Genomic DNA, 115,343 nt, shown 5'->3' with positions numbered 1-115,343 from the left:
TAGGCTTAGCGCTGGCGGCGCTTCATGTGCGACAGCGCTTCTGCCATTCAGCAGCATGTTAAGGTGTTGCAGGCCTTCGGCAGCAACACGAACCGTCGTGCCCGGCCGGTAGTGTAGCTCGGCGGTAGCTAAGCCGCTAGCGAGCGCGCCCTCAACAGCGCTGTAGCGAGCGAGCGACGTAGCCGCGCTGGTGCTGGGAGATGCGACCACAGGATCTGTCGAAGCCGCGTAAAAATAGGGGACTACTCCATCGACCGGATTTACGCGAGGCAATGGAGGCGGCCTGCCTTGTGCAGTCTCAAGAGGATCGACATTCGTTCGGGTTTTCAGGCGGTTTGCCGACCTCCAGTCAGCATGCGGACGCCTTTGGATGGGCATATTCGCACATCCTACAAAGCAGAAAGCCATCCGTCCCATCCATGCGGTCGATGATTTGGCTAAAAACTGGCCCTTCAAAAAGATCTGCGTATTCGTCGCGCAGAAGATTGCCCAATACGTGTCGCCGTTCAAAATCCATGCAGCAGAGCGTAACGTCACCGTTTGGGAGAAGAACATTTCGATACTGCCGTCCGTCAACGCATGTCAGCGCGTCGACGACTGGCTGCCGTGGTTCGACGACCTTCGGATTGACGCTTCCACCCCTGCTGCTCAGAGGCCGCGCGCGAACTAGCGCTTCGGCGGGGATTATCCCGGCGATATCCGGATGGACCTCGCCCAGGACTATAAACCGAATCGAGGCGATGTCTGTGTCGACCACTTCACGAATCAAAGCGAGATACTTGTCTCCGACAAGACGGCTATTCATGTATGCGCCATCATCGAGAACATGGACCACGAATACCCTTGAGCGCAGCGCTTGCAAGCGGTGTAGATCCCGCCCCTTCATTCCTACAAGCGTCGTGAAAATCCGGATGCTATGGCCTCTGGCGTAAGCGTGCTCGACCATTTCGGTGCAATCGGGATTGAGCCAAGGCTCGGAGTATCCGGCGAAACTAATGTCAACGGAAGTTGGTACGCGCGCCAGACATCGCTTGAAGTCTTCAAGACGAAGATGCTTCACATGAGAAACCGCCCTTTGCCGACGGGCGAACTTGTCCTGCGGACAGTAAGAACATCCGACGATGCAGCCGGTGGTCGTCGTTATTTCTAACACCCTGCCGCCCGGAATGGCAGAGCCCAGTTCCTGTAAGATCACCGTATATTCCTCCACTCTTCTGGCGCACTTGGCCAATCCTGAACTTTCACATGCAACAGCTTAGTTGCTTCAATTGATATAAGTTGTTTCTCTATGCACATCTAATTACTTATCTTAGGGTCTCGGGTCTATCGCCTTAATCTAATATTCCACGATCATACTCTCAGCGAACTGATTTCCTCATCAGTCCGCTTCGCGTGAGCGGCTAATTAACCGCCGGCTCCCTGGGTTTGCTGGGCGGCCCTCGAACCAACTTTGGGCACATCGCCGGCACGCAGGACGGCGAAATCGCAATGTGTCGAGCGTCAGCCGTTGCGGAAGGTGAACTGTAACCGTTAATGGCCGGCCCGCCGCCGAGGTGCGGGTAGAGCACCCTCGATCCCTCTGGAAAGAAGCCTTTCTGGACGAGGTCGATCATCCCTTGCATGAGCATGCCGGCATGCGTCGAGCCCGTGACCGTGCAAACGACAATGTAGTCGAAGGCAAACCCAAGCTGTTTCAGCTGGGCGCGCACCTCCTTCGCGAACCCGACGTACCCAAGCCGGCCATATTTGTGAACTGAGGCCCCGGCCGGTATCGCGTAGGGCCTGCCGCCCCTTGACTTGACCTCATTGAGCGCCTGTTCCCAACTACGGCGGATGCCGATATCGAAGCCCTCGTCGACAAGGCGCACTTCTGCTGCCATGATCCGACTCAAGAGAATGTTGCCGACCCGGTCGTAGATGGCGTCCTCATGTGGCACCCAGCTCTCTTGACCAGGAGACATTTCATGCCGATTTTGGCGACGACCGCGGCGACCATCCGCGTGTGGTTGGACTGCACGCCGCCGATGCTTGGAGATGCGGTCGAGCTTCTCAGTGGGCGTGGGCCCAAAGGTGAGCGGATAACGTTCGAACTTTTCCAGCATGTTCTCTCCGGCAACACGCGATGGAGCTGAATTGGCCATGCATGAGTCATTCTAGAGGTGTCTTTGGTTTGAGGTCATCTGCGTTATCCGGCGCCGAAGAGTCCCATTACTATTTCCAGGGTCATTGAGAGTTGCAACCGCACGCCGGCGTACTGCGAGAGGGCTACGATGGTATGGCATTCAAGAACTGCATCTCGTGGAATACTAGAATGACCGGATTGCGGTCGCCAATCGACTTCTCACGCAAAGTAGCCTTCGAATATCTGCTCAATATTACGGTTGGTCCAAAGCGGTGCCAGCTTGAGCACCGACCTTGTCATGGCACCTCAAGGCAGCAGCGATATGGCTAGCATTTGATCGCGCTGGAGCAAATCTGCGGAATCATTCGTCACCTCATCAAGGTCTGGCGGCTCGGATCCAACTTCCTTGCAACTGCCGAAATGCTCAGCCCTTTGGCCAACTCGGCTATCGCAGCCAGACCGCCAGATCAGAAAGAGCACGCTTGCGAAATACGCCAGCTGAAGGAGCAGGGAACAAGCCAGGGTCGTGACGACTACTGTGCCGATTGAACGAGATGCGAAGTAGACAGTCAGTGCGGTGCTGCACAGCACCACCCCCAGGACTCGACAAAACATTCTAAAGGGCACGCCGTTCTCCTGGCTTTGTCTCCTCAGATCACGCTGCGACCTGATCGGCCGCAACATGGGTCTGGGAGTTCTTCGGGCAGACGCGGGCGCAGGCCCCGCAGCCAATGCAGCGGCCAGCATAATCGACGACCATGATCATGCGATTGAGCTCGCCATCGAAATCGTCGTCTTCGCCGTGGCAGGCGCCGAGGATTTCACCCGCTTCATCGACGCCGTGAAGATGCATGACCTCGCGAGAGCAGACTTTGAAACAGCGGCCGCAGCCGATGCAGGTCGTGACGTCTATAGTGGTGAGATATTCCGGCACCCATCCGGAGCCGTCGCGGGTGATAAATGAGTTCGTCATCGTAACTTCTTCATTTCAGCGAGCGCTCTCTTGGCACCATCCAACTCGGCAAAAACCGCCGACGTTTCCTGAGCAACTTCCTCTATCTCAGTCCATTTCCGGGAGATCCTCTGCAAGGTCGCAATTGCATCTTGGCAACTGCCGCGCGCAGCTGAAGCCTTCGGATTTTCTTCCCCATCTCGTCTAGCTTTGACATAAATCCTTCCTCGAAATCGGTTTCTTCACGCCCGTGCCACGTCGGGCTATGCTTCGATGGCTGAAGTCGAATCGTCGACCAGTTTCGTACCGGCCTCCGCGATCTTCCTGAACGTCTCGAAGCCGAACCCATGGACGTCTGAACAGAAAGACGAGTTGCCCGACCATGAAAAGCACGGCCCGAAGTCCTTACGGTTTCATCTCCACGATTGGCGATGTCACCGGGCGGAGACGCTCCGCAATCGCAAGCCCGACGACGGTGTAAAACAAATCGAGCCTCGACAGCACGTCCGGATCGGGGTAGCCCATGCCACGGATCGCTTGGCGCTTTTCTGGTGATGATGAAGTCGGCCAGCAGCGTGGCGTCAGATTTGCCTTCCCATAAGCAGTAGGACTCCTGAGCACGGATCATCCGCACCAGGCATTTGACGAACGGGGTGGCAAGGGCCGCCTCGTCCTCGTTGACAGCCGGGCTGACCGCGGCATCAGACATTTCGCCTTTTGCTCATTTCAGTCCTCTTCCTCGAAGCACGATGTCTTTTTTCTGGGGCGCCTACTTCGGGCACACTTGCGCAGCCGAGGCCATGAAGATTCGAGCCTCGATCCTGCTGCAAACGATGGACCAAGTGCTGCATGGACCTCCTTCCTGCGGTCACGCCAGGGAAATGGACGAATTGAGGAGTAAGCCATTTCGACCAATTACCCTTTTTTATCTTTCTTCCTCGGCCGACCGCGATTTGGCACCCTCGGGAAACTGTTTTGCGGAGCCGCAAAGAGAGCGCCGCAACAAGCCTTCGCACCCCTGTACCTTGCGAGGGCCTGCAGCAAATCCGGCAGATGCTGCTCTTTCAATTCGGCTGGGATAGGCTCCGCACCGTCCAGCGACGTCAGTGCCAGTTCGACCAACTCGATCGCGCGATCATCGTTGCCGTTCTCGTGATAGTACCGGGCGACCGCGGGATAGGACCGGAACTTAGGACTGTCGCCTTGCGGGGGATTCAGCGCCAGGATGTGTTCGGACAGCTCCTTGCCCATCGCGAAGCGCTCAGCAGGGGGAAGCCGCGAATGGTCATTGGCCGGATGGAAAAGTTGGTCTAGCGCCGAAACCATCCAATCCTCGGTATTTTTGTCGATCGCGTCGCGAACCAATTGCCGCATCACGGGCAAGCCGGTCCACATGTCTTGGATTTTGTGAAGCAACAGATGCGCATGAGCCAGGCGCAAATTGAGGTCGTCCGGCATCAAGGCAATGCCCTCTTCGATAGCCCAGAGCGCCGTCTTCCAATCTTCCAACTTCACCGCCGCCCAGAACCTGTCATCGATCGGCTTCTTCAACGATTGTCCGCGCGCCAGGGGTTCGCTTGTTGCGATCCGCTCCTGATCGGCCGCTTTCGCTTTGGTGCTGGTACCCCAAATGCCGTTGAGCACTTTCGGCAAAACCTCACCGAGTTGGCTCAGATGACCGATAAAGGCGATGCAGCCGTCTCGGTCGACTACGAACGAGGTCGGAACCCCGACGCAAAAGCTGGGTTCCCTCCAAAGCTTCTTCATTTCGCCTGTGAAGTCGAACGCAATCCGATGATTCAGATCCGGGCACTTTTCGGCCAACCACGCATCCAACTTGGTCCGGGCCTCGACGGCCGTTGGAGCTTCTTCATCAGCCGCGATCCCGAGCACCTCAAGTCCGCTGTCCTTGTATTTCTCCTGTAGCTGCATAAGCTCGAGCATCTCCGCCGCACATAGTTCGCACCAAGTTGCCCAAAATTCGACGATATAGACTTTGCCGGGCTGGAAGTCCGCAACGGGCTCGCCACGCAGCCAGTCCTCCACTTTGATCGAAGGAGCCGGCGACCCCATCCGCAACATCATCTTGCCCTCCAAAAAAAGCTGTTGCCAAAGGTTGCGTGACCTATGCGCAAGCTTGTTCCTCTTTGCGACGGGGCACGAGGGTTCAACGAAGAGAGACCATCGCTCGTCTTGCGCATCTGCGTGCAGTCAGCCTTCACTGCTTCACTCAGTGTTCTCAACTCAATTCGCAAAGGCCGTGCCAACGCGCTCATCGTGCGGTAAACGCTTGATTATACTTTAAAAAGTTGCGAGGCGCTCCAAGATAGCCGGTTGTATTGGACGCGACATGTTTTCTGCCATTGTCAGGTCTTGCACACGCATCACCCGCTTCGGTCGGCACAGAAGCGTGGCCAGGGACGTCTCGACATAGGGATGAACAGATGGACATCATAACTGCGTTGGCTAGCGCCAGCCACGTCATCATCGTCCGCCTCAAGCCTTGCTTGAGCTTCTTGCCTCGGTCGCTCAGCGGAACGCCATTGCGATTGCAGGGGCCGCTCCCTCCAAGCATCGCCTCTGCCCTACCTCTTCCGCTTTGCGCTTTCCTGGCTCGCAACGCCGAAGTTTCACGAGGAAGCCGGTCATGTCCGGCTGCGGGTCGCGAATAACGCCAGATTGACGATGATGATCGTGGCGAAGAGAGCCGAGATGTGTGTCGGCATGTGCCAGGCCAGTGAACTCTCCCGGCTTGCTGCTTTTTTTGTTCTATATCCCCGTGCACAGGTCCAACAGGGACCGCCTGTTGCGAATGTGAGCGTTGTGGGAATTGACCGGCCTCAAGGCCGCTCGGTCGCCACGCGGTGCGCCGGGCAGACTGAAAACGCCGAAGATGCGGCGCCCTCGCCGCTGACCCGGCTACCCTCACAGGCGATGACACGTGATTGCTGCCATCGTTCGCGCCGAGGCCGGCAAGAGCCCGACCGTCGGACTCGAAGGTCGGTGCCTTGGCCGCTGCACGTCGTTGCCATGTTCCGTTCCCGGCCGGTGGCGAAGGAAATCGTGATAACGCCAATCCGATGAGGCTTACGGTCCGAACGCGGCCTGCCGCGCTGAAACGACTCTCTTTCTCGACCTGCCGCCGACCCGAATATCGGTGTTTTGAGGCATTGAGGACGCCTGGGCCTCGGCCCGGCCGTCGGTCTGCGCGTTACGCGACGAGCAGACCCCGAGCGCGCGTTAGAGGCGTCCGGGGAATGTCTTCGCGACGGCGCTTCCAAGTTGCTCATGAGCTTCGCGAAACCTGCTCGTTTGCGGCGACCTTCCTCCGACTTGGTATCAGGGTAGGTGACCAGCGGAGTAGAGCTTTGAACAGCATCGGTGCTACTTCAGAACCCGTCAGCGGGCCAAAAACAGCGGCAAAGGCGTGCCAACTATCCATCTTATCACGCTACCGGAGAGCCGCCCGCGCAACCAGCGGCTGCCATAAGCGCCCATGACGATCACGTCGGCAGACGTGTCGATTGCATGCTGCGCTAGCACCGTGGCCACCGGTTTGCCGCGGCTCGCCAGCCGGTCGACCCCAACCCGAGCACCGTGCCGAGTGAGATAGGCAGCGATGTCGGCTCCCGGCTCGGCGCCGTGTCCCGTGCAGGTCGCCTCCGGATCGACGACTGCGACACGAACTTCCTCAGCACCGGCTAGCAGATGCAGCGCTTCTCGAATCGAACGAGACGCCCCGACTCGCGAATCCCAGCCGACCAGCACGCGCCGTGGAGACAGAGTCGCCTCAGCGCCCTCCGGTACGACAAGCACCGGCTTTCCGCTGTCGAACAAGCTGCCGTTGATAACAAGGGGTCCGAGACTAGTCTCGTTGAGAAGTGCGGGGCCGACGATTGTCAGGTCGGTGCAGAGCGCCCGCTGTCGCACCGCGTCACCGACGCCAGCCTTGTCGCAGTGTTCGGTGTCGACATCATAGCACCGCCACGTGGCTCTCAGCACTTTGTGAATTTCCCTCAATGTCTTTTCCAGGTTGGCCATGTCCTGTGAAAATTGCTCCCGTGCGGTAATGTGGTGTGCGCGATGTCTAGACCACTCGGGGATGCCACCGCCCAAGGGCGGAGGGGACCCAATAACCGGAGGCGACATCAGGAGCGGCGGAGGCGATATAATTAGTACGGAAAGATACGCGCCGACCTCGGCGCACAAGCGAGCAGCTATTGCGACGTCCTGATCGGAATGGTCAGCTCCCGTCACACTGAGTATTTTCTTGAAGGCCATCTGATTGTCCCCCTGAGATGTCGCGCCCGTAGCGCGTTTCGAACCGCAAGACTTGCCTTCCAACAAAGATGGAGAGTGGCACACCGTCCGTTCGCGATTCAGTCGTCCAGCTTCTCGAGCGAGTAGCCCGCAGACCTGACAGTATGAATAACGCTACCTGGCGAGGCCGCCTTCAGCGCCTTTCTGATCCGGCTGATATGGACGTCGACAGTGCGTTCACCGACGTGGATATTGTCCGGCCAGGCCGCGTCGATCAGTTCGTCTCGGCTGAAGACCTTGCCGGGAGCCTCAAGAAATTGGCGCAGCAGGTTGAATTCGAGAGGTCCGAGATGGATGTAGTGGCCGTTACCTCGAACCCGGTGAGCATCGAGCTTCATCTCAAGGCTGCCGCAACAGAGCCAGCTGCCGTTTTTTATCCAGTTTGAACCCGGCTGTGGCAGCGCCAATTTCGTGCGTAGACAGTCAAGCAGCTTGGCCGGTGCGAAGGGCCGCACAAAGCTCTCGTCAACACCTGCCTTCAAGAGATCGAGGTGCTGGTTCTCGGCGCCGGGCGCGATCAACGCAATGACAGGCAGGCGGCCGGTCCGGGGCTCCCCCTTGAACCGGGCGCAGATTGTGGAGCCTGCCGCGCTTCCTGGCCCGCAGTCCAGCACGACCGCGTGGAGCTCCCGTTGATCGGCCAATGCAAGTGCTTCCTTCACGCCGCCTGCCGGCTCACTCGTGAAGCCGTCCACCCCCAGAATGTGGCTGAGGAACAGATACAACTCCGCATCTTGCGAACAGATCAGTACCACCGGCTTCATCAGCGCTACCCCAAGAACCACATCGGCCTCGACCGCCTCGATTGAGAGGGCTCGCATGTCCTCAAGGCCTGACATGATCCCCTCGACCGAAAATCGGTTCCATCACGCCCGCGCCACCTCGGGATAAGCCTCAATGGCTGCGGTGGCATCGCCGGCCAGTTGGGTACCGGCCGCAGCGAGTTTCCAGAACGTCTCGAAGCCGAACCGATGGACGTCGCGCAGGGTCTTGGATAGAACGACCAGTCGCCCGGCCGTGAAGAGCACGCGCCCGAAGCCCTCGTGGCTTATCTCCATCATCGGCGATGCCATCAGGCCGGAGCGTTCCTCAATCGCAAGCCCGACGGCGGTGTAGAACTTATCGAGCCTCCACAGCACGTCCGGATCGGGATCGCCGATGATTGGAATTGCACGGCGCTGTTCCCTGTTGATGATGAAGTCGCCCAGCAGCTCGGCGTCCGATTTGCCTTCCCATGACCCGTGGGAATCATTGGCACGAATCAGCCGCACGAGGCATTTGACGAACGGGGTGGCAAGGGCCGCCTCGTCCTCGGTGGCGGCAGGGCTAACAGCAGCTTCAAACATTTCGCCCACTCCTCATTTCAGCTTTCGTCCTCGAAGGAGGGTTTCTGTTCAGCGACACCTGCCTGCGCCAGGACCTTGCGCAGCCAAGGAGGAGGACACGTCCTGAGCATCATCTGCGTGCGCAACAGCACCTCTTGGATGGTCTGGGGCTGCGGCACTTTGATCGGATGGATCTTTGCGGAAACAAGTTTGGCTGCCGAAGGTCCACCGATCGCCAGACAAAACAGGAGATGGCAGCCCTTCATCGCCTCCACCTTCGGGGTGATGCGGTCATCGCCCTCAGTTCGATGCTTCCCGCTCTCGTCGGAAACGTCATCGAAGGCCACGGCTTCCACGAGATTCCACTCCTCGCGCATCACGTCGTAGACAGCAAAGCGCCTGGCCGATCCGAAATGGGCGTTGAGGTTCTTCATGTCCTGCGTGGCGATCGCCACGCGCAATGCGCCCGCTTGGCGTTCCGGCGTCGGTACGTGAACCTCGTCAGTGACGAGCGAGAGGCGACGGACGGAGTTCATCTGGCATTTCTCGCTTACGGAGTGGATCAAGCGCCTCAGGCGTCGGCGCTCGCCCGTTGGCTTCGAAAATGTTGGCAACCTCGAAGATCAGGTCGCGGGTCCCCTGGTAGAGGATTGTGAGCTTGTGCTGGGCCCCGAGCCGGTCGAAGATCGGGAAGCCGACCCGCATGAGCGGAATGCCGAGGCGCTGCGCCGCGTGGCGGCCGTGGGAATGAGTAACGAGAAGATCAGCGCCGGCGCCAAGCGCTTCCAAATCGCCGAGATCGCCGATTTGAACCGACTGCGCCGGCATTTCCTCCAGAATTTTCGACATAGCGGCCGTTGTGACCGCCGCCGCGATTTCGGAGCCCATGCCGATGAAGAAGCTCGCGAGTTGGTAGAGTTGGTCTGGTTCAGCAGCGATCGCAATTTTCTTGCCTCCAAAGTGGAAATGTCCATCGAGCAACGCGTCCTGCAACTGCGACCGCTGACGGCGCACCCCAGACGGCGCCGCCGCGCCCGAAACCGTAGACAGCAGCGAGACGAACCGGTCGGCGTCTCTCAATCCAGTCAGTGACCGGAACAGTACGTATGGCACGCCGGTCAACGTATGCAGCACCTCGGCCGGGCGGCGCATATGCTCACCGATGACGATACATTGCTCGGCCGCGCCAAGCTCGCGGATATCCTCGACGCTGGTGCCGCCATAGGTGGTCGTGACCCAACGGTCGGGCACCGTACCGTCGAGCGAGCCGGAGACGTCCGGCAAAATCACCGGCTTCAGTCCAAAGCTCTCAACCATCTCGCGCACATGCTCGATGTCAGCCACAGTGAGGTTCCAGCCAGGCAGGATCACGATCTTCTTCGATTTCCGCGCCTGCTCGCCGGGCCGTGTAATCCCTTCGATCATTGCGGTGACAGCTTTGGCCCAGCCCTCTTCGATCGCACCATCGAAATCTGGCGTGTTGGCCAGCACCACCTCAGTACCCGCGAGTTCTTCCGCGCGCTTCAGCCTGATATTGGCGATATCTCCTGCGCAGTCTTCGCCCCGGGTTTCCACCAGCGCGGTCGTGCAAACCCCGATCAGCGTTGGCTTTGTGCGGGCCTTGAGGTTGAGGATCGCCTCTTCCAGATGGTCTGCCCCGCCGAGGATCGTCGCCACCTCGTCCATCGCGGTTGTCTGCAAGGGAATGGCTTCCTTGAAATGTCGCACGAAGAGCACGAGCGCGAAGCTGGTGCACCCTTGGCTGCCGTGGAACAACGGCATCGCGCCGTCGACGCCAAGAAAGGCCAAGGCGGCACCGAGCGGCTGCGATGACTTCAGCGGATTGACCGCCGCCGCTTTGGTCTGGGGAAGGATGCGAACCATCTGCTTTCCTCAACACTCGCCGAAATCGTCGGCCGTCGTGCCGGCGAATTCCTGGACAGCATGCAAGGTCCCGGTCTCGCTTTTCGTGCTCGGCCGTTCCTCCCTCACCGCAGGCTGGCAATCCCATGGTGCCGGCTCCCGCACCTGCCCCCAGATCGGGTTGTGAATGACGATGTCGATCTGGCGTACGAGTTCCACCATGCCGTCATAGCCGGCGTAAGGGTGTTGGCGCTCCTGGTTGATATCGAGCCAGGGTGTCTTGGCCTTCAGCGCGATGAATTGCGTGCGCCCGCCCGACAGCAGGATATCGGCCTTGTGTTCGGAGAGCATGGCGTAAAGCTCGCGCGCTGCCATCTGCTCGAATATATGGTTGTCGTCCTTGAGGATCTGCTTGATCCGCTCCTTGTCTTCGACGGTCGACTTCTTGACAGAGGTGCCGACGATCTCGATCCCGATCTCCATCAGCGCATGGACGACCGACCAGGACTTCACGCCGCCGGTGTTGAGCAGCACGCGCTTGCCTGCGAGCCTCGGCCGGTAGGCCGCTAGCTTCTTCCAGGCGATCGCCTCTTCCTCTGCAATCAATACCTCGGTGCGGCCGAGGATCTCCGGATCAGCACCCTGCTTCACGAGCAGCTCAGCTATGTTCCGGAGTGCATCCGAGGTATCGGTGATGCCGTAGAAGGAGCCCTCGAAAAACGGGATGCCCCAGCGCTCGTCCATCTTGCGGGCGAGATTGATGAGCGCAGTGGAGCACACCATCATAGCCGCCCGAGCGCGGTGCGCGCAGGCAATGTCGAAGTAACGCGCGTCACCCGGAATGCAGGCGCGCACCCGGATCCCGAGCCGATCCAGCAGCGCCTTCACCAGCCAGAATTCGCCTGAGAGGTTGAATTCGCCAAGGATGTTGATGTCGTAAGGGCCGGGATCGTCGGGCTCGGCCGTGCCGATGACATGCTCGAGCAACGCCTCGCCGGCAAGCCTGTTGCCAAGATTCTTGGAGCCGACGAAGCCCGGCGCGTTGACCGGTACAACGGCCAAGCCGAACTTTTCCGCCGCGCGCTGGCAGACGGCCTCTATGTCGTCGCCGATCAGCGCCGTCACGCACGTCGGATAGACGAATATCGCCGGCGGCCCATACGCTTCCTTGATCTCGCGGATCGCTTTGAAAAGCTTCCGCTCGCCCCGCCCCATCACAACATCGAGTTCGGTGAGGTCGGTCGTGAAGCTTGTGCGCCACAGCGTTGGCCCGGACGAAGCCGCACCGCGGTTGTCCCAGGAATTGCCCTCGCAGGCGAGCGGCCCATGGACCAAGTGTGCGGCGTCGGTGATCGGCTGCAGCACGATCTTGGCGCCATCGAAGGCACAGCCACCGGCCGCCGCTCCGGGGGTCAGCGGCTTGGAACAGCCCTTTTTGCGCGCCTTGGCATCCTTGCCGCGGTTCTGCTCGCAGCCAGGCTCGTTGAAGACATCCTGGATTTTGGCTCTGAGCAAGGACATTGCGTCGGTCTCCAAAGTCCCTCGGGAAGACGGCCGGCCAAAGCCGACCGTCAAGCTTAGCGGGTGAGGTCATACGAATAGTCCGTCACGCCCGTCTCGCTTGTCTCGCGATCGAGCTTGTCGAAGATCTTGTCGAGGATCGTCGTCAGCACGCGCAACCCGCCTTGGTAGCCCATCAGCGCAAACCGATGGTGATGGTGGCGATCGAAGATCGGAAACGTCAGCCGGATCAGCGGCGTGCCCGTGTCGCGCTCCAGATATTTGCCATAGGAGCTGCCGATCAGCAGGTCCACCGGCTCGGTGAAGAGCAGCGAGCGCAACGCCCACAGATCCTTGCCCGCCCAGACTTGAGCACCCTTGCCGAAGGGCGATGATGCAAGCAGCTCCTTCAACTCCGCGTGCCACGCCGAGGTGCCGTTGGTGGCTAGGCAATGGGTCGGCTCGCCGCCCGTTTCCATGATGAAGCGGGCCATGCCGTAGACAAAGTCTGGATCGCCGTAGATGGCGTATTTCTTACCGTGCAGCCAGGATTGGCTGTCCGCCATGGCGTCAACAAGTCGGCCGCGCTCCAGGCGGATTGCCTCCGGGATTTGCTTGCCGGAAATCGCGGAGACTTCCACGAGGAAGTCGTCGGTTGCCTGGACTCCGAGCGGGTAATGGAACGAGGCCGTCGCCTGCCCCACCCCCTCGCAATACTCCAGTGTTTTTCGGGTGTTGTAATGCTGTAGCGAAAGTGTCGCCTCGGCGTTGAGTGCCTTTCTCACGTCTTCGATCTTCGTGCCGCCGTCATACATGCGGTATTCGCCGTCCGACGGCGTGTCGAACTGGTCAGAGGCGTCTTGGATGAAGGTATAGGACACACCTACCAGATCGAGCAGGCGTTTGAGTTCCCGGTTGTTGCCGACACAGAACCCGTCGAAGCCCGGAATGATGTTGATGGTCCCCTCGGCTTCTGTTCGTTCCTCGCCCTTCCAGAAATGCTCCAAAATACCCTTGAGCGTGACGTCGTAGCCATCGACATGACTGCCGACGAAGGCCGGCGTATGGGCGAAGGGGACGTCGAAGTCGCGCGGGACCGAGCCTTCGTCCTTGGCGTTCTCGATGAAGCTGTGCAGGTCATCGCCAATGACCTCCGCCATACAAGTGGTCGAGACGGCGATCATCTTCGGGTCGTAGAGTTGGTACGTGTTGGCGAGCCCGTCGACCAGGTTCTTCAGGCCGCCGAACACTGCCGCGTCCTCGGTCATCGAGGAGGAAACCGCCGAAGCAGGCTCCTTGAAATGGCGCGACAGGTGCGAGCGGTAATAGGCGACGCAGCCCTGGCTGCCGTGGACGAAGGACATGGTTCGCTCGAAGCCTGCGGCCGCGAACACTGCGCCGAGCGGCTGGCAGGCCTTGGCGGGGTTCACGACAAGCGCTTCGCGAGCAAGGTTCTTTTCGCGGTATTCCCACGTCTTGGTGAATTCGCCTTGGTCGGTAACGATCTGGTCCGGGTGCGGACATTCGAAATTCAGCCTCTTCTCGGCGAGCATCTGCCTGTATTCCGGCTCGCGGAACAAGGGCGCGTGGTCGAGAACTTTTTCAGCCGACTGCGGCATGGGTGGTTACCTCTTTCCATCTGGCCCGCCATACGCGGCACAGGGACGTCGAAAGTTTCAGGTCTCCCGCGGACAAGCGGCCACAGGCGTTCGCGGCCTCCCGGCTTCGGGAAGCCAGGGTTTCATTCGGCTGCGATCGCCGCCGACGGCTCGGCTTTTTTCTTCCAGGGGGCGTCGTAGAGATTCCAGACAGGGTTGTTGATGGCCAGGTCCATATCGCGCGCGAAGATGGCGAAGCCGTCGTAGCCATGATACGGGCCGGAATAATCCCAGGAATGCATTTGACGGAACGGTATGCCCATCTTCTGGACCGGGTACTTTTCTTTGATGCCGGAGCCCACGAGATCGGGACGGATCCCCTCGATGAACTTCTCCAGCTCGTAACCAGTTACGTCGTCATAGATCAGCGTGCCCTTTTTCACGTAGTGGCCGGTGCGCTGATAGTCGTCGTTATGGCCAAATTCATAGCCAGTGCCGACGATCACCATGCCCAGGTCCTCATATGCGGTGACGACGTGACGGGGGCGCAGCCCGCCGACATAGAGCATCACCGTCCTGCCTTCGAGGCGCGGCCGGTACTTGGCTATGACCGCCTCGACCAGCGGCCGGTATTTGGCGATGACCGCCTCGGCCTTTGCCTCGATTTCCGGCCCGAAGTGCTTGGCTATCTTGCGCAGAGAGGCTTCGGTCTGGGAGGGCCCGAAGAAATTGTACTCCATCCAGGCGATGCCATACTTTTCCTCCATGTGCCGGCAGATGTAGTTCATCGACCTATAGCAATGGATGAGATTGAGTTTCGCCTTTGGCGCTCGCTCTATTTCGGCCAGCGTAGCGTCGCCCGACCAGTTGCCGACCACGCGCAAACCCATCTCCTCGAGCAGGATGCGCGAAGCCCAGGCGTCGCCGCCGATATTGTAGTCGCCGACCACATTGACATCGTACGGGCCGGCCTCGAACTCGAGGTCCTTCTTCTCGAACACCCAGTCGCGGATCGCGTCGTTCGCGATGTGGTGGCCGAGGGATTGCGAGACGCCGCGGAAGCCCTCGCAGCGCACCGGCACGATTGTCTTTTCGTGCTCCTTGGCCTTATTGCGGGACACAGCTTCAGTGTCGTCGCCAATCAGGCCAATCGGGCATTCGGATTGCACAGTCATCCCCTTGTTCAGCGGAAACAGTTCCTCGATCTCGTCGATGATCCGTTCGAGCTTCTTGTCGCCGCCGAAAACAATATCCTTCTCCTGGAAATCGGAGGTGAACTGCATCGTGACGAACGTATCGATGCCGGTTGTGCCGACGTAGTAGTTGCGGCGCTGAGACCAGGAATATTGCCCGCAGCCGACCGGGCCGTGCGAGATATGGACCATATCCTTGACTGGACCCCACACCACGCCTTTCGAGCCGGCATAGGCGCAGCCGCGAATTGTCATCACGCCGGGGATGGACTTGATGTTCGATTTGACCTCGCATTCGGAAAGGACCTCGCTTTCCTCGCCAGCCTCGTCGCCGCTTTTTGCGACGCTGAGGTGCTTTTTGCGGCGCTTCGCCGACTTGTCAGGATATTGCGACAGCACTTCCTCGATAAGCCTCGCATGGAGGCCACCGTCATTCTCGTATTCCAGGCTCATGGGACCCCTTTCAAGGTTCAGGGTGACGCCTCACCGACGAGGCGCCGTTCTTTGAAAGACGCACCAGATCAGGCGGCGCCTCGTGTCGGCAGCGGTCGCTACTGTGCGGCCGCCTTAGCCGCTTCCTTGACCTGAAGCTCGGCAAGCATCTGCTCGTCCGTCTTCATGATGCCGAAGTCGAGCAGCATGTCCTCGAGCTCCTCCATGGTGATCGGGGTGGGGATGGTGCCCTGGCCCGAATTCCCATGGATCTTCTCGGCCAGCGCCCTGTATTCCCCGGCCTGCTTGGAGTCCGGCGCATACTGGATCACAGACATCTTCCTGAGCTCGGCGTGCTGGACGATGTTGTCGCGCGGCACGAAGTGGATAAGTTTGGAATTGAGCCTGGAAGCAAGCGCCTCGGCGAGGTCGAGCTCGCGGTCGGTTTGGCGCTCGTTGCAGATCAGGCCGCCGAGCCGCACGCCGCCCGAATGGGCGTATTTCAGGATACCCTTGGCGATGTTGTTGGCGGCATAGAGCGCCATCATCTCGCCGGACATGACGATATAGATCTCCTGGGCCTTGTTCTCGCGGATCGGCATCGCGAAACCGCCACACACCACATCCCCGAGCACGTCGTAGGAGACATAGTCGACGTCGTCGTAGGCGCCGTTCTCCTCGAGGAAGTTGATCGAGGTGATCACGCCGCGGCCGGCGCAGCCGACACCCGGCTCGGGTCCGCCCGACTCCACGCATTTGATGCCTTTGTACCCGACCTTGAGCACGTCCGCGAGTTCCAGGTCTTCCACCGAACCTTCCTCTGCTGCGAGATGCAGGACCGTATCCTGCGCCTTCGCGTTCAGGATCAGGCGGGTGGAGTCGGCTTTGGGGTCGCAGCCGACGATGAGGATTCTCTGCCCGAGGTCGACAAGTGCGGCGAGCGTATTTTGGGAGGTGGTGGACTTGCCGATGCCGCCCTTGCCGTAAAAGGCGATCTGACGCAAACCTGACATGTAGCTTTCCTTCCTTCGTTCCATTCATCGCGGCTGCCGCGACATGAATGCCGGTCGGGCAGCTGTAGCCGCCTCGCACCTAAGGATCTCAAGACTCGTGCCAACATGGCTGATCCAACCGAAGAATAATTTGATGGTTGCTTTTCAGGGGGTTAGCTTGAGTTCCAAGAAAGGATCGTCGAAACAGCCCGTGTAGCGGACGCGACATTGGCGACACAAAGCGTCGGATCGCGATCCTCAGCCACCGCATTCGTTTGAACCGCACCCTCTGCGGGATGCTGCGAACTCTTCTGTGCCCACGAGCTGACGTGCTTGCTCAACGCGTGTCCAAGTGGACACTCGCCGACTTTGCGCGCGATCCTAGCATACCACCGATCCACGGCCACTCATCCGGGGCCACGGGCGAATAGTTCCGCTATATCAACCCGAGGGACTCGGTTTACTTCTCGGCGCAGGAGTTCAGTATCGGCGTCATCGCCTTCACATGTCCGTCGATCCGCTCGAGCACTTTCGCTGCGACAAGGTCGCGCTCAGGCAGATGCCACCAGTGTTCGTTGACGAGTTTGACTGTCTCGACCACTGCCTTCAGGACTGCTGGCTCCGGAAGCCGTGCACGGTTCGCAAATGCTTTCCATCGCGGTGCTGCTAGCGCCTTGAACGAGCGCTCTCCTCCAAGCGACAGCGCCATGGCGTCGGCGGGAATATATGGCACGGTGGATAGGAGGTCGTAGATTGGTGCAAGCGCCGGCTTGTCGCCCTTACCGGGATAGATCAAAGACCAGTTCTTCAGGTGCATGTCGCCGTTGCCGGTGATGACGATCAGTGCCAGGCGGCGGACGAACTCGAGAGCCGCCGTAAGCGAGACGGCCACGCCAAGAGCCAAGGCTATGTCATGATAAGCAGCTCCCTCATATTTGCGCGAGGGGTAGACACCGAAGACCTGAGCGAAATCCTCGATGTGTATCCTCTCGCCACCGGCGCCGCGATCGAAGCGTTTGACGAGAAGGACCTTGCCGTCAGACAGCGTGTTGAATTCTTCTGGAACGCTCTCAAAATCGGACTTCTCGACCAGTTCGCATTCAGGAACGTCCATGCCGATTGCTGCTGCCAGCGCCAGGTTGGCGAATTCGTTCTCGGAAACGCCCGGAAAGGCCGTCGAAGGGAACTTGGCAATGTACCGGCCCTGCTCGTCGTCCATCGGCAAGGTAAGGCCGCCGCCTTTTCCAATGTTCTTCATGACCGACAGCTTCATCTGCACGCCGGCAAGCGAGAACCGTGCCTTGGGCTGATCCTTTGAAGCATCCTGCGAAACCGCTATCGCGCCGTCACTGGGCAACGCCCGTACGGCTCCCGGCAGATCGGCGCCTAGTGCCGCTAAAAGATCGAAGTCATTGCCTGGCCGCACATTGCCTTCGTGGTGCCTTTCCATCGCCTCGCGCAATTTCTCCTCCGGCAGGAGGTTCGCGAAGAAAGCGGGCAAGGCGCTTGCCAGAGGCTTCGGATCTTTCCGCAATCCTCCCGTCGCTGCCCGGAACGACAGGCTGAGAACCGGAAAGCCGCCCGTCGCGCGGTAGGCCTCATCGAAGTTAAATGCATTGAAATCGCCCGGCGTCCTGACGATTGTGCCGATCTTCACTGCGTTCAAGAGCACGTCCAGCGACGGGATCGTCTTAGGTGCGCGAAAGACTGGGGCCATGATCGTCATCGTCAGGTTGAGAAACAAAGGCGGGTCGATCGTTATCATCATGCGGACGCAATAGAGCCTGGACAGCCGGCACCATGACTTGCGGAACCAGCATCATTTCCAGACCGAGCGCGCGAGCGATATTCATGAGCGTCGTTGCACGCGCGGCCGCGGCTCCCTTTTCGATGTCGCGATATCGGGGACGGGATATACCCGCCAAGCCAGCGACCTGCTCCTGCGTCATGGCAGCGGCCAGCCTCGCCTGCCTGAAAAACCCACCGATTTCGCGCAGAATTTCCGATTGAGAGTCCATATGATACGTAAACGATCCATTCCAATGCTAGATGATATGGCAGAGTACCTTATCCAGCGATCGAGTCAACACGTCATGATCTGTTCGCGTATCATGCATCAGCTCTATGATATGAAAAGAGATCAACTGTCCTGCATTTGGCGCCGCCGGACGATGGCGCCGTCGAAACGGACGCCCGATCAGCGCTCCGAAATCATCGGAACGTTAAATCAGGCGGTCCGGCAGCTGAAATCGCGCTCGTCTCTTCTCGTTCATACAGCCGGCCGCGCTGACTGGGTCAATGTGATCGCCACTCCTTGATGGCAATGGCTTTGTACCACTGCTCCTACCGGTCTCCCGCCGCACCTGGTGTTCCGACCCTTTTAGGGGCTCATCTTCGGCGTGACCGGTCACCCTGATCGAGCATCGAGATAGCCGTCGAATACGCTTACTCGCGGCTGTCCATATGGCGGAACGCGTCCTTGATCACGAAGCAGCACCCGAAAAACCCGGCGACCAGCGCGAATGGCCCGGCGGTCCGCGATCTTCTCACTCAGTAAGACTAGCGCCCGCCGCACCGTACGGGCGCCGCCGGCATCAACCGGAGGGCAGATGCGCCCAGGGCAACAAGCGCGCCTGACGCAACGCCGCCAGATCAGCCGAGCCGGTGCAGAAGCAGGCGACGGCCAACTGGCGGATGACGATCTCGAAATGCGCGACAACCGCCTCGGTGGATACCGTAGCCGCGCGCAGCACGCCGGCTGCCTGCCCGGCGATGTCCGCGCCCAGGCGGATAGCCTTGGCCACGTCGACGCCGTCGCTGACCCCGCCCGACGCGATCAGCTTCACCGCTGGCAGCGCCCGACGTACCGCCTGCACGCTGGCCGGGGTCGGGATCCCCCAATCGGCGAACGCCATCGCAACTGTACGGTCGGCGGCATCGGGGGCCCGCTCGCCCTCCACCGCGGCCCAACTGGTGCCGCCGGCGCCGGCGACATCGATCACCGCCACGCCCGCCTGAACGAGCGCACAAGCCACCGAGGCAGAGAGGCCCGACCCCACTTCCTTGGCCACGATCGGCACGCCGACGCTGCGTGCGGCGCGAGCGATCTGGGCCAGGACGCCGCGCCAGTCGCGGTCGCCCTCCGGCTGTACCGCTTCCTGCAGCGGATTGAGATGGACGATGAGTCCATCGGCCTCTAGTGCATCCACCGCCCGGCGCGCCAGGTCCAGGCCGTCGGCCTCACGCAGTTGCGCGGCGCCGATATTGGCCAGCAAGGGAACGTCTGGGGCCTGGCGGCGGAGCGCGCGCGTCAGCCCCTGGGAGTTGCGGGACTGTAGGCTCACGCGCTGCGAACCGACGCACATGGCGATCCCCAAGGCTTGCGCTGCCTCGCTCAGATGGCGGTTAATGGCCTCGGCGCGTGGCATGCCGCCAGTCATGGAGCTGATCAGCAGAGGCGCGCGCATGGTCTTGCCCAGCAGCGAGGCGCTCAGGTCGATTTGCGTCAGGTCCAACTCGGGCAATGCGCAGTGTTCGAAACGGATGTACTCCCAGCCGGCGGCCTTGGCCCGTGCCGTTCGCCGATTCAGCACTATGTCCAGATGGTCGTCCTTGCGCCGGCTCAAGTTGGTGTCGCTGATGCTCGCTCCATCCGCGTCATCGGGCGACGGCGTTGCGTCGGGTCGGACCGACGGCAGCGCGCGCACGCCGCCATTTTCCGCTGGTTCAGGCCGGCGCACGCTGGGCTGCCCCCGCAGGGTCGCTGCGGTAGCGACTGTTTGAGGTCTGGTAGTACTGCACGCGGACGGCCGCCATGGCTTCGATCAGCGGTCCCCACGGCGGGGGAAAGCGTTCTTGCGCCATCACCCGGTGCAGCATGCGTGTGTGGCCGGCCAGCTCGTCCTTGAGGAACTCCACGACAGGCATGGCCGGATAGCGCTGCAGCAGCAGGATCGCCGCGTTGTCGGCCTCGCCGGCCGACCTATCCTTTTCGCGTCCATGCAGATCGTTCTGCAGGCGCCCTATCGCAGAGATGAGCCGCAGGACCTGGCGGAACGCCGGACGCGCGCGCAAGGTCGCCATGTCCAGCCCCCACAGCAACGACAGGCAACAGAACACGTTCGTGTAGGCGATCGAATCGATGCCGTTGTGCAAGTACTCGGCGTAGGACCATCGCTCCGCCCCTGCCGCCTGCGCGTGTCCGGCTTGCAGCGCCGCGCAGTAGCACCGGGTATCGTCGAGAAGCTGAGCATAGTCGCGACGATCGTAGGCGAGCGCGGCCAGCGAAGCGCGCAGCACAGCACAGCCCTCGAATCCGGGGAGCGCGCACGGCACGCCCCGCCCCAGCGCCTGCTCCACCGCGGCGAGCTGCTCCGGCGCGATCAGGCCAAGGTCGTTGCAATCGTCCAGCCAGAACAGCAGCGCCAGTTCGCGATAGAACGCCATGATCAGCGTTTCGTCCAGCGGATCGCGGCCGGTGCGGGCGCTGGTGTCGCGCAGGCTCGGATGGATGCGCTGCAGGATGTACTGGCCGCCCCGGACTGCTTCCACGCCATGCTCGTCGGCGAACCCGGTCAGGGAACGCCCCCACTCTAGCACCTGCTGCAGCGCGCGATCGGTCGGGATCATGGCCCGGCTCCTGCTCCCTTGGCCGAGACGCGCCGCCCCCAACGAAGCGCCAGCCACAACCCGGCGAGTTCGGCCACGCGCACCACACGGGTGGGGCAATACAGTTCCTTGCCGATCCACAGCGGTGTCTGAGGCAGTGCGTGCGCTGCGTGGCGGGCGAGCATCCACTTCAGCGCGCGCGCCACCGCCTGCGCGATGCGCCGTCGCCCTGCCGGCTCTTCGGTCCCGTCTATCACGTGCAACGCGAACAGCGCATAGGCGGTTTCCTCGAATGTGGACGCGCGACCGGCGCCCCAGCCGCCGTCGTCGCGCTGCGCCTGCAGCAGCGCTGCCAGCGCGCGCTCGTCGCGCCACTGGGGCTTGCCTTGCGCCAGCGCAGCGACCGCATGCGCGGTGGGATACAGCCACGAAACGTGCCATTTTTCGTTCTCCCATAGACCGTGCGGGTTGCGATTGGCCTCGACGTAGGCGCTGGTGCCGGCGGCGGGTTTTCCCAACATTCGCAACGCATGCAGGGCATGGATGTTGGTCGACACCGAGGCATTGCGCTCGCCGGGGAAGGTGACGAACAGCTCGCCGGTTTCGAAATGGCGCAATGCATCGACCGCCGGGTCGCGGCCTGCAAGGCGAAGGACGCACAACGCAACGGCGGTGTCGTCCGCATCGGCCGCGAAGTGCAAGGCCGGGCCCAGACCGCGCACGCCGAGGCGGGCTTCGAGCTGCGCGATGATCACTTGCACCGCCTCGGCGAGCGCGGGATGCGCGAACAGACCGGCCAGATGCAGGGTGTACAGCGACCAGCATGGCTCGAACACATTGATCGGCCAGACGTTGGGAACGACACCTTCGATGCCGGTGCGCGTTGCCCGCGATGCCGCCTGCAGATACCCGTCGGTGCGCCCGACCTGCGGCGTTCTTCCCTGTGTCACGGCGTGCGCACGCCACGCGGCGGTGGCCGCCGGACTGATGCCGATGCTGCCGTCGTCGTCCGGGCATGCGGTGGCCGGCGACGCGCCCCAGGCTTCCCAGGAGTGCAGCAACGGATGGCCGCTCGGCAAGGTCGCCACAGCCCCCAGCTTGACCAGGCGTGCTTGCCGCAACGGCAACAGCGCCGGGTGGCGCGGAAACGCCAAGGCGCCCAGCAAGGATGCGGCCTCGTCGCACAACTGCGGCAGGATCAGCTCCGCGCCGATGGGCGCGTCTTCCGGCACCGCATGCGCGTAGGGATCGGGCTGGCGCTCGAGGAACCGGATTGCAGCCTGGACTGCGTCGGCGGCGCCGGGAAGAGGATCGGCACGCTGCAATGCCAGCAGCGCCGCCCAGGTGGGCGCATGGCGAAACAGCGGGAAGTCCGCACCTCCCCATCCGCCATCGGCCTGTTGCTGCGCGAAGAGCCACGCGTATGCGTCGTGCCGACCGGTGACGTTGCCGTCGAACTGCAGAGCTCGCGCCGTGTCGTATACGGACGGACCGACGCTGCCGCCGTCGCTCATCTCGCTCAGCAGGTGACGCAATTCGGAAAGGATCTGTTCGGACAGCGCGTTCACGCGGGATGTTCCTTCTGCAGAGGGCTAACGAGAACAGAAACGGGCAGACGTCGCGCACGCCGCCGCCGACGCGGGCACAGTGCAGCATGCAGCGCCCGCCGGCCGATCGCACCAGCACAGGGGCGAGTCCTTACGGATGGGCGCGCTCATGCGTATGGCGCGGACAGATAGACGTTGGCCCGCTGCAGCATCTGCGCCAACCCTTCCGCACGCGGCCCCAGAGGGGCGATGGCCTCCCCGGCGTCGTGCAACAAGTACAGGGCGAACTGGCGCGCAGCCTGCAGCCCCATGATCGACGCGCAGGTCGGCTTCTGCGCCGCCGCGTCCTTGCCGGGGGTCTTGCCAAGAGTCGCGGTATCCGCCGTCGCGTCGAGAATGTCGTCGGCCACCTGCAACGCCAAGCCATAACATGCGGTGTAGCGATCGAGCGCACTGTACAGCGCAGAGTGCGCGGCATTCTCCGCGATGGAGTATAGCGCGCCCATGCGAACCGACGCGCGCACTAGCGCTCCGGTTTTCATCCGGTGCATCCCCAGGACCCTGTCCAGCCCGGCGTGCTTTCCGACCAGCGACAGATCCATGGCCTGCCCGCCTGCGGCACCCTCGGCGGACACCGCATGCGCCAGTTCGCGCACGAGCGCTATACGATTGTCGCCCGGCGCATCCAGGCTCGCCAGCGTCAGGAAGGCGTGGGCCTGCAGCGCATCGCCGACCAGGATCGCAGTGGCTTCGCCGAACTTTACGTGCACGGTCGGAAGGCCGCGGCGAAGCACGTCGTCGTCCATCGCGGGCAGGTCGTCGTGGACCAGGGTACAGGCGTGCATCATCTCGATGGCGGCGCCGACGTCGTCGAGCATGTGCGCCGGCGTGCCCGCCAGTGCGCCGGCAGCCAGACAGAGCAAGGCTCTGGTGCGCTTCCCGCCATGCAAGGTGGCGTAGCGCATGGCTGCCATCAGCTCTGTCTTACCGTCGTCTTCGGCGCAGAGCAGACGCGCCAGCGCCTGTTCGACCCGCTTTGCGCCGTCCTGCATCCAGATCTCCGGGACCAGCCCGCCGGATGCGCCACGCGCCTGCGCGCCCAACCCGCCGAATGCGGAAACGCCAGTTCGGTCGTCGTGTATTGTGGAACCGGTTTGCATGTTGTTCATGTCCTTGTAGCTGAGACGGCCACGGCGAGCGCAAGTCGTCACACGAGTGCGTGCGCCGGGTGCAGCAATGCCGCGCCCCGCCAGCGCCGCTGCCTTGCCACACAGGGCGTGCGACGCCAGCTCATGAGAAGCCTATGCGGATTGCCATGGACGGATGTGCGGTCGGGTAATAGCGCCGGCCTTTTTCGACGTCGCTCAGCAACTGCGGCCGCACCCCGGCCTTGTGCATGGTCAGCGCCAAGGCGATGCAGAACTGCACCATTTCCAGCCATACCAGGTGGTAGCCGATGCAGACGTGTGGGCCGGTACCGAACTGCAGCATGTCCACGGGCCGGATCGGTTCTGTGCGTAGCAGCCACCGCGCCAGGCGGAACTGATCAGGCGCCTCGTGTAGCAGCGCCGAGGTCGAGAAATGCAGCAGCGGGATGCATAGGTGGGTGCCCGCGGGAATACGCCGTTGGCCGAGTTGCAATTCCTGAAGCGCGCGACGCGGCAGGAGCGTGGTCGCCGGATGCAGGCGCAGTGTCTCGCGGAACAGCGCCTCGGCGACCGGACACTGCGCCAGGTCCGCGTGCCGGGTCGGCACCGCGCCCACGCGTTGCGCCTCCTCGACCAGGGCGTCCCACAGCACAGGCTGCCGCGCCAGCTCGATCACGATCCAGGCCATCGTCGAGGCAGTGGTGTCGTGACCGGCAAGCAGCAGCAAGCGAATATTCGCGACCAGGACGTCATCGGAGAGCGGACCGTCGCTGCTGTCAAAAGCGCTCACCATGTCGTTGATGAACCCGGTGCGCGCGGCATGCGCGCGCGCATCGCGGACGAACCGGCGCAACTGCGCGTCGATCCAGTCGCGGGCGGAGCGGCCGCGCCGCAAAGGCAATCCGGGCAGGTCGACCGGTGGCGCGATGATCAACTGCAGCAATTGCCGGTACTTGCGATGCCATCCCGGCAGGTCCTGCGCGGGGATTCCCATGAGGCTGAAGATGAGCTTCAGCATCAGGTCGCCGGTCTCGCGCAGGATAGTTACCTCGCCGCAGGCGCGCCACGCCTGCACCCGCGCCTGGATGACCGGCGCGAACAGGTCGCCGATCCCGGCCTGGGTCAGCCCCTTGGGCAAGAACGCTGTCTTGATGGCATCGCGAGCCTGCCGGTGAGCGCCGCCGTCCAGGGCAACCAACGTTCCGCCAAGCAATTCGGGCGCGATCTCTTCGATCAGCGCCGAGGACACGTCCTTGTGCTTGAGCAGAGAGAATGCGTCCGGATCCACACAGGTCATCAGATGTCCGGCAGGGCCGAAATCCAGCCAGAAGTGGCTGCCCAGCGTCCGTTCTGCGCGTTGCAGCAGGCGCGGCAGGTCGCAGACAATGGCGGGAAGATGCCCGACCAGGGGGAAAGCGCCGGGCATGACCGGGATGTCGGATCGCAGCCGGTGCCGACGGTTGAGTGGGTTGAGCAGTATGTCCATCAGCAGCGCGCCGCCGTCGCCGATTCGGTATCGCCGGCAGGGCGCGCGGCGCAGCTGTTGCCACCGTCCGCGTATGTCGGCACATGCGCCAGCATGCCGCCATCGATGCACACGACCTGGCCGGTGATGAACGCAGCATCGGCGGAGAGCAGGAACGCCACGAGCGCGGCCACGTCCTCGGGGCGGCCGACGCGCTGCAGGAGCTGGTGCCGGCGCAGATGCCGTTGCATGCACTCGTCCAGCTTGGCGAGGAGACGCTCGGTCATGATAAGACCCGGCGCAACCGCGTTGCAGCGAATCTGCGCATGACCGTACTGGGTGGCGAGCGAAGCCGAGAGCATGTTCATCGCCGCCTTCGACGCGCCATAGGACGTCTGCGCCGTGTCACCGCTGAGCCCTTGGCACGACGACATGTTGACGATCGCGCCACCGCCGCGGGCGATCATCCGTGGGATGGCCTGCCGGCAGCAGAGCAGCGTGCCGCGCAGATTGGTCGCCATGGTCTGGTCCCAGACTGCCAGGTCCAGGTCGAGGATCGCGCAGTCGCGCGGGGTCAGATGCATGGCGCTCGCATTGTTAACCAGCAGGTCGACCCCCCCGAAGTGCCGCTCCGCCGTCTCGAACAGTGCTGCCACCGCCTGATCATCGGCGATATCCATGGCTATGGGCAGCGCGTGGCCTGCATCGGCCGCGATCTGCGCGGTGCAGGCGATGGCCGCCGAGCCATCAATGTCGGCCACCACCACTCTGCCGCCCCCGCGCGCGATGGCGAGAGCGCATGCCTTGCCGATGCCGGCGCCGGCGCCGGTCACCACGGCCACCTTGCCTTCAAACCGTCCCATCGTGCCTCCTGAATTGCATTGTTCTTCGGGGGCATGCCGCTCGGTCTGCGCCGGAGAAGGCGCAGGGTCGGCGCTGGCGCGCTCGTCATGGCCGGCGTCGCTTTCGATCACCCGAATGGCGGCGACCGGGCACTGGTTGGCCGCAAGCCGCACGGCGTCATGCAGCGCCTGCGGGACCGTCGCCACGCACACTTCGGCCACGCCGTCCGGTTCGCGCTGGCGAAAGGTGCCCGGCAGCGTCAGCACGCACTGTCCGGTAGTTCCGCACAGATCCTGATCGACCACGACGCGCATCTCAGCCCTCCTGCCCATGCAGCCGCACCGGCAGCGCGCGGAACGTCCTAAGGAACGCGGAGGGCTCCCGGGTCGGCTGCTCGGCCAATGCCAGCGTGGGGAAGCGCGCCTGGATCTGCGGCAGGCTTTCGGCCAACTGCACCCGGGCCAGCTGCGCACCAAGGCAGAAGTGGATGCCGTGGCCGAAGGTCAGCATGATCTTCCCGTCGATCGACATGCCAGGACTGGTGCCGCAGAACCGCACGGGATCGAAGCGATCGGGATCTGCGAAGGCGTCCGGGTCGCGATTGCCGGCCGCGATCAGCACGCGCACGTCCGCGTTCTTCGGGATCACGACGCCGCCCATTTCGATGTCGCGCTGGGCGATACGCGGAATGGAGCTGAACATGGCGGGCGCGTCGTAGCGCAGGGCTTCTTCGACGAATGCCTTCACCCCCACGGCATCTCCCTTCAGCCAGTGCCGCTGTTCGGGATACGCCAGCATCGCCAGGACAGCATGGCCGATGGCCGCAGCAGTGGTGGCGAAGCCGCCCAGCAGCATGCCCCAGAGCATGCTGATCAATTCCGCATCCGACAGCGTCTCGGCATCGTCGTCGTGTGCGCCGACCAGCATTGACACGATGTCGTGGCGGGAATCGGTGCGCTTGCGCTGTATGAGGTCGCCGAAGTAGGCCTGCACCCTGGCGCTGGCCTCGTCCCCCGCGGCGAGCTGCGGATCGCTGGCGTGCGGGCTCAGGCCTTCCAGAATGGCGCTGATGCCGGTGACGAGCGCGAGAATGTCGTCCGGGGGCATGCCGAACAGTTCACCGAAAACCAGCATGGGCAAGGCCAGCGCGAATTCCTGATGCAGGTCCACTGCCTCCCCGCGCTCCAGCGCGGGCGCCATGCCGTCCAGGCGCGCCGCGACAATGCGAGCCATGGTCGGCCTCAGCTTGTCAATCTGGCCGATGGTGAAATCGCGCGAGATCAGCCGGCGCAGACGCGTATGCGTTGGAGGTTCCTTCATCGCCAAAGTGGACGCCAGCAGACTTAGCGACAGGCTGGTCGCCGCACGCGGGAAATAGCGCGCCAGTTCGCCTGGCGCCGGCCCCCGAAAAGCATCGCCCGTGGCCTTGAGCGCCCAGTAGATGTCGGCGTGGCGGCTCAACAGAAAGAGGCCCGACGCCGCGCGATGTACCGGATCGTGCTCGCGCAACCACCGCATGAATGGATACGGGTCCTGAATGCACGCTGGCGACGCCAGTTCGGCGAAGGCGTCCCGGCATGCTGCCGTGGTTTCTTGCACGTCCATCTTGGTCACCTGTTGGTTGGCTGATCTGATCGGCGCGCGGCAGGGGCGCCGGCAATTCGAGAGCATCGGGATTCCTGGTGGCGTCCGCGCATCACCAGAGCACCGGGAACTCCTCGAACCCGCCAGTGATGATCTCCTTGCGCAACTTCAGTTCTTCGGGCGCCACCGCCAGGCGCAGCGCGGGAAAGCGCTGGAAGATCGAACCGAACACCGCTTTGAGTTCCAGCCTGGCTAGCGCCAAGCCGATGCAGCTGTGCGGCCCGTAGGAGAACGCCAAGTGCGGGTTTTCGTCACGTCCGATGTCGAAGATTTCCGGGTCGTCGAAATGGCGCGGATCGAACGACGTCGCCGGCAGGCCGACCAGCACCTTGCTCTCTGCGGGAACATGCACGCCCGCGATGGTCACGTCGGTCCTAGGATAGCGCATGATGCCGTCCCAGCCGGCGCCCGGCGGGTACATGCGCAGGATTTCCTCCACGGCCTTGTCCACCAGGGATGGATTGCCCACCAGGCGTTCGCGCTGTTGCGGATGGCGGAACATGGCCAGCAGGCCAAATTCGATCTGTGCCACGGTGCTCTCGTGCCCCGCCACCAGCATGCCTGCCGCCAGGCCGATCGCCTCTTCCTCGGTCGCCTTGCCCTGGTCGACCGCCGCGAGCAGATCCGTCAGCACGTTGTCGCCCGGATCCTGGCGCTTGTCCCGCATCTTGCCGCGAATGTAGGCGCGGAGTTCTTCCCAGGCCAAGCGCGACGCGCTTCGCGGGCCGCTTTCATGCTGGTGCGTCATCACCTCGTCGGGCAGCCCGGCGAAAAAGGCGTGGCCCTCGTAGAGCACGCCCATCAGCGCGCCAATGACCATGGCTGGAAGCGGAAAGGAGAGGTGGCGCCGCAGATCGGCGGGCTGGGGCTGGGCCGCCAGCGTCTCAAACAACTGCGCGGCGATCGCCTCGACCTGCTGCGCGAGCTGCTTCACCCTGCCGTTGCTGAAGGCCGGCGCCACGATCGTGCGTAGCCGCGTATGCTCGCCCCCCTCGTGCGAGACCAGCCATCCTGGCGAACCGAGAATCACCGAATCCGGGGTGAATGCGGCCGGCGGCATTCCCGCGGGCCGGAACGCCGCGTCGGACAACACCGCCTTGGCCTCGTCATAGCCTGTGACCCACCAGCCTTCGTGCCCGGACGGGAAGCGCACGCGGTGGATCGGACCGTTGGCCCGCAGCGCCAACATCTCGGGCGAGGGCTCAATGTGATCGACCCGCCACATCGGCAGCGTCGGCAAAGGTTGTTCGGGCATGATGGCACTTCACTCGGTAACGATGGAAGGGCGGAAGGTGACCGGCGGACGCTGCGGCAGCGAAGACCTGAGACGGCATGTAGACGACGTCGTCCGGAGGCAGACCGATTATCAAGATCGGCTAACGCGTAACTGTCTAGGCACATCGCGCGGCGAGATGCAGAACATTATCCTGTACCTTCGAGGTCAGGATAAAGTCCGTGTGGTGGGCCTTTGACTCGCCGCCGGCCAAGATTTCCTGCGCAAGCGTCGACAAGGGCGGCGAGCTGTTGGGTAAGGGCTTTCGCCGAGGCCCCCCTGCCCATAGACGCTATCCGACGCAGATTTGACATTTTGCTTTTCTTTCTTCGTTCGATTCGTGTCATCCACGAAATGAAAGTCGGTCGGCGGCTCCCGGCCCGCAACGAAGGTGCTTCAAATCTCGTGCCAATTTGGCCGCAGCAGAAAAACTCGTGGCAGCTTCTCAGCGGCTTAGCCTGAGGCCAGAGAAGAACTAGGCGAAATAAGCCGGTGTCGCGGGCCAACAAAGGCGACGGAACAGTGTCGGACAGAACGCCTCGGGCGACCTTTAGGTCGGGCCTGCGACATTCTGGTCCAGTTTCGAACATAAGAGGGCGGCAAACAGACACGATTGGGGAATTCGGTCCTCACGGCGCCAAGGCGCTTGCCCAAGAGCGCGCGCTCATGTTGCTGCGAGAGGCGCGTGTTCGCGATAGCCGTGCTGCGCACCCATGAACGCTAGCGGCACACGCTACGACTGGAGTGCCCGCCAGCCTCAGGTGGTGCATCGGCTCGGCTTCCGGTTCTTCTTTGCCCAGCCGGGGCTGAAGCGCCGAATATCCGCACCATACAGCATCGGATGTGACGAGGCGGCATAGCGCGCTCCCGGTCTTCTAAGACACGGCCTCCGAGAAGAAGGGGGCGGTCCAACAGCACCTCTATTTGAAATGGCACGCCGCTTGCTGCTCCTGGTTAGAGCACCATCAAATTACGATGAAAGCGACTTGCACCATGCCCGACGCGCGAAGCTCTAGACAGTGGCCTGAGGAGACGGTGCCCGTTCCCGCTGAACATCGGGACATCGTCTCCTCCGGAAGGCCGTTCTCGGTGGCCGCTTTGCGCATGGCTGGTCCGATGCCGGCACGCCAACACGGGCCGCTCGCGCAAATGCCGTTTACCGGTTCTGTTCAGCATGGGAGTGCCCAAGGGCCCCGTCAAAGGGTCACCCAAGCCAAGGCCGGCGGGTCACTGCCACATATCGACAACACGCTGAACCAGTCCAGTGACCCGAGTCTGCGTGAAGTGACATTTCAGGTCGCCACATGCTTGCGATATTGGCTACTGCCGGCCGCTATCCCTTTTCCCCGGGCACGATCGCGGGTGACCGATCCCGCTTCCGGCGCCATAGCCGTGGAAAGCAAGCGGCTCGACGGTCTCCAGCTCGCTCAGATCGATTGCCTTCGCGTGGCCAAGACCACCCGCCAAGACGTTCCCCGGCATGGAAAAGGAGGCTGCTAACCGCGAGGTCCTCACTCCGTGCCCGGCATACGAGCCTTAGCTCGGTATTGCGCCAGCCTCTGCCAGAATTCAGCGCGCCAGTTTCTACTTTTGCAGGAGCAAATTAATGACAGTTCAAAAGAAAGTTCCTTTCGTCACCTTTCTCACGCGTGTTCACGATAAGTCAGTCCAGGCGCCAAATCCATATCGCTGGGAAGAAAAGACATCTGACGACTACTTTGCCGGCAAGCGGGTCATCCTGTTCTCGCTGCCTGGCGCCTTCACCCCGACCTGCTCGACCTACCAATTGCCCAAGTTCGAAGAGCTCTATGATGAGTTTGCGAAGCAGGGAATTGACGCGATTTACTGCGTCTCAGTCAACGATGCCTTCGTCATGAATGCGTGGGGGAAGTCCTTGGGCCTGAAGCAGGTCGAACTCATCCCCGATGGCTCAGGCGAGTTCACACGCAAAATGGGCATGCTGGTCGCCAAGGACAATCTCGGCTTCGGGATGCGCTCCTGGCGCTACGCCGCCCTGATCAACAATGGCGTGGTGGAGCACTGGTTCGAGGAGGAAGGTTTCTCCGACAATTGCGAGGCCGACCCGTATGGCGTCTCATCCCCGCAAAATGTTCTCGAAACGCTGAAAGCCGCCGCCTGACCTAGAAAACGTCTCACTGGTGCCATTGCCGGCCCCAAGAGGCTCCTCGACAGGATTATCGCGCTCACCATGCAATCCTCAGCAAGCCTGCTTCAGCGCCAGAAGCAATCCATGGTCGCATCGCCTCAACTCATTGAGTCGATTCGCTTGCTGCAACTGGCGCACACTGAACTGCATCAGTTCGTGGAGCGGGAAATCGAGAAGAACCCGCTCTTGGAATCTGCGTCAAACGATGGCGGGCCTTTTGACGATGCTTCGATTTCGGGAGCGGATCAGCCTCTCGGCCCTGGTGCAAACGCCGTTGAAGGACTGACCGGGGCAGGGTCGCCTGAACGGCTCGGGCAATGGAAATCACTTCGCAACATGACCAACAACCCGCCGGGCAATGGCCCTTCCCTCGACGAGTTTGCCACCCTCGCCGAAACATTGCACGACCATGTCGCTCGTCAGATCGCCCTCACTGCGTTCACACCACAGGAGCGGCTGATCGCTGGCCAGCTTGCCGCCGATTTGGAAGACACTGGCTATCTTCGGGCAAACCTTTTGGAGCTGGCCGAGAGCCTGAATGTCTGTGAGGCTGTTGTGGAACGGGTTCTCGGAACGCTGCAGCAATTTGATCCACCGGGAGTTTTTGCGCGAAATCTCAGAGAATGCCTCGAGATCCAGTTGCGCCAGCGAAACCGGCTCGACCCGGCAATGGCAGCTTTGGTTGCCAACCTTGAAATGCTTGCGCGACGCGATTTTGAGGCACTAAAGCAGCATTGCGGCGTCGATGAAGAAGACCTTCTCGACATGATGCATGAGATTCGGGCGCTCGATCCCAAGCCTGGGAACAGATTCCAATCCGGTGCGTCTGAATCAATTATACCCGACGTCTGGGTCACGCCATCGCCGCAAGGCGGGTGGCAGATCGAACTTGATCCCGCCACGTTGCCGAAGCTGCTGATCAACCAAACCTACTATGCCGAAGTCACGCGTCAAACTGCCCAAAATTCGAAAGATAAAGCATTTCTCGACGAATGCTTGCAAAACGCGAACTGGCTAATCCGCAGCCTCGATCAGCGCGCCAAGACGATTGTTAAGGTTGCGGCTGAAATCGTGCGTCAGCAGGATGCCTTTTTGGAACATGGCGTCGCCCACCTGCGGCCTCTCAATCTCAGAACCGTCGCTGACGCGATCGGCGTGCACGAGTCGACGGTAAGCCGGGTGACCTCGAACAAGTACATGCTTACCCCGCGCGGCGTCTTTGAACTGAAGTATTTTTTCACCGTCGCGATCGCGTCCTGCCAAGGCGGCGATGCGCACTCCGCCGAAGCTGTCCGGCATCGGATCAAAGCGATCATTGCCGCAGAATCTCCCGGCGACGTGCTTTCCGACGAGGACATCGCTGTCCGGCTGAAGGAAACCGGCATTGATGTGGCGCGCCGCACCGTCACAAAGTATCGCGAAGCAATGAACATCCCCTCCTCCGTACAACGCCGCCGGGAAATGCGCTTGTGTTTTTAGATTTGGGTCAAGGCAGCCAACATCACGTTGCATTGCATCAAAGTGGAGACTTCGTCCATGACCCAATCCGCAGCAGGCGTCATGAACGCTGTTCTGCACGACCCAGAAAAGCCCGTCGCACCGTCTGGTCCCGCATGGGGTGCGGTCATTTCGCTTTCCTTGGGCACCTTCGGGCTGGTCACGGCAGAGTTTCTGCCTGTCAGCCTGCTCACGCCCCTCGCGCACGATCTCGGTATCAGCGAGGGAGCGGCTGGACAGGCGATGACGGCGACAGCTATCGTCGGGGCGATCTCGGCGCCGACGGTGGCCATCATCACAAAGCGCCTGGACCGCAGGACCGTCATGTGGACCATGACGCTGCTGCTGATCCTGTCGGACGTTCTGGCGGCCGGCGCGTGGTCGCTGGCGGTTCTCCTGACTGCACGCGTCGTGCTCGGCATAGCGCTCGGAGGCTTCTGGTCGATGTCGGCAGCACTGGCGATGCGGCTCGTTCCAAGCCACCTCCTGCCGCGCGCTATGTCGATCATCCTCACCGGCGTTTCCGTAGCTACCGTCTGCGCAGCTCCAATCGGTGCTTATGTCGGCGATATCTGGGGATGGCGAAGCGCCTTCATGCTCGCCGCAGCCGGCGCCGCCGCTACACTGCTCGTGCAGCTCATAACCATTCCGAGACTGCCTCCGATTGGAGTGACTAGCGTCCGCAGCCTGCTGGACGTGGCAAAGATTCCGATGGTCAAGGTTGTGCTCTTTGTCATCCTGCTGGTCGCTTCCGGCCACTTCGCCGGAATCACCTATATCCGCGCCTTCCTCGAAAAGATTCCCGCGCTTGACGTCGAGACGATCTCGCTTGTGTTGCTTGCTTTTGGCATCGGCGGATTCTTCGGCAATTTGGCCGGCGGGCTTCTGGCCGAGTACAGTCTCAAGGCAGTCGCGGCCCTTGCACCGCTGCTCATAGGGATAGCGGCTGTTTCGCTACTGACGGCGGGAGCATCGGCCTTCGCCTCGGGGATTGCGGTTGGCGCGTGGGGCTTTGCCTTCGGCGCGGTGCCGGTGGGATTACAGACGTGGATGGTGCGGCGGGCCGTTCCCGAGCAGGCCGAAAGCGCCGGTGTGCTGATGGTCGTAGCATTCCAAGTGGCAATCGCAGCCGGCGCGATTTTGGGCGGGCTATTGGTGGAGAATGCGGGGATCGCCAGCGCCATTGCCTACAGTGCTGTTGCCACGTTCGTCGCTGCCCTCATAGTATTCCTGCTCGGCCCGAAGCGCGAAACCTAGACCGCCTGGCAGGAGAGATCTCAGCAGCGCAGCGGGACGAGAGGTCCAATCGCATGCACGGCGCGGCGCGATCCTCTGCTTGCATGGACCCGCGGAAGCGCTTCGCCGGCTTCACCTCCGGGCCATGGCGACCGACACCGCCAGACAAGCGAACCTCGCCGGCACCGGTTTCCATTTGGCGACGGTGAGCGCTGCCGGCGCGATGAAACGCTTGCTGGCGGTCATATCCTTCACGACAAGCCGGCATTCTGGGCAAGCGACAGCTACACGCCGGCTACGCCCGTCAGAACGCCGGTGACGATGCCACTCGATAGCGCAGACAGGTCGCGAATTGCCCGTCGTGTCAACGGCGGCCGGCTTATCGTCGACCGCGCGTACTTTGTTTCGGCCGATGAGGGGACTAGCGGACCGCATAGCCTAGCTTCGACGCTGATGATGGTGTCTGGCGGGTTGCGTTCGCATTCGACCGGAAGCGGAAGGCCATCCTGCTCGTCGCCGGCAATAAGTCGGGCGTGAGTGAGAAGCGCTTCGATAAAAGTCTGTTCGCCAAGGTGGACAAGCGCTATCAAGGGCATCTCGACCGTTTGGCGGCGGCGAAGAAGGGGAAGAAGTGATGGGACGCAAGCTTGACGACCTAATCGCTGCGCTGCCCGAGGATCGTTGGGAGCGGGTCGACGCGCGTTTCGAAGAGTTAAGGGGAGAAGTCGAGAGTCTCGGCGAGTTGCGGCGTGCCGCTGGAAAGGCCCAGGCCGAAATCGCTTCGGTCCTCAAGATCAAGCAGCCTTCGGTCTCGAAGATCGAGAAACAAGCCGACATGTACTTGTCTACCCTTAAAAGCTAGTCGAGGCGATCGGGAGCAACTCGAACTCGTCGTTCGCCATCCCTCGCGCGCGCCCCTCGGTGGAGCGGCTCGGCGACGTCGTGGCTCCCAAAGCGGTCTCCATGCGTAGCGTTAAAAGAGCGGCAGGTGGACTTAATCGCACAAAGGCCGCACGCGCCGGCTGACCTCACTCTGTTTCGGCTAAAGACTAACGATGGGGCGAGATGGTCTCCTCGATGCAGGGAGTAGGTATGAGCAACGTCCCAGTTAAGCCAAAGACCGATCTGCCCGCCGTCACACTGCCCGACGTGACCCCTCTCTCCTCGCCCATGCTAGCCCAACTTACCGCCGCGTTGGGAGTCCGCCGCAATGTGCTCGCCGAGGACGACCAGATCGCCCATGCTTGGTCCCAGCTCCCACGCCTGATCAAGAGATCCCGCCGCACGTGCGCGATGACCGGATCGTCAAAATGTGTGTCGCCGTCGCCACCGGTCTGTGCGACGCAGCCATCAACTATGTTTGGAACGCGGCCGTGGTGGAACTGCGCGTCAAGGTTCGACGGTTCGGCATCAACGTCGTCCCTCAGATCCTCGACGACAAGTCCTTCGACGAGGACACGCTCCTCGACCTCAAGGACGCCGAGCTGCTCGACCTCTGCCGTAAGCTCAACCTGATTGGTGACGACGGCTTCTTCTTCCTCGACCAGTGCAGGGCCACACGCAACAGTTTCTTTATCCTTGCGCCTGAGGGCGTAGAACGCCGTTCGAAGCGTGTCTACATTGATATGGTGGTAGAGCGCGGTGAACCGTTCCTTCTTCCTCAGCCCTGCGGCTGCGTACGCGGTCCAACGACTGGGACATGCGAGCCCGACTCTGTGTCCGGTGCATGCGTTGCTGTTCCACGTTCCCCTTGGTCCCCGGCCTTGGTTCCACCAACTCTGCTGCCGGTTGTCCGGCTTTGTTCGTCGGCTTCACGCCATGTTGTCTGTTTTTCAGACATGTGCTAGATTTGAGTCGGATAAATGGACATGCGAGGTATCATCATGTTCCCTGATAGAGCGTTTGAAGATGCAATCCGAAATGAAATCAGTACGGCTATCAATGACCGTCCTGCTCCACGCGCGGCATGGGAGCCCGCGGTTGACTCGCTAGTGATGGTCCGGGTTGTTTTGCGTATCGAGGAAGAGTTCGCACTCAATCTTCCGGACGACGTAATGCCAGCTGGTGGCTTCCGTAGTGTCGAACACTGCGTAGTGGCCGTCATGGAGACATGTCGTGAAGCGTGGAGAGTGAGCCAGCATGAAAGCGAGGAGGTGTAATATGGCACGGACCCCTGTTGGATTTGCCGGTCCAAACCCCGAGGCCGTTCAGCTCGGCAAGCGCCTCAAGGACGCGCGTGAATATGTGGGCATTACACAAGAAGAAGCGGCGAACCATCTGAACGTCCGGCGCTCGGCAATTTCGGAAATGGAGGCAGGCAAGAGGGGTGTCGGCGCCCTTGAAATAAAAAGTCTAGCCGCTCTCTACGAGCGACCCACGTCCTGGTTTACCGGCGAATCCGAGCAGCGCGTGCCCGAAGACGTCGCATTCCTGGCGCGCACCGTGAGCGATCTATCAGAGAACGACAGAGGTGAGCTGGCAAGCTTTGCGGAATTCCTGCGCTCCCGTTCGAAGGTGACCAAGAATGGCTAAGGCGCCCACGCGCGACGCAGTCCTGAAGGGCATGCGGGCAGCGCTTCGCCTGCAGCGCGACCTCGGCCTTGATCAAGGCGCCGCGCGAGGGCATCGCGTGGACGTATTCGGCTCGATTTACAGACAGAATGTCCCCTTGCTTTTCCGCAAGCTTGAACCGCTGTTGGGGGCTTATCTGCGCGAGGGGGGCAATCCAGGGATCATTCTGACGACGCGTCGTCCGCTCGGCCAACAGCGCTTCACCGCGGCACACGAGCTTGGACACCACGTGCTGAACCATGATCCCCATGCGGACGATGATAGCATTCTGCGCCGGTCGCCGGATCACGCTCGAGACTACATCAATCTTCCACCCGCCGAGCAAGAAGCCGATGCTTTCGCATCATACTTCCTCGTGCCTGACTGGCTGATTACGGCACTCATGCAGCGTCACCATTGGACGCCGCAGCATCTTCAGAATGCTGACATCGTTTACCAAATGGCATTGCGCGTTGGCGCAAGCTATCGCGCGACACTCTACGCGCTAGTGCGCAACAGGGTTATTGCGAACGGAATCCGGAAGCAGCTTGTTAAAGCGCAACCAGCGACGATCAAGCGTGCACTCGTGCCCGACTATCCAATTGGGTCCACGCAAAACATCGATGTGTGGCACCTGACAGAGCGCGACGAGGGTACGGTGATCGAAGCCGGCCGGGACGACTTGTTCGTGGTCAAGCTGCGAGAAGACAGTAACGCCGGTTACGTCTGGAATTTCGACGAACTGGAAATGGCTGGTTTCGCGATACTCAAAGATGGTCGCGAACAGGTTGCCGAAGGGGTCGTCGGGGCTCCGACGATCCGACATGTACTCGCGCGTGCTTCCGACGCGACCGTGCACGGTGTCTATACTTTGTGGGAGCGTCGGCAGTGGGCGCCGGCGGACGATCCCAAACGCTGGTCGTTCGACTACAGGCCTGTCTATTCGCACGATGCAGGACTGTTTCGCCCCTCGTTCAAACACGCGGGCGGTGCGCGCTGATGTTGAATGTCGTCGCTGATCTGAGAAAGAGGCTTGAGCCGGCCCGCGATCAAGGCCGCCGCCCAACCTGCCTGTCTTTCGCGGCGAGTGCGACCCACCGTGCGGCGCATAAGCACCCAAGCCAGTTGTCTCCTGAATGGCTCTATTACCACGCAACCCGACGTGACGGGTTGCAGCCGGACCAAGGTTCGACGGTTGAAGCGACCTGTGTGGCGATCTTGAATGACGGTCAACCGGATGAGGTGTTCTGGCCTTACCAAGATCGCGACGTTTGCCCCAATCCCTATCAGCCGCCCGGCCAACGCCCAGTCGTCGTCCGCTGCGATACCGGCCAACGCAGCAGCGATGCTGATCTCTGGCGCTCTGAGATCGATTCGGGCTCACCTGTCGTCATCGCATTGTTCATTTCGCCCGCGTTTTACCGGGCGGCACGGTTCATCGGACCGGAGGCGCTGATGGCGGAGGATCATATTCCGATCGATCCTGCACTGGCGCATGCGGTCGTGCTAGCCGGACACGGCTACGTTAATGGCGTATCGCATTTTCTGGTCCGCAACTCCTGGGGACTGGGATGGGGATGGGCAGGCTACGCCTGGTTCTCCGAAACCTACCTCACCCGCCGCTTTGCCGGCGCCTTCGTCATCCAAGATGGAGCATCCGACTATGTATAATCCCATGACGCCCGCACCCACTCCCGTCTCCGCATGGATTAGAGCTGCCCTCCGGCTTAAGGCCGACGGCGATCAACACGGGCTTATGCTTCATATCGAAGATCCGACCGGATTTTCGCCGGGGGAGGGCGAGATTGTGTGTCAGGTCGACGCGTTCCTGCGCGATCATGACAAGTGCGGCGTCAGCACGGTCGCAAATACGATCTTCCCCGCCGCCCTTGATAGAGGCGACGGCATCGATGCGCTGACGAAGCGCTACATGCAGATCTACGAGCGCCGCATGCATCGTCAGGGCGAGTGGGGTCGCTATTTTCAGCGAATGGTCGCCTGGCCGACCGGCAGTGGCAAGGGTGCGGGAACCGTCAATCAGCTTTCCGCGAATATCGATACGCTCCGGGCGATGAGAAGCGGAGAAGCGAAGTTCTTCGGCAACGTGACAGAGATCGCACTCTTCGATCCGGCTCGCGATCTGCGCAAGAAAATGAACCGGCAATGCTTGAGCTTCATCGAGCTGAAGCCCGAGCGCGAGGGACATATGTGGCGGCTCAGCATGATGGCCGTCTATCGCAACCACTACTACGTCCAGCGCACGCTTGGTAATCTCATTGGCCTCGGCCGCCTGCTGCAGTTCATCGCCAACGAAACGGGTTTTGACATTGGGACGCTGACAATCCAGTCCACGCATGCGTGCCTCGATCCAGACCTGCAACGTGGCGAGGTTTTCGATCTGATAACAGCTTGCGACGATCCAACTGCCCTGACTGCCTCGTTGAGCCGCAGCAGTGTGCAACATCTGGTTGGCGCTCGATAGATCTGCGCCCGTGGACGAAATCTGCGAGCGCTGCAATAAAAAAGGATTGATTCTATGAGCGACGCAAAGCTCCCGGCCTTTGAGGGTATCGGACAGATCGAAGTCGACTTTCTCGGCCAACGCATCGTTATCGGATGTATCGAGGGAGAAGAAGAAAAGGCTCGTCGGCTTGCCAAGCGCTTTGAAAATGACGCTGGCGAAGTGACTAAAGCGGTCTCCGCGAAAATCGAGCCGATCCAGGCCATGCTGATGGCTGGCATCCTGGCATATGAGCAACTTGAGCAGGCGGAGGCGGGCTTCAACGATGGCGCCGATCACAGATAAGAATCGACAAGCAAGCCCGAAGGAACCCCGCATTTCCATGCGGACGCGACAGCGAGCACAGCATGAGCACGATTTGCACAATCATTTCGATATATTGTCGATGTCGCGCCTGGATCGGCTGAAGCATTACGGTTTGCATTTCGCGAAATACTCGGGACGGTTTGCTCGGGGTGATGCCGAAGTCAAAACCAGAAGGGAAACACTTGTCGACGCGTTTCTAGTTGCGCTGAGCGCTGCAAATGCCCTGAACCAAGCGTTGCCGGACGTAGGAACAGGAGGATTGATCGGGGACGCGATCTCAGACCTCGACTTTACCGACCACGCTGGTCGTTTCGCCGACGCATGCGAGAAGATTGATCATCTCGAGGAATTCCGTGCGATCGCCCTTGCCGCAAACGCCGCGCTTTCAGAGTGGATCGTGTGCAGCGCGAAAGCGGCTGGCTTTGATCTCGACGCTCTCGTAGACGATCGTCGACGACAGCTTGCCCGCAGGCAGGTTTACGCACAGGAGACGTAGATGTTTCTATCGGGTGACCTCATCGCTGAACATGGCGGCGGCTGGATTGCGCCATTCGACCCGCAGCGGGTCGATTGCGCGGCCTATACTCTGCGGATCGGTGACGAGGCTTTCATCAGCCCCGAAGGTCGAGACACCCGCAAGCCGGGCCTGGTTGAACGCTTAGAGTACAAGGCGCCTATCGTGATACCGCCTGGGCAGTTCGCCTATTTGACCACGCGAGAGTTCGTAACACTCCCGCACGACATCCTCGGCTTCATCAACATGAAGAGTACGCTTAAAAATAGCGGTCTTGTGAATGTAAGCGGATTTCACGTCGATCCGGGCTACAAGGGAAAGCTTCTGTTCGCTATTTTCAACGCGGGGCCGCAGACAGTGACGGTGCGGTGCGACCAAGACGCCTTCCTGATCTGGTTTGCGCGTCTCGATGGCGCGACGGAACAATATGCCCGGAAAAAACCCGGATTTCGCGGGATCGACACGACTCTGATGGGGTTACTCCCGACCGAGACCGCATCGCTCAACTCGATCAACAAAAGGATGGATCAAATCGAGCGACGCATTTCCTACGCACTCGGTATACTGACACTTGCTGGCGGTGTCGCGGTTGCTGCGGTATCCGGCGTCATTGCGAGCATAGCCTTTAAAGCCTTAGGAGGATCGTGAATGGCAGACGCTTACGTTTTCAACGAACACCTCAATAACGACGACCGCGCAAAAATCGAGGCGATCCTGCAAGCGGCAGGATACAATCCACGATACGATGTTCCGTACGCTGTTTCCTCGATCGACCCGCACACTGACATCGGCGTCATCGGGCTTCCGGCCGCCCCAGAAGACGGCGGTACCATTGATGCCCGGACGATGGCGTTTGCCGGCGCCGGCATTCGGGTCGTGGCAATTTGGTTGCACGCGGACGAGGATGGTCCAGGCGTTGTCCCCGAATCGATCGGAAAATACGCCACCACAGTTGACAGCGACTCCAAAGTCTTGACTCCGACGCTTAAGGGCGAGACGGATGTCTGGGAACAGCCAGGCGGGGAGCAAAGGTCAAAACCTAGCATCAAACGCAATAAGTGCTGAGCCGTGACCCGAATCTACTCCTACGTCGTCGAACATGACCTTGGCTTTGCGCCGAACCCCTTCTGGGGCGTATGTACGCTAGCAAATTGCAAGCCGATGATTCGCAAATTTGCGAGCGCAGGCGACCTCATAATCGGAACAGGCTCGACGGACCTGCAGGCTAGTGACCGCCTGGTCTACTGGATGCGAATATCGGACGTCACCTCCTTCGACGGCTATTGGTCAGATCCGCGCTTCGCGCGCAAAAAGCCAAACATGAACGGCAACATGATGCATCGCTATGGCGACAACATCTACCACACCGGGAACGACGGCACATTCCAGCAGATCGACTCTTTCCATAGCGAAGACGATGGCAGTCTGAGTGTCAGAAACAGGGAACGCGATACCGGTAAGACGGAAAAGGTCATGCTTGCGGCCGACTTCGCTTATTTCGGGAAATCGGCTCCAATCATCCCGGAGCACGTGCGTTTTCTGATCAAAAAAGGGCCATACCACAAATGCCGATTTTCCGACGGACAGCGAGCCGCTATAGAGGGTTGGCTGGAGACGTTGCCCGAGCGCGGGTATGTCGATGAGCCTGGGCATTGGTGACGCTGAAGCGTTTGGCGCCTTCAGCGCAACTGCGGTTCTCTGATCAACCGAGCGTACCGCCCCGAACTGCCTGTTACCGACAAGCAACAGCCCGCCGAAGTTCCGCCTCTGTGATTCCTTACGCTGCGATCATCTGGCAATCTGGTCTGGCGGGGGATTCGCGATGGATGGATCAACTCTATCACTAAACGAATATCAAGATTTAGCGGTCAAGACGGATCGAACAGGCCTGAAATCCAGAAATTTGAGCCTGCCAATCCTCGGACTGTTTGGTGAGACCGGCAGTCTCCTTAGCGAGGTGAAAAAGAAGCAGCGAGACTCCAAGGCCTACGACTCGTACGAAAGCGGTGTCATCGAGGAGTTCGGTGATGCGCTTTGGTATCTCGCGGTTATTGCAGCCCATGCCAATATCCGGCTAGCTGATATTGCAGAGGAATTCGAATCCGGCTCCACCGAGGCGCTTCGCTTCGTCAATCTGCAACCGCAACAGACGCTCAACCTTGCAGCGCCCACGACGGAATTCGCACGAACGCTTCTGAAATTGGCTAATTCGGTAGGCAATCTTACCAATAGCGACGGTGAAGCCCTATCATACTTTGACCCAACCGCTTTTGCACAAAAGCTTAAGATCATTTTCCGCAATTTGGTGCACGCGGCCAACGAGGCAGGCGTGACCTTGGGAGACGCGGCGGTTCACAATCTGCGGAAGGCGCAGGATCGCTGGCCGACGGACCGCATTCCGCCTCCGCTGTTTGATCTGGAATTCCCCTCTGAGGAGCAGCTGCCTCGAAAGCTCGCGATTGAGCTTTTCGAGCGCAATTCTGGCTCCAAACAATACGTCTACCAGCGTTGCAACGGCGTCAATATCGGGGACCGCCTGACCGATAATAGTGTCGTGGAAGACTTCTATCGCTTTCACGACGCTTTTCACTATGCCTATGCAGCCGTCCTCGGTTGGTCGCCGGTAACTCGGGCTCTATTGAAGCTCAAACGAAAGAGCAAGACCAAAGTCGATGACGGCGAGGACGGTGCCCGCGCGATTATTCTCGAAGAAGGTGTTGCGGCCTACGTTTTCGCGAGAGCCAAGGAACATCAGTTCTTCGAGGGACGCGATGAGGTTGATTTCAACCTGCTGAAGACCGTGAGGAGTTTCGTCCAAGGTTTTGAAGCGGAGCAGTGCCCGCTCTGGCTTTGGGAAGAAGCGATCCTGAAAGGAAACGCCGCCTATCGCTTTTTGCGCCAGTATCGACGTGGGCGCCTCATCCTTGATCTAGACAAACGTGATATGATGGTGGAGGAGCTTGCGCCATGAAACCAGCTGACTTTGTCGAAGAACTCGCGTCCTACCATTTTGCCAACGCGTTCAATCCCTACGCCGACGCGTGCCCAGAGTGTGACGCCAAAGATGCGCCAGCCGTCCGCCGTCGAAACCTGCAAGCCGTCTTAAATGCAGCAATCGAGAGGGGGGTTCAGTCCTTCTGGATTGCTCGAGATCTTGGCTATCGGGGTGGCCGCCGAACGGGCCTGGCATTAACTGACGAAGCGCATCTTGATTGGCACGCAGAACTTCTCGGTACCGAACCACTTATGAGAGCGACCAAAGGCCCCCCGTGGCCGAACGCACCGCTACCGTTGTGTGGCAGATGCTGCGTTCAATCGAACAACCGATCTTTCTCTGGAACGTCTTTCCGTTTCATCCGCATGGCCCCAATGAGCCGATGACAAATCGGTGTCATACCCGTAGCGAGCGACTGGCGTGCAAGCCCATTTTGGAAGCGCTGATCGACACCTTACGGCCGAAACATCTTGTTGCCATTGGACGCGATGCCCAAGCAGCTTTGGCGGAGCTCGGCCTTGAGGCAACTGCGGTTCGTCACCCTAGCTATGGGGGGCAGAGTGAGTTTATAGGCCGCCTTGAGGAATTCTACTGCGTCCGCTCTAAGCCCGCTCGGGAAGCCCAGTTACATCTGCTCTAATCTAACCGTTTCGATCTCTCTACAGGGTGGGGCGCTTGCTTGTCTTCGGCATGGCTCTGCGATGCACCGGCATCTTCCTGCGCCGCATGCCCGCTGAGGAGCCTGCGTCTTCAAGCGCCTTACTGTTCGATAGATCCGAGCGTCTCCGTGCTGGGGCCGAAACAGGTGCGGCGGCATCACGTGGGTGTAGAACGCGCCTGGCGCAGGGCTCGCTGGCGTTTCTTTTGCCGTCCGCTTGTAAGACCTGGAAATAGCCTGCCAAGTATTCAGTGTAGGGCGCATAGCTGCCAGCACGACACGTAGAGTCAAACGCCTTCGTGCTGACGTGAACGACCTGCGAAGTCGCGAGCGTTAGAAATTCGAAACCTCCTGAACCTATCCTAAGTCCGAATCCAGTAACCTAATTTGTCCAACAAGCACACGCAATTCGGGTTGAGGGCGGGATCCAGAAAATTCGAAAATTTTCCAGGGACCCCACCGCGCGCCCTGCCGAACCTGGCCGAGAATTATGGCGGAGCCGGCAGCAACGAAATTGATGGCGACGCCGGAGACAATCCGGCCGCCCCAATGGGTGATCGAGGCGAAACTGTGCACCAGCGCGAACAATGACGGGGTGAACCGCCGCAACCGCCAGGCAGGCGAGGAGCAACGACCCGGAGAACAGCAGTTGCTCGGCGGCGATGGTGCGGGTCGGGTCCTGCACGGCCATGATGACAGCGCCCGCCGAAGCGAGCATCGCGAGCAATCGGACAGCAGGCAAAGCATTCAATCCTCGAAGGCGTCCGCCATCGACAAGAGATTGGCGCGGCGCGAGCGCTGGCGCTGTACCATTGATGAAAGCGGCTCTCAATCCGAGGCGACGCCGTTCTTGATCCGTGTGAGGCGGCTTTCGCCTTCCTCCGGGCCGAAGCAGCTTTCGAAATCATTGCAGTCCCGGCAACTGGGGGAGCTGCACAGCGAAAAGCCTTCGGCCTCGCAGAGCTTTCGGTAAAAGTATTTTTTCCATTTCATGTTTTGGGTGTTGCCGGCCGCCAGCGTCGGAAAATGCGAGGCGAGCAGGCGGCCGAGGTCGCTTCGACTAAAAAGGCCAAGGTCTTGCCAGAGGTGGTCATTGCGCATGGCACGCCGGGCGATGATCTTGGCGAAGCGGGCGCTTGCCTTGTCGTCGGGCCGGGCATGCGCCAGCAGCAGTCCGCGCAGAAGTTCTTCTTCCAGATCCGGCTCAGGCTCGCTCCCCTCTTCCAAGGCAAACGCGTTGATAGGAAAAGCAGGGAAACAGCGGGACAGGACATCGCGCAACTCGGCGCGCGAAAGTCCGGTTGCCTCCGTCGCCGTCGCCTCGCCGGCCTCGATCTCCTCGAGCGCACGTGAAAGCACACAGGCAAGCACATGCTGGTCGAACCTTCTCTCCAGCTGCGGCCATTGGCCGGTGCTGAGCCGGGCATAATGTTGGGCAAATATGGCGCGTTCTCCTGGTTTCGCCCTATCAAATCATGCAGAGACCCGGCCTGCCGCAACATGGGTCGGGCAGTTCTTCGGTACGGCACTCCGGGTCGCCTCGCGTCGAGTAGTTCGGCAATTCTCGTCTGGTCCATCGGCTCTGGCGCAAATTCTGTGATTCGAAGAGGTTCGCGAACCCCGGCCCTGCCGTTTGCGCCTCACGGGGAACACTGGCGCCGGAATTTGCCCCGCAGAGTTGGACGTGAACCGTGCGGGACAGAGGTCGCGTGCTGAGTGCGGCCACATGGTTCAAGCCGCCAGACTCACGGTTGAATGCCGTCTCATCCAGAGCGTCAGCGAGTGAGTTCCAGCGCACGTTCAGGACAGGATCGCGCGCCTCGTGATGCAGGCAGTTCCTCCCCTTCCGCAACTTCAATGTCACCAGGCAGGATGTAACCGTCATTATCGAGTTTAAAGATGTCCGGCGCTTGCGCCGCGCATCGCGCGTGGCCCTGGCATTTGGCCTTTTGGACGATGATGCGCATGGCGCTGCCTCCATTGTCTGTGCCTGGGCTCGGGGCGGGCCTAAGACCAGTCCAGGATCAAATTTTCGATCCCGAACACATGGCCGCCAGAAGTTATCGGCGCCGTACCCTGCTTGATCCTGAAAGCCGGGATGCGCGCCAGCCACTCCTCCAGGCCAATGACAATCTCGCGCCGGGCAAGGTGTGAGCCAAGGCAACGGTGGGGACCATAGCCAAACGCTGCGTGGCGGTTGTCCTCCCGCTCCAAATCAATCGTGTTGGGGCATTCGAATTCCGCCGGGTCACGATTGGCAATCATCGTGGCGCAGGAAACATAGTCCCCCTTCCGGATCGGCGCGCCTTCGAAGTCGATATCTTTCGTGGCCACGCGGATCAACTGAATGGGCGGATAGGCCCGCAGCAATTCTTCGGTTGCGAGCGGGATGCGGTCCGGTTCGCTCCGCAGCAATTGCTGATCTTTGAGGTTGCGTGCGAGGTACGCCAAGTCAAAGCCTATAGCTGCTGCGACCGTGTCGAGCCCAGCGACGAAGACAAGCACGCCGATGCCGCGGACTTGGGTGTCAGTCAGCCGGCGGCCCTCGACCTGTGCCTGCACTATAAAGGTCATGAAATCGTCAACCGCCTCATCGCGGCGCATGGCTGCAAGTTCGTCGATGAATGCCACGATCGTCCGGGCAGCCACAGGTCGTTCCTTATCGTCGCCGTGGAGCAGATCTTTCCCCCAGCCGACGAATGTATCGAGTCGGTCATCAGGCAACCCCAGAAAGCGAAGAAAGGTGCTCACCGCGAAAGGAAAGGCAAAATCCTTCATCACGTCGCAGCTTGTGCGCGACGCGGCGATCCTTTCGATCAGCTCGACCGCCCGTTCGCGGACAGCCGGTTCCAAAGCCAACACCCGCTTTGGCGAAAGCAGCGGATTAAGCAGTGAGCGAAAGACGCCATGGGCCGGTGGATCGAGCTCAAGCGGGATCGTCGGCCAGTTCTCACCCAGTATGGAGGAGAAGATGCTGCGATGGCTGGAAAAAGTCTCTGCGTCCTGCAGCACCTTCCGCTGGTCCGCGGCACGGGTGATGACCCAGGTACCCCGGCCATCTTGCGTGTTGTAGCGGGAGTAAAAGATCGGAGGCCCGTCATGTACGCAAGCGACAGCTGCGTGTGGATCCCCGTTGGGTGTTGGTGGCATCCCTGGCGATGTAAACAGGCTGAAGTCCCTCACCATTTCGGGCGGGACATGATCTGGAACGGGGTTGGTCGCCATTTTGTTTTCTCTACATTGGCGTTCATGGCTCAATTGAGATTGCACCGCTGTTCATAAAGTCGATTTCCAGCATGGGCACGTCTCTTGTCGGGCGCCTTCTAGATTCTGTCGCCTGATACAGCCCACCTGCACCAGCGCGGACGAGATGGGTTGCGAAGTCGATCAGAGGGGCATCTCCGCCGCGCTCCGGTCATGAAGCAAAACGGCCGCTTCCCCGTTAGGGTTGAGAGACTGGTCAATCACCTCTGCCCTGCTGATCAAATTGTCGAAGCAAGTCGCGTGCCGGATAGGGTAGCCATGGCGGTGCACCAAGCAATGCCAGCCTGCGCTGGGTCTGCCGCTGATGATCACCTGTCCATCATTCTTATGACAACGTCCGACAACCGACATCCGTGGTCGGTTTTGTCGAGCCCGCGACATCGGGCTGTTCGGCTTGGCTGTTGCTGCACAGCCTGCCGGTCGACGAGCGAGTAGATCGCTCGCACGGCCCGGATTGAGCAATGACGCGATCCAGCGCAAGGATCGGGTGCGGTCCGAGAAGACCCGACGGCGCTTGCGCGAGACGATCGGAAATATCAAAAAGGTCAAGCCGCGCTTCGGTTCGGCGCTGATGGCGTATGCGTTTTATCGCTCGCAGGCGCTGCAAGGCTTTTCCGGCAGACGGCGATGCACTCGTGCGCACCGGTGCCGACGGGCGACCAGCTTGACTGTATAGATGCGGTCCATTCCGGCGTGCATCACCTGACCATGCGCATGCGCTACGACGGCATCCTTTCCGCTCATGGACCTAGATTTGCTCGCGAGCCGCTGTCGGAACGTGGTGCTGAGTCCTATCGCGGCCAATTCAATCCGAGGACCTGTCGGCAGTCAACACACCCCTGGAGGTCGGACCGGGAACGCGTGGCAGACTCTCGGCCAGAAACCGCCAGTCGCTGCCCTCGCGTTCGCCTTCCTTGCGCGTGCCGAAGAACTGGATGATCATCTTGCCGTCCGCGCCATAGGCTTCAATGGACGTAACGTGACCATCCCTCGTCGGCTTGCGCACGGCCCAGACCTCGCGGATGCGATGGGTCCTAAGATGCAGATGGAAGGTCTCTTCGAGCACATTGATCCGCGGCCCGATCTGCTTGACCGACCTGATCGGGCCGGAATGGATCTGAATGCAACCACGATTGCCGACAAAGCACATGATCGGCATCTCGTCTTCGGCCGCCTGTTGGAACAGGGCGCCAATGGCATCATTGTCGAGTAGCCAGGCGTCATCCTCGTCGGCCATACGCATCGCCTGGCAGCGGCTGAGCTTCAGTGTCTTCAACATATGGTAGAACTGATGCACGTCGCTTAGCCGGCCCCAGTGCTCGCGTAGGTCGTCGACCGTGGTGGCGTGGTCTGGACTCACTGCGTTATCGCGCGCGCCGCTCGCCTCGAGCGATATGATCGGCTCCTGGTCGGGGGATACAAGCTCTGCCGTCAGATCCTGATAGGCCTGCAGGTTCGAGGCGGGCGTGAGATGAGCTTTGTGCATCGCCTCGCCGGTGGCATCAAAGAATTGCAGGTTGCGGCGGATCTCGGCCCCCTCGCGCTTCTCGACGGCGAAGCCATACGCCCACGCTTTCGGGAAGATGCGCAGGTCGATCTCGTCGCCGAGCAGTATGGCATGCTGGTTGCCGGTGACCACTTTGCCGTAGACGCCAATCTTTTGGTGCACGGCACTTTCGTTGCTGGTGACCGCCATCACCTCGCCGACCGCTTCGAGGCCGGTCAGCAGATCATCGACGCGCGGCTCGATGCGCACCGCGCCGTGACCACAATGCGCCGCGACCAACTCGGCTTCCGAAATGCCCAATCGAGCGGCGAGATCATGCTCCCGGATCTTCGGATTGTCTTTGCACGCCCGCCGGATTTCGTCGGGCGACGGTTTCTCGCGTTGGTCCATGCTTACCCCTGTTTCTACGACGTGTGAGGATCATCTGCCCTGCCCGGGAATCTTCAGCCGATAAGGCGCGCCGAAATGCTCGATCCTGATCTGCTGCTGGCCCATGAACAAGGTGTCGCTGGACAGCGTGCGCACGGCGTCGCACCGATGCGAAAACCGGCGAGCAGCCACATGCCGATGGCATCCCATCGAGCCGGTCGGCGGCTACTGGGCGGTGGTGAGCCAGTATGGATGTTGTCGCAATCGGCCAAGCGGGCATTCGGATGCCACGAGCGGCGCTGCTTTGCCAACAACGCGTATCTGACCACGGTCCTGACATGTTACTCCCTTGCTTCGCCCCATCCATCGCGATGGCACCCACGGCATGGTTGTGGATCGGCATGCTCTTGCCGTCTCGCCAAACGGAGCTTCAAAAACCGTGCCAATTGCGCCGAGGCAAGCTCAGAAGAAGTTCTGTCCTTGGTGATGTGAGTTCACCCAAGAACTCAGGCCAACATCCCTCGTGCCGGTCCCGACAAACCCGACAGCACGTGTCGGTTGGCCGACACCTTATCAGCAATCAAGAGTTACCAGTGCGAGAGATGCCGCGCTGTGTTGAAACGTTTTTTGGCTTTGGCACGGTGCATGCAACGTGATGGGCAAGCAGGTCGCGGACTGAGGAGAATGGAGCCATGATTACGCTCACCGACAACGCTGTTGCCGCCTTCAAGACTGCTCTTTGCCGTGCCAGCGAGCCGGCGGACGGCTTTCGCATTATGGTCGAGGCCGGCGGCTGCGCAGGCTTCAAATACTTAATGGGCCTGGAGAGCGTGTCGCGCGAGGGCGACGCGATCACTGACACAGATGGGGTCAAGCTGTTCGTGGACGCGGGCTCCCAACCCCATGTAGCCGGCATGACCGTCGACTTCCTCACCGGGCTCCAATCTTCCGGTTTTGTCTTCGATAACCCCAATGCGCGCGAAAAGTGCGGCTGCGGCAAGTCCTTCAGTTAAACGCCCGAAGCGCCTGTGCGGCCGACAGAGTGATTTTGCGGCAGAGGAGACTTATATGGCCGGCACAACAGATGTCCCCGTCCTAAAAAACAAGACAAGGTCAAAGCCGATCTCGGGACCGCCATTCGCTCCCAGTAGGATTCAAAGAACGTCGCCTCCCGAAGCAGCTCGGTTCCTGGTGGCACCCGAGCTGCTTGCGGACAAATCGCGCCGCTGCGCCAAATTCGGCTCATCGGTAGCGTTATCGCGTTCGGGCGTCCTTACCTGCGGGCTGACCTACGGCCACTGCGAACATGTCCATATCGACGGAGATCCGGTTTACGTCAAACACTCCGGGCGCCTGCGCGCGCTGCCAGTTCAAATGATCATCAACGGCATGCGCCAGAGGCTCAACGAGTCGGTCTAGCGCTCGCGTCATTCTGTTTAACTGAGGATCGCACCTATGAAGCCTGTCTACCTCGACAACAACGCAACCACACGGGTCGATCCTGAGGTCGTGCAAGCGATGTTGCCGTTCTTTAGGGATCAATTCGGCAACCCTTCGTCGGCACACGCTCTTGGCGCCTCAGTCAGTGCGGCGGTGAGAAAGGCGCGGAGGCAGTTGCAAGCTCTGATCGGCGCGGAGTTCGAGGATGAGATCACTTTCACCTCGGGTGGGACAGAAAGCGACAATGCAGCGCTTCTTTCAGCGCTCGAGGCGGCGCCCAACCGAACCGAGATCGTGACGTCCGCGGTCGAGCATCCCGCCGTGCTGACGCTCTGCGCGCATCTTGAGAAGACCCGCCGCCTCAAGGTGCACAGGATCCCGGTGGATTGCCGTGGTCGGCTCGATCTCGACGCCTATATGGCCGCCCTCACCCCACAGGTTGCAATCGTGTCAATAATGTGGGCGAACAACGAGACTGGTGTGATCTTCCCCGTGGCAAGGCTTTCCGAGTTGGCCAAGGAAGTGGGCGCCCTATTCCATACCGATGCTGTGCAGGCGGTCGGCAAGCTTCCGATGGACCTGAAGTCGACCGCAATCGACATGCTGTCGCTCTCCGGCCACAAGCTGCACGGGCCGAAAGGGATCGGTGCGCTTTTCGTAAAACGTGGCGTCGATTTCCATTCGCTGATCAAGGGGGGTCACCAAGAGCACAACCGGCGTGCTGGAACCGAGAATACGCCCGGCATAGCCGGGCTCGGCACGGCGGCCGAACTCGCCTTGAAATTCATGGACGACGAGACCACACGGGTAAAGTCGCTCCGCGATCGCCTGGAGGGCGGGATCCTCCAGCGCATCCCAAGCACCTGTGTCACTGGTGATCCCTTGCAACGGTTGCCCAACACCGCAAACATCTCCTTCGAACATGTCGAAAGTGATGGAATTCCACTTCTCCTCAGCCGCATTGGCATCGCGTGTTCCTCTGGCTCGGCCTGCACCTCCGGCTCTCTGGAACCAAGCCATGTCCTAAGCGCGATGAAAACGCCACACGCGGCAGTCCGCTTCTCCTTGGCGCGGGACAACAGCGAAGAGGACATCGACCGGGTGCTCGAGGTCATGCCGGGAATCGTGGGGAAGCTGCGCAGCTTTTCCGGTTCTGGGCCGGGTAGTCCGGTCTATGCGTGAGCCGCAGAAGAACAGGCTGCCTGTCATGACCGGTCATGTCTCCCTCAACGATACGACCTTGCGCGATGGCGAGCAGGCGCCGGGCGTCGCCTTCACCACGACGGAAAAGCTGGAGATCGCTGAGTCTCTTGCGGCGGCTGGCGTGACAGAGATCGAGATCGGCACGCCGGTCATGGGCGTCGACGAGATGGAAACAATTCGCGCCGTGGTAGCGCGGCGTCTTCCGGTTCGGCTCATGGCCTGGTGCCGGATGACGTCGTTGGATCTCGATGCAGCGATCGAGAGCGGCGTCCAAGCGGTCAATTTGTCGCTGCCTGCGTCGGACATCCAACTTGCCGCCAAGCTCGGCCTCGACAAGGCGGGAGCGCTCCAGGTCATCGATCATATGGTCAGGCGCGCCGCCGATGCCGGCTTCTTCGTCGCGGTGGGCTGCGACGATGCCTCGCGGGCCAATCGGGATCATCTCGCCCGCGTCATCGAGACGGCCGCACGCGCCGGCGCAAGCCGCGTGAGGCTGGCCGACACAGTCGGTGTTCTCGACCCGTTTTCGACCTTCGAACTTGTCGCCCAGCTCGTGGTGCAGTCTCCAATCGACCTTGAATTTCATGCGCACAACGATCTCGGACTTGCTGGCGCCAACACGCTGGCGGCGATCCGCGCAGGCGCGCGCCATGCCTCCGTCACCGTCCTGGGGCTCGGCGAGCGTGCGGGCAATGCCGCGCTGGAGGAGGTGGCCGCCGCAATGGCAGTCTTCGACGGCGCAGACACCGGCATTGAGCTGACCGCATTGCCCGGCCTCGCCGCCCAGGTGGCTTGGGCCGCCCGCCGGCAGACCGCAGCCACTAAGCCGGTCGTCGGCGCCGATGTATTCACCCACGAATCCGGCATTCACGTCGCAGGGGTGCTGAAGGACTCGCGTACTTATCAGGGGCTCGATCCGACTCTCGTGGGCCGCTGCCGGCGGATCGTCATCGGCAAGCATTCCGGCGCCACTGCGATTGCCCATGTGCTGAGCGAAAGCGGTCGCGATCTCGACCCGGATCTGGCAGCCGCGATGGTGGCCCGCGTCCGACGCGAGGCGGCCGAGACCAAATCGACCGTCACTGCAACTCGACTGGTCGAGCTCTACGATGGAATGTGCAGCGAGGCATCCCTCATCGAGCTGTGCGGGTCCAAGTCAGCCGTGCGCGAGCGCACAGAGGCCACAGTTTTGCGACCAGGAAGAATGCAATGAATTGTTCCGCTGACAGCCGCCCCATGGATGTCACCGACATCCTCGCACGACTGAAGCGCTTGTCGGCTGCAGAGGAATTCTTCTCAGTCCTAGGCGTCGCCTATGACCCGAAGGTACTGAATGTCTCGCGGCTCCATATCATGAAGCGTGTGGGCCAATACCTCGCCGAAGAAGATTTCTCCGGTCTGCCCGGCCAGGTGATTGCCGCGAGGGTGCGCGCGACGCTCGAACGAGCTTACGAGGACTTTGCGATTTCCTCGCCGCTCACGCATCGGATTTTCAAGGTGCTCAAGGACCACGATCCGAACAAACCTGCCGCGCCGGGTCACACCTTTGTTCCGTTCGACTCGGTACTGAAGCGGTTCGGACGGGAATGATCGGCGACAAGGGTGCGACGCGACAATGTCGAGCAGCCGCCAAATGCGGTCATCACCACAGCGCCGTCAGAAGCAACCAGCCGAAGTTGTAGGGAAGGGGGGAGCGCAAGAGACTTGGCACGAATAATGCGGACAAAGGAGATAACCGCAATGCCGGACCCGGACAGGAGCCTAGAGAAACCGCCAATGCACATCGTAATCTGCATCAAGCAGGTGCCGGACTCGGCACAGATAAGGGTCCATCCGGTCACGAACACGATCATGCGCCAGGGTGTTCCGACCATCATCAACCCTTACGACCTGTTCGCCCTCGAAGAAGCGCTCAGACTGCGCGACGCACATGGCGGCGAAGTCACTGTGCTCACCATGGGTCCGCCCATGGCAGAGGACGCGCTGCGCAAGGCGCTCGGTTACGGCGCCGACCGAGCGGTGCTCTTGACCGACCGCTATTTTGCCGGCTCTGACACGCTGGCAACCTCGTTCGCCCTTTCCCAGGCAATCGCGAAGATTGGCGAGACGTTCGGCACGCCAGACCTCGTCTTCACCGGCAAGCAGACGATCGATGGCGACACCGCCCAGGTCGGGCCCGGCATCGCCAAGCGCCTCGGACTCCTGCAACTGACCTATGTCGCGAAGATCCCTTCTGTCGACCTTGCTGCAGGCGAGATCAAGGTCGAGCGCCGTTCCGAAGGCGGCACACAGATGCTGAAGAGCAGGCTCCCTTGCCTCATCACCATGCTGGAAGGCACAAACGAGATCCGCCGGGGCTCGATCCAGGACGCCTTGTGCGCCGCGCGCAGCCAGGTCTTGAAATGGAGCGCGGCCGACGCCGGCATTGAGGATCTCACCAAATGCGGCCTGCGCGGTTCACCGACGGTCGTCAAACGTGTTTTCGCCCCTCCTGCTCGAGCTGAAAAGGCGGCACAAATCGACACCGCCGAGAAGGCCTTGCGCGATGTCGCTGACGAACTCATCACCGCAATCTTCACCCGCCAGCCGGCGCTGGAACATGAGCTCGCCTTTAACGGCGGCGCGTGACGGCAAGGAGCAAAACGATGTCGACCGCGAACGGAGAAACCCCTCGCCCTGCCGCCGGCCGCGCCGGCATAAAGAAGGAATTGCCCGCCCATTTCAAGGACTATCGGCACGTTTGGGTTTTCATCGAGCTCGAACGTGGCGAGGTCCATCCGGTATCATTCGAACTGCTCGGCGAAGGCCGCAACTTAGCAGACAAGCTTCAGGTCCAGCTTGCAGGCGTCGTGCTTGGACCGCCGGGAGAGGCCGTCGGGAACGCCGTTGCCGAAGCATTCGCGTATGGCGCTGACCTTGTCTACATCGCCGAGGCGCCCCTGCTCGCCGACTATCGGAATGAACCTTTCACCAAGGCGCTGACGGATCTGGTCGATACCCACAAACCCGAAATCCTTCTTCTCGGTGCCACCACACTGGGCAGGGATCTTGCCGGCTCCGTGGCGACGACCTTGCAGACGGGGCTCACGGCCGACTGCACCGAACTCGATGTGGATACCGACAGTTCGCTCGCCGCCACGCGTCCGACTTTCGGCGGTTCCTTGTTGTGCACGATCTATACGCTCAATTTCCGCCCGCAGATGGCGACCGTGCGGCCGAGGGTCATGCCCATGCCGCAGCGGACGGATAAACCGGTCGGGCGTGTCATCCGGCACAAGCTTTCGCTTGCCGAGGACGAGATCGCTACCAAAGTCCTCGGCTTCCTGCCGGACAATCAGTCGGCGAAGGCAAACCTTGCCTATGCCGACGTCGTGGTTGCGGGAGGCCTTGGTCTTGGCGCGGCGGAGAACCTGCAGCTTGTGAAGAACCTCGCACGAGCAATCGGCGCCGAGCACGGCTGTTCGCGTCCGTTGGTCCAGAAGAGCTGGATGCCAGCTGATCGGCAGATCGGCCAAACTGGCAAGACGATCCGGCCGAAGCTTTACATAGCGGCCGGGATTTCCGGCGCCGTCCAGCATCGGGTTGGCGTGGAGGGGGCGGATCTCATCGTGGCCATCAACACCGACCCGAACGCGCCGATTTTCGATTTCGCTCACCTCGGAATCGTCACCGACGCGATCCGCTTCCTGCCCGCACTGACGGAAGCCTTCACCCGGCGGCTGTCGCCCCACAGTCGCGATAAGCTTTCGAGCTAAGGGGATGGACATGATCGAGGAAAACTTCGACGCCATTGTTGTTGGGGCAGGCATGTCCGGAAACGCAGCTGCTTACACCATGGCCAGCCATGGCCTGAAGGTGCTGCAGTTGGAGCGGGGTGAATATCCGGGCTCCAAGAATGTCCAGGGTGCCATCATGTACGCGAACATGCTGGAGAAGATCATCCCGGATTTCCGGGATGATGCGCCTCTCGAGCGGCATTTGGTTGAACAGCGGCTTTGGGTGATGGACGACACATCCCATACAGGGATTCACTATAGGTCGGACGACTTCAATGAGGCGAAGCCCAACCGGTACACGATCATCCGTGCCCAGTTCGATAAATGGTTTTCGCGTAAGGTGCGCGCGGCCGGCGCGACCGTTCTGTGCGAGACGACCGTGACGGAACTCATCCGTGATGCCAATGACAGGGTGATCGGCGTCCGCACAGACCGGGCGGGCGGAGCCATCTACGCGGACGTGGTCGTTCTCGCAGAAGGTGTCTGCGGACTGCTTGGCACTCGAGCCGGCCTGCGCGAGATGCCAAAGCCGCAAACCGTGGCCCTCGCCGTCAAGGAAATGCATTTCTTGCCCGAAGAGGTCATTGAGCAGCGGTTCGGCGTAAAGGGCGATGAGGGCTGCGTGATCGAGGCGGTGGGCACGACCTCCCGCAGCATGGCCGGGCTCGGCTTCCTCTATACCAACAAGGAGTCCATCTCACTGGGCATTGGCTGCCTCGTCTCCGATTTTGCCGCGATGGTCGAGAGCCCCTACGTTCTCCTTGATGCCTTGAAGAGCCATCCTTCGATCCGGCCGCTGATCGCCGGCTCGGAAGTGAAAGAATATTCCGCACACCTCATTCCCGAAGGCGGCTACAAGGCTATTCCGCAGCTCTTTGGCGATGGTTGGGTCGTGGTCGGCGATGCCGCGCAACTGAACAACGCCATTCACCGCGAGGGTTCGAACCTCGCCATGACCTCCGGCCGCATTGCGGCTGAGGCAATCGTCGAGGTCAAGAGCCGCAACGGTCCGATGAACAAACGGAATCTCGCCCTTTACAAAGCCATGCTGGACAAGTCCTTCGTGGTCAAGGACCTGAGGAAATACAAAGACATGCCGGCCTTGCTCCACACCAATTCATGCAATTATTTCACGACTTATCCGCGGTTGATGTCGCAAGCTGCGCAGAACTTCATGCGTGTCGACGGCACGCCGAAGATCGAGAAGGAAAAGGCGACCACGGCGGCCTTCATCAAGGCGCGCTCGCGCTGGGGGCTGGTCAGCGACGCGGTCCGCCTTGCATTGGCGTGGCGCTGAGGGGAGACGAAATGACCAGCGCAGCGACGAAGTCACGTGTCGAGGACAAGCTTTACCAGAACCGCTACTTGGTGGATTCCGGCCGCCCGCACATCAAAGTGCGACCGCACCAGAAGCCGAGCGCGAATTTGCTCGCGCTGACCCACGTCTGCCCGGCGAAATGTTATGAGTTGAACGACAAGGGTCAAGTGGAGATCACTGCCGACGGCTGCATGGAGTGCGGCACCTGCCGGATTTTGTGCGGGACGACTGGTGAGATCGAGTGGAACTATCCACGCGGCGGTTTCGGAATCCTCTTTAAATTCGGATGACCGGCGCACGCATGCCCTAAGCAGATACCGCGCTCAGGGACTCTACGATATGTGAAGGTGCTGACCGCGCCAAGCGAGCTGGAGATACGCTCGCCATACGCTGGGCAATTGCCGTGAACGTCCTGCCCACGTTTCTGCAGACGGGTGATGGAGAAGTCGTCGTCTGGACGCTGAAGGAGAGCCGGAGATTGCCGCCACTGCCGGCAACACCCACGCACCTCAATCAGGCACTCGCCGCCTCATACCACAGGCTGTACCAGATCGAGCGGATTGCGGCTGCCGGCCAGTCGCATCGGCGCCTCCGCAGCAAGGTATCTCCCCTTACGGCCGCCTTACGGCCGGGGTCCGAACCATGCCGCTTGTCGCCCGCATCTGACGGCACGCAACCGGCTGATCGACGCGATTGACTAGGCCGGTTGGGTTCTTCCAGGGCGGCTCGTATCCTCGGCCTCACGCCATGGCAAATCGGCTACGCCCTGGGCCGGCATGGTATCAAGGTGAAGAAATTCCAGACGTCGCGATGACGTCAAGCGTAAGCAGCCCGGAGTGGTCTCGCTCACACTCTGCGCGCCCGAGGCTGCTAGCCTCGCGACCCTATTTGCTTGTCCACTGTCGTAAGCCCGACAAAGGTGTGTCGGAGCAATCCGAAGGAATCTGACACGAGAAGCCTATTCGTGAACCGAAACAGCTCTTTGAGCTGGCATAGCTCTTGCGCTTTGAACTGCGACATCACGCAGCAACGGAGCCGTTCATGTCTGCACCGGCAATTTCGCTTGAGAGCCTCAGCACGACATTCGGTGACCAGTTGCTTGGCACCATGAAACCCGGTGGCTGCGCGTCTTCGTCCTGCGGCTCGTCGACAAAGCCCGACGACACGGATCCGGCTGTCTGGGAGAAGATCAAGGATCACCCCTGCTTTTCAGAAGAGGCGCATCACTATTTCGCGCGTATGCACGTCGCGGTCGCGCCGGGCTGCAACATCCAGTGCAACTACTGCAATCGCAAATATGACTGCGCCAACGAAAGCCGGCCTGGGGTGGCCTCTGAAAAGCTGACGCCCGATCAGGCGCTACGCAAGGTGATCGCGGTCGCCAATGAGGTGCCGCAGCTTTCCGTGCTCGGCATCGCCGGACCGGGCGACGCCTGCTACGACTGGAAGAAGACGAAGGCGACCTTCGCCAGGGTCGCCAGGGAAATTCCAGACATCAAGTTTTGCATATCCACGAATGGGCTGGCGCTGCCCGACCATGTCGATGAGCTTGCTGACATGAATGTCGATCACGTGACGATCACGATCAACATGGTCGACCCTGAGGTCGGTGCAAAGATCTATCCTTGGATCTTTCACGATCATCGCCGCTACGTCGGCATTGAAGCCACCCGGATCCTGCACCAGCGGCAGATGTTGGGCCTCGAGATGCTGACCGCGCGGGGCATCCTCACCAAAATCAACTCGGTGGTGATCCCGGGCGTGAATGATGAGCATCTGATCGAGGTGAATAGATGGATTAAGGAGCGAGGCGCGTTCCTGCACAACCTTATGCCGCTGATTTCGGACCCGGCCCACGGCACGCACTACGGTCTGAGCGGGCAGCGCGGCCCAAACGCAATGGAGATGAAGGCTCTTCAGGATCGTGTCGAAAACGGCGCCCAGTTGATGCGCCACTGCCGGCAGTGCCGGGCAGATGCCGTGGGCCTGCTCGGAGAAGATCGTGGCCAGGAATTCACAGTCGACCGGATTCCCGGCGAGGTCACCTACGATGCCAGCAAACGCAAGGCCTATCGGGAGCTGGTCGCGGAGGAGCGCCGTGATCACGTCGAGGCTAGGAGAGAAGCGATCGGATTGGTCAAGGCAGCGAGCCCCGGCAAGTCCCTTCTCTTCGCGGTGGCCACCAAGGGCGGCGGCCGCGTCAATGAGCATTTCGGCCATGCGAAGGAATTCCAGGTTTATCAAGCCTCGCTGAAAGGGATCAGCTTCGTCGGGCATCGGAAGGTGGACAAGTATTGCCTTGGCGGCTGGGGCGCAGAAGCCGCCCTCGATGGCGTCATCGCAGCGCTTCAAGGCATAGATATCGTGCTGTGCGCCAAGATTGGAAATTGCCCGCAGGATCAGCTCGCGGAGGCTGGAATCAGAGCCACCGACGCCTGTGCCCATGACTATATCGAGACAGCAATCAGCGCGACTTACATCGCCGCATCTGGGACCCCCACACTCGCGGCGACGGCCTGAGCTGTCTCATTCATTCGGACCAGGAGTTAAAATGGCTTTCAAGATCATCGCATCCCAATGCACCCAATGCGGCGCCTGCGAATTCGAATGTCCTTCCGGCGCGATCAAGTTCAAAGGCGAGAGCTACGTGATCGAGTCACAGAAGTGCACCGAATGCGAGGGGGTCTTCGATGCGCAGCAATGTGCCTCGGTATGTCCGGTGCCGAAGACCTGCGTTCCTGCGTAACGGACATTGGACTGCCGACATGGTTGGGGGCTGCCTACGCAGGACGCCTGGAACGCCTTGTTCGCAATCTCAGCCGCAAGAGAAATCAGGGAACGGACATGTCGCTCGGACGCGAAGAGGAGATCGAAATCCGCAGGCCTCCACGATTCATGCCGGGAGAGCGGGTACGTGCCACTCGCCACATAAAGAATGACGGCACCTATCCTGGCAGGGAGATCGGCGAAAATCTCGTGCGGAAGGGGGACGAGGGATATGTGCGCGACATTGGCACCTTTCTCCAGCAGTTCTTCATCTATGCGGTCGAGTGGATCGACCGTGGCACCGTAGTCGGTATGCGAGCGCGTGAACTGATGAGCCTCGACGAGGCCGAGGCGCCCTGCAGTGCTGAAAGCAATACCAATGAAGGGACGGCCAGATGAAAGTCATGATCCGCAGGACCGATGCTGGTTTGTCAGCGTATGTCCCCAAAAAGGACCTCGAAGAGCCGATCATCAAACTCGAGAAGGAAGAGTTGTGGGGCGGAACGGTCACGCTCAGGAACGGGTGGCGGCTCCTCCTACCCGATCTCCCACATGATACGCGTCTGCCGATCACCGTCGAGGCAAGGAAGATTTCCGAAGAGGGCTGATGCTGCCCCTAGGTGCGTCGCGAGGAAACGAGATGAACACGATCCTGACATCGGGCCACCTCGTCATTGTGCGGGACAGTTTTGCTGAAAAGCTGCTTGACCTGGCGAAGGAAGCGCTCGCCGCCGATGAGGTGATCCCCTATCTCGGTCCGGGTCTTCTTGAGTTGAACTGTGTGGAACCGCCTGTGCCGCATACCCCGGAGGTTGTTGCCGCGGCACTCAATGCACGGGCTCCAGCCCCTTCCAGGATCCGCACCAATATGTGGTCGGTTGCACAGTTCATCGAACAGCGCCGGCATCGCCGGACGCTTCAAGCTTGGATGACCGACATATTCGCAGCGCCGGTGGGGCCGACCCCCTTCCACGCCTGGCTCGCAAGGCTGCCACTCTCCCTCATCATCGACAGCTGGTATGACAGCGCGATGCGCACGGCTCTGGTAGAGACCGGTCGAACGGACGTCCTTGAGATACAAGGCGTCACGCGCGCGAATGAAATCGGCAACATTTGGACGAAAACCTACGATTTGTCCGGGAGGGAGCTCGACCCCCGATTGGGGGCCAAGACGGTTCTCTATTCACCTCACGGGAGTATTACGCCCGCGCAAAACTTTCTCGTCGCAGATTCCGACTACGTCGAAGTCCTGTCCGAAATTGATATCCAGACACCGATCCCAGACGCTGTGAAGGAACGGCGCATCACCCGTGGATTTTTCTTCGTTGGCTGCCGCTTCAACGATCAGATGCTGCGCACCTACGCCAGACAGATCATGAAGCGCTCCCGCGGTCCCTATTGCACCGTAATGGACGCGGAAACCCTGACCAGAAACGAAGCGCGTTTTCTTGCGGCAAGCGGAATCACGGTGATCGACATGCCACTAAGTCAAGCGGCGGCTCGGCTTGTGGGAACGGGCACGGCTGCAGGTTGAGGACGGGATTAACAATGGCGGATGCCTTTGATGATGTCTGCTTCGGCTTTCCTCGAAGGCGCAAAATGCAGTCGGGAATACACCCGTGAACAGTGAAGCTGTCAGCGGCGCAACGAACGCACTGAATTCGTTGGCCCATGTTGAAGCGGCGCGCTGGGGCCGGGATTTGAGTACGCTGTTGCGCATCACGCGTATGAATCTGCGCCATCCGTGGCAGGTCGCCCTCGCTATGGGCTCGACGATCATGGCGGCAATCCTCCAGTTGCTCATTCCCCAGCTTCTCGGCCGGGCTGTCGACCAGACCCAGACAGCTATCGGGGGCGGTGTCGCGGGGGCTGCGGCAGGACAAGCGCTCTGGGCCCCGGCTCTCCTGCTGCTCGCCGTCAGCGCGCTACGCGGCGTTTTCACGATGGCGCAGAACTATTTTGCCGAAGCCGTCGGGCATCATGTCGCGTACGAATTGCGGCTCGCCTACTACGACAAGATCCAGCGTCTCAGCTTTTCCTTTCACGACCGGGTCCATTCAGGCGATCTGATAACCGCCGGAATGCTCGATCTCGAAGGCGTGCGGATGTATTTTTCCACCGGGCTCATGCGGGTGCTCCTGCTGACGATGCTGATCGGGATTGGCGCTTACATGATGATCTCGACCGATCCGATGCTCGGCTTGGCCGCGCTCAGCTTCGTGCCTTTTGTCGCTTGGCGCTCATCGACCACACAGCTTAGGCTGCGCGCCACCTGGCTCGACCTCTATGAGCGCCTTTCGGTACTAAGCCGCGTGATGAAGGAAAATCTCGCAGGTATCCGTGTGGTCCGCGCTTTTGCGGCTCAATCCTATGAGATGCTGAAGTTCGACGGCGCTTCCAAGAACGCGCTCGACCTCGCCAACGATCTCGTTGACATCTACGTACCCAACACGTCGGCGATGACCTTGTCCTACTTTTTCGCAATGGGATTGGTGCTTGGGATCGGTGGCAACAAGCTCGTCGCTGGCGAGATCAGCGTCGGAACCATGGCGACCTTCCTGACCTTCATGACCATGCTGCAAATGCCAGTCCGCCAGATCGGTCTCATGGTCAATGCGTTTGCCCGCGCTTCTAGCTGCGGTTCGCGGCTTTTCGGTCTCCTCGATCAGGAGATCACCATCAGGGATGCTCTCGAGGCCAGACCGCTTGAGATAAGTGACGGCACTCTGCGCTTCCACAATGTCTCATTTGCCTACCCCAACGCCGAAAACCGCGCCATTCTGAAGAACCTCAGCTTTGAGGCCCGGAGAGGCGAGACGATCGCTATCGTCGGTCCGCCGGGTTCCGGCAAATCGACGATGGCTCATCTGGTCCCCCGCTTTTACGACGTGACCGGTGGCGCCATCACGTTGGACGGCCAGGACATACGCAATGTCACCCTCGAGAGCCTTCGCAAGGCGGTCGCGGTTGTACAGCAGGATGCGTTCCTATTCACAACAACGATCGAGAACAACATCGCTTATGGCGATCCCTGGGCGAAGAGACAGCGAATTGAACGCGCTGGAGAATTCGCCCAGCTCCACGACTACATCCTCGGGCTCCCGGCAGGGTATGAGACGGTCGTGGGCGAACGCGGCGTTTCTCTCTCTGGCGGCCAGCGCCAGCGTCTCACGATTGCTCGCACCATGATGCTGCGCCCCTCCGTCATCATTTTCGACGACTCGATGGCCGCGATCGATGCCGGCACCGAGCTGCGCATTCGCGCGGCGATGCGGCGCTTCGCAAAGGATCGGGTGACGATCATCATCGCGCACCGGCTGAGTGCGCTTAAGCATGCCGATCAAATCCTTTTTGTCGATAAAGGCGAAACCGTAGAACGCGGCACGCATGAAGAGCTTCTGGCGAAGCGGGGACGCTACAGGGCCCTTTACGATCTCCAGACGCGCCCGGGTGATAGCATTATTAGCCAGGATGGGGGCGCCCGCTGATGGACCAGGGCCGCGGCGAACTCGAAGCCGAACGTGACGATGGGAGACGCCCTCCGCGCGCGGTCGTCGGCTCGCACCGGATCGAGGAGGAGATGTTCGGCCGGGCTTTCGACAAGAGCATCCTCCGTCGCATCTGGGGCTTCGTCCATCCCTACCGGGCAAAGGTAGTTGTCACGATTGTCGCGATGCTGATCTTCACCGGGACGCAGCTTCTCATCCCCTTGATCATCCGCTACGCGATCGACCTCGGCATGAACCCGGCAAGGCCCGATCGCTCAGCCCAGCTTGCGGCCGTCGGCGCGTTCCTTTCGGCGATTTTGGTCAATTTCGCCGCCGGCTACATGCAGGAAGCCTTGGATGGGAAAATGGCCGAAACTGTCCTGTTCGACATCCGCCGCGCCATGTTTGGCCATCTGCAAAAGGTTTCGCTCTCTTTCATGGACAAGACTGAGGTCGGACGCCTGATGTCGCGCCTGCAAGGCGACGTTAACTCCATACAGGAGTTCCTGGAAACCTCGGTATATTCCCTAGGCGATGTTGCGCTTCTCTTCGGCATCGTTTTCGTAATGCTGTGGCTCGACTTTCGCCTCGGCCTCCTGACGCTATCGGTTCTGCCAATCCTGGTGATCGTCCGCATTGTCTGGTTGCCGCGGGCCCGCGACGCCTTCATGGCTGCACACGAAACCAATTCCGTCGTCAATGGCGCGCTGGCCGAAGCCATTCACGGCGTGCGGACCATACAGTCAATGGACCGCCAGCAGGTGAATTTCAGTCTTTTTGACGATCGGGCCCATGCCAACCTCAGGACCCACCTGATCGCTGCCAGATATGCACTGGTCATGGTGCCCATCGTCGATGGCATCACCGGCCTCGCCTTGGCCGCCGTTATTGTGGTCGGCGGCTCGATGGTCATGAATAGCCGTATAGATGTGGGCGTGTTGGTAGCCTACCTATTTTACATCCAGCGCTTCTTTGACCCGATCCGCTCACTCACCCTGCAATATTCGGTCATGCAGCGCGCCATGGCCTCAGGCAAGCGCCTGACCGATGTGCTCGACGTCAAGATCGATGTTAAGGACAAACCCAATGCCGAAGTGCTTTCGCCCGAAATGGACGGCTCGGTCGAGTTTAGGGACGTCACCTTCGGCTACGATCCGAACCGTTCGGTTCTGAAAAATGTCTCGTTCAAGGTCAATCCGGGCGAGACGGTCGCACTAGTCGGACCGAGCGGTTCTGGCAAATCGAGTGCGATGGCCCTGGTCCACCGCTTCTATGATGTTCAGCAGGGTCAGGTGCTGGTCGGCGGACATGATGTACGCGACCTCACCCAGGAATCGCTCGGCCGCCAGGTCGCCATGGTGCTGCAGGAGCCATTCCTGTTCACCGGGACGGTCTTCGAGAACATTCGATACCAGAAGACGGAAGCCACGCGCGACAAGGTGATCGAGGCGGCCAAGGCTGTCGGCGCGCATGACTTCGTCATGAGCCTCGCCGACGGGTATGAGACCCAACTTGGCGAACGCGGCGACAACTTATCTCTCGGCCAGCGCCAGCTTATCAGTTTCGCCCGCGCCCTCGTCGCTGACGCCAAGATCCTCGTGCTCGACGAAGCTACCGCCAATATCGACAGCTACACGGAATTGCAGATTCAGAAGGCTCTGATCAAGCTGCTTGAAGGGCGGACTGGCCTCGTCATCGCCCACCGTCTCGCCACGGTCCGGGGGGCCGACCGCATCATCGTGCTTCAGAATGGCCAAGTTATTGCGACTGGCAACCACGATGAGTTAATAGCCATGGGCGGCCTGTATTCCAAACTCTACTATCTCAACTACGCCTCCTTCGACGACCTTCCCGAACACGATACCACCGTCCAAGCTGGCTCTCAGACCTGACATCTTGGCGGCCTTGTGGTAGTGGCGTTGACTTTCGGGCGTGTCGGCAGACCACTCAGGCCACCGCATCCGGCCAGCAGCCAGCATTCAAGAACGAGCACTCCTCGCAATTCCTGAAGACCGGCTGCGAACGATTTCCTCCAGCATCGTATCCGACCGCGGTGCACCACCATCATCGGGCGAGCTCGCTGGAGGTGTTGGCTGGGCGTCGCAAAGCCGCTCGCGAGCGCGCCCTCAATAGCGCCGTAGCGAGTGACGGCTTTGCCACCGACGGGCCGCTGATGAAGCTGGATTAGTGGGCGCCGCACCGACGCCGCCCCGGGCGAGAAGAACCTCCTGCGGCTGGCTATGGGCAACGACTAGCGCCAGCGCGACGAGCAGACGCGTGCCGGCATCGTGACGCGCTCGGCTACCCTCTCCTTAGGATCGTGCATGTTCACACGATGGCCCAGACGCCAGCCAACGCACAAAGCTGGTATTCTGTGCCGCCTGCTCGTCGTCAGTTTGGCCTCCTCCCGATTGCCCGCCCCACCACGTGCAAGCTCGAGCACATGGTCAGCCAAGTCGAGCCATGATTTCGGATTGAATGGTCCTCGCGGTGTAAAGGGAAGCATCTAGCGGCAGATTTCCAAATGCCATTTGACAAAGCAGGTAGTTGGCACCTGCCTCTTCCAACTGATCTAGCAGAGCTTTTCGCACAGACTCTGCTGATCCTACCACGCACAATTCACTCTCGACTGCCGCATCGAAGGTTAGCGGCAAGTTTGGTGGAGTGGGGATAGCGTTAAGCTCGTAAAGGAATTGGAAGCTCTTGAGCCAGCGTGCGTAAGCAGGTGCCGCGAGCGAATAGGCATGTGTGTCACAACGCCCAATCACGACCATGCGGAGCAATCCGACAAATCTCCCTTGATCCTCCCCGCCTGCGTTGTCCTCTCGATAGGCGCGGAACGCATCAGTAGTTTTGCGAACAGAAGAGGAAGGTCCTACACACGCGATATTTGTTCCATTCGCAGCGGCCCAAGCTGTGGACTCGGGTCGATTGGCAGCGACCCATGTGGGCGGATGTGGACGCTGATGAGGTCTTAGCGTCAAAGGAACGTCATTGAGATCAAAATGGCGGCCTTGATAGCATAGCGTGCCGACCTCCCTCGAATTCACAAGTATTTGCATAAGAATTTCGCTGGCTTCGGCATAACGGCCCGGCACCGCGTCCGCACCAATCCCGAAGTAGCCCAATTCGGTCGGGAGAGCACCGCGCCCTATGCCCAGTTCGAGCCTGCCACCGCTCAACTGGTCCAGCATACAGATCTCTTCGAACGCACGCAGCGGATGATAAAGCGCAAGCAGCATCACCAAGGGTCCGAGACGCAAGCGCCGGGTGCGCTGGGCGACGCTCGATAAGAACAGATTCGGCGATGGACCTCTCCCATGGGGAGTACAGTGGTGTTCTGCGAGATGATAGGCATAGAACCCCAGCTGATCGCACGCCTCTGCTAATATCAGGCGATCTTCGTACTGCCGGCCTATATCGCGGCCATCCTCATCCAAATGATCGAAGATGCCGAAAGCCAGGTTTGAAGGAAAGACGTTTGTCACTCTTTAAGTCCCCGATTTTAAAAGCAGGCTGTTTTCTTGCTGGGATCACCAGCAAGTCGGAAGAGATGTGTGTGATCGCCGATTAGCGTCAGCGTAACGAAGAAGCAGAGCCTGACGCTTCCCTGCCTCTGGAGCTTGGCACCGTTAAGCTTCCAGCAATGTCGCCAGCGGCAGCAAGAAATTCATCCATCTGCTCTTTTGTGCCGATGCTGACGCGGATACAGTGTTCCAAGCCTTTGTCCGGAAAAAACGCGACAAGTATCTTTTGCCTCTCCAATGCTGCTTGCCACCATGAGCCGTCCTGTCCCGCGGGCACACGGGCCAGCAAGAAATTTGCGCGGGAGGGTGTTACGGAAAATCCGAGTTGCGATAGTGCAACTGTCACTCGCTCTCGTTCATCCTTGATGTGCTTGTGGTTGTCTGCGTAGGCGCCGCGATGCGCAAGCACGCTGATACCAACGGCATGCCCGATCACGTTCATGTTGAAGACGTTCTGGATGTTTCGCAGCCTTCCAATAATTTCAGGGTGACCGAAACCGAAACCGACGCGAATGCCGGCGGCGGCATAGCTTTTCGAGAATGACCTCAAGATCAGAAGGTTCGAATACCGGTTGATGAGGCGCAGTCCGTGATCGGGTGCAAAGTCGACGTAGGCCTCATCGAGGACAATCAAGCGGTCCGATTGTGCTACGAGGCGTTCGATATCGCTTATCGGGAGGAATGTTCCGGTCGGATTGTTTGGATTGGCCAACATAATAAACTTGGCGTCTTTTGCCGGACCAGAAAGCAATTGCTCCATTGGCAGGGAATGAGCTTGACATCCGATTTCGAGGAACTCAGCGCCCTGGAGCATGGCAAGTTTGCGGTTGAACGAAAACCCTGGCGACATCATCGCAACCTTGTCGCCGGGTGCGAGGAAAGCTCTGTAGATCAGTCCGAGCAGTTCAGACGACCCGTTGCCAGCGATGACCTGATCCCTGGAAACGCCATAGGCGCTGGACGCTGCTTCCCTCAGTCTGAAGTTATCGTCATCCGGATATAGATACTGGCGCTTGAGGGCCGCCACTGCACTTTGCATTATGATTGGCGGCAACGGAAACGGGTTCTCATTCGTATTCAGCTTGATAAAATTTGCGTTCGGCGCTGGTCCGTTGGACGGCAGAGCATCCAACTGTCGTGTCACTTGCGAAAGAGCCGAAAGCACAGTTTGCAGTTTTGCGTCGGACATATTTAACTCCGTTTCAGTCACACAGGGGCATCCGCATGAGCTCGCAACGAGAGCAACATGGCGGACGGGATTGGACGATGGCAGGGTTGCCTTTCACACAATGGTCGCAGCGCCGGCTGACATGGGAATTCAGCCACCTGTCCTCGGTCGAATCGAGTTGACGCGCACGCGGATCTGCATCGCTGCGCGGCGCCAAGGCGCTAAGCTGCTCAGCTCATGCCCAGGGTCATGCTTTCAAAGACGCTTGATCTCGACGCCGTATTTCCTCAGCACGTAGCCAATCTGGCGCGGGGTCAGCCCAAGCAAGCGCGCTGCCTTTGCCTGCACCCAGCCACATCTTTCCATGGCAGCAATGACGCGCTCTATATCGGGCGTCCTCGCGCCAATTGGGTGGGTTGCGCCGGCAAGTGGGTTAGTCGCGGCCGAACTGGCGGCCTCGTCCGGGGGCGTGGCCAAATTCGCTGACTCCGGCATGATCGGCGGTGGTTGCAGCGCGGCCTTGCCCGATCTGCACTTCCACAGCGCCTCGGCAAAGCATTGGCCTTGGGAGCAGGCAAAGTCGTTTCTCCCGATTGACAGTCCCTCGGCCAGGATCGCTGTCCGGTGCACGCAATTTTCAAGCTCGCGAATGTTGCCGGGAAACTCACATTTCATCAGCACTTCAATCGCACGCGGATCGAAGGTGAGCGTACAGCCGTTCTCGTCGTTGAACTTCTTGAGAAACTCAGCTGCGAGGAGCGGAATATCGCTGCGCCTTTGGCGCAATGCTGGTACCAGCAAGGGAACCACGTTGATGCGGTAGTATAGGTCGGCGCGGAACTCATTCCTTGCAACCGCCTCTTCCAGGTTCCTGTTCGTGGCGGCAATCACGCGAACATCGACCTTGATGGTCTGATTGCTGCCGACGCGCTCAAACTCCTGCTCCTGCAGCACGCGCAGTAGCTTTGCCTGGAACGAGGCCGAGATCTCGCCGATCTCATCCAGAAACAACGTCCCCTTGTCAGCGAGCTCAAAACGCCCCTTGCGGGAATTGAATGCGCTTGTGAAGGCACCCTTCTCATGACCGAACAATTCGGATTCCAGGACTGTCTCTGGGAGCGCTGCACAATTGAGTTTAACGAAGGGCCGCTTGGCGCGCGGCGACAACTCGTGAATTGCCTTGGCAGCCAGCTCCTTCCCGGTACCGGACTCACCTCGCAACAGAACTGTGGTTTTTGCCTTCGCTACGACCGCGATCTTCTCCAGCAGGGCGCTTATCGCCGGACTGTCACCAATCATCCCCTCGACGTGGACCTTTTTGCGCCGGGGTGCAGGGTGCTTAACATCAGAAAATTTCGTTTGCAGCCGATGTTCCAGCTCCGGCGTTCGCTCGCGGTCGACCGCGGAGAAGCGATGCAACTTGACTGTCTGTCCCACCATGTTGGCAATCATGGTAAGCAACCGGACATCATCGTCGAGCCGATAGCTTGACCTACTTTCCAAAACCCGGTCCAAAGTCAGCGCGCCTATGGCGTTCCCATCAACACGAATGGGAACGCCGATGAACGACACGGTGTCGGAGGCCCCAAGCACCTCGATATCAGCGGCAGTGAAGGTCGGATGCATCACTATGTCGTCGGCGACAAGCGGCGTGTCGGTCGTCACAATCTGGTCGATGGCGTTGCGCGGCAGGCGCGAGCGGGAGGGCTCATTGCCGTTCGTGCCGCAGCCGCTGGCCACTGTGATGTCCAGTCCGCCCTCGGCATCGCAGAGAGCGATGATGCCGTGCCGCATCTGCACAAACGAGTGCAGGAGATCGACTACCTTGGCCAACTTGAGTTCGAGCCGGGCGGCATCGGCGAGTACTTTCGATATTTCGAAGATGCCGGTTAGCGCGCGCTCGTGCAATGCCACACTCGCAGGATTCGTGTCGGACTTTGGACAACCCTTTATCGCATTCGGCAGCGATATGCCGCAGTCGCGGGCATTCTGTTCTGACTTGCTAATGTTGTGGTGCATGTGATCCTCGATCTCGCGCCATCAAATCTAGGCTGGCGGCATGTGCGCCGCGACATCGTGGGCACGCGCGAAAATGCTCCGACGTGAACTCGTGCCGCCGCCGTGTGGTCGAGTGCAAAGCGGGTCTAGCCCTGACGCATCGCTTGGCTACTCCCTCCACGAGGCTTGGCCATGTTATTGGCTTGCCCCGGGCAAACACACGTTGTTTTCAAAAGACTGGAGCGAGGCGGCATAGTCAATCGAGCTTTCTTTCATCTGTGAAAGGAAACCTCGCGGCCTATGATAGGATTCATCAGTTCTATCTTTGCGATGAAGCAGAAATACCTGGGCCGGCCATGCGTTGCCCGAGCGGCTGACCGCGCGGAGTGTAAATGCGGGGCCGTGCCATTCACCAGCGCCCGCGAAGGAGGGTCGGGAGCGATAATAACCGCCAACGGCACTGGTCGGTTGCGGCAACCGCCATCTTTCTCGAGTTGATCAGGCGGCGGCGATGTCGGGTGTGAAGGCGCGAAGCTGGCGTTGAGTACGACTTCCTAGGCGGTGCTCGCAACTTCTGAATCGCATCGTCGTGGTCAGCACCATCACCGGCCTGGGGCCGAAATCGGCGCACTCAATGAGCGTATCGAAAAGTCTGAACAGATTACGATGCGACCGCTTGAAAACGGCTGCCCCTGCTGCGGGCGTTGATTTGCAAAATGGGTCGTCCAAAAGGCCGTCCGAATTTATTCTGTGATTGCAGTGGCTGCATGGTCGTAGGCTGTCTAGAAACGAGCGCTTCCGAACAGGGGTAAGTTAGCCTGTCATCTGGACGGCCTTGAACAGGCGACCTATTGGTACGCGCTGGCGCCAACGATGGGGCCCGGTCCAAAGCCGGCCAACGAGGAACCCACCACGCTCTGTGCAGCAAAACCGCTAGCCAGAGGGATCGACCGGCGGCACTCTGCCACAGACCATCAAGGGCGTTGGGACCGCGGCCTTGCCCGCTGGTCTGACACCGCATTCCTCCATCATTGGCGAGCCCACATCAGTTCAGGTGATCGGATTCATCTGGCATGGGTATTGCGGCGGCGTTGGTGCAGCGTTCGACCGGAGCGCCGCGATAGGGAGAAGCCCGGGAGAAGTCACGCCACCTCGATCCGGTCAGGGAGAGAGAAACAGTGTCAGCTGCACAAGTCCGCGGCGCGAGTCCCGCGCCCCGCAAACCCTTGTACACCAAGCTCTACGCCCAGGTGCTTGCCGCCATCGCGCTCGGCGTCGCAATTGGCTATTTTTATCCGGAGACCGGCGAGAGCCTGAAGCCGCTGGGTGATGCCTTCATCAAGCTGGTCAAGATGATCATCGCGCCTGTCATCTTCCTGACAATTGCGACCGGCATTGCCGGCATGAACGATCTTCATAAGGTCGGCCGGGTCGCCGGCAAGGCAATGGTTTATTTCCTCACCTTCTCAACGCTCGCGCTGATCGTCGGCCTCATCGTCGCCAATGTCGTCCAGCCTGGCGACGGCCTGAACATCGATCCGGCCTCGCTCGATGTCCAGGCCGTGAATACCTATGCCGCAAAAGCCAAAGCGCAGTCGGTCACCGGCTTCCTGATGAACATTATCCCGCCAACGATCGTCGGTGCCTTCGCGGAAGGCGACATCCTGCAGGTGCTGTTCTTCTCGGTTCTGTTCGGCATGGCGCTTGCGATGGCCGGAGAGACGGGCAAGCCTGTCGTTTCCTTCCTCCAGGCGCTCATTGTGCCTGTCTTCAAGCTCGTCGGAATTCTGATGAAGGCCGCGCCGATCGGCGCTTTTGGCGCGATGGCCTTCACCATCGGCAGATATGGCATCGGTTCGGTAGTCAACCTCGCGATGCTGGTCGCGACGTTCTATTTCACCGCCTTCCTCTTCGTGTTCGGGGTTCTCGGCGCAGTCTGCCGTTACAACGGCTTTTCGATTTGTTCTCTCATTCGTTACATCAAGGAAGAGCTGCTGCTTGTCCTCGCAACGTCCTCCTCGGAGGCGGCGCTCCCGTCGCTGATGGAGAAAATGGAGAAGGCGGGCGCCAGGCGTTCGGTTGTGGGTCTCGTCATCCCGGCCGGATATTCGTTCAATCTGGACGGCACGAATATCTACATGACGCTAGCGGCTCTCTTCATCGCACAGGCGACGAACACGGATCTGTCCATCGGCGATCAGGTGCTGCTGCTGCTCGTAGCAATGCTTTCCTCCAAGGGCGCTGCAGGTGTGACAGGTGCGGGCTTCATTACCCTGGCGGCTACGCTAGCGGTAGTTCCGAGTGTTCCCGTTGCTGGGATGGCACTGATACTCGGCATCGACCGATTCATGTCCGAATGCCGGGCGCTGACGAATTGCGTCGGCAACGCAGTGGCATCCCTCGTCGTCGCACGCTGGGAAGGAGAGTTGGACCGAGCACAGATGAAAGCTGCCTTCAGCGGTCATCAGCTTACCGAGGCATCAAACCGGCTACCCTCCTGCAAGTAAGGTGGGCGGCCCACGACCTGTGAAGTCGCTTAGCTGGTCACATAACTGAACGACCGACCCGCAGCCTCTAAACGGCTCCTCACGGACCATGTATCAGAAGCGCTAAATGTGTGAGTGCAAATCGTCACCGCCCTTTAAGCGAATGAGCCTTTCAGTATACCCGGCCGGTTTACGTCTGCAATGATGTTCGTCCAACACGCTGTGCCCATTCGTATGGGGACGTCTTCACTTTGCCACCCGAAACCGAAACGCGTTAGGCGGACAGAGAGCCGGCCCGCGTCAAAAACCAATCAGAATAGGACCTATGACCAAGCGCCCCACAATTGCCGATCTCGCCCGCGAAGCCCGAGTCAGCGTAGCAACGATCGATCGGGTTCTGAACGCCCGCCATCCGGTGCGCGAGGAGACCGCGCGGCGGGTCCACGACGCCGCCCAGGCGATCGGCTATCATGCTGCCGGGCTAATCAAGCAGCGGTTGCGGCGAGACCTACCGCACTACCGTCTGGGCTTCATCTTGAGAAAACCGGCCCAGCATTTCTACCAAGATTTTGCGCGCGAGGTCGAAGCATCGGTCAATTTGGCCCAGTCCTTCCACGGCATTCCGCTCGTCGAATTCGCCCCGTCACATATGCCGAGCGACCTGATCGCGCCGCTCAAGGAGTTGGGCGCACGCTGCCATGCAATCGCGATGGTGGCACCGGACCACCCGAAAATCACAGCAGCGGTTGAGGACCTCAAGGCCAAGGGCATTCCGGTTTTCTCGCTGCTTTCCGACTTCGCCGCCGGCGTGCGACAGGGGTATATCGGCCTCAACAACCGCAAGGTGGGGCGCACGGCCGCTTGGATGGTGTCCAAGGTCGCAAAACGGCCCGGCAAAGTGGCGGTGTTTGTCGGCAGCCATCGTTTCCAGGGGCACGAGCTCCGTGACGTCGGCTTTCGCTCCTATTGCCGTGAGAACGCGCCCACGTTCGAGGTGCTGGATCCGGTCATGAACCTCGAGAAACGGCAGATCACCTACGAGGCAACGCTTGATCTCATGCAGCGGGAGCCCGAGCTCGTCGGCTTCTATGTCGCCGGCGGCGGCATGGAGGGCGCCATCTCCGCGCTCCGAGAAGAGGGCAAAAGTCGGGATCTCGTCGCGATCGTGAATGAAATCACACCTGAGTCTCGGGCAGCGCTTGCAGATAACATCGTCACGATGGCGGTCGCCACGCCAATGCGCCGGCTTTGCCAGGAGCTGATAACGCTGATGACACGGGCTATCGAGACCGGCACCGCTGAAACACCCGGACAGACATTTCTGCCGTTCGACATCCATCTGCCGGAAAATATATGAAGGCGGAAGCGCGAGGTAGATTGCCTAGATCCGCAGCGTCAACCTCCACCGGCTTCACTTGCCAACATGCCCCACGTTCTCGTGCAGGGGGTGTGGTCAATGATCCCGCACGGCAAGAGCCGAGCGAGGCCAGCACAGTCCATTTGGGGTCGACCTCGTCGACCGCCATCTCCTCGCCTGGCTGCACGTGAAAAGCCGCGGCACAGCCGGCAAGGTAGGAATTTAACCGGGCTAACCATCTTCTGGGACTTCGCACGCAAATCGAGGCGGCAGTCAATTCAGTAGCAGCCCGGGCGTGTGTTCTGCTCGTTCCGGCCCCTCGCACTTAGCAAGGAACTGCGCCGCTCTGCCGGGCCAAAGGCCCGACGCCCGAAGGGCAACCGCTCCTACGCGATCGCGTCCGCCTCCAGAAGCCGCCATCGAAAAGAATGCTCGCGTCGTCACCACCTACGGCCAAAGCGGGCAATCAAGGCAGCTGGCATCACTCTGCCACACATCCTCGACGAGCAACTCGCCTGAGATCAGCCCCAGAACGTAGGTAACACGCGCCGCGCCGGCGCTTGTCGAACATGCTGATCAGCCTGTCTTACAGGCGGTGATTAGGTGGGGCTCAACATCTTCCGGGACTTCGCACGCGATTTCGAGGTGGCAGTCGGTACCAAGAAACGAAAGGTCGGATCGGCGTGCCCGAGACGCTCAATGATTTCAGGCAAAGGCGCCAGGCGAGATGCCTCCTGCAACATCATTTCCCGCATCCACATGCTTGCCGGATCACTATTGTGAAGCTCAGGCCATTGGACGGCTTCCGTGAATGCAGGAGGAGGAAGTGGCGGCGGAAGTTGGACAATCCGCAGGGGTGTTGTTTTTGCGAAATGCTGCGCCAGCCGTAAGGGCATGGTCCCGATGCGGTTGGTGCCTGACAGGACGGGCGGGATCAGGCTAAAGCCCTGTACGACAACTTCGATACGTCTCTCGAAACCGTGCTCGAGCAAATACCATTCCTCCATGGTGGGCTGCCGGGTGTGCCTGAATTTGAGCACAACATGTCCCATGCACAAGTATCGCTCGAATGTAAGTGGCTCCGACAGCTGCTTGTTCGTGCCGCAGCCTACGCCTACGAGCTTATCTTCGAACAGGGCTGCGCGAGGATGTTTCGACATGAACACTTCCGGCATGATCAGAAAATCAACGTCGCCGCGCCGGAGAAGCTCCTCGGGGTCGTCGCAAATAGGCAGACATTCAAAGCGAACGGCGGGAGCTTCCCGCGCAGCGCGCTCTACTATCGTCCTAAAAAATACGAGCGTGATGTAATCGGAAAGCATGATTCGGAAGAGGCGATCCGATTGGGCCGGGTTGAAGGCGTCGGGGGAAATAATCGATAGCTGGATGTGCAGCAATGCATCCCGGACTGCTGGAGCGAGCCCGTCGGCGCGCGGTGTCAAAATGAGCTCGCGGCCGTTCATCGTAAATAGCTCATCGTTGAAATAGGCGCGTAGCCGAGCAACGGCGGCGCTCATGGCCGGCTGGCTCAGGTTGATACTGCGAGCCGCGGCAGTGACTTTACGCTCCCTCATCAGAGCGTCCAGCACAACGAGGAGATTTAGATCCAGCCCTTTAAAACGCATGTCATGTTCTATCCAACGTGTGGATGCGTATCATTCAAACAATCAATTTTACGAATTTACGAGCCATGCATTAGAGGAACGGAAAGTGAGCGACGTCAAGCTCAAATCGACGACACGGGCCGGAACTCGAGAGAGCGTCTGGCTCACCTTCGCCAACGACAACGGCTGAGTGCAGCCACCAACGCCGCTTTGGTCGAGTAATGCGGCCGCAAAAACCAATATGAAGAGAGGTCCTGAATGCGCCATCAGGTGCAGTGGAAGTTGTGCTGGGAAAACGAGTTGCAGCTCTCCGATCACGTTAAGCTCGCCGAGTTCTTTCGTGATACGTACGGGCCGACTGGGGCGTCCAACGCAGAACCGTTCGAAGGTAGTCGAAGCTGGGCCGGAGCCAGGCCTGAACTCCGCGTAATCGCCTATGATTCAAGCGGTGTAGCGGCTCACATGGGCATACTGCGCCGTTTCATCAAGGTCGACGCGGTCGACCTGTTGGTGGCTGAACTGGGCCTGTACGGGGTACGTCCGGACCTTGAGGGTCTGGGAATCGCCCATTCAATCCATGTCATGCTTCCAATACTGCAGGAGCTTGGCGTTCCATTCGCTTTCGGAACGGTCAGGGACGCGATGCGGAATCATGTTGAGAGGTTCGGACGGCGATACAGCCCTATGGCCGTTTTGTCGGGAATTCGCGTGCGCTCCACCCGACCAGAGGCCCGCCTCGACCTGCCGCCCACACGCATCGATGACGCACTCACAATTGTTCTGCCAGTTGGACGGCCGATCAGCGAATGGCCCACGGGCACGATGATAGATCGGAACGGACCAGAGCTATGAGCCGGTCCGATTGCTTGTACGAAGTGCGCCGTGAGTGCTCTGACGGCACCGGCCGTCGAAGCGTTTATCTGACGTTTGACGACGGTCCCAATCCACTTTTCACACCGGAGATTCTCGACGTGCTGGCAGAGCAGCGGGTGCCGGCGACTTTCTTCGTCATCGGCGCCTACGCCTTAGAGCACCCATATCTAATCCAACGGATGATCGCAGAAGGGCACGAGGTAGGCAACCACACGATGTCTCATCCGGATCCGTACCAATGCGGTTTCGGCGAAGTGCAACGTGAGGTCTTTGAAGCGAACGACGCGATCATGAGAGCGTGCCCGCAGGCCTCGGTCCGCTTTGTTCGCGCGCCCTACGGCGCCTGGAGCGAAGAAGTCTGCACAGCATCACAGATCGCCGGGCTGGCGGCCCTTCATTGGTCCGTCGACCCTCGAGATTGGTCTCGCCCTGGAGTCGAGGCGATTATCGATAAAGTGCTCGCCTCCGTCCGGCCGGGCGCAATTGTACTCTTGCACGACGGATGCCCTCCCGGCGAGTTGAGCCAGGGCGCTCACGCCGGCATGCGCGACCAGACGGTCACGGCGCTGTCCCGGCTGATTCCAGCACTGCGTGAGCGCGGATTTGTAATCCGCTCACTTCCTCAACATCACTGAACAACGAGATCCCATGACTCTTCTTGGTACAACCAGCACTGTGGCCATTTCGCTTTATGCACTGCTCTCGACTGCCTATAAGAGCATGCAAGGGCTTTATGCTATGCCGACAAAGGATTCGTCGGCGTTGGAGGTTCTCGCCGGCTCCGACAAACTGCCCAGCGTCGATGTCATCGTCCCCTGCTTCAACGAGGATCCGCGCACGCTTTCAGAGTGCCTGGCTTCCATTGCAGACCAAGAATACGCCGGAAGACTTCGGGTCTATTTGGTTGATGACGGTTCTGGAAATCGCGAAGCCTTAGGAACTGTCCACGAAGACTACGCGCGCGACCCCAGGTTCGACATCATTTTGCTTCCCGAGAATGTTGGAAAGCGCAAGGCGCAGATCGCCGCGATACGACGCTCATCAGGGGATCTGGTGCTTAACGTTGATTCAGACACGGTACTCGCGCCCGACGTCATTTCCAAGCTTGTACCGAAGATGCGAGATTCAGCGGTCGGCGCAGTCATGGGTCAGTTGACGGCCAGTAACCGAACCGAGAGCTGGCTGACCAGGCTGATAGACATGGAGTACTGGCTGGCTTGCAACGAGGAGCGCGCGGCACAGGCTCGCTTCGGTGCCGTTATGTGCTGTTGCGGCCCATGTGCCATGTACCGCCGGTCTGCGCTCCTTTTGTTACTGGACCAGTACGAGTCGCAATTTTTTCGGGGCAAGCCAAGCGACTTCGGTGAGGATCGCCATCTCACTATCCTGATGCTGAAAGCAGGCTTTCGAACCGAATACGTTCCGAGCGCCATCGCGGCCACAGTCGTTCCGAACAGACTCGGACCGTATCTGCGCCAACAACTCCGTTGGGCACGAAGCACATTCCGGGACACACTGCTTGGGCTGCGCTTGCTGCCTAGCCTAAATAGCTATCTCACGTTGGACGTGGTCGGACAGAATCTCGGCGCGCTACTCCTCGCCCTATCGGTATTAACGGGCCTCGCACATTTCGCACTGACAGGCACTGTGCCTTGGTGGACAGGACTGATGATTGTGTCCATGACCATGCTCCGATGCAGCGTGGTAGCATTTCGTGCTCGACAATTTCGATTTCTTGGCTTTTCGCTGCACACGTTCATCAACGTCTTTCTCTTGCTTCCGTTGAAGGCCTACGCGCTGTGTACCTTGAGCAATAGCGATTGGCTGTCGCGAAGCTCTGCTGTCGCTACATCGAACACTGGGGGAAAACAGGCCCCCACCCAAGCTCCGATCACTGGTTCCAGCAGGGCAGAACTCTCGCCCCATTCGGCTCCGCTTCGCAGGCTCAGTCTTGCGCGGGATTCTTCGGAATTAGTCCTGTCGGACAACATTTGCGGCGACGATTGATCGCAAATACCTAATGGACGAGAGGTGCACGAGTTTGACCCAGAACGTGAATCATCAGTTGCTTGATCGGGAATTGGCCGCCGACGATCCGTGGGGCCTCGACGGCAATCCATTCGAGCGGAAGCGCCACACGCAAATGCTCCAGCTGGCGCTTGCCCAAGGCTCCATTACAAATGCCCTCGAAGTCGGGTGCGCTGCCGGCGCATTCACGGAAAAACTAGCCCCCTACTGCCAAGGGCTCACCGTCATCGATGTCGTGGCGCAAGCGATTGCTCGAGCACGTCAACGGATAAAGGAGCCGTCGCGCATCAACTGGATAGTCTGCGATGTTCAACAGTTTTCGACCGACGAGTTGTTTGACGTGATCGTTGTGGCGGAGGTCCTCTACTACCTCGGAGACATAGCCGAGATGCGCGCGGCCGTCAAAAACCTGGTGCGGGTGCTTGCGCCAGGCGGGCATCTGATCTTCGGATCGGCAAGGGATGCTAATTGCCGTCGCTGGGGTCACGCCGCTGGTGCTGAGCCGGTCATCGCCATGCTGAACGAAACGTTGATCGAGGTAGAGCGGCTTGAGTGTCGGGGCGAGTCGGTCAACGAAGACTGCTTGCTCGTCCGTTTCCGGAATCCGATTTCCGCTTCCTGATGAATCTCGAATCTATCGCCGTTAACGTGGAGACACTATGCGCATCTGTGGTACCAAGCTGACCCATGATGGGGCGATCGCCCTGGTCCAGGATGGACGGCTCGTCTTCTGCGATGACCAGGAAAAGCGGCACAACGATCCGCGATACCAATCCATCGATAATCTCGACGCAATTGTCGCCGCTTTAGCGGAGCAGCGGCTAGATCCTTGTGATGTCGATCAGTTCGTTATCGACGGCGGGGATGACGAAGACGAGTCACAGTTTCAGGTCGGCAGGGAACCAAGCAACCGCCAGTTTTGTCGTCCCTCTCGGTAAAATGAACCCATGTCCATGATAGCGATCGACCTTACTGACGTAAGCAAAACTTATGACAAGCTCGTTGTCGACAGGCTGTCGTTCCGCGTTGCGGCGGGGGAATGCTTCGGGCTCTTGGGACCGAACGGCGCGGGCAAAAGCACGATTGCGCGTATGGTCCTCGGCATGACATCGCCTGATGCGGGGAAGATTACTGTGCTCGGCGCTCCAGTGCCGGCGCGCGCGCGTTTGGCACGTATGCGCATCGGCGTGGTCCCGCAGTTCGACAATCTTGATGCCGCGTTCACTGTACGCGAGAACCTGTTGGTGTTCGGGCGCTACTTCCGGATGAGCAGACGCCAGATCGATGCGGTCATACCATCGCTGCTTGAGTTCGCCCGCCTCGAGAACAAAGCGGATGCGCGCGTCGCCGAACTGTCCGGCGGCATGAAGCGGCGCCTGACGCTTGCGCGTGCGCTCATCAATGACCCGCACTTGCTGGTGATGGACGAGCCGACCACCGGCCTCGATCCGCAGGCCCGCCACCTGATCTGGGATCGGCTGCGGTCGCTGCTGGCGCGGGGCAAGACTATTCTTTTGACTACCCATTTCATGGAAGAGGCCGAGCGGCTGTGCGATCGGCTGTGCGTTATGGAGGAGGGGCGCAAGATCGCCGAAGGTCGCCCGTCCGAACTCATTGACGAGCAGATCGGCTGTGACGTGGTGGAGGTCTACGGCGGCAATCCGCATGAACTGGGTGCGCTGATCCGGCCGTACGCACAGCGCATCGAGGTGAGCGGTGAGACGCTTTTTTGCTATGCACCCGATCCGGAGCAGGTGCTGGCGCAGCTACGCGGGCGCACGGGTCTACGCCTTCTGCAGCGTCCCCCCAATCTCGAGGATGTGTTTTTGCGGTTAACCGGGCGCGAGATGGAGGACTGAACAATGGGCGAACGTTATGCGGCGGGCATGCCCGCCAATGCGTGGAATTGGGTCGCGGTTTGGCGCCGCAACTATCTTGGATGGAAGAAAATCGGGCTTGCATCGGTTCTCGGCAACCTCGCCGATCCGATGATCTATCTGTTCGGTCTCGGCTTTGGCATCGGAACAATGATAGGTCCTGTTGAGGGCACTTCGTACATTGCGTTTCTCGCGGCTGGCATGGTTGCCACAAGCGTGATGGCATCGGCGACCGCTGAAACGGTCTACGGGAGTTTCGGCCGCATGGGCGACCAGCGCACCTGGGAAGGAATGCTATGCACTCAGCTGACGCTCGGCGATATCTTACTCGGCGAATTGGCGTGGGCAGCCACGAAGGCCCTCATGGCGGGCACAGCAATCACTATTGTTGCCACCACGCTCGGCTACGCATCGTGGCCATCCATCCTCTGCTTGCTGCCAGTCATCGCTCTCAATGGCCTCGCCTTCGCGAGTCTAGCGATGGTCGTCACGGCGCTTGCGCCCAGTTATGAATATTTCATATTTTATAATACGCTTGTTATTACACCCATGCTGTTCCTTTGCGGCGCGATGTTTCCGGTCAACCAATTGCCCGGCGCTTTTCAGTATGCTGCCTCCTTATTACCGCTCGCACATGCAATCGACCTCATTCGTCCAGCGATGCTTGGCCGTCCGATTGACAAAATGGGCCTGCATATCGGCGCGCTTTGCATATACACATTTTTGCCCTTCTTCTTTTCGATTGCTCTTTTTCGTCGAAGGCTGATGCGTTGACGCTACTCACCATTCGAATTGAATGTTTGGTCGCAACCCATTCACACGCCGCCTAGATCAAGACATGCGTTTTAAGGGACTCGATCTGAATCTCCTCGTTGTGTTGGACGCTCTGGTCAGGGAACGTAAAGTCACCGCGGCGGCCCGCAGTATTAACCTGAGCCAGCCGGCAATGAGCGCCGCCGTTGCTCGGTTACGCGCCTATTTCAGCGATGAGCTATTTACGATGAGCGGCCGCGAGCTCATTTTGACACCTCGCGCTGAGGGGCTCGCCCCAGCAGTCAGGGAGGCATTGCTGCACATCCAGCTATCGATTATTTCCTGGGACGCCTTCAACCCAGCCCAATCGGATCGTCGCTTCCGGATTATCCTTTCCGATTACATCACGCTCGTATTTTTTAAGAAGATCGTAGAACGTGCTGCGCGGGAAGCTCCCGCCGTCCGCTTTGAATGTCTCCCTATTTCCGACGACCCCGAGGAGCTTCTCCGGCGCGGCGACGTTGATTTTCTAATTATGCCGGAAGTATTCATGTCGAAACATCCTCGCGCAGCCCTGTTCGAAGATATGCTCGTGTGCGTAGGCTGCGGCACGAACAAGCAGCTGTCAGAGCCACTTACATTGGAGCGATACTTATCGATGGGGCAGGTTGTGTTCAAATTCGGGGACACTCGGCAGCTCTCCATGGAGGAATGGTATTTGCTCGAGCACGGTTTCGAGAGACGCATCGAAGTTGTCGTACACGGCTTTAGCCTGATCCCGCCCGTTGTATCAGGCACCAGCCGCATCGGGACCATGCCCTTACGGCTGGCGCAGCATTTCGCAAAAACAACACCCCTGCGGATTGTCAAACTTCCGCCGCCACTTCCTCCCGCATTCACGGAGGCCGTTCAATGGCCTGCGCTCCACAATAGTGATCCGGCAAGCCTGTGGATGCGGGAAATGATGTTGCAGGAGGGATCTCGTATGATTCCTCTGCCTAAGAGCACCGGACGTCTGAGTTGTCCCCAAATTGAGAAACTGCCCCCCCCTCGACTATGAGAGGAGGCATGGATGGCGATCCCCCGCCGCCTGCGACCCCGCAACTGCTCAGCAGAAGGGCGAAGCGCACGAGAGTGCATCCATTTCGTAAATGTGTGCCTATCCAAGCAATCGATTTCTGCAACTGTCCGATGACGAATATGAACGCGCCTGAAGGTGTGGAGGCGGAAGCCTGTTCGGGCCCTTGCGGCCGACCACGATGAATCCCTTCCAAACTTTCAGCCGGACGGTGTTGTTGACCCGCTCCATTAAATGCCGGGACCAAACATATTCGGCGGGAGCACTGATCCTGAACCAGCGAGCGGATGCAGTCGGTTGCCGGTCGGGGAGCAATATAGGGAGCTGGGTCGCCAGCCTCCGGAGACTTACGTGACAACCATTCCTTAAAGGATTCAGCTTTGAGACCCTTCCCTCTGACTTCCGCGATTTGGGGCATTGTGTTGATCAGCGGCGTGGTCAACGTGCTTGCGCTCATCTCGCCGCTGTTCATGCTTCAGGTCTATGACCGCGTTCTGGCAAGTGGCAGCGTATCCACTCTAGTGGGGCTCGTCGTGCTTGCTGCGGGGCTTTATGCGTTCCAATGCCTGCTCGACATTTTGCGCGCCCGCGTGCTGCTGCGGATTGGCGAGCGTTTCGATGGACAGTTTTCCGGACGCGTTCACGATGCGATCGTTCGCCTTCCGCTTTCAACGCGCATGCCGGGCGACGGCTTGCAGCCGCTTCGCGATCTCGACAATGTTCGCGGCTTCTTAGGTGGAAACGGTCCGACAGCGTTCTTCGATCTGCCATGGATGCTGTTTTATCTTGGCATTTGCTTCCTCCTTCATTTCTGGATCGGCATGACGGCACTTATCGGGGCGGTCGGTCTCACATCTCTGACACTCCTTGCCAACACTCTCTCGCAAGGGCCGATAAGCGATACCGTTGCCCACAACATGGCACGCAATGGTCTGCTGCAAGCAGCGCGTTGCAATGCCGAGGTCGTGCAAGCTCTCGGTCTTGGAAAGCGGATCGCTGCCCGATGGCAAAAGGCCAATGCCAAGTGTCTGGCCGCCAACCGGAAAGCTGGGGATGTGGCAGGTGGGCTGGGTGCCATTTCAAAGTCGCTGCGCGTGCTGCTGCAATCGGCCATTCTTGCCGTCGGTGCGTACCTTGTCGTCAGGGAAGAGGCTACGGCCGGGGTCATGATTGCCAGTTCGATCATGATGGGGCGTGCGCTGGCTCCGGTCGACCTCGCCATTTCAAGCTGGAAACCCTTCCTCATGGCGCGCCAGGGTTGGGCGCGGCTGGAGGACCTCTTGGAAAAGGTTCCTGAAACCGCTCCTGTTATGCTAATGCCTGCACCTGAACGCGAACTGCGCCTCGAAAGCGTGACAATCGTTCCGCCCGGTGAAAGCAAGCCGACCGTGACCGGCATTGCGTTTGCCATTCAGGCGGGAAGCGCACTCGGGGTCATCGGCCCGTCGGGCTCGGGCAAGTCGACACTCTCGCGCGCCATCGTCGGCGCATGGACGCCGGTCGCCGGGAAGGTTCGCATCGACAGCGCAAGCCTCGATCAATGGGACCGGGAAGCACTAGGCCGTCACATCGGCTATCTGCCACAAGGTGTTGAATTGTTCGATGGCACCATTGCCGAAAACATCGCTCGTTTTGAAGATGATCCTGACCCTGAGGCTATTGTCGCCGCGGCGAAAGCAGCGGGCACGCACGAACTCATCCTCCGATTTGAGCACGGATACGAAACTCCGATTGGTGAGGCCGGATCGGCACTTTCCGCCGGGCAGCGTCAGCTTATCGGTCTTGCCCGGGCCCTTTATCGAGACCCTTTCCTTGTCGTGCTGGATGAACCCAATGCCCATCTCGACGCGGAAGGCGAAGCTGCAGTCGTTAATGCGATCGCCTCCGTGCGCGAGCGCAAGGGCATTGCGGTTGTCGTCGCCCATCGGCCGAGCGCCATCCGCGCCGTCGATTTGGTGTTGGTGATGGAAGGTGGACGGCAGCGATCATTCGGTGCGCGTTCCAAAGTCCTGAAGGCCATCGAGTCTACACAGGATCACGTGGCAGAGCGCGCTGACATGGAGGATCCCGGTGTCCGGCATTCATCAGAACAATGACGTTTCGAGTCCATTCGCCGGCACCTGGTGGCGGGCCTTCTGGCGAGCGTGATCCGGACACTTTGTCGTCGTTTCCTGGTGAGAAGATACAGCACCCGACTGGCGGGGTGGTCGGAGAAATCCTGGTGAACCCGGCATTTCGTACTACCTGGTGCGCCTGTCAGTTCCGATCTCGGCTCGCGCGAACGCGCTCCCTAACGTTCCATTGCTCGCAATGGGCAGTGCCGGCGCGACTCGGCAACACAGCCCCATGCCCGTTCTTCCGAGGGCGGCCCAACCAGGACGACCGGTTGCCAAGTTTTCCTGGACCGTTCTTTGAGTGTGAATGTTCGGGCCGATTGCCTGGGGCGTGTCCCCGCCGCCTGCGAGCCCGCAACTGCTCAGCAGAAGGGCGAAGTGAACGAGAATGCATCCATTTCGTAAATGTATGCCTATCCAAGCAATCGATTTCTCCAATTGTCCGATGACGAATATGAACGACTCAGGCAGGGGCATCATTAGGAGTATTTTCAATGGCAAAGATTATCGAAGGTGGCCCGGGTTCCGAAACACTCCTCGGCACCGAGGGTGTTGACTGGATCGAGGGTTACCAGGGCGGTGACTGGCTTGACGGTCGTGGCGGCAACGACGAGATCTCGGGTGGCGCGGGCAGTGACCGAGCCATCGGCGGCAAGGGTAACGACCGCATCTTCGGCGGAGATGGCTGGGACGATCTCTCCGGCGACAACGGCCGCTTCAACGCGCGCGTCTCCGGTGAGGACAATGACAGGCTCAGCGGCGGACCCGGCCAGGATGTCCTCTACGTGGGTGACGGCCAGGACACGTTGACCGGGGGCAGCGACAGTGACACGTTCGTGTTCCAGTTCCACAATCCGGTGCCTGGGGTTGTCGGGTCGACGTCGGACATTACCACTATCACCGATTTCAACCCGGCGGAGGACAAGTTCGCCTTCGATGCGGTGGGCCTCTACAACGATGGTTTTGGCGCGAACTTCGTCAACAACGCCAGCATACAGTCCGGCTACCCGGTGAGCAGCTTCTACAGCGGTGCGGCCTCGGGTGCGAACGGCGAACACGTCGTGGTGATCACTGGCGAATCTTTCAACTCTGCTAATGAGGCGGCGAGTGCGATCTCCGGCGAGCACGCCGGCGACATCATTGTCTACCAAAGCAGCTACACCGACAGACTCGCAACTCTGGCCTATGTCACCGCCGACGGCAGCGCGCACGAGTTCGCCCACCTGGGCGGTGTGGTCACCGTGGCAGACCTGGGCCTGACCGCGTCCGACTTCACCTTCGTTTGATCCAGAAAACCCATACGGAACCGCGCCCGCCCCGCCCCCCTGGGCGGGCGCTTTCCCGTTTCCGCTACTTGCCATGGGCCGGGGCGCCCGGGAGCAGTCAGCGTGTACAGTGACGAAGCCCTGCGCGTCGCGCTGGTCGTGCACCGAAATCCCACTGAAGGTGTGGAGGCGGAAGCCTGTTCGGGCCCTTGCGGCCGACCACGATGAATCCCTTCCAAACTTTCAGCCGGACGGTGTTGTTGACCCGCTCCATTAAATGCCGGGACCAAACATATTCGGCGGGAGCACTGATCCTGAACCAGCGAGCGGATGCAGTCGGTTGCCGGTCGGGGAGCAATATAGGGAGCTGGGTCGCCAGCCTCCGGAGACTTACGTGACAACCATTCCTTAAAGGATTCAGCTTTGAGACCCTTCCCTCTGACTTCCGCGATTTGGGGCATTGTGTTGATCAGCGGCGTGGTCAACGTGCTTGCGCTCATCTCGCCGCTGTTCATGCTTCAGGTCTATGACCGCGTTCTGGCAAGTGGCAGCGTATCCACTCTAGTGGGGCTCGTCGTGCTTGCTGCGGGGCTTTATGCGTTCCAATGCCTGCTCGACATTTTGCGCGCCCGCGTGCTGCTGCGGATTGGCGAGCGTTTCGATGGACAGTTTTCCGGACGCGTTCACGATGCGATCGTTCGCCTTCCGCTTTCAACGCGCATGCCGGGCGACGGCTTGCAGCCGCTTCGCGATCTCGACAATGTTCGCGGCTTCTTAGGTGGAAACGGTCCGACAGCGTTCTTCGATCTGCCATGGATGCTGTTTTATCTTGGCATTTGCTTCCTCCTTCATTTCTGGATCGGCATGACGGCACTTATCGGGGCGGTCGGTCTCACATCTCTGACACTCCTTGCCAACACTCTCTCGCAAGGGCCGATAAGCGATACCGTTGCCCACAACATGGCACGCAATGGTCTGCTGCAAGCAGCGCGTTGCAATGCCGACTTGCGCCTGCAGGTGCAATCGGCCATTCTTACCGTAGGTGCGTACCTTGTCGTCAGGCAGGAGGCTACGGCCGGGGTCATGATTGTCAGTTCGATCATGATGGGGCGTGCGCTGGCTCCGGTCGATCTGGCCATTTCAAGCTGGAAACCCTTCCTCATTGCGCGCCAGAGTTGGGCGCGGCTGGAGGACCTCTTGGAAAAGGTTCCTGAAACCGCTCCTGTTGTGCCTATGCCTGCACCTGAACGCGAACTGCGCCTGGAAAGCGTGACAATCGTTCCGCCCGGTGAAAGCAAGCTGACCGTGACCGGCCTTGCGTTTGCCATTCAGGCGGGAAGCGCACTTGGGGTCATCGGCGCATCGGGTTCGGGCAAGTCGACACTCTCGCGCGCCATCGTCGGCGCATGGACGCCGGTCGCCGGGAAGGTTCGCATCGACAGCGCAAGCCTCGATCAATGGGACCGGGAAGCACTAGGCCGTCATATCGGCTATCTGCCACAAGGTGTTGAACTGTTCGACGGCACCATTGCCGAAAACATCGCTCGTTTTGAAGATGATCCTGACCCTGAGGCTATTGTCGCCGCGGCGAAAGCAGCGGGCACCCACGAACTCATCCTCCGATTTGAGCACGGATACGAAACTCCGGTCGGTGAGGTCGGATCGGCACTTTCCGCCGGGCAGCGTCAGCTTATCGGTCTTGCCCGTGCCCTTTATCGAGACCCTTTCCTTGTTGTGCTGGATGAACCCAATACCCATCTCGATGCGGAAGGCGAAGCTGCAGTCGCTAAGGCGATCGCCTCCGTGCGCGAGCGCAAAGGCATTGCGGTTGTCGTCTGCCATCAGCCGAGCGTCATCAGCGCCGTCGATTTGGTGTTGGTGATGGAAGGTGGACGGCAGCGAGCATTCGGTGCGCGTTCCAAAGTCCTGAAGGCCATCGAGTCTACACAGGATCACGTGGCAGAGCGCGCTGACATGGAGGATACCGGTGTCCGGCATTGATCAGAACAATGACGTTTCAAGCTCCATTCGCCGCCACCTGGTGGCGGGCCTTCTGGCGAGCGTGATCTTTGTGGGAGGAGCCGGAGCCTGGGCGACCTTCACGAATCTCTCCGGTGCGGTTGTAGCGTCCGGACACTTTGTCGTCGTTTCCTATGTCAAGAAGGTGCAGCACCCGACTGGCGGGGTGGTCGGAGAAATCCTGGTGCGCGAAGGGGATAAAGTAAAAGCCGGCGACATCCTCATGCGGCTCGATGCTACCCAGACGCGCGCTAATCTCGCCATAGTCACCAAGCGGCTCGATGAGCTGGCCGCCTACCTGGCACGACTCGATGCTGAGCGTGACGATCTCGCGGAAATCGCCTTCCCGGACTGGCTACTCGCCCGAAGAGATGTTCCAGACGTAGCTTCGGCAATAGATAGCGAGACGCTGCTGTTCGAATTCCGCAGGCAATCCCGCGACGGGAAGCAGGCGCAATTGGCGGAACGCATTACTCAATATCACCACGAGATCGAAGGACTCAAGGCGCAGGAAATTGCCTGTGAAAAAATGATCGAGGTTCTCCAAAAGGAAATTGCTGTTCTAAGTGGGTTGCGCAAGCAAGGCATTGTCTCGGACCAACGGTTGAACAGCCTGAAGGTCCAGGTTGCCACTTTCGGTGGCGAGCGCGGTGAGAAGATCGCAGATCAGGCACAGACGGCAGCCCGCATAGCCGAAACGCGCCTGCAGATCCCGCAGATCGATCAGGATTTCAAGTCGGAAGTCGGCCAGGAGCTCAGAGAGGTTCAGGCGCAGGTCGGGGAGTATGTTGAGCGCAAGGTGGCGGTTGAGCAGGAACTGCGGCGGATCGATATCGTCGCGCCGCAGTCAGGCGCCATTCAACAACTCGCAATTCATACGGTCGGCGGAGTGATTACGCCCGCCGATCCGATCATGCTAATCGTGCCGGAAGGCGACGATCTTGCGCTTGAAGTACGAATCACCCCGAAGGACATCGACCAAATCCAGCTTGGCCACAAGGCCGTGCTGCGGATGTCAGCCTTCAATCTGAGAACCACGCCGATATTGAACGGATATGTCAGCCGGATCGCAGCCGATCTGGCGACGGATGAAAAAAACGGCATTTCGTACTACCTGGTGCGCCTGTCGGTTCCGCAGGCGGAACTGACGAAGCTCAAGGGCCTGACGCTCGTGCCCGGTATGCCGGCCGAAGCGATGGTCGAGACGGGCGAGCGTACGGCGCTTTCCTATATCGTGAAGCCGCTGTCGGACCAAATCAGTCGGACATTCCGGGAGGAATGAACCCAGAGAAATGAGTCTTGGCCATGGTGGCGTTCCTTCGCGGGAATCAGGTGAAGTGAACAATGACCAGCCTGCTATGACCGCCCCCTCTCAGCGAATTTGCAGAACTCTCAGCACACTACCGGGACGGCCTTGTCCGGCGAGGTCATACTGCGAATGTCCCATATCGTTTCTCCTCAGGCCGCTATTGGCCAGAGCACAAACGTTCAGGAGGGGGGCCGGGAGCCGACCGTCTACTTTTGGCAACCCTTGCCTTAGAAGCCGCCGAAAAATGGATAGCGTTGAACAAGTGCAGCGCCCTCTGTGTCGCTTCACCTTGCGGCACCAAAGGTCCAGAAGGTCAGTTGTCTGTTCAGCGATGAGGGTACCGACGCGACTCTGGGGTGGCGTGCCTGCCCGGGTGGTGGCGTATCAGGGCCCAAATGTTTCGGTAGTGTCCAAGGGGACCGAGTTATCGACCGCGGCCAAGTACTAGCCGAGTTTCGCCGGAGAACCGGCCTCACGGACAACACAGCAATGCGCGCAACCGCTCCGTCGCGCAGTCACCGTTTTAGCCATCGACAAGTTCTTGAACTGGAGAATTGTCTTGGGTTGCAAGTTCACATCTGAAGACAATCCCGATGTGACACGAAATAGGCTGGCTGCGGCCATCGTGGCGGCCGCCATGGACACGAACGAAGCCGAAAACTCCGGAGGCATCCGGTCTACGAAGCTCTTGACATCGCTTTCTCCCAACTGTCCGCATCTGGGCTCGGCAGAAGCGAGATAGGACAAGGCTGCATCAAGGTTTTCGACCTGTCCGGCCAATTCCTTCCGTCGTTCTTCCGGCGACATTGCCCGTAGGGCCGCTTCCCGGGCAGCGGCCTTGGCCCTTCCGTCGTCGGGCACGTTCCAACAGCCCAGGCATTCGGCTTGTTCGACGAGGCCGTATATCACCGCTTGAGCCCTTAAGCCGTCTGTACTTCCGCCCACGACGACGCGGGGGCACAGACCCTGGATGTCCTGACGGGACGTATTGATGTCCACGGCCGATACCACGAGTTCGTACGAGTCCCGCGCTTCCGCCAGATCGAGCTTCGGATGCAGGCCTGACCGGCTCGAGAGGATGTAATCCCGAAGCGTTCCGGAATGTTCGAAGCCCCCCAGTCCGCTGAAGGTCCTGTATCGCTCCACGGCCTCGACCTTAGGTCGGTCGAGATCGTCGAGGCCGGCCAAAAAGCACCGGTTAAGATTGGTGCCCTCGAGGTCGTGGCGGTCATGATCGATGGTAACGAGGAATGAGCTTGCCAATTCGCTGGCGCCCAACACCTGGATGATCCCCTGACCGACGGCGCCTGCCCCGACGACATACAAAGGGGGCAAGCGCGTGTCCGATACGGCTGGACCGTCTTCCAATACTTCCCAGCGGCCGGATTCCCCCGACCACAGGGAATACGCGTCATCCCGGGCGAAGCGTCCTTTCTTCAAGCCTTTGGCGTGCTTGAAGACCTCGCCTGCTGCCAAGGCCGCTGCCAGGTATGGGCCGAGGCAATCGCGCCGGCCGAAAGAACCACCGAATGCTCGCGGAGCGGAGCCGATCCAGGCTTTCCACCCCTCTCCCCAAACATAGATGCTCGCGCCTCCACGCATCTGACCGGTCATATCTATGGTCAAGTCCTCCACGCCATCGGGTGGAAGCACCGGTATCCGCCCGCCGTTGGCCCAGGACGCGAGGTTCTCGACGGCCTGGAAGGCATTTGCCGGACCGGCCCCGTTCGGCGTGACGACCGTCATCTCGCCTTTTACCGCGACCCGGATCGAACCGACCAAGCCATGCAGCCTAGCCAGTAGATTGACGAGACAGACCAGAAGGTGTTGGCGATTGACTGCCCCTGATACGTCGCCGGCACGAATGAGGATCGTTTTAGGCGACGCGACGTCCCCCAAACCATCCAACGGTCGGGAATGACGATCCCCCAATGCCAAGCCACTCATCGGAAATCCCTTCTGTCCACTGCCGGTGCGGCGATCACCTCAAGGCGGCCATGGACCTGCCCTGGGGATAGCATGTGCCAATAATCGTTCTGCCACTCGTGCACGCCGACGCCTTGCGGCCAGGGCGCGGCCGGGACGCCGTATATCGGGAATACGATCGAAAGAATCCGGCGGCTCGAAATCATGCGGTCATCATATCGCGAGTGTTCCGTGCCCATTCCGGGATGGCTGTGAATCTGAGCCAAGGGCTTCCACCCTTCGGGCAGATCGCGCACCATTTCGCTGATCGCATCCGGCTCCACATGATAGTTTCCGGGCATAGATCGCTGCGTGGGCGCCCGGACCGATCGCACAAGGGCGGTATCGCCGTCCCGCTCGCCGTACCAGAAAACACACGATTCCCGGCGGCCTTCGCGCTGAAGCAGTTCGCGTGTCGCCGAAATCGCAGTCGGAGGTAAGCGAAGGACGGATCCGATCGGCACATAGGGCCCGGGTGCCGGGTCGCGCCACAATAGGTATTCATCCTGCATGACGACCGAATCTTCCCGAATAGTGGTTGCGGAAAGCACGTTCGATCGCCACCAACGTATGATTAAAGGTATCGCCCGTGCGCCAGAGGGTGGTGTCTTCGCCGCCGTGATTGACGTCGTAGTATTCGAACACAGCGGAACAGCACACGAGCTGGATCTTTTGCCCGCTGGGGTTCTGGTAAGCCGGATGGACGTGGACCTCCGGCGAGGTCAGTTGGGGCAGATGGTGCTGTTCGGCTAGGCCGGCGTAGTCAAGGGTCGCCGGATTGACGAACCTGGCGCTGGGCGGCCAGTCCGAACCGGCAAGAAAATCGAGCCGGAGAAGATACTCTTCGGTATTTCCGCCGAAAGTGCCGCGCATGGGGACAAGCAGCGTCCGGTCCGATGGCCGGCTCCAGCCGAGCTCTTCTATCGTCTGGCCCCTGAAGGACAGCACCCGCGGCAAGTGCTGGCCTAGCACTTGCGTGCCTGCCTGCAGGTCGATGGTGGGCCGGACGCCATGCGATGCCATTTCAGGCCCCCCCGGTCCTGGCCGCGATCTCGAACTTCTTGTCGCACAAACCTTCCTGCTGGGCCGTCTCGAGAGGAAGGCCGAGGTGGTCCATCAGGCTCACTGTCCCGACGTCCGTCTCGGCCTGGAACACGTCACGCTCGTTGCGCATGACGTCGAGCTCCTCGTAGGCCCGGTCCCAGATCGACTGCAGAGTAGTACCGGACTCGACCTTGAAGCGCACCGTTTCCAGTTCACCCAGGTGCTTGACGCGCACGGTCTGCTTCTTTGGCCCCGCAAGCTTGCCCGCCTTGAAGCTTTCGACGCCATCTTCATCCAGGTCGATGACGTCGTCCTCATCGAGGGGAAAGTCGGGCTCGTCCGTCTTTTCCAGATAGATGCTCTTGTCGGCAGCCACGCCCTTCAGCTTGCGCAAGGTTCCGGCCGTGATGAAGCGCGCGGGCCAATCCAGGGGGCCGCCGGCGAAGGCAAGCCGGTAGGATCGGTCGCTCAGGGCGACGATAAACCGCTGTCCGTCGGACAAGGGCACGGATTCGCGGCTGCGGACGTCCTCAAGTTCGCCGTTGTCCCGCATCTGCAGGACATAGCTGTAATCGTCGGACGAAAACCCCGCGGCGAGGGCGATCTGGTCGCCTGAGGGGGTCTGGTCATTTACGGGAACCGCGCGGAACACTAGGTCGGTGCCGGCGATATGGATGCTGCGAATGGGATCGCTGTCGTTCATTTGGTTTCTCCTGCGTCTCGATATCACATCAAATAGTAGCTATTTCTTAGCTAGTCAATACGTGACCTGTAGCTATTAATTGTTGACTAGCCTCGTGGATAATGATATGAACGCGCGGCCGTCAAGGAGGACCCTATGGTTGAAAAACGTACGATGACGCTGAATTTGAGTTCGCAGGAGATGGATCTAGTCGATCGCCTCGCCGATGAAAAAGGTTTGTCCAAGACCGCCCTAGTCCGACAGGCCCTCAGGCTCTACCAATCCATCACGGACAGAATAGAACGCGGCGAGAAGGTATTCTTCGAACACCCTTCCACCAAGGAAAAAGCCGAGCTCATGATGCTGAGCTGAAGCCATGTCGGGTAGCCTCATCGGTACCTACGACCTGTTAGACCGTCGGACCGGCAAGTTCACGGAATCCCATCTCCTCAGCCCCGCGGATGCCGGCAATGTCGCCGATATAGACGGCTCGTGGCGCCCGCTCATGGAAGCCAGGATTGCGGAACTGAAAGCCGCCGGCCAATACAACCTGCAATTCCTCGCCGATAACGACATCCAGGACGCTCATTGGCGATGGTCCGAGAAAGTCGACATGGCGTCAAACCGGCTTGACCGGCAGTCGTTCGCGATCGTGGCGGAAGGTGCCACACAGGGCCTGATGCTCGTGACGACTGCAGGTTTTGCCAAAGAACCCTCGCAACGCGGCAAGCCGCTGGTCACGGTGGACCTGCTGGCTACCGCGCCTTGGAACAGACCGCGTTTCGATGCGTCCCCTCGTTTCAAGGGCGTGGGGCGCATCATGATGGTTGCCGCGATCAGCTTGAGTGTTCAAGAGGAATTCAGGGGACGGGTAGGCCTGCACGCCTTGCCACAGGCCGAAGCTTGGTATCGAGATGTGGTTGGAATGACCGACCTGGAAATCGACGACACGCGCATGCGCTACTTTGAGATGACCGAAGCACAAGCGCGCGCCTTCCTCACTTAAACAGAAGGAGCAGATGATGGAGATGCTTATCTCACGCGACTGGCTCCGGCGAAAGATCGAGTCCGATCCGGATACGGACCATGACGCGGGATGGCCGTTGGAAGCCATCGACAATATAGGGATGTTCCTGCCGTCCGAACTTGTGTCGGACGCGGGCAACGTGGTCGAAATGAAGCACGCCTTCGGGGTCTTCATACGCCAGTTGAGACGACGCGACCAATTGTCGGTTGAAACCTTGGGCGCAAAGGCGCGGGTGGAGGCCGCCGAGATCAGGTTGATCGAACGGGACCCCAACTACAAACCCAGGCCGAGGACCGTTCACCAGTTGGCCGAGTTTTTTAGGATGCCGCCACGAGCGCTGATGAAGCTCTCTGGCGCTACGGTTACTAGAGACGAGGTCCTGCAGGAAGAGGCCCAGAAGTTCGCGGCTAAGTCCGATGATTTGTCCAAGCTCAGTAAGCACGAGCAACAGGTCTTGGACAGTTTCGTCAAGTTTCTGGTGCTGGGGCAGAAATGAACCGATGATGGAGGGGACGGTCGGAGCATATGAGGCGGACGACATCCGAGGACTCGTTGACAGGATTCTCCGCGAACTCGGCAATCCCGAACCGCCCCTCCGTCTCCCGGAGGTCCGGCAGTTGCTCGCGCTAGACCTCAAGTACTATAGCTTGTCCAATCCGACGCTCCTGCAGGAAGTCGCGCATAGGATGAAGGTGGCGGGCAAGCAGGTTATCGCCCGTCCGACCATTCTGATCGACGTGATCAAGAAGGCCAACCTCTCCGCCTTATGGATACCCGACGGCAATCGCATCCTGATCGACCAACAGGTTCCCGACGCGAAGAAACGATGGATCGAGGCCCATGAGGTTGGGCATAGTTTCATTCCCTGGCACAAGGATTTCCTGTTCGGCGACGATCAGTACACGCTCGATCCGAACTGCCACGCCAATGTGGAGGCGGAGGCTAATTTCGCCGCCGCACGCTTGCTGTTCCTTCAGGACCGTTTCGCGTGCGAGGCTCGCGACGTCGAGATTACCTTCAAGTCCATCCAGAATCTGGCCAAGCGCTACGGCAATACGATAACCACCACGTTATGGCGCACGGTCGAGGAGCGGGATGGCGAAACGCCGGCATTCGGGATGGTCAGCGCCCATCCGCACCACGACGATATCGGCCGCGACCCCGGCGGCAAGGACGTGCGATACTTCATCCGCTCACCCGCGTTCAGGACGCGGTTTCCGGGGATCACTCAGGAATTCTGTTGGAACTTTCTCAGGGCCAGTGCCGGCCGGGCTAGGAGAGGTCCGATTTTCGACGGAACCGTCGTGTTGACGGACGCGAACGGAGTCCGACACGAGTTCGCGATCGAATGCTTCTGCAACCACCACGCGATCCTGACCTATGCCGTACACGGGCGCCCGGCTCCGTTGATAATACCGGTTAAGTGATACCGCTGCGGCGCTAATAAGCTCGCCCGGCTACGTCCGCTGGTCAGGGAACGGAAGCTTCCAGGCTTAAGCTGCGTGAACGAACGGCCGATACCAGGGCGCATTAGGGCCGCAGGCGGCCATCGTTTTCATTGAGTCGTCTTGGCCAGCCGTGGTCTTCACTTGACCCCCCCGCATGATGATAGATAACCAAGAAGGATCTAGACCGAACCGGAAAAGACAAGGTGCAGGTGCGAGGCATTGAGATAAATATCAGGAACCGAACCAATCCACAGAAATATTTTGTTGGTATTTCTGTTGGTAGCAGATGCGGCCAACCTTCGCATAAGTCTCTGAAACGAAAACGGGATTTTCTCCACTTGGATTCCGCCTCTGGGCACCAGTTTTCTCTGAACATCAAGGGCTTGACTTCCTGGCGCCGCACCGACGGATTCCTGATTTCGGCCTGCCGGCTGTGCCGGCAAGCCTGCGCAACCGAGTTATGAACTTTCGGGGCGCACGGTCTCCACGCGCAGCGAGCCGGCTGGAAGCGGCTGCAGCAGTTCGGCTTCCGGCTTCGTCAGACTGAGCCAGGCGGACCAATTCTCAGGCCGAAGCACCACGACCTGCCGACTGTGATAGGGCGCAATATCCGGTCCAGGCTCGGTTGTCAGCATGGTGAAGGTTGGCGGCTTGTTGCCGGCAGCTTCACGCCAAAGCCCTGCGATGGCCATGAACGGCGAGCCGTTGAGCGTGAAGCGATGCTTTGCCTTCGGATACTTCGTGCCCGTGAACTCGAAGAAGGCGGATGCCGGCACGAGGCAGCGTTTGCTGCCGGCGAATTGCCGGCCTTCGGAGCGGAAGTTGAACACTGGTCCGCCTTTCGGGCCGGCCGGCGGAAATCCAAACGTCATCGACGTCAGTTCAACAACGCCAGTGTCGCCGGCGGCGCGCATGATCGGGGCTGGATCGTTGATATGGATGTCATCAACCCGCGGCAGGTCAAGTTCGGTCTGATGGGTCGGGATCTCGAGTGCCAGCGACTCCAGCATCCGGCAATATTCAGCCCAGAGAATATGCTGCTCATAGTCGTTGCACATGGAAGGCTCCCGACCGGTCTGCCAGTTTACCTCACGCCAAACAAAGAGGCGATGGACCGCTCAACCCTCGCGGTCGCGCTCGAGCAGTATATCGGCCTCGATCGCCGCGTTGACGAAGGCGGCGCGGGCATAGCGCGCCTCTTGAAGGCCTTCCAGAACGCCAAGGCAGGCTTTGCGGGCGGCGACGTGATAGCCGCCTGTCTTCACGGGCCATCGGTTCATGAGGATGTCAGCGGCCTGCGCGACACGCTCCACCTTGTAGATCGTGTTTCTGGACCTGCCGAGCGCCACGCGAACCGGCTCATCGAAATGCTGATCTTGCATGCTTCCCCTCCCGAACGCGATCGCGAGTCAATTCGGGGGAGGCAAGTTCGGTTCCACGGGACGGCGCCACTGTGTTCGAATTGCCGCCGGCACGGGGAGCGTCAGCTGCGCGGGCTGCCTAGGGCTGCGCACCCACGGATGCCATCACGGAAAAGCCCCCGCCAGGATGGCGATGGGCCAATATCGCCTGCAATGGGCTCATATCGGGGGCTCAGATATCGGGCTGATCCAGCGCCTCGAAAATCACCCGTTCCAGCGGACCGAGATCCTCTTCGATCTCGCTGACCTCAAGGCCTAAATGCCGAGCATCCAGGGCAGCTCGCGTGGTTAGGGTTCGAGCCGTTGCCTTGTCGGCAGGCAGTTCGCCCGGCAGGTGCTCGTGGATCCAGCCCTGCAGGAAATCAACGCCGCGCTCGCTCATCGATTTATCCCTTCCGTTATCTGGGGGATCATTCCCCCAGAATGACCCCAGAAGCGACGATCTGAGCCGTCAGGCTGGTGAGCCTGCCTCGCTTCACGAGCGTCGGCTTTTGGTAGATTTTCTTCATGGCGGTGCCTTTCGCGACAAATCGCTCGTCGGCAACAACGTCCGTCGCGGGGCAGCGTTCCATGGCGGGCTGTTGAGCCCGACCCCCTGACACATCGTATTTGAGAACAGCCCCGCTCCCGCGACCCGTGATGTTGATGCCGCGGCAGGTTGCGAAGCCAATGCGGGGCGTGGCATTTGTCGATGCCGATCATTGGGATGGCAAGCAGGACATGGCACGGCCACCAGACACCGCCCAACACCAGACCGCGAGCGCAGGCGTCAGCCTGAACCGGGCGCTTTCCAAACTCGGCCTGTGTTCGCGCAAGCAGGCCGAGCTGCTGATCGCCGAAGGGCGCGTGCGGGTTGGCGGCAAGGTGGTGCGCGATCCGTCGCTGCGCGTCGATCTCGGCCGCGACCGCATCAACGTCGACGGCGAGCAGATCGTCGCCGAGGCAAAAGTCTACCTGATGATCAACAAGCCGCGCGGGCTGGTCACCACCCGCGACGACCCACAGGATCGCGGCACCGTCTATGACTGCCTCACCGGGCTCGAGCTGCCTTTCGTGTCGCCGGTCGGGCGCCTCGACAAGGCCAGCGAAGGTCTGTTGCTGATGACCAACGACACGCGCTGGGCGAACGGCCTGCTCGATCCGGCCTCGCATGTCGCCAAGACCTATCATGTGCAGATCGGTGCCGCGCCAGACGAAGCGATGCTGAAGCGGTTTCGCGACGGCGCGATCGTCGATGGCGAGCTGCTGGCCGCAAGTTCGATCGAGCTGCTGCGCAGCGGCGGCCGCACCGCATGGCTGGAAATCGTGCTCGACGAGGGCCGCAACCGCCAGATCCGCCGCCTGCTCGGCGCCTTCGATATCGAGGTGCTGAGGCTGGTCAGGGTGGCGATCGGCGGTTTGCAGCTCGGCGAGCTCGCCATGGGCAAGGCGCGGCATCTGACATCGGAGGAATTGGCGGTGCTCGCGCGTTAAGAGGCAGGCTTGCTGAGAAACACTACTTCTGGTTCCACCTGCGTATCACCGGCTCGCTCAGATCGTGCTCATAGCCGAGGATGCTGAGGCTCGCGGTATCAAGCACGAAGTGCGCACCGCCTTCGGGTGGCAGACCGAGCCAGCGCGCGGCCAGCACGCGCAGGAAATGCGAGCTTGAAAACACCAGCACATTGCCCTCGATTGCCCGCAGCCCGGCGATGATCCTGTCGGCCCTGGCACCAACATCCGCTACCGACTCGCCGTCGGGACAGCCGTCATGGAACAATTGCCAGCCGGGGCGCTGCACAAGAATCTCCTTGGTCTTAACGCCCTCATAGGCGCCATAGTCCCATTCCTGCAGGTCGTCCTTCTTGACGGCAGCAGCGCCGAAGCCGGCAAGCGTGCAGGTGCTGAAGGCTCGCTGCGACGGGCTCGACCACACCGCCTGGAAGGACAGATCCTTGAGCCGGTCCGCCACGCCGCGAGCTGCCGCCTCGCCCTTTGCCGTCAACGGTATGTCGGTGCGGCCGGTGTGTTTTCCCGAAGCGCTCCACTCCGTCTCGCCGTGACGGACGAGGTAGATTTCGGGGTACGGATTGCTCATGCGCCGGCCTTTCGGTTTTACGTCCGCACCCTACCCGGGAGGGCCCGGCCAGCGCCAGCCACGTGCAGGCGGAAAAGGAAAGGCCGCAACCGAATCGGCTGCGGCCTTGTGCTCAAACGTCAGTGCCCGGAGCGGTCAGGCGGGCTGCAGATCGCCCGACAGCGCCAGGTCGGCTTCCTCGGACAATGTGCCGGCCATGGCGGCGGCGAACTTGGTCTGGTCGAGTTCGCCTTCCCAGCGCGCCACGACGATCGTCGCCACTGCATTGCCGACGAAGTTGGTCAGCGCCCGGCATTCCGACATGAAGCGGTCGACGCCGAGGATCAGTGCCATGCCGGCGACCGGCACAGTAGGCACCACCGAGAGCGTGGCGGCCAGCGTGATAAAGCCGGCGCCGGTGATGCCGGCGGCACCCTTGGAGCTCAGCATGGCGACGAGCAGCAGCAGGATCTGGTCGCCATAGGTGAGCGGCGTATCGGTCGCCTGGGCGATGAACAGCGCCGCCAGCGTCATGTAGATGTTGGTGCCGTCGAGGTTGAAGGAATAGCCGGTCGGGATGACCAGGCCGACCACCGAGCGGTTGCAGCCTGCGCGCTCCATCTTGGCCATCAGGCCGGGAAGAGCGGCTTCCGAGGACGAGGTGCCGAGCACCAGCAGCAGCTCTTCCTTGATGTAGCGGATCAAGGCGAGGATCGAGAAGCCGTTGTACCAAGCGACAGCGCCGAGCACGACCAGCACGAAGAGCAGCGACGTCAGGTAGAAGGTGCCGATCAGAAAGGCGAGGTTGGCAATCGCGCCGATGCCGTATTTGCCGACGGTGAAGGCCATGGCGCCGAAGGCGCCGATGGGGGCGGCCTTCATCAGGATGGCGACCAGGCGGAAGATAGGCGAGGTCAGCGCCTGCAGGAAATCGACGACCGGGCGGCCGCGCTCGCCGACCAGAGCGAGAGAGATGCCGAACAGCACCGAGAAGAACAGCACTTGCAGAATGTCGCCTTGCGCGAAGGCGCCGGTGATGGTGTCGGGGATGATGTTGAGCAGGAAGCCGACGATGGTCGTGTCATGCGCCTTCTCGGTGAAGGTGGCGACCTTCGAGGGGTCGAGCGTCGCCGCATTGATGTGCATGCCGGCGCCCGGTTGGACGACGTTGGAGACGACCATGCCGACGACCAGCGCCAGGGTCGAAAAGACCAGGAAATAGATCATCGCCTTGCCGGCGACGCGGCCAACCTTTTTCAGGTCGGAGACGCCGGCAATGCCGGTGGTCACCGTCAGGAAGATGACCGGCGCGATCACCATCTTGACCAGCTTGATGAAGGCATCGCCGAGCGGCTTCAGCGAAGCACCGAGTTCGGGATAGAAATGACCGAGCAGCACGCCGGCGGCGATCGCCGTCAGGACCTGCACGTAGAGATGACGGTAAAAGGGTAGCTTGCCGCGCGGTTCGGCGGCAGCGAATGCTGGCTGCATGACGTCCTCCATGGCGCCCCGATCGAAAGCTCGACCTCCCGGGGCAGTTGTTTTCCGCAGCCTTGCGACTGCCGTATTGGTCACTGCAACTGCCGTGCCAGACTGTGCGGCATACCGCAGCCATTGATTTTGTTGAGTATTCGTCCGATCGAGGCTGCTGCCGCTCAACGCAAGTGCGGACATCCGCATGACTGAATTGTGCTTTGTGCGAAATCATGCACAAATAGGGAATGCTGCAACGCCCTGTCGCGGTCCTGTCGCCGACGCCCGAGCAACTCGGCAAACGCGCGCGTCGCGCCTGGCTGCTGTTTGCGGCGATCGCGCTGGTGATCGTTGCCACGGCGCTCACCGGCGCCGGCCTCTACGCGCGCCGCGCCGAGGTCGCGGCACTGGCGGCGCAAGGCCGCACCGATGCCAATCTGAAGGTTGCGTTGCTGCGCGCCGTGCTGGAAAGCCCGCGGGCGCTGCCGCTGCTCTTGTCCGAGGACCAGCAGGTGCATGACGCCCTGCAGAACAAGGGCGCTGTCACGATCGACGTGCTCAACCGCAAGCTCGAAGGGCTGGTCTCCGGCACCAAGGCTTCGGTGCTTTACGTCACCGGCGTCGACGGGTTTGCGATCGCCTCCAGCAACTGGCGCGAAACAACCAGCTTCGTCGGCAACGACTATGGTTTCCGCGCCTATTTCTCCGGCGCCATGCAATCGGGAACGGCCGAATATTTTGCGCTGGGCAACATCAGCAAGCGCCCGGGCCTCTATATTTCGCGTCGCGTCGGCAATGCGGCGGCACCGCTCGGCGTCGTCGTCGTCAAGATGGAATTCGACCAGCTTGAAGCCGACTGGCATGAGGCCAACCGGCCGGCCTATGTCAGCGACGACCACGGCGTCGTGCTGATCACCAGCGTGCCGTCCTGGCGCTTCATGACCACCGCGCCGCTGACCGGCCCGGTGGCTGCCGCCATCCGGAGCAGCCAGCAATTCGGCAACGCGCCGCTGATCCCCTTGCCGATCACACGCCCCGAGGCATTGAGCCCTGACGTGTCGATGGTGCATGCGATAACACCGGGCGGCAGCGATGCCGAATATCTCAGGCTTTCGACACTGGTCCAATCGACGCCATGGCGGCTCGATTATCTCGTGCCGGTCGAAGCGCCGATCGCGGCTGCGGTGCGTGAGATGCGGCTGCTGGCGCTGGGCGTCGTGGTGCCGTTGCTGGCGCTGGCCGGCTACCTCCTGTGGCGCCGTCAGTCGGCGCAGATGCGCATCGCCGCCGAACAGGCAGCGCGCATAGAGCTCGAGCGCCGCGTCGTCGAGCGTACGCATGACCTCAGCCTGGCTCGCGACCGGCTGCAGGCCGAGATCACCGATCACCGCAGCACCGAAGCCAAGCTGCAGGTCATGCAGCAGGAATTGGTGCAGGCCAACCGTCTTGCTACCCTCGGCCAGGTTGCCGCCGGCGTCGCGCATGAGATCAACCAGCCGGTGGCGACCATCCGCGCCTATGCCGACAATGCGCGTGTGTTCCTGGAGCGCAAGCAGACCGCCTCGGCCGAGGAGAACCTTGGAGCGATTGCCGCGCTGACCGAGCGCATCGGCGGCATCACCGAAGAGTTGAAGGTCTTTGCCCGCAAGGGGCGCACGGCAGCCGAACCGGTCGAACTGCGCGGCGTCATCGAGGGCGCCGTGGTGCTGCTCAGAAGCCGCTTTGCCGGCCGGCTGGACGCGCTCGATATCACGCTGCCGCGGTAACGCTCAAGGTGATGGGCAACCGGCTGCGGCTCGAACAGGTGCTGATCAACCTGTTCCAGAATGCGCTGGAAGCGCTGGACGGGCGCGACGGCGCCAGGGTGCAGGTGTCGGCCCAGGAGACGGCCGACGGCGTGGCGCTTGCCGTCGCCGACAATGGGCCGGGCATTTCGCCTGCCATCCTCAAGTCATTGTTCACGCCGTTCAACACCTCGAAGGAAAAAGGCCTGGGGCTCGGCCTCGTCATCTCGCAGGACATCGTCGCCGATTATGGCGGGCGCATCGAGGTGGCGAGCGGCAGAGACGGCACGCGCTTCACCGTTCACCTCGCCAGGGCAGCATGATGGACACCGCACCGGTCGTATTGATCGACGACGACAGCGAATTGCTGAGGGCCACTCGGCAGACGCTGGAACTCGCTGGTTTTTCCGTCTCGGCCTTTGCGGTGGCGGCCGAGGCGCTGGCCGGGCTCGACGCCAATTTTCCCGGCGTGGTGGTGTCCGACATCCGCATGCCCGGCATTGACGGCCTGCAGCTCTTCGACCGCGTCTTGCAGCTCGATGCCGATATTCCGGTAATCCTGGTCACCGGGCATGGCGACATCGCGGTTGCGGTCAAGGCGATCAAGGATGGGGCCTACGACTTCATCACCAAGCCTTTCGCCGCCGACCGGCTGGCGCAAAGTGTGGCACGGGCGGCGGAAAAGCGCCGGCTGGTGATGGAGAACCGCGCCTTGCGCGAAAGCGCCGAACAGGCGCAGGACGGCCTGCCGCTGATCGGGCAGACGCCGGCGATGGAGCGATTGCGCCGGACGCTGCGGCAAATCGCCGATACCGATGTCGACGTTCTGGTGACCGGCGAGACCGGCTCCGGCAAGGAGGTGGTGGCGAGCCTGCTGCATCGCTGGAGCCGCCGCGCCAGGGGCAATTTCGTGGCGCTGAATTGCGGCACGCTGCCGGACACGGTGATCGAAAGCGAACTGTTCGGCCATGAGGCCGGCGCCTTCACCGGCGCACAGAAGAAGCGCATCGGCCGCATCGAGCATTCGAGCGGCGGCACGCTGTTTCTCGACGAGATCGAAAGCATGCCGGCCTCGACCCAGGTGCAGATGCTGCGGGTGCTGGAAATGCGCGAGGTGACGCCGCTCGGCACCAATGAAATCCGGCCGGTCGACCTGCGCGTCGTCGCCGCCGCCAAGGTCGATCTCGGCGATGCCAGCCGGCGCGGCGCCTTCCGCGAGGATCTCTACTACCGGCTCAATGTGGTGACGATCTCGATCCCGCCGCTGCGCGAACGCCGCGACGACGTCGCCCTGCTGTTCTTCTACTTCGCCGAGCGTGCAGCCGCCCGCTTCCGCCGGCAAATGCCAGCAGTGCCTGCCTCAGTGCACCGCCATCTGAGCCAGCACGACTGGCCGGGCAATGTGCGTGAACTCGCGCATTTCGCCGAGCGTTTCGTGCTGGGACTGGAGGAAGCGGCGCAAGCGCCACCTGCCGCATCGGCGGAGCCGGATGACGCCAGTTCATTGCCGGAACGGCTGGAACGCTATGAGGCCGATGTCATCCGCGAGGCACTTGGCCGCAATGACGGCGATGTCCGGCGCACGATCGAAGCGCTCGGCATTCCGCGCAAGACCTTCTACGACAAGCTGCAGCGGCACGGCATCGTGCGCAGCGATTTTTCCAGGTAATTCATTTTCCAGGTAATTCAGGCCTGTGGAACCGAAAGCAGGGTAGATATTGTGAACCGGCGCAAAAAAACCGTGGCAAGTCGGCATCAGAAAGTGTTGAAGACCGCATCGGCGGCCTTCGGCACGGCGCGATCCGGTTGCGCTCGGCAGATGTTGATGATTTGTTGCCGGTCAGCGGAGAATGAATGATGCGAGAACCTGTCGGTCAAGATGAATATGGATCGACCAACCCGTTCGATCCGGACGATCTGACGAATTTGAACGCGATCGGCCCGGCCATGGGCGGCGGCAACGACTTCGAGAAATACGCCGTTGCCGTGATCATCGTCTTCGGCGCGCTGATCATTGGCGGGCTGATGGCCGCTTCCATGACCTTTGGTCACCGGAACGGCTTCCTGTTTGCGCTTGGCGGCGCAACCGCGGCCTGGATATCGGGCAATGCGCTGCTCCTCGACCGTCCCCGCATCTACGCGGCGTTCGTTGTGATCGCGGCGCTGATGCTCGTCGGGTCGACGCTTACGCTCGTCCTCTGATCAATCTCTTGTTTTGATCAGTAGCCAATCGCCTCGCCGGATGCGGCGCGGCTGTCGATGGCGCCGTTGTAACGGGCGCCGCCGCCCTTCTCGATTTCCGCCAGGCTCTTGCCGCCGACAAGAATGCCGGCAGCCTGACCCCAGGTAGAATCCGCGAGATCGAGGTGGTAGCCCATGCCGGCCAGCAGTTTTTCCGTGTCGGGCGACAGGCCGAAGGGTTCGACATAGATCGTGTCGGGCAGCCATTGATGGTGGATGCGCGATGCGTCGATCGCCTCCTGGATGTTCATGCCGTGGTCGATGACGTTGACGATGGCTTCCAGCGTGATGGTGATGATGCGCGAGCCGCCGGGGCTGCCGATAACCATGAACGGCTTGCCGTCCTTGGCGACGATGGTCGGGCTCATCGATGACAGCGGCGTCTTCTTCGGCTGGATGGCATTGGCCTCTCCCTGCACGAGACCGTAGAGGTTGGGCACGCCAGGCTTCTGGGTGAAATCATCCATCTCGTTGTTGAGCAGGATGCCGGTGCCGTCCGCGACCACGCCGGCGCCGAACGAGCCGTTCAGCGTATAGGTGACCGCGACCGCATTGCCGTCATCGTCGATGATCGAATAGTGCGTCGTTTCCTTCGACTCGCCGAAGCCCTTCGGCATCAAATTTTGCGAGACGCCGGCGCGGAACGGGTCGATCTTGTCGCGGGTCTCCTTGGCGTAACCCTTGTCGAGCAGTTTCGAGACCGGATTGTCGACGAAATCGGGATCGCCGAGCGCCGAGTTGCGGTCCACATAGGCGTAACGCATCGCCTCGACCATGACATGCACCGTCTCGGCCGAGCCGGCGCCGAGATAGGACAGCGGGTAGCCCTCCAGCACGTTGAGGATTTCGCAGATGATAACGCCGCCGGAGCTTGGCGGCGGCGAGGACGTGATCTCATAGCCGCGATAGGTGCAGCTCACCGGTTGCAGCTCGCGTATCTTATATTGCTCGAAGTCTGCCTTGGCCAGAATGCCGCCCCTGGCGCCGCTCGCCTTGACGATGGCGTCGGCAATGGCGCCTTTGTAGAAGGCGTCGGCGCCTTTTTCGGAGATGGCGGCGAGCGAGGCTGCAAGATCGGGCTGGAGGAGACGCTCGCCGGCGCCATAGGGTTTGCCGTCCGGCTTCAGGAAGATGGCGGCGGCGGCAGGGTCCTTCGCCAGCCGTGCGACATTGCTTGCGAATGAAGCAGCGTCGCCCTGGTCGAGGATGAAGCCATCCTTGGCATAGGCAATTGCCGGCGCCATCAAATCCTGGCGTGGCAGCGTGCCATATTTTTCACGAGCCATCTCGAACCCTGCCACGGAGCCCGGTACGCCGACCGCGAGGTAGCCATCAAGGCTGGCGCCCTTCACCGGATTGCCGTCCTTGTCGAGATACATGGTCTTGGTTGCCGCCAGCGGCGCGCGCTCGCGGAAATCGAGGAAGGTCGATTTGCCGTCCTTGAAGCGGATGGTCATGAACCCGCCACCGCCGATATTGCCGGCATTGGGGTAGACGACGGCGAGCGCATAGCCGACGGCGACCGCCGCATCGACGGCATTGCCGCCCTTCTTCAGCACCTCGACGCCGGCTTCCGACGCCAGATGCTGGGCGGTGACGACCATGCCGTGCTCGCCCTTCGCCGGTTGAGGCGAGGCGGCATGGAGCGCGCCGGATGGCGCGAGCGCAATTGCGAGCGAAAGGGTGACGCCAATCAGCGTCCGGCGGGTCAAGGGCATGGCGGTGCTCCAAGTGCAGTGTGCCTAGAAGACCTACATGGAGCGGCCGAGTCCATCATCAATGTGAGCGAACATTGGTGTTCGCCTGCTGGCGGAGGCAAGCTGATCTCCCCCCTGTGGTGGAGATTAGCCAATCTCAAACAATCCCGCCTGAACCGGCCACAACCGCCGGCCGTTCCGCCGCGACCTTCGCCCGGTAGCCCGCCGCGCGATATGCGGCGACTGGATCGATGGCGCCGCCTGTGTTCAGCCGCGCCATGGCCAGGATCGGCTCGACATCGGTGCGGTAGGCAGCTTTCAGCGTCTGCGTCGCCATCAGCGCATCATTGCCGTCCTGAAAACCTTCGAGCGCCTTGCGGTCGACCAGCAGCGCCTGCGCATAGGCGCGCTGCACCTCGACTGCCGACAGCATCAGGCTTTCGATCGGGTCGGTGACGTTGTGGCTCTGGTCGAGCATGTGGGCGGGATCGAAACCCTCGGCGCCGGACAGCTCGGCATCGACCAGTTCGTTGAAGACCAGGAACAGCCGGTAGGGATCGATCGAGCCGGCATCGAGGTCGTCGTCGCCATATTTGGAATCGTTGAAGTGGAAGCCGCCGAGTTTCTTGAACTGGATCAGCCGCGACACGATCATCTCGATGTTGACGTTGGGCGCATGGTGGCCGAGGTCGACCAGGCAGTAGGCCTTGTCGCCCAGCTCCTTGGCGATCATGTAATTGGTGCCCCAGTCCTGCACGACCGTGGAGTAGAAAGCCGGCTCGTACATCTTGTGTTCGGTGAACAGTTTCCAGTCGGCGGGCAGTCCGGCATAGATCTCCTTCATGGCGTCGAGATAGCGCTCGAAGGCTTTGGCGAAATTGACCTGGCCGGGGAAATTCGAGCCGTCGCCGATCCACACTGTCAGCGCCCTGGACCCAGCGTCTTGCCGATCTCGATGCATTCGAGATTGTGCTCGACGGCCTGGCGGCGCGTGCCGGCATCGGCATGCGAAAGCGAGCCGAATTTGTAGGAGAGCGTCTGATCCCTGGCATCCGAAAAGGTGTTGGAGTTCATGGCGTCGAAGCCGAGGCCGAAGCGCGAGGCGGCCTGCTTCAGCCGGTTCGGATCGGCCTTGTCCACGGGATGTGCAACGAGACGGTCGGTGTCGCCTGCGTCAGTTGGCTGATGACTGCGCAGTCCTCGATCTTGTCGAAAATGTCGCGCGGCTCGCCGGCGCCGGGAAAGCGGGCAAAGCGTGTGCCGCCGGTGCCGACGCCCCAGGACGGAATGGCGACGGCGAATTTCTCGACCTTGCGCGGATGGCGTCGATGGCGATGCCGCGACGGTCGAGGCGTTCCCCGAGAGAGGCGTAGTCGCGCTCGAGGTCGGGTTTGCGCTGGGCGTTGTGGCTGGAGACGAGATCGGCGGCGATGATGGTTTCGGACAAGTGCTATTCCTCCCAATGCGTTCAGTCAGCGCTGCCCTCATGCGGCCCTTCGGCCACCTTCTCCCCTTATAGTGACGGGGAGAAGAGAAGCGCTCCGCCCTTAACTCAGCGCGTAAAGCTCTGCGCGTTGCCGGCGTCGACGTTGATGATGTTGCCGGTGGATTTGGCCGACATGTCGGACGCCAGGAAATAAATCGCTTCGGCAATGTCTTCCGGAAACACCGAGCGCTTCAGCATCGAGCGCGAGCGGTAGTGTTCTTCCAGATCGTCGGTCGACATCTTGTAGGCGGCGGCGCGCTGTTCCTTCCACTCGCCGGTCCAGATCTTCGAACCGCGCAGCACGGCGTCCGGATTCACGACATTGACCCGGATCTGGGCTTCCGCGCCTTCCAGCGCGAGGCAGCGGGCGAGATGGATTTCGGCGGCCTTGGCGGTGCAATAGGCGGCGGCGTTGGGTGACGCGGCAAGGCCGTTCTTGGAGGCGACGAAGACGACATTGCCGCCGATCTTCTGGGCGCGAAACAGCCGGAAGGCTTCGCGCGAGACCAGGAAATAGCCGGTCGACAATATGTCCATGTTCTTGTTCCACAGCGCCAGCGTTGTCTCCTCGATCGCGCCGAGGAGGCGAGGCCTGCGTTGGAGACGAGAATATCAATGCCGCCGAACTCGACGGCTGTCTGGGCGAAGCCGGAAATCACCTGCTCCTCCGCGGTGACGTTGATCAGCACCGGCCGACGAAGTCCTTGCCATAGGCTTCGCCAGTTCGTCGTTGGCGTTGGCAAGTGCGGTCTCGTCGATATCGGCCAGCACGACGCAGGCGCCTTCGCGCAGCAGCCGGCTGGCGGTGGCGCGGCCGATGCCGCCGGCGCCGCCGGTGACCAGCGCGATTTGGCCGGCGAGCGACTTCGGCTTCGGCATGCGCTGCAGCTTCAAATCCTCGAGCAGCCAGTATTCGATGTCGAAGGCCTCCTGCGCCGGCAGGCCGACATAGGACGAAACGGTCGAGGCGCCGCGCATGACATTGATGGGTTGACGTAGAATTCGCCAGAGATGCGGGCGGTGGCCTTGTCGCCGGCGAAGGTGAACATGCCGACGCCGGGCATCAGGTAGACCACGGCGTTGGGATCGCGGATCGGGGGCGAGTCCGGATGCTTGCAGCTGTCGTAATAGGCCTGGTAGCCGACACGGTACTCAGCGATATGTCGGCGAGGCGCGCAATTACGGCTTCGACGTCGGGCTTTCGCTGGGTCGAACTCGATAACCAGCGGGCGGATTTTTGTGCGCAGGAATGATCCGGGCATGAGGTACCGAGTGCCGCCAGCGGGCGCAAATCCCTGGAGTTGAACGAATTCGAGCACGGCGGCGGAATCGTCGAAATGGCCGAGCTTGTGGCTCTTCTCCGAAATCAGGCCGCGGATCCTCGGCATCAGTCTCGCCGCGATGGCGCGGCGCTCAGCGGCGTCTAGCGATTTGACGACTTCGCCGCCGAAGATGGCGAGACCCTCGGAGCGGCGCTCGAACCATTCGATCGCCTGGTTGATGACCGAAATGGTCGTTTCGTAGCACTCCTTGGGTGTGTCGCCCCAGGTGAACAAGCCGTGGCTTTCGAGGATGACGCCCTTGGCCTCGGGGTGTTCGACGCAGAATTTCTCAAGCCACAGGCCAAGTTCGAAGCCCGGCCGCTTCCATAGCAGCCAGCCGATGGCGTCGCCGAAGATTTCCTTGGTCAGCGCCTTGGAATCCTTGGCCGCGGCAATCGCGATAATGGCATCGGGATGCATGTGATCGACGAACGGCTTCGGCCCATAGGCGTGCAGCGGCGTGTCGATCGAGGCCGCGCGCGGGTTGAGATTGAAGGTGCAGTGGGGAAGATAGCCCACCATCTCGTCCTCATGCGCGACGCCACGATAGAGGCCTTTCAGCGCCTGCAGTTTGTCCATGTAGAGCGTGGCGAAACCGTCCAGCTTGATCGAGGCGCTGTCGCGCCCGAGCCCTTGACCCATAGCACTTCGACTTCGGCGCCGGAGAGCGGGTCCTTCTGCCGGATCTTGGACGAGGTGTTGCCGCCGCCATAATTGGTGACACGCTTGTCGGAGCCGAGCGTGTTGGAGCGATAGACCAGAAGCTCAGGCTCGCTCAGCCCCTTGGCTTTCGCCATCGTCCCAAAGGTTGGCAAGGCGCGAGCCGGAGCGCTTGTCGAGCATGATTATCCTCCCTGGGACGCAAAAGGCGCGGTCCATTTTGCCGGAAATGTCTACGCAAGCATCTCGGTTGTCAATCATAAACGATCAAGATCGATCATATTGCACTGCACAATGAAATTATATGAGCGAAAATGATTGACACTGGTGGTTTTCTAGTGCCTCATGACCATGCAGGGAGGAACCATGCACGAAAAAGAGCGCCACAGGATCATTCTGTCGCCGTCCAGGAAAAGCCTGTGGTGACGGTGCAGGAGATGGTCGACCTGACGGACTCCTCCGAGGCGACGATCCGGCGCGATATCGCGGCTCTTCATGTGCAAAAGCGCCTGCGCCGCGTGCGCGGCGGCGCCGAGGCGATCTCGCCACCGCAGTTCATCGGCCCGCCGGCCGGCCCTTTTCCGTCAACGAAACGCTAATGCTTCGCAGAAGCGCGCGATTGCGCGCGAAGCGGTGGAGCTGTGCAAGGGACGGCGAGCCGATCATCATCAATGGCGGCACCACCACCTTCCAGATGGTGCATTTCCTGACCGGACGCCGCATGCCGATCTTCACCAATTCGTTCCCCATCGCCGAGCACCTGCTCAAGCATTCGAAGAACACCGTCATGCTGTCGGGCGGCACCATCTACCGCGAGCAGAACATCATCCTCTCGCCCTTCGACAATGACGTGACGCGTAATTTCTACGCGCGCCGCATGTTCATGGGCGCTCAAGGGCTGGGGCCGCTTGGCCTGATGGAAGGCGACCCGCTGCTGATCCAGGCGGAGCAGAAACTGATCGACCAGGCCGACGAACTGGTGGTGCTGGTCGACTCATCGAAATTCCGCCAGCGCTCGAGCCTGATCCTGTGCGGGCTGAAGCGCATCGCCACCGTCATCACCGATGACGGGCATCGAGGATCGCGAAGCCAACATGCTGGAGGCCGCGGGTGTGACGATGATCGTCGCCCGCAAGTCGGCAAAGGAAGAATCCTCGCTGCAGGCCTGAGGCCAACCGCAGCGACGATGGAATGCAACGCTCAAGGGAGGAAATACGATGAGCTTTCTGAAGAAATTGGATGGTGACGGCCGCGTTCTCGGCCGCCATGTCGTGAATGCCGCCTATGCCGAGAACGTCAAGATCGCGCTGGTGGTGAAGTCGCTCGGCAACGGCTTCTTCGACGCCGCAACAAGGGCGCCGAAGAGGCGGCCAAGGAACTCGGCGATGTCGACATCATCTACACCGGCCCGACCAAGGCGACCGCCGAAGCGCAGATCGAAGTGGTCAATTCGCTGATCGCGCAGAAGGTCAACGCCATTGCGATTTCGGCCAATGACGCCGACGCGCTGGTGCCGGTGCTGAAGAAGGCGATGGAGCGCGGCATCACCGTCATCTCGTGGGATTCGGGCGTCGCCAAGGAAGGCCGCCAGCTGCCTCAACCCGTCCGACACCGGCCTGATCGCGAGACCATCATCAAGCTTGCCGCCGACTATCTGCCGGAAGGCGGCGAAGTCGCCATTCTGTCGGCTTCGTCCACCGCGACTAACCAGAACGCCTGGATCGACGCGGCCAAGAAAATCCTGCCGGATAAATTCCCCAAGATCAAACTCGTCGCCACCGTCTACGGCGATGACGATTCGGCCAAGAGCACCGACGAAGCCAAGGGCCTGCTGAAATCCTATCCGAACCTCAAGGCGATCATCGCGCCGACCACCGTCGGCGTCGTTGCGCTGCCCAGGTCGTCACCGACGCGAACCTGATCGGCAAGGTCAATGTCACCGGTCTCGCGCTGCCGTCGGAATTCAAGAAGTTCATCGACAACGGTTCCAGCCAGGCGGTTGCCCTCTGGAATCCGATCGACCTCGGCTACTCCGCCGTCTACCTCGCTCATGATCTGGCGGTGAAGAAGGAAGAGGCAAAGCCGGGCGCAACGCTGTCGATCGGCCGCGTCGGCAAGGTCACGCTCGATGACAGCAACTCGGCTGCGATGGCTCCGCCCTTCCAGTTCGACAAGTCCAACATCGAAAAGTTCTCCAAGATCTATTGATCTCGGACGTCTCGGACCAAGCGCGGCGGGACCAAAATCCCGCCGCGACTTTAAACGGACCTTGTTTCAGGGCTTGATACGGATATGGACACGACAGCCCAGCACGGCATTGCGAAGGAGGAGCCCACGGGTCCTGCCCGCGCCTGACGCTGTCCGGCGTCTCCAAAAGCTTTCCCGGCGTGCGCGCTGCACAATGTCAGCCTGTCGCTTTACCCCGGCCAGGTTACGGCGCTGATCGGTGAAAACGGCGCCGGCAAGTCGACGCTGGTCAAGATCATGACCGGCATCTACCAGCCGGACGCCGGCACGATCAGCATTGACGGCCAGGCCGTCACCCTGCCCAGCGCGCATGCCGCCTTCGGCCACGGCGTCACTGCCATTCATCAGGAAACCGTGCTGTTCGACGATCTGAGCGTCGCCGAAAACATTTTTCTCGGCCATGCGCCGCGCACGCGGCTAGGCACCATCGACTGGCGCACCATGCGAAAACACGCGCGCGAAGTGCTCGACACCATGCATGCCGGCCATATCGACGCCGATGCGCGGCTGAAAGACCTCGGCATCGCCAACAAGCATCTGGTAGCGGTTGCTCGCGCGATGTCGATCGATGCGCAGATCGTCATCATGGATGAGCCGACCGCAGCCCTTTCGATGAAGGAGATCGAGGAGCTTTTCCTGCTGATCGAATTCCTCAAGGAGGAAGGCAAGGCGATCCTGTTCATCAGCCACAAGTTCGACGAGATCTATCGGATCGCCGATCGCTACACCGTGTTCCGCGACGGCGAGATGGTTGGCGAGGGCCTTATCAAGGATACCGGCCAGAGCCAGATCGTGCGCATGATGGTCGGCCGCTCGGTCGATCACATCTTTCCGCAACGCAAGGCCGAGATCGGCGCGCCTGTGCTGTCGGTCGCTGGCCTTTCGCACCCGACCGAATTCAACGACATCGGCTTCGAACTGCACAAGGGCGAGATCCTCGGTTTCTACGGCCTTGTCGGCGCCGGGCGGTCAGAGGTGATGCAGGCGATATCGGGCATCACCCGCATATCGGGTGGAACGATCACGCTGGAAGGCAAGACGATCACGCCGAAATCGGCGGCGGATTCCATCGAAGCCGGCATCGTCTACGTGCCGGAGGAACGCGGCAAGCAGGGCGTGGTGATCGGCCTGCCGATCTTCCAAAACGTCTCGCTTCCCTCGCTCAAGCGCACCTCCAAATCCGGCTGCTGCGATTGTCGGACGAATTCGCGCTCGCCCGCTCCTACACCGAGCGGCTAGACCTGCGCGCCTCGTCGCTGAGCCAGGATGTCGGCACGCTGTCGGGCGGCAACCAGCAGAAGATCGTCATCGCCAAATGGCTGGCGACAGCGCCCAAGGTGATCATCCTGGACGAGCCGACCAAGGGCATCGACATCGGCTCCAAGGCCGCCGTGCACGGCTTCATGGCGGAGCTCGTCGCGCAGGGCCTGTCGGTGATCATGGTGTCGTCGGAACTGCCGGAGATTCTGGGCATGTCCGACCGCGTCGTCGTCATGCGCGAAGGGCTGGTTGCGGCGGTCTACGATAGTAAGGGGCTGGACGCCGAAACGCTGGTCCGGACGGCAGCGGGGATCGCGGCATGAAGGCTCTCCTGAAATTCCGCGAGATCTGGCTGGCAGCGGCGATCGTCGTTTTGATTGCTCTGATCTCGACGCGCTTCCCGGCCTTTGCCGACCCCGGCAATCTCGCCCAGGTGTTCAACGACACCTCGATCCTGATGATCCTGGCGCTGGGACAGATGGTCGTCATCCTGACCCGCTCGATCGACCTGTCGATGGCCTCCAACCTGTGCTTCACCGGCATGGTGGTGGCGATGCTGAACGCCGCACATCCGGCGATCCCGATCCCGCTGCTGATCGTCATTGCGCTGGCCGTCGGACTGGTGCTCGGCGCCATCAACGGCCTGCTGGTGTGGCGGCTGAACATCCCTTCGATCGTGGTGACATTGGGCACGCTCACCATCTATCGCGGCGCCACCTTCGTCCTCTCCGGCGGCGCCTGGGTCAATGCCGACAAGATGAGCCCGGACTTCATCGGCTTCCAGCGCGCAGCTTTCCTGGGCATTCCGGTTCTGTCCTGGATCGCCATACTGGTCATCGCGCTGTTCTTCGTGGTGATGACGCGAACCGCGCTTGGCCGTTCGATCTATGCCATCGGCGTCAACCCGACGGCGTCGGTCTATGCCGGCATCGATGTCGGCCGAACCAAATTCATCGTCTTCTGCATTTCCGGCATGATCGGCGGGCTCGCCGGTTATCTCTGGATTTCTCGTTATGTCATCGCCTCGGTCGAGGTCGCCAATGGCTATGAACTCAATATCATCGCCGCCTGCGTCATCGGCGGCATTTCGATTGCCGGCGGCATCGGCTCGGTCGGGGGCGCGGTGTTAGGGGCGCTGTTCCTCGGCATCATCTCCAACGCACTGCCGGTGATCAACATCTCGCCCTTCTGGCAGATGGCGATTTCAGGCAGCGCCATCATCCTGGCCGTCGTGCTCAACGCGCGCGGCGAACGCCAGCAGGGGCGGATCATTCTGAGGAAGGCGGAGGCGGCATGACCGACACCCCCGCCCGCGCCACATTCCCGACCGGCTCGACAAGCCGCTCTCTTCAGCGATCTTTTCCTGGGAAGCGCTGCTGGTCTTCGTGGCGGTCGCCATCTTCGCCATCAACAGCTTCGCATCGCCCTATTTCCTCGATGCCTATTCGCTGTCGGACCTGACCTTCAATTTCACCGAGAAAGGCCTGATCGCCTTCGCCATGGCGCTGCTGATCATTTCGGGCGAGATCGACCTGTCGGTCGCCGCCATCATCGCGCTCGCCTCGACCATGATGGGCATGGCGGTACAGGCCGGCGCCGACACGCCGGTGCTGGTGGCTATCGGCATCGTCGTCGGGCTCGGTTGCGGCGCCTTCAACGGCCTGTTGGTGACGAGGCTCGGCCTGCCGTCCATCGTCGTTACCATCGGCACGATGAGCCTGTTTCGCGGCATTGCCTTCATCATCCTCGGTGACCAGGCCTACAAAGGCTATCCCGAGAGCTTCGCCTTCTTCGGCCAGGGTTACGTCTGGTGGGTGGTGTCGTTCGAACTGGTGCTCTTCCTCATCGCGGCCGTCGCCTACTGGTTCCTGCTGCATCGCACCAGCTTCGGCCGCCGTGTCTTTGCCATCGGCAACAATCCGGTCGCGGCACAGTTTTCCGGCGTTCGCGTCGGCCGCATCAAATTCATCCTGTTTTGCCTGACAGGGCTGATGGCCGGCATCGCCTCGGTGCTGATCACCTCGCGGCTCGGCTCGACGCGACCGTCCATCGCGCAGGGTTACGAGCTTGAGGTCATCACGATGGTGGTGCTGGGCGGCGTCAGCATTCTGGGTGGCTCCGGCAGCATTGTTGGCGTCGTGCTCGCCGCCTTTATCATGGGGCTGGTGACCTTCGGCCTCGGCCTGCTGAACGTGCCCGGCATCGTCATGTCGATCTTCATCGGCCTGCTCTTGATCGTCGTCATCGCGCTGCCGATCGTCTGGCGACAGCTGCGTGGTAACAGCTGATGCCTGAGAAATACGCCTTCAAGATGCAGCTCAAACCCGCATGAAAGCCGAGTACAAAAAGCGCCACGATGAGATCTGGCCGTCGCTGGTGGCGCTGCTGAGAGAGGCCGGCGTCGCCGATTATTCGATCCATCTCGATGAAGACACCAACATCCTGTTCGGCGTGCTGTGGCGGCGCGACGACCATGGCATGGCCGACCTGCCGAAGCACCCGGTGATGCAGCGCTGGTGGCGCACATGGCCGACATCATGGAGACCAGGCCGGAAACCAACCGGTGGCCATCCCCCTGGAAACAATGTTCCATATGGCATGAGTGCGCTGCGCCACATCGCCGTCATCGACATCGGCAAGACCAACGCCAAGGTGGCGCTGGTCGATCTCGTCACGCTGAGCGAAGTGGGGTTGCGCCGCATGGCGAACGCGCCGCTGCGGCAAGCGCCCTACCCGCATCACGATGTCGAGTCGCTGTGGAGGTTCATCCTCAACAGCCTTGCCAGCCTCAACCGCGAACAGCGTATCGAAGCGATTTCGATCACCACGCATGGTGCGACCGGCGTGCTGGTCGACGCAGCGGGCGAACTGGTGCTGCCTGTCCTCGACTATGAGTTCGACGGCCCCGACAGGCTGGCTACAGAGTATAGTGCGATCCGTCCGCCCTTCATTGAGACTGGGACGCCGCGCCTGCCGCTCGGCCTCAATCTCGGTGCGCAATTCTTCTGGCTTGAGAAGCGTTTTCCCACCGAATTCGCCAGGGCCGCCGCGATGCTGATGTATCCGCAATACTGGGCGCTGCGCCTGACCGGCGTTGCCGCCAACGAGGTGACCTCGCTCGGCTGCCACACCGATCTGTGGAGCCCTTGGGAGGCGGACTTTTCCTCGATGGTCGACAGGCTGGATTGGCGCAGGCTGATGGCGCCGGTGCGGCCGGCCAGGGACCAGCTCGGCCCGATCCTGCCGGCGCTTGCCGCGCGCACCGGGCTCGATCCGCAGACCCCGGTTTTCTGCGGACTGCACGATTCCAACGCCTCCCTATTGCCGCATCTTCTGTCCGACGAGCCGCCCTTCTCGGTCGTCTCGACCGGCACCTGGGTGGTATCGATGGCGGTCGGCGGCAGAGAGATTGCGCTCGATGCTGCGCGCGACACGCTGGTCAATGTCAGCGCGCTGGGCGACCCCGTGCCCTCGGCGCGTTTCATGGGTGGCCGTGAGTTTTCCCAGCTGACCAAGGACAAGCCGCAGGACTGCAGCGGCAGCGAGGTGCTGGCCGTTCTGACAAAAAAGATGCTGCTTTTGCCTTCTACCCAGCAGGGATCAGGACCGTTCCCGCACCATGCCGCGGCATGGCTTGGTGCCGAGGGCATCAGCAAAGGCGAGCGGTTCGCCGC

The 115,343-nt window shown here is 60.7% G+C and carries 99 protein-coding genes and 14 pseudogenes; 62 read left to right on the top strand and 51 right to left on the bottom strand.

What is annotated here, in order from left to right; translation table 11 throughout:
- Positions 1-349: 349 nt before the first annotated feature.
- The 26 genes and pseudogenes from NKK52_RS30175 to NKK52_RS30050 all read right to left on the bottom strand — a co-directional run bounded on the left by NKK52_RS30175 (position 350) and on the right by NKK52_RS30050 (position 28,807).
- Complete coding sequence (locus NKK52_RS30175; RefSeq protein WP_084634021.1) at positions 350-1,195, bottom strand: radical SAM/SPASM domain-containing protein; 846 nt, start codon at positions 1,193-1,195, stop codon at positions 350-352.
- A 305-nt stretch (positions 1,196-1,500) separates the two neighbouring features.
- Positions 1,501-2,102, bottom strand: a pseudogene (locus NKK52_RS30170) (pyridoxal-phosphate dependent enzyme).
- A gap of 326 nt (positions 2,103-2,428) precedes the next feature.
- On the bottom strand, positions 2,429-2,737 hold the full coding sequence (locus tag NKK52_RS30165) for an exopolysaccharide production repressor protein (RefSeq protein WP_245263142.1): 309 nt from the start codon (positions 2,735-2,737) through the stop codon (positions 2,429-2,431).
- Between the two features lie 40 nt (positions 2,738-2,777).
- Complete coding sequence (gene fdxB, locus NKK52_RS30160; protein ID WP_023684965.1) at positions 2,778-3,095, bottom strand: ferredoxin III, nif-specific; 318 nt, start codon at positions 3,093-3,095, stop codon at positions 2,778-2,780.
- A gap of 242 nt (positions 3,096-3,337) precedes the next feature.
- Positions 3,338-3,783, bottom strand: a pseudogene (locus NKK52_RS30155) (DUF269 domain-containing protein).
- 206 nt (positions 3,784-3,989) lie between these two features.
- Positions 3,990-5,159 (bottom strand): TlpA disulfide reductase family protein, encoded by a 1,170-nt coding sequence (locus NKK52_RS30150; RefSeq protein ID WP_031204262.1) that lies wholly within the window; start codon positions 5,157-5,159, stop codon positions 3,990-3,992.
- A 1,314-nt stretch (positions 5,160-6,473) separates the two neighbouring features.
- Positions 6,474-7,115, bottom strand: coding sequence for a universal stress protein (locus tag NKK52_RS30145; protein WP_023684969.1), 642 nt, complete (start codon positions 7,113-7,115; stop codon positions 6,474-6,476).
- A gap of 338 nt (positions 7,116-7,453) precedes the next feature.
- Positions 7,454-8,233, bottom strand: a complete 780-nt coding sequence (locus tag NKK52_RS30140) for a response regulator transcription factor (RefSeq protein WP_023684970.1) — start codon at positions 8,231-8,233, stop codon at positions 7,454-7,456.
- A 27-nt stretch (positions 8,234-8,260) separates the two neighbouring features.
- Positions 8,261-8,740: a NifX-associated nitrogen fixation protein gene (locus NKK52_RS30135; RefSeq protein ID WP_023684971.1), complete on the bottom strand. Its 480-nt coding sequence runs from the start codon at positions 8,738-8,740 to the stop codon at positions 8,261-8,263.
- A gap of 17 nt (positions 8,741-8,757) precedes the next feature.
- The gene (gene nifX, locus NKK52_RS30130) at positions 8,758-9,255 is read right to left on the bottom strand and encodes a nitrogen fixation protein NifX (RefSeq protein ID WP_031204265.1); all 498 of its coding nucleotides are present in this window, start codon (positions 9,253-9,255) and stop codon (positions 8,758-8,760) included.
- Complete coding sequence (gene nifN / locus NKK52_RS30125; RefSeq protein WP_023684973.1) at positions 9,221-10,603, bottom strand: nitrogenase iron-molybdenum cofactor biosynthesis protein NifN; 1,383 nt, start codon at positions 10,601-10,603, stop codon at positions 9,221-9,223. The genes nifX and nifN overlap by 35 nt, the downstream gene beginning before the upstream one ends.
- Before the next feature lie 9 nt (positions 10,604-10,612).
- Positions 10,613-12,103: a nitrogenase iron-molybdenum cofactor biosynthesis protein NifE gene (gene nifE / locus NKK52_RS30120; protein WP_031204266.1), complete on the bottom strand. Its 1,491-nt coding sequence runs from the start codon at positions 12,101-12,103 to the stop codon at positions 10,613-10,615.
- Between the two features lie 56 nt (positions 12,104-12,159).
- The gene (gene nifK / locus NKK52_RS30115; RefSeq protein ID WP_023684975.1) at positions 12,160-13,701 is read right to left on the bottom strand and encodes a nitrogenase molybdenum-iron protein subunit beta; all 1,542 of its coding nucleotides are present in this window, start codon (positions 13,699-13,701) and stop codon (positions 12,160-12,162) included.
- Between the two features lie 122 nt (positions 13,702-13,823).
- Positions 13,824-15,326, bottom strand: coding sequence for a nitrogenase molybdenum-iron protein alpha chain (gene nifD, locus NKK52_RS30110; protein WP_023684976.1), 1,503 nt, complete (start codon positions 15,324-15,326; stop codon positions 13,824-13,826).
- A 98-nt stretch (positions 15,327-15,424) separates the two neighbouring features.
- Positions 15,425-16,318, bottom strand: coding sequence for a nitrogenase iron protein (gene nifH, locus NKK52_RS30105; protein WP_023706403.1), 894 nt, complete (start codon positions 16,316-16,318; stop codon positions 15,425-15,427).
- Positions 16,319-16,757: 439 nt separating this feature from the next.
- Positions 16,758-18,014, bottom strand: a complete 1,257-nt coding sequence (locus tag NKK52_RS30100; RefSeq protein WP_031204269.1) for a type II toxin-antitoxin system HipA family toxin — start codon at positions 18,012-18,014, stop codon at positions 16,758-16,760.
- Positions 17,989-18,315 (bottom strand): helix-turn-helix domain-containing protein, encoded by a 327-nt coding sequence (locus NKK52_RS30095; protein WP_023684978.1) that lies wholly within the window; start codon positions 18,313-18,315, stop codon positions 17,989-17,991. Before NKK52_RS30095 ends, NKK52_RS30100 begins: the two co-directional genes overlap by 26 nt.
- 576 nt (positions 18,316-18,891) lie before the next feature.
- A complete protein-coding gene (fni, locus tag NKK52_RS30090; RefSeq protein WP_502903011.1) occupies positions 18,892-19,995 on the bottom strand; it encodes a type 2 isopentenyl-diphosphate Delta-isomerase in 1,104 nt (367 codons plus the stop codon).
- Positions 19,996-20,023: 28 nt separating this feature from the next.
- Positions 20,024-20,926, bottom strand: coding sequence for a terpene synthase family protein (locus tag NKK52_RS30085; RefSeq protein WP_023684981.1), 903 nt, complete (start codon positions 20,924-20,926; stop codon positions 20,024-20,026).
- Entirely contained in the window at positions 20,923-22,473 is a 1,551-nt protein-coding gene (locus NKK52_RS30080) for a hypothetical protein (protein WP_023684982.1), read from the bottom strand. The genes NKK52_RS30085 and NKK52_RS30080 overlap by 4 nt, the downstream gene beginning before the upstream one ends.
- 146 nt (positions 22,474-22,619) lie before the next feature.
- On the bottom strand, positions 22,620-23,612 hold the full coding sequence (locus NKK52_RS30075) for a polyprenyl synthetase family protein (RefSeq protein WP_031204273.1): 993 nt from the start codon (positions 23,610-23,612) through the stop codon (positions 22,620-22,622).
- Between the two features lie 130 nt (positions 23,613-23,742).
- Positions 23,743-25,086, bottom strand: coding sequence for a cytochrome P450 (locus NKK52_RS30070; RefSeq protein WP_023684984.1), 1,344 nt, complete (start codon positions 25,084-25,086; stop codon positions 23,743-23,745).
- A complete protein-coding gene (locus NKK52_RS30065; RefSeq protein WP_031204274.1) occupies positions 25,086-25,928 on the bottom strand; it encodes a glucose 1-dehydrogenase in 843 nt (280 codons plus the stop codon). Before NKK52_RS30065 ends, NKK52_RS30070 begins: the two co-directional genes overlap by 1 nt.
- Before the next feature lie 168 nt (positions 25,929-26,096).
- Positions 26,097-26,222: pseudogene (locus NKK52_RS32295) on the bottom strand (ferredoxin); the annotation flags it as partial.
- 1 nt (position 26,223) lies between these two features.
- Positions 26,224-27,513, bottom strand: a complete 1,290-nt coding sequence (locus tag NKK52_RS30055) for a cytochrome P450 (RefSeq protein WP_031204275.1) — start codon at positions 27,511-27,513, stop codon at positions 26,224-26,226.
- Between the two features lie 91 nt (positions 27,514-27,604).
- On the bottom strand, positions 27,605-28,807 hold the full coding sequence (locus tag NKK52_RS30050) for a cytochrome P450 (protein ID WP_023684987.1): 1,203 nt from the start codon (positions 28,805-28,807) through the stop codon (positions 27,605-27,607).
- A gap of 1,624 nt (positions 28,808-30,431) precedes the next feature.
- Here NKK52_RS30050 and NKK52_RS30045 point away from each other — a divergent pair.
- From NKK52_RS30045 to NKK52_RS30035, 3 genes are all read left to right on the top strand, one after another.
- Positions 30,432-30,965 carry a peroxiredoxin gene (locus tag NKK52_RS30045; RefSeq protein WP_023684990.1) on the top strand — a complete coding sequence of 178 codons (534 nt, stop codon included), beginning with the start codon at positions 30,432-30,434 and terminating at the stop codon, positions 30,963-30,965.
- Between the two features lie 69 nt (positions 30,966-31,034).
- Positions 31,035-32,471 (top strand): RNA polymerase factor sigma-54, encoded by a 1,437-nt coding sequence (gene rpoN, locus NKK52_RS30040; protein WP_023684991.1) that lies wholly within the window; start codon positions 31,035-31,037, stop codon positions 32,469-32,471.
- 57 nt (positions 32,472-32,528) lie between these two features.
- Positions 32,529-33,746 (top strand): MFS transporter, encoded by a 1,218-nt coding sequence (locus tag NKK52_RS30035; protein ID WP_352630761.1) that lies wholly within the window; start codon positions 32,529-32,531, stop codon positions 33,744-33,746.
- 141 nt (positions 33,747-33,887) lie between these two features.
- Here the strand turns inward: NKK52_RS30035 and NKK52_RS30030 are convergent.
- Positions 33,888-34,127 (bottom strand): annotated as a pseudogene (locus NKK52_RS30030) (ABC transporter permease); the annotation flags it as partial.
- A 56-nt stretch (positions 34,128-34,183) separates the two neighbouring features.
- Between NKK52_RS30030 and NKK52_RS30025 the strand changes: the two are divergent.
- The 14 genes and pseudogenes from NKK52_RS30025 to NKK52_RS29960 form a co-directional block, all read left to right on the top strand.
- A pseudogene (locus tag NKK52_RS30025) lies at positions 34,184-34,360 on the top strand (type II toxin-antitoxin system RelE/ParE family toxin); the annotation flags it as partial.
- Complete coding sequence (locus NKK52_RS30020; protein WP_023684995.1) at positions 34,360-34,587, top strand: hypothetical protein; 228 nt, start codon at positions 34,360-34,362, stop codon at positions 34,585-34,587. The pseudogene NKK52_RS30025 and the gene NKK52_RS30020, both read left to right, overlap by 1 nt.
- A gap of 424 nt (positions 34,588-35,011) precedes the next feature.
- The gene (locus tag NKK52_RS30015; RefSeq protein ID WP_031204278.1) at positions 35,012-35,572 is read left to right on the top strand and encodes a hypothetical protein; all 561 of its coding nucleotides are present in this window, start codon (positions 35,012-35,014) and stop codon (positions 35,570-35,572) included.
- A gap of 313 nt (positions 35,573-35,885) precedes the next feature.
- Positions 35,886-36,257, top strand: coding sequence for a helix-turn-helix domain-containing protein (locus NKK52_RS30010; protein WP_031204280.1), 372 nt, complete (start codon positions 35,886-35,888; stop codon positions 36,255-36,257).
- Positions 36,250-37,275 (top strand): ImmA/IrrE family metallo-endopeptidase, encoded by a 1,026-nt coding sequence (locus tag NKK52_RS30005; protein ID WP_023685000.1) that lies wholly within the window; start codon positions 36,250-36,252, stop codon positions 37,273-37,275. The genes NKK52_RS30010 and NKK52_RS30005 overlap by 8 nt, the downstream gene beginning before the upstream one ends.
- Positions 37,275-37,946, top strand: a complete 672-nt coding sequence (locus NKK52_RS30000) for a C1 family peptidase (RefSeq protein WP_031204282.1) — start codon at positions 37,275-37,277, stop codon at positions 37,944-37,946. Before NKK52_RS30005 ends, NKK52_RS30000 begins: the two co-directional genes overlap by 1 nt.
- Positions 37,939-38,757, top strand: coding sequence for a hypothetical protein (locus NKK52_RS29995; RefSeq protein WP_050592010.1), 819 nt, complete (start codon positions 37,939-37,941; stop codon positions 38,755-38,757). The genes NKK52_RS30000 and NKK52_RS29995 overlap by 8 nt, the downstream gene beginning before the upstream one ends.
- A gap of 54 nt (positions 38,758-38,811) precedes the next feature.
- The gene (locus NKK52_RS29990; protein WP_023685003.1) at positions 38,812-39,081 is read left to right on the top strand and encodes a cell division protein ZapA; all 270 of its coding nucleotides are present in this window, start codon (positions 38,812-38,814) and stop codon (positions 39,079-39,081) included.
- Positions 39,062-39,598 carry a hypothetical protein gene (locus tag NKK52_RS29985; protein WP_031204285.1) on the top strand — a complete coding sequence of 179 codons (537 nt, stop codon included), beginning with the start codon at positions 39,062-39,064 and terminating at the stop codon, positions 39,596-39,598. The genes NKK52_RS29990 and NKK52_RS29985 overlap by 20 nt, the downstream gene beginning before the upstream one ends.
- Positions 39,599-40,264, top strand: coding sequence for a dCTP deaminase (locus NKK52_RS29980; protein WP_023685005.1), 666 nt, complete (start codon positions 39,599-39,601; stop codon positions 40,262-40,264).
- The gene (locus NKK52_RS29975) at positions 40,265-40,681 is read left to right on the top strand and encodes a hypothetical protein (RefSeq protein ID WP_023685006.1); all 417 of its coding nucleotides are present in this window, start codon (positions 40,265-40,267) and stop codon (positions 40,679-40,681) included.
- 3 nt (positions 40,682-40,684) lie between these two features.
- On the top strand, positions 40,685-41,275 hold the full coding sequence (locus NKK52_RS29970) for an Nmad2 family putative nucleotide modification protein (protein ID WP_031204287.1): 591 nt from the start codon (positions 40,685-40,687) through the stop codon (positions 41,273-41,275).
- Between the two features lie 163 nt (positions 41,276-41,438).
- Entirely contained in the window at positions 41,439-42,587 is a 1,149-nt protein-coding gene (locus NKK52_RS29965; protein ID WP_023685008.1) for a nucleoside triphosphate pyrophosphohydrolase family protein, read from the top strand.
- Positions 42,588-42,885: 298 nt separating this feature from the next.
- Complete coding sequence (locus NKK52_RS29960; RefSeq protein ID WP_352630750.1) at positions 42,886-43,251, top strand: uracil-DNA glycosylase; 366 nt, start codon at positions 42,886-42,888, stop codon at positions 43,249-43,251.
- Positions 43,252-43,728: 477 nt separating this feature from the next.
- Here the strand turns inward: NKK52_RS29960 and NKK52_RS29955 are convergent.
- The 6 genes and pseudogenes from NKK52_RS29955 to hemP all read right to left on the bottom strand — a co-directional run.
- Positions 43,729-43,854: pseudogene (locus tag NKK52_RS29955) on the bottom strand (ABC transporter permease); the annotation flags it as partial.
- 243 nt (positions 43,855-44,097) lie between these two features.
- A complete protein-coding gene (locus NKK52_RS29950; protein ID WP_023727122.1) occupies positions 44,098-44,712 on the bottom strand; it encodes a nitrogen fixation protein NifQ in 615 nt (204 codons plus the stop codon).
- Positions 44,713-45,044: 332 nt separating this feature from the next.
- Positions 45,045-45,236, bottom strand: coding sequence for a ferredoxin (locus tag NKK52_RS29945; RefSeq protein ID WP_081725572.1), 192 nt, complete (start codon positions 45,234-45,236; stop codon positions 45,045-45,047).
- A gap of 40 nt (positions 45,237-45,276) precedes the next feature.
- Positions 45,277-46,494: a cytochrome P450 gene (locus NKK52_RS29940; protein ID WP_023727121.1), complete on the bottom strand. Its 1,218-nt coding sequence runs from the start codon at positions 46,492-46,494 to the stop codon at positions 45,277-45,279.
- An 844-nt stretch (positions 46,495-47,338) separates the two neighbouring features.
- Entirely contained in the window at positions 47,339-48,430 is a 1,092-nt protein-coding gene (locus tag NKK52_RS29935) for a hemin-degrading factor (protein ID WP_023685011.1), read from the bottom strand.
- 30 nt (positions 48,431-48,460) lie between these two features.
- Positions 48,461-48,565 (bottom strand): hemin uptake protein HemP, encoded by a 105-nt coding sequence (hemP, locus tag NKK52_RS29930; RefSeq protein ID WP_023685012.1) that lies wholly within the window; start codon positions 48,563-48,565, stop codon positions 48,461-48,463.
- 536 nt (positions 48,566-49,101) lie between these two features.
- On the opposite strand from hemP, the gene NKK52_RS29925 reads away from it, so the two are divergent.
- The 16 genes from NKK52_RS29925 (at position 49,102) to NKK52_RS29845 (ending at position 64,292) form a co-directional block, all read left to right on the top strand.
- Positions 49,102-49,422, top strand: a complete 321-nt coding sequence (locus NKK52_RS29925) for a HesB/IscA family protein (protein WP_023685013.1) — start codon at positions 49,102-49,104, stop codon at positions 49,420-49,422.
- Positions 49,423-49,477: 55 nt separating this feature from the next.
- Positions 49,478-49,828, top strand: a complete 351-nt coding sequence (locus tag NKK52_RS29920; RefSeq protein WP_155921674.1) for a hypothetical protein — start codon at positions 49,478-49,480, stop codon at positions 49,826-49,828.
- 36 nt (positions 49,829-49,864) lie between these two features.
- Positions 49,865-51,031 carry a cysteine desulfurase NifS gene (nifS, locus tag NKK52_RS29915; protein WP_023685015.1) on the top strand — a complete coding sequence of 389 codons (1,167 nt, stop codon included), beginning with the start codon at positions 49,865-49,867 and terminating at the stop codon, positions 51,029-51,031.
- A gap of 25 nt (positions 51,032-51,056) precedes the next feature.
- Positions 51,057-52,265 carry a homocitrate synthase gene (gene nifV / locus NKK52_RS29910; protein ID WP_033000479.1) on the top strand — a complete coding sequence of 403 codons (1,209 nt, stop codon included), beginning with the start codon at positions 51,057-51,059 and terminating at the stop codon, positions 52,263-52,265.
- Positions 52,262-52,642 (top strand): nitrogenase stabilizing/protective protein NifW, encoded by a 381-nt coding sequence (nifW, locus tag NKK52_RS29905; RefSeq protein ID WP_031204291.1) that lies wholly within the window; start codon positions 52,262-52,264, stop codon positions 52,640-52,642. Before nifV ends, nifW begins: the two co-directional genes overlap by 4 nt.
- A gap of 186 nt (positions 52,643-52,828) precedes the next feature.
- Positions 52,829-53,680 carry an electron transfer flavoprotein subunit beta/FixA family protein gene (locus tag NKK52_RS29900; protein WP_023685018.1) on the top strand — a complete coding sequence of 284 codons (852 nt, stop codon included), beginning with the start codon at positions 52,829-52,831 and terminating at the stop codon, positions 53,678-53,680.
- A gap of 17 nt (positions 53,681-53,697) precedes the next feature.
- Positions 53,698-54,807 (top strand): electron transfer flavoprotein subunit alpha/FixB family protein, encoded by a 1,110-nt coding sequence (locus NKK52_RS29895; RefSeq protein ID WP_023685019.1) that lies wholly within the window; start codon positions 53,698-53,700, stop codon positions 54,805-54,807.
- Between the two features lie 10 nt (positions 54,808-54,817).
- A complete protein-coding gene (locus tag NKK52_RS29890; RefSeq protein WP_023712672.1) occupies positions 54,818-56,125 on the top strand; it encodes an FAD-binding protein in 1,308 nt (435 codons plus the stop codon).
- Between the two features lie 11 nt (positions 56,126-56,136).
- A complete protein-coding gene (locus NKK52_RS29885) occupies positions 56,137-56,436 on the top strand; it encodes a ferredoxin family protein (protein ID WP_023806340.1) in 300 nt (99 codons plus the stop codon).
- A 751-nt stretch (positions 56,437-57,187) separates the two neighbouring features.
- Positions 57,188-58,666: a nitrogenase cofactor biosynthesis protein NifB gene (nifB, locus tag NKK52_RS29875; RefSeq protein WP_023694287.1), complete on the top strand. Its 1,479-nt coding sequence runs from the start codon at positions 57,188-57,190 to the stop codon at positions 58,664-58,666.
- Between the two features lie 31 nt (positions 58,667-58,697).
- Positions 58,698-58,892: a 4Fe-4S dicluster domain-containing protein gene (locus NKK52_RS29870; protein ID WP_023672218.1), complete on the top strand. Its 195-nt coding sequence runs from the start codon at positions 58,698-58,700 to the stop codon at positions 58,890-58,892.
- 98 nt (positions 58,893-58,990) lie between these two features.
- On the top strand, positions 58,991-59,311 hold the full coding sequence (locus NKK52_RS29865; RefSeq protein ID WP_023672219.1) for a nitrogen fixation protein NifZ: 321 nt from the start codon (positions 58,991-58,993) through the stop codon (positions 59,309-59,311).
- Positions 59,308-59,520, top strand: coding sequence for a putative nitrogen fixation protein NifT (nifT, locus tag NKK52_RS29860; protein WP_023672220.1), 213 nt, complete (start codon positions 59,308-59,310; stop codon positions 59,518-59,520). The genes NKK52_RS29865 and nifT overlap by 4 nt, the downstream gene beginning before the upstream one ends.
- 32 nt (positions 59,521-59,552) lie before the next feature.
- Positions 59,553-60,446, top strand: a complete 894-nt coding sequence (locus tag NKK52_RS29855; protein WP_023706365.1) for an SIR2 family NAD-dependent protein deacylase — start codon at positions 59,553-59,555, stop codon at positions 60,444-60,446.
- An 85-nt stretch (positions 60,447-60,531) separates the two neighbouring features.
- The gene (locus NKK52_RS29850) at positions 60,532-62,400 is read left to right on the top strand and encodes an ABC transporter ATP-binding protein (protein ID WP_023685023.1); all 1,869 of its coding nucleotides are present in this window, start codon (positions 60,532-60,534) and stop codon (positions 62,398-62,400) included.
- Positions 62,400-64,292: an ABC transporter ATP-binding protein gene (locus NKK52_RS29845; RefSeq protein ID WP_023685024.1), complete on the top strand. Its 1,893-nt coding sequence runs from the start codon at positions 62,400-62,402 to the stop codon at positions 64,290-64,292. The genes NKK52_RS29850 and NKK52_RS29845 overlap by 1 nt, the downstream gene beginning before the upstream one ends.
- A 555-nt stretch (positions 64,293-64,847) precedes the next feature.
- Here NKK52_RS29845 and NKK52_RS29840 read toward each other — a convergent pair.
- From NKK52_RS29840 to nifA, 3 genes are all read right to left on the bottom strand, one after another.
- Positions 64,848-65,888, bottom strand: coding sequence for an LLM class flavin-dependent oxidoreductase (locus NKK52_RS29840; RefSeq protein ID WP_081726232.1), 1,041 nt, complete (start codon positions 65,886-65,888; stop codon positions 64,848-64,850).
- 88 nt (positions 65,889-65,976) lie between these two features.
- Positions 65,977-67,116, bottom strand: a complete 1,140-nt coding sequence (hisC, locus tag NKK52_RS29835; RefSeq protein WP_031204294.1) for a histidinol-phosphate transaminase — start codon at positions 67,114-67,116, stop codon at positions 65,977-65,979.
- Positions 67,117-67,350: 234 nt separating this feature from the next.
- Positions 67,351-69,114, bottom strand: a complete 1,764-nt coding sequence (nifA, locus tag NKK52_RS29830) for a nif-specific transcriptional activator NifA (protein WP_023685026.1) — start codon at positions 69,112-69,114, stop codon at positions 67,351-67,353.
- 1,157 nt (positions 69,115-70,271) lie between these two features.
- Between nifA and NKK52_RS29825 the strand changes: the two genes are divergently transcribed.
- The 3 genes and pseudogenes from NKK52_RS29825 to NKK52_RS32290 form a co-directional block, all read left to right on the top strand.
- On the top strand, positions 70,272-71,600 hold the full coding sequence (locus NKK52_RS29825; RefSeq protein ID WP_023727109.1) for a dicarboxylate/amino acid:cation symporter: 1,329 nt from the start codon (positions 70,272-70,274) through the stop codon (positions 71,598-71,600).
- A gap of 304 nt (positions 71,601-71,904) precedes the next feature.
- On the top strand, positions 71,905-72,936 hold the full coding sequence (locus tag NKK52_RS29820) for a LacI family DNA-binding transcriptional regulator (protein ID WP_023672231.1): 1,032 nt from the start codon (positions 71,905-71,907) through the stop codon (positions 72,934-72,936).
- A gap of 291 nt (positions 72,937-73,227) precedes the next feature.
- Positions 73,228-73,455 (top strand): annotated as a pseudogene (locus NKK52_RS32290) (IS1634 family transposase); the annotation flags it as partial.
- 80 nt (positions 73,456-73,535) lie between these two features.
- Here NKK52_RS32290 and NKK52_RS29815 read toward each other — a convergent pair.
- Entirely contained in the window at positions 73,536-74,561 is a 1,026-nt protein-coding gene (locus NKK52_RS29815) for a LysR family transcriptional regulator (protein WP_023685028.1), read from the bottom strand.
- A gap of 237 nt (positions 74,562-74,798) precedes the next feature.
- On the opposite strand from NKK52_RS29815, the gene NKK52_RS29810 reads away from it, so the two are divergent.
- The 12 genes and pseudogenes from NKK52_RS29810 (at position 74,799) to NKK52_RS29755 (ending at position 87,829) form a co-directional block, all read left to right on the top strand.
- Positions 74,799-75,392, top strand: a complete 594-nt coding sequence (locus tag NKK52_RS29810) for a NodA family N-acyltransferase (RefSeq protein ID WP_023685029.1) — start codon at positions 74,799-74,801, stop codon at positions 75,390-75,392.
- Positions 75,389-76,048, top strand: coding sequence for a chitooligosaccharide deacetylase NodB (gene nodB, locus NKK52_RS29805; RefSeq protein WP_023685030.1), 660 nt, complete (start codon positions 75,389-75,391; stop codon positions 76,046-76,048). Before NKK52_RS29810 ends, nodB begins: the two co-directional genes overlap by 4 nt.
- Before the next feature lie 13 nt (positions 76,049-76,061).
- Positions 76,062-77,420 carry a chitooligosaccharide synthase NodC gene (gene nodC / locus NKK52_RS29800; protein ID WP_023687361.1) on the top strand — a complete coding sequence of 453 codons (1,359 nt, stop codon included), beginning with the start codon at positions 76,062-76,064 and terminating at the stop codon, positions 77,418-77,420.
- A 13-nt stretch (positions 77,421-77,433) separates the two neighbouring features.
- A complete protein-coding gene (gene nodS, locus NKK52_RS29795; RefSeq protein WP_023685032.1) occupies positions 77,434-78,063 on the top strand; it encodes a nodulation methyltransferase NodS in 630 nt (209 codons plus the stop codon).
- A gap of 37 nt (positions 78,064-78,100) precedes the next feature.
- Positions 78,101-78,334 (top strand): annotated as a pseudogene (locus NKK52_RS29790) (carbamoyltransferase N-terminal domain-containing protein); the annotation flags it as partial.
- A 54-nt stretch (positions 78,335-78,388) separates the two neighbouring features.
- Positions 78,389-79,300 (top strand): nodulation factor ABC transporter ATP-binding protein NodI, encoded by a 912-nt coding sequence (gene nodI, locus NKK52_RS29785; protein ID WP_023685034.1) that lies wholly within the window; start codon positions 78,389-78,391, stop codon positions 79,298-79,300.
- A gap of 3 nt (positions 79,301-79,303) precedes the next feature.
- Positions 79,304-80,092, top strand: coding sequence for an ABC transporter permease (locus tag NKK52_RS29780; protein WP_023685035.1), 789 nt, complete (start codon positions 79,304-79,306; stop codon positions 80,090-80,092).
- 64 nt (positions 80,093-80,156) lie between these two features.
- Positions 80,157-81,131, top strand: coding sequence for a LysR family transcriptional regulator (locus tag NKK52_RS29775; protein WP_023685036.1), 975 nt, complete (start codon positions 80,157-80,159; stop codon positions 81,129-81,131).
- A gap of 398 nt (positions 81,132-81,529) precedes the next feature.
- The gene (locus tag NKK52_RS29770; protein WP_352630736.1) at positions 81,530-83,245 is read left to right on the top strand and encodes a type I secretion system permease/ATPase; all 1,716 of its coding nucleotides are present in this window, start codon (positions 81,530-81,532) and stop codon (positions 83,243-83,245) included.
- A gap of 512 nt (positions 83,246-83,757) precedes the next feature.
- Positions 83,758-84,549, top strand: coding sequence for a calcium-binding protein (locus NKK52_RS29765; RefSeq protein WP_023686103.1), 792 nt, complete (start codon positions 83,758-83,760; stop codon positions 84,547-84,549).
- 444 nt (positions 84,550-84,993) lie between these two features.
- Entirely contained in the window at positions 84,994-86,529 is a 1,536-nt protein-coding gene (locus tag NKK52_RS29760) for a type I secretion system permease/ATPase (protein WP_502903007.1), read from the top strand.
- Complete coding sequence (locus NKK52_RS29755) at positions 86,516-87,829, top strand: HlyD family type I secretion periplasmic adaptor subunit (RefSeq protein WP_031204569.1); 1,314 nt, start codon at positions 86,516-86,518, stop codon at positions 87,827-87,829. The genes NKK52_RS29760 and NKK52_RS29755 overlap by 14 nt, the downstream gene beginning before the upstream one ends.
- Positions 87,830-88,300: 471 nt before the next feature.
- On the opposite strand, the gene NKK52_RS29750 is transcribed toward NKK52_RS29755, so the two are convergent.
- From NKK52_RS29750 to NKK52_RS29735, 4 genes are read right to left on the bottom strand one after another with little or no spacing between them, the layout of a single operon-like run.
- Complete coding sequence (locus NKK52_RS29750) at positions 88,301-89,803, bottom strand: ThiF family adenylyltransferase (protein ID WP_023686063.1); 1,503 nt, start codon at positions 89,801-89,803, stop codon at positions 88,301-88,303.
- Positions 89,800-90,333, bottom strand: a complete 534-nt coding sequence (locus tag NKK52_RS29745; RefSeq protein ID WP_023686064.1) for a Mov34/MPN/PAD-1 family protein — start codon at positions 90,331-90,333, stop codon at positions 89,800-89,802. Before NKK52_RS29745 ends, NKK52_RS29750 begins: the two co-directional genes overlap by 4 nt.
- Positions 90,323-90,844: a hypothetical protein gene (locus NKK52_RS29740; RefSeq protein WP_023686065.1), complete on the bottom strand. Its 522-nt coding sequence runs from the start codon at positions 90,842-90,844 to the stop codon at positions 90,323-90,325. Before NKK52_RS29740 ends, NKK52_RS29745 begins: the two co-directional genes overlap by 11 nt.
- 1 nt (position 90,845) lies before the next feature.
- Positions 90,846-91,568: a multiubiquitin domain-containing protein gene (locus tag NKK52_RS29735; RefSeq protein ID WP_023686066.1), complete on the bottom strand. Its 723-nt coding sequence runs from the start codon at positions 91,566-91,568 to the stop codon at positions 90,846-90,848.
- Positions 91,569-91,703: 135 nt separating this feature from the next.
- On the opposite strand from NKK52_RS29735, the gene NKK52_RS29730 reads away from it, so the two are divergent.
- Genes NKK52_RS29730 through NKK52_RS29715 form a run of 4 tightly spaced genes read left to right on the top strand, consistent with a single transcriptional unit; the run spans position 91,704 to position 94,001 of the window.
- The gene (locus tag NKK52_RS29730; protein ID WP_023686067.1) at positions 91,704-91,919 is read left to right on the top strand and encodes a ribbon-helix-helix protein, CopG family; all 216 of its coding nucleotides are present in this window, start codon (positions 91,704-91,706) and stop codon (positions 91,917-91,919) included.
- A gap of 4 nt (positions 91,920-91,923) precedes the next feature.
- Positions 91,924-92,553: a hypothetical protein gene (locus NKK52_RS29725; protein WP_023686068.1), complete on the top strand. Its 630-nt coding sequence runs from the start codon at positions 91,924-91,926 to the stop codon at positions 92,551-92,553.
- Between the two features lie 13 nt (positions 92,554-92,566).
- Complete coding sequence (locus NKK52_RS29720) at positions 92,567-93,070, top strand: helix-turn-helix domain-containing protein (protein WP_023686069.1); 504 nt, start codon at positions 92,567-92,569, stop codon at positions 93,068-93,070.
- A 4-nt stretch (positions 93,071-93,074) separates the two neighbouring features.
- The gene (locus NKK52_RS29715) at positions 93,075-94,001 is read left to right on the top strand and encodes an ImmA/IrrE family metallo-endopeptidase (RefSeq protein WP_023686070.1); all 927 of its coding nucleotides are present in this window, start codon (positions 93,075-93,077) and stop codon (positions 93,999-94,001) included.
- 479 nt (positions 94,002-94,480) lie between these two features.
- Here the strand turns inward: NKK52_RS29715 and NKK52_RS29710 are convergent, their stop codons facing one another.
- The 4 genes from NKK52_RS29710 to NKK52_RS29695 form a co-directional block, all read right to left on the bottom strand.
- A complete protein-coding gene (locus NKK52_RS29710) occupies positions 94,481-95,080 on the bottom strand; it encodes an SOS response-associated peptidase (RefSeq protein ID WP_023681912.1) in 600 nt (199 codons plus the stop codon).
- Positions 95,081-95,140: 60 nt separating this feature from the next.
- Positions 95,141-95,404 (bottom strand): DUF982 domain-containing protein, encoded by a 264-nt coding sequence (locus NKK52_RS29705; protein ID WP_023681913.1) that lies wholly within the window; start codon positions 95,402-95,404, stop codon positions 95,141-95,143.
- Between the two features lie 211 nt (positions 95,405-95,615).
- The gene (locus tag NKK52_RS29700; RefSeq protein ID WP_023669673.1) at positions 95,616-95,825 is read right to left on the bottom strand and encodes a DUF768 domain-containing protein; all 210 of its coding nucleotides are present in this window, start codon (positions 95,823-95,825) and stop codon (positions 95,616-95,618) included.
- A gap of 28 nt (positions 95,826-95,853) precedes the next feature.
- Positions 95,854-96,015, bottom strand: a complete 162-nt coding sequence (locus NKK52_RS29695) for a hypothetical protein (RefSeq protein WP_023669672.1) — start codon at positions 96,013-96,015, stop codon at positions 95,854-95,856.
- A gap of 148 nt (positions 96,016-96,163) precedes the next feature.
- Between NKK52_RS29695 and NKK52_RS29690 the strand changes: the two genes are divergently transcribed.
- Positions 96,164-96,916 (top strand): pseudouridine synthase, encoded by a 753-nt coding sequence (locus NKK52_RS29690; RefSeq protein ID WP_023681914.1) that lies wholly within the window; start codon positions 96,164-96,166, stop codon positions 96,914-96,916.
- A gap of 22 nt (positions 96,917-96,938) precedes the next feature.
- On the opposite strand, the gene NKK52_RS29685 is transcribed toward NKK52_RS29690, so the two are convergent.
- Both NKK52_RS29685 and NKK52_RS29680 read right to left on the bottom strand, forming a co-directional pair.
- Complete coding sequence (locus NKK52_RS29685; RefSeq protein ID WP_023681915.1) at positions 96,939-97,520, bottom strand: histidine phosphatase family protein; 582 nt, start codon at positions 97,518-97,520, stop codon at positions 96,939-96,941.
- Positions 97,521-97,655: 135 nt separating this feature from the next.
- Positions 97,656-98,990 carry a dicarboxylate/amino acid:cation symporter gene (locus NKK52_RS29680; protein WP_023681916.1) on the bottom strand — a complete coding sequence of 445 codons (1,335 nt, stop codon included), beginning with the start codon at positions 98,988-98,990 and terminating at the stop codon, positions 97,656-97,658.
- Between the two features lie 230 nt (positions 98,991-99,220).
- On the opposite strand from NKK52_RS29680, the pseudogene NKK52_RS29675 reads away from it, so the two are divergent.
- The 3 genes and pseudogenes from NKK52_RS29675 to NKK52_RS29665 all read left to right on the top strand — a co-directional run bounded on the left by NKK52_RS29675 (position 99,221) and on the right by NKK52_RS29665 (position 102,958).
- Positions 99,221-101,079: pseudogene (locus NKK52_RS29675) on the top strand (sensor histidine kinase).
- The gene (locus NKK52_RS29670) at positions 101,076-102,425 is read left to right on the top strand and encodes a sigma-54-dependent transcriptional regulator (protein WP_023681918.1); all 1,350 of its coding nucleotides are present in this window, start codon (positions 101,076-101,078) and stop codon (positions 102,423-102,425) included. Before NKK52_RS29675 ends, NKK52_RS29670 begins: the two are co-directional and overlap by 4 nt.
- A 185-nt stretch (positions 102,426-102,610) precedes the next feature.
- A complete protein-coding gene (locus NKK52_RS29665) occupies positions 102,611-102,958 on the top strand; it encodes a hypothetical protein (protein WP_032885862.1) in 348 nt (115 codons plus the stop codon).
- A 17-nt stretch (positions 102,959-102,975) separates the two neighbouring features.
- Here NKK52_RS29665 and ggt read toward each other — a convergent pair whose 3' ends face one another.
- From ggt to NKK52_RS29640, 4 genes and pseudogenes are all read right to left on the bottom strand, one after another.
- Positions 102,976-104,715, bottom strand: coding sequence for a gamma-glutamyltransferase (ggt, locus tag NKK52_RS29660; RefSeq protein WP_023681919.1), 1,740 nt, complete (start codon positions 104,713-104,715; stop codon positions 102,976-102,978).
- A gap of 136 nt (positions 104,716-104,851) precedes the next feature.
- Positions 104,852-106,141, bottom strand: a pseudogene (gene rhaI / locus NKK52_RS29655) (L-rhamnose catabolism isomerase).
- Between the two features lie 105 nt (positions 106,142-106,246).
- A pseudogene (locus NKK52_RS32285) lies at positions 106,247-108,004 on the bottom strand (SDR family oxidoreductase).
- A 55-nt stretch (positions 108,005-108,059) separates the two neighbouring features.
- Positions 108,060-108,317 carry a hypothetical protein gene (locus NKK52_RS29640; protein ID WP_352630728.1) on the bottom strand — a complete coding sequence of 86 codons (258 nt, stop codon included), beginning with the start codon at positions 108,315-108,317 and terminating at the stop codon, positions 108,060-108,062.
- Positions 108,318-108,528: 211 nt separating this feature from the next.
- On the opposite strand from NKK52_RS29640, the pseudogene NKK52_RS29635 reads away from it, so the two are divergent.
- The 6 genes and pseudogenes from NKK52_RS29635 to NKK52_RS29610 form a co-directional block, all read left to right on the top strand.
- Positions 108,529-109,331 (top strand): annotated as a pseudogene (locus NKK52_RS29635) (DeoR/GlpR family DNA-binding transcription regulator).
- Positions 109,332-109,379: 48 nt separating this feature from the next.
- A pseudogene (rhaS, locus tag NKK52_RS29630) lies at positions 109,380-110,370 on the top strand (rhamnose ABC transporter substrate-binding protein).
- 84 nt (positions 110,371-110,454) lie between these two features.
- A pseudogene (locus tag NKK52_RS29625) lies at positions 110,455-111,992 on the top strand (sugar ABC transporter ATP-binding protein).
- Positions 111,989-112,966: an ABC transporter permease gene (locus NKK52_RS29620; RefSeq protein WP_023681925.1), complete on the top strand. Its 978-nt coding sequence runs from the start codon at positions 111,989-111,991 to the stop codon at positions 112,964-112,966. Before NKK52_RS29625 ends, NKK52_RS29620 begins: the two are co-directional and overlap by 4 nt.
- A gap of 22 nt (positions 112,967-112,988) precedes the next feature.
- Positions 112,989-113,957: an ABC transporter permease gene (locus NKK52_RS29615; RefSeq protein WP_352630936.1), complete on the top strand. Its 969-nt coding sequence runs from the start codon at positions 112,989-112,991 to the stop codon at positions 113,955-113,957.
- Between the two features lie 40 nt (positions 113,958-113,997).
- On the top strand, positions 113,998-115,343 hold a 1,346-nt coding region (locus NKK52_RS29610; RefSeq protein WP_352630725.1), incomplete at its 3' end, for an L-rhamnose mutarotase.

The sequence above is a fragment of the Mesorhizobium sp. C277A genome (genome assembly GCF_040324395.1).
Classification (GTDB): domain Bacteria; phylum Pseudomonadota; class Alphaproteobacteria; order Rhizobiales; family Rhizobiaceae; genus Mesorhizobium.
Note: the sequence above shows the minus strand (reverse complement) of the source record. Positions and strands in the feature narration are given on the sequence as shown.

Bases quoted from the DNA above. Each gene is read 5' to 3' on its own strand.
- NKK52_RS30045 (WP_023684990.1), top strand. From the start codon at position 30,432: ATGACAGTTCAAAAGAAAGTTCCTTTCGTCACCTTTCTCACGCGTGTT.
- NKK52_RS29685 (WP_023681915.1), bottom strand. From the start codon at position 97,520: ATGAGCAATCCGTACCCCGAAATCTACCTCGTCCGTCACGGCGAGACG.
- NKK52_RS29710 (WP_023681912.1), bottom strand. From the start codon at position 95,080: ATGTGCAACGACTATGAGCAGCATATTCTCTGGGCTGAATATTGCCGG.
- NKK52_RS29715 (WP_023686070.1), top strand. From the start codon at position 93,075: ATGATGGAGGGGACGGTCGGAGCATATGAGGCGGACGACATCCGAGGA.
- NKK52_RS29665 (WP_032885862.1), top strand. From the start codon at position 102,611: ATGATGCGAGAACCTGTCGGTCAAGATGAATATGGATCGACCAACCCG.
- NKK52_RS29985 (WP_031204285.1), top strand. From the start codon at position 39,062: ATGGCGCCGATCACAGATAAGAATCGACAAGCAAGCCCGAAGGAACCC.
- NKK52_RS29920 (WP_155921674.1), top strand. From the start codon at position 49,478: ATGGCCGGCACAACAGATGTCCCCGTCCTAAAAAACAAGACAAGGTCA.
- NKK52_RS29900 (WP_023685018.1), top strand. From the start codon at position 52,829: ATGCACATCGTAATCTGCATCAAGCAGGTGCCGGACTCGGCACAGATA.
- NKK52_RS29885 (WP_023806340.1), top strand. From the start codon at position 56,137: ATGACCAGCGCAGCGACGAAGTCACGTGTCGAGGACAAGCTTTACCAG.
- nifT (WP_023672220.1), top strand. From the start codon at position 59,308: ATGAAAGTCATGATCCGCAGGACCGATGCTGGTTTGTCAGCGTATGTC.
- NKK52_RS30050 (WP_023684987.1), bottom strand. From the start codon at position 28,807: ATGCCCGAACAACCTTTGCCGACGCTGCCGATGTGGCGGGTCGATCAC.
- NKK52_RS29620 (WP_023681925.1), top strand. From the start codon at position 111,989: ATGAAGGCTCTCCTGAAATTCCGCGAGATCTGGCTGGCAGCGGCGATC.
- NKK52_RS30035 (WP_352630761.1), top strand. From the start codon at position 32,529: ATGACCCAATCCGCAGCAGGCGTCATGAACGCTGTTCTGCACGACCCA.
- NKK52_RS30020 (WP_023684995.1), top strand. From the start codon at position 34,360: ATGGGACGCAAGCTTGACGACCTAATCGCTGCGCTGCCCGAGGATCGT.
- NKK52_RS29940 (WP_023727121.1), bottom strand. From the start codon at position 46,494: ATGGCGACCAACCCCGTTCCAGATCATGTCCCGCCCGAAATGGTGAGG.
- NKK52_RS30070 (WP_023684984.1), bottom strand. From the start codon at position 25,086: ATGGACATACTGCTCAACCCACTCAACCGTCGGCACCGGCTGCGATCC.
- NKK52_RS29670 (WP_023681918.1), top strand. From the start codon at position 101,076: ATGATGGACACCGCACCGGTCGTATTGATCGACGACGACAGCGAATTG.
- NKK52_RS30150 (WP_031204262.1), bottom strand. From the start codon at position 5,159: ATGATGTTGCGGATGGGGTCGCCGGCTCCTTCGATCAAAGTGGAGGAC.
- nifB (WP_023694287.1), top strand. From the start codon at position 57,188: ATGTCTGCACCGGCAATTTCGCTTGAGAGCCTCAGCACGACATTCGGT.
- hisC (WP_031204294.1), bottom strand. From the start codon at position 67,116: ATGTCCGACGCAAAACTGCAAACTGTGCTTTCGGCTCTTTCGCAAGTG.
- nifD (WP_023684976.1), bottom strand. From the start codon at position 15,326: ATGAGCCTGGAATACGAGAATGACGGTGGCCTCCATGCGAGGCTTATC.
- NKK52_RS29680 (WP_023681916.1), bottom strand. From the start codon at position 98,990: ATGCAGCCAGCATTCGCTGCCGCCGAACCGCGCGGCAAGCTACCCTTT.
- NKK52_RS29925 (WP_023685013.1), top strand. From the start codon at position 49,102: ATGATTACGCTCACCGACAACGCTGTTGCCGCCTTCAAGACTGCTCTT.
- NKK52_RS29705 (WP_023681913.1), bottom strand. From the start codon at position 95,404: ATGCAAGATCAGCATTTCGATGAGCCGGTTCGCGTGGCGCTCGGCAGG.
- NKK52_RS30000 (WP_031204282.1), top strand. From the start codon at position 37,275: ATGTTGAATGTCGTCGCTGATCTGAGAAAGAGGCTTGAGCCGGCCCGC.
- nifX (WP_031204265.1), bottom strand. From the start codon at position 9,255: ATGAACTCCGTCCGTCGCCTCTCGCTCGTCACTGACGAGGTTCACGTA.
- NKK52_RS29870 (WP_023672218.1), top strand. From the start codon at position 58,698: ATGGCTTTCAAGATCATCGCATCCCAATGCACCCAATGCGGCGCCTGC.
- NKK52_RS29820 (WP_023672231.1), top strand. From the start codon at position 71,905: ATGACCAAGCGCCCCACAATTGCCGATCTCGCCCGCGAAGCCCGAGTC.
- NKK52_RS30100 (WP_031204269.1), bottom strand. From the start codon at position 18,014: ATGGCCCCAGTCTTTCGCGCACCTAAGACGATCCCGTCGCTGGACGTG.
- NKK52_RS29775 (WP_023685036.1), top strand. From the start codon at position 80,157: ATGCGTTTTAAGGGACTCGATCTGAATCTCCTCGTTGTGTTGGACGCT.
- NKK52_RS30140 (WP_023684970.1), bottom strand. From the start codon at position 8,233: ATGTCAGGCCTTGAGGACATGCGAGCCCTCTCAATCGAGGCGGTCGAG.
- NKK52_RS30145 (WP_023684969.1), bottom strand. From the start codon at position 7,115: ATGGCCAACCTGGAAAAGACATTGAGGGAAATTCACAAAGTGCTGAGA.
- nifH (WP_023706403.1), bottom strand. From the start codon at position 16,318: ATGTCAGGTTTGCGTCAGATCGCCTTTTACGGCAAGGGCGGCATCGGC.
- ggt (WP_023681919.1), bottom strand. From the start codon at position 104,715: ATGCCCTTGACCCGCCGGACGCTGATTGGCGTCACCCTTTCGCTCGCA.
- NKK52_RS30135 (WP_023684971.1), bottom strand. From the start codon at position 8,740: ATGTTTGAAGCTGCTGTTAGCCCTGCCGCCACCGAGGACGAGGCGGCC.
- NKK52_RS30095 (WP_023684978.1), bottom strand. From the start codon at position 18,315: ATGGACTCTCAATCGGAAATTCTGCGCGAAATCGGTGGGTTTTTCAGG.
- NKK52_RS30055 (WP_031204275.1), bottom strand. From the start codon at position 27,513: ATGGACGTGCAAGAAACCACGGCAGCATGCCGGGACGCCTTCGCCGAA.
- NKK52_RS29855 (WP_023706365.1), top strand. From the start codon at position 59,553: ATGAACACGATCCTGACATCGGGCCACCTCGTCATTGTGCGGGACAGT.
- NKK52_RS29965 (WP_023685008.1), top strand. From the start codon at position 41,439: ATGGATGGATCAACTCTATCACTAAACGAATATCAAGATTTAGCGGTC.
- nifV (WP_033000479.1), top strand. From the start codon at position 51,057: ATGACCGGTCATGTCTCCCTCAACGATACGACCTTGCGCGATGGCGAG.
- rpoN (WP_023684991.1), top strand. From the start codon at position 31,035: ATGCAATCCTCAGCAAGCCTGCTTCAGCGCCAGAAGCAATCCATGGTC.
- nifW (WP_031204291.1), top strand. From the start codon at position 52,262: ATGAATTGTTCCGCTGACAGCCGCCCCATGGATGTCACCGACATCCTC.
- NKK52_RS29890 (WP_023712672.1), top strand. From the start codon at position 54,818: ATGATCGAGGAAAACTTCGACGCCATTGTTGTTGGGGCAGGCATGTCC.
- NKK52_RS29765 (WP_023686103.1), top strand. From the start codon at position 83,758: ATGGCAAAGATTATCGAAGGTGGCCCGGGTTCCGAAACACTCCTCGGC.
- NKK52_RS29980 (WP_023685005.1), top strand. From the start codon at position 39,599: ATGTTTCTATCGGGTGACCTCATCGCTGAACATGGCGGCGGCTGGATT.
- nifN (WP_023684973.1), bottom strand. From the start codon at position 10,603: ATGGTTCGCATCCTTCCCCAGACCAAAGCGGCGGCGGTCAATCCGCTG.
- NKK52_RS29730 (WP_023686067.1), top strand. From the start codon at position 91,704: ATGGTTGAAAAACGTACGATGACGCTGAATTTGAGTTCGCAGGAGATG.
- nifA (WP_023685026.1), bottom strand. From the start codon at position 69,114: ATGCACCACAACATTAGCAAGTCAGAACAGAATGCCCGCGACTGCGGC.
- nifS (WP_023685015.1), top strand. From the start codon at position 49,865: ATGAAGCCTGTCTACCTCGACAACAACGCAACCACACGGGTCGATCCT.
- NKK52_RS29690 (WP_023681914.1), top strand. From the start codon at position 96,164: ATGGCACGGCCACCAGACACCGCCCAACACCAGACCGCGAGCGCAGGC.
- NKK52_RS30010 (WP_031204280.1), top strand. From the start codon at position 35,886: ATGGCACGGACCCCTGTTGGATTTGCCGGTCCAAACCCCGAGGCCGTT.
- NKK52_RS30085 (WP_023684981.1), bottom strand. From the start codon at position 20,926: ATGATCCCGACCGATCGCGCGCTGCAGCAGGTGCTAGAGTGGGGGCGT.
- nifK (WP_023684975.1), bottom strand. From the start codon at position 13,701: ATGCCGCAGTCGGCTGAAAAAGTTCTCGACCACGCGCCCTTGTTCCGC.
- nodI (WP_023685034.1), top strand. From the start codon at position 78,389: ATGTCCATGATAGCGATCGACCTTACTGACGTAAGCAAAACTTATGAC.
- NKK52_RS29780 (WP_023685035.1), top strand. From the start codon at position 79,304: ATGGGCGAACGTTATGCGGCGGGCATGCCCGCCAATGCGTGGAATTGG.
- nodS (WP_023685032.1), top strand. From the start codon at position 77,434: ATGGACGAGAGGTGCACGAGTTTGACCCAGAACGTGAATCATCAGTTG.
- NKK52_RS29975 (WP_023685006.1), top strand. From the start codon at position 40,265: ATGGCAGACGCTTACGTTTTCAACGAACACCTCAATAACGACGACCGC.
- NKK52_RS29815 (WP_023685028.1), bottom strand. From the start codon at position 74,561: ATGCGTTTTAAAGGGCTGGATCTAAATCTCCTCGTTGTGCTGGACGCT.
- NKK52_RS29865 (WP_023672219.1), top strand. From the start codon at position 58,991: ATGTCGCTCGGACGCGAAGAGGAGATCGAAATCCGCAGGCCTCCACGA.
- NKK52_RS29750 (WP_023686063.1), bottom strand. From the start codon at position 89,803: ATGAGTGGCTTGGCATTGGGGGATCGTCATTCCCGACCGTTGGATGGT.
- NKK52_RS29725 (WP_023686068.1), top strand. From the start codon at position 91,924: ATGTCGGGTAGCCTCATCGGTACCTACGACCTGTTAGACCGTCGGACC.
- NKK52_RS29700 (WP_023669673.1), bottom strand. From the start codon at position 95,825: ATGAGCGAGCGCGGCGTTGATTTCCTGCAGGGCTGGATCCACGAGCAC.
- nodC (WP_023687361.1), top strand. From the start codon at position 76,062: ATGACTCTTCTTGGTACAACCAGCACTGTGGCCATTTCGCTTTATGCA.
- NKK52_RS29810 (WP_023685029.1), top strand. From the start codon at position 74,799: ATGCGCCATCAGGTGCAGTGGAAGTTGTGCTGGGAAAACGAGTTGCAG.
- nifE (WP_031204266.1), bottom strand. From the start codon at position 12,103: ATGTCCTTGCTCAGAGCCAAAATCCAGGATGTCTTCAACGAGCCTGGC.
- NKK52_RS29990 (WP_023685003.1), top strand. From the start codon at position 38,812: ATGAGCGACGCAAAGCTCCCGGCCTTTGAGGGTATCGGACAGATCGAA.
- NKK52_RS30075 (WP_031204273.1), bottom strand. From the start codon at position 23,612: ATGCAAACCGGTTCCACAATACACGACGACCGAACTGGCGTTTCCGCA.
- NKK52_RS29735 (WP_023686066.1), bottom strand. From the start codon at position 91,568: ATGAACGACAGCGATCCCATTCGCAGCATCCATATCGCCGGCACCGAC.
- NKK52_RS30165 (WP_245263142.1), bottom strand. From the start codon at position 2,737: ATGTTTTGTCGAGTCCTGGGGGTGGTGCTGTGCAGCACCGCACTGACT.
- NKK52_RS30065 (WP_031204274.1), bottom strand. From the start codon at position 25,928: ATGGGACGGTTTGAAGGCAAGGTGGCCGTGGTGACCGGCGCCGGCGCC.
- NKK52_RS29995 (WP_050592010.1), top strand. From the start codon at position 37,939: ATGTATAATCCCATGACGCCCGCACCCACTCCCGTCTCCGCATGGATT.
- NKK52_RS29745 (WP_023686064.1), bottom strand. From the start codon at position 90,333: ATGCAGGATGAATACCTATTGTGGCGCGACCCGGCACCCGGGCCCTAT.
- NKK52_RS29695 (WP_023669672.1), bottom strand. From the start codon at position 96,015: ATGGAACGCTGCCCCGCGACGGACGTTGTTGCCGACGAGCGATTTGTC.
- NKK52_RS29935 (WP_023685011.1), bottom strand. From the start codon at position 48,430: ATGGACCAACGCGAGAAACCGTCGCCCGACGAAATCCGGCGGGCGTGC.
- NKK52_RS29845 (WP_023685024.1), top strand. From the start codon at position 62,400: ATGGACCAGGGCCGCGGCGAACTCGAAGCCGAACGTGACGATGGGAGA.
- NKK52_RS30005 (WP_023685000.1), top strand. From the start codon at position 36,250: ATGGCTAAGGCGCCCACGCGCGACGCAGTCCTGAAGGGCATGCGGGCA.
- nodB (WP_023685030.1), top strand. From the start codon at position 75,389: ATGAGCCGGTCCGATTGCTTGTACGAAGTGCGCCGTGAGTGCTCTGAC.
- NKK52_RS29895 (WP_023685019.1), top strand. From the start codon at position 53,698: ATGTCGACCGCGAACGGAGAAACCCCTCGCCCTGCCGCCGGCCGCGCC.
- NKK52_RS29740 (WP_023686065.1), bottom strand. From the start codon at position 90,844: ATGGCATCGCATGGCGTCCGGCCCACCATCGACCTGCAGGCAGGCACG.
- fdxB (WP_023684965.1), bottom strand. From the start codon at position 3,095: ATGACGAACTCATTTATCACCCGCGACGGCTCCGGATGGGTGCCGGAA.
- NKK52_RS29720 (WP_023686069.1), top strand. From the start codon at position 92,567: ATGATGGAGATGCTTATCTCACGCGACTGGCTCCGGCGAAAGATCGAG.
- NKK52_RS29945 (WP_081725572.1), bottom strand. From the start codon at position 45,236: ATGCGCATCATCGTCCAAAAGGCCAAATGCCAGGGCCACGCGCGATGC.